Genomic DNA, 115343 nt, shown 5'->3' with positions numbered 1-115343 from the left:
GCCAGCGAGTAATGTCGGGAACTCCAGGGAGACTGCCGGTGATAAACCGGAGGAAGGTGGGGACGACGTCAAGTCATCATGGCCCTTACGAGTAGGGCTACACACGTGCTACAATGGCGCATACAGAGGGCAGCAAGCCAGCGATGGTAAGCGAATCCCAAAAAGTGCGTCGTAGTCCGGATTGGAGTCTGCAACTCGACTCCATGAAGTCGGAATCGCTAGTAATCGTAGATCAGAATGCTACGGTGAATACGTTCCCGGGCCTTGTACACACCGCCCGTCACACCATGGGAGTGGGCTGCAAAAGAAGTGGGTAGTTTAACCTTTCGGGGAGGACGCTCACCACTTTGTGGTTCATGACTGGGGTGAAGTCGTAACAAGGTAGCCCTAGGGGAACCTGGGGCTGGATCACCTCCTTATACGAAGATACTCACGATAAGTGTCCACACAGATTGATTAGGTTTAGAAAAGTTAAGAGACGATATTGGGTCTGTAGCTCAGCTGGTTAGAGCGCTCGCCTGATAAGCGGGAGGTCGGTGGTTCAAGTCCACTCAGACCCACCAATATCGACCTAGATGGGGCTATAGCTCAGCTGGGAGAGCGCCTGCCTTGCACGCAGGAGGTCTGCGGTTCGATCCCGCATAGCTCCACCATCTTTAAGTATTCTCTTAAGAGAGTCTTTAAAAATGGTTTCGAAAGAAATCAAGCTCTTTAACAATTTGGAAAGCTGACTGATTGATTACTTACGAGTAATTCAATCAAATTTAAAAGTTCTCAATGTTTATCTTTTGATAAACACAACAAACACATTCAAGTGTCTTGTATTCGATTCAAATTCGTTTGAATCACATTGAGTCCGGCAAACAGTCATTGAGAATTAACCCTTCTTAATGACAACCAAAAACCTTGGTTAGTTGCCATACACTAAGACCCTTTCGGGTTGTATGGTTAAGTGACTAAGCGTACACGGTGGATGCCTTGGCAGTCAGAGGCGATGAAAGGCGTAATAACTTGCGATAAGCCCAGATTAGGTAGTAATAACCTTTGAGTCTGGGATTCCTGAATGGGGAAACCCACTTACATAAGTAAGTATCCTGTTGTGAATACATAGCAACAGGAGGCAAACCGGGGGAACTGAAACATCTAAGTACCCCGAGGAAGAGAAATCAACCGAGATTCCGAAAGTAGCGGCGAGCGAAATTGGATTAGCCCTTAAGCTTTTAATGAGACAGATGAAGGCTCTGGAAAGTGCCGCAATAGAGGGTGATAGCCCCGTAATCGACATCTCATCATCAGTGAAAACGAGTAGGGCGGGACACGTGATATCCTGTCTGAATATGGGGGGACCATCCTCCAAGGCTAAATACTACTGACTGACCGATAGTGAACCAGTACCGTGAGGGAAAGGCGAAAAGAACCCCTGTGAGGGGAGTGAAATAGAACCTGAAACCGTGTACGTACAAGCAGTAGGAGCACCTTCGTGGTGTGACTGCGTACCTTTTGTATAATGGGTCAGCGACTTAATTTTAGTAGCAAGGTTAACCGTTTAGGGGAGCCGTAGGGAAACCGAGTCTTAACTGGGCGTACAGTTGCTAGGATTAGACCCGAAACCAGGTGATCTAGCCATGGGCAGGTTGAAGGTTGAGTAACATCAACTGGAGGACCGAACCGACTAATGTTGAAAAATTAGCGGATGACTTGTGGCTAGGGGTGAAAGGCCAATCAAACCTGGAGATAGCTGGTTCTCCCCGAAAGCTATTTAGGTAGCGCCTCGGACGAATACTACTGGGGGTAGAGCACTGTTAAGGCTAGGGGGTCATCCCGACTTACCAACCCTTTGCAAACTCCGAATACCAGTAAGTACTATCCGGGAGACACACGGCGGGTGCTAACGTCCGTCGTGGAGAGGGAAACAACCCAGACCGCCAGCTAAGGTCCCAAAGTATAGCTAAGTGGGAAACGATGTGGGAAGGCTCAGACAGCCAGGATGTTGGCTTAGAAGCAGCCATCATTTAAAGAAAGCGTAATAGCTCACTGGTCGAGTCGGCCTGCGCGGAAGATGTAACGGGGCTAAGCTATACACCGAAGCTGCGGCTACGTACCTTAGGGTATGTGGGGTAGGGGAGCGTTCTGTAAGCCGTTGAAGGTGGTCTGTAAGGGCTGCTGGAGGTATCAGAAGTGCGAATGCTGACATGAGTAACGATAAAGGGAGTGAAAAACTCCCTCGCCGGAAGACCAAGGGTTCCTGTCCAACGTTAATCGGGGCAGGGTAAGTCGACTCCTAAGGCGAGGCCGAAAGGCGTAGTCGATGGGAAACGGGTTAATATTCCCGTACTTCTTACAATTGCGATGGGGGGACGGAGAAGGCTAGGTGGGCCTGGCGACGGTTGTCCAGGTTCAAGTACGTAGGCGGAAAGTTTAGGTAAATCCGGACTTTCTTAACGCTGAGATACGATGTCGAGCTACTACGGTAGTGAAGTCATTGATGCCATGCTTCCAGGAAAAGCCTCTAAGCTTCAGATTGTAAGGAATCGTACCCCAAACCGACACAGGTGGTCGGGTAGAGAATACCAAGGCGCTTGAGAGAACTCGGGTGAAGGAACTAGGCAAAATGGTACCGTAACTTCGGGAGAAGGTACGCTCTTATCAGTGAAGTCCCTTGCGGATGGAGCAGACGAGAGTCGCAGATACCAGGTGGCTGCAACTGTTTATTAAAAACACAGCACTGTGCAAAATCGTAAGATGACGTATACGGTGTGACGCCTGCCCGGTGCCGGAAGGTTAATTGATGGGGTTAGACTTCGGTCGAAGCTCTTGATCGAAGCCCCGGTAAACGGCGGCCGTAACTATAACGGTCCTAAGGTAGCGAAATTCCTTGTCGGGTAAGTTCCGACCTGCACGAATGGCGTAATGATGGCCACGCTGTCTCCACCCGAGACTCAGTGAAATTGAAATCGCTGTGAAGATGCAGTGTACCCGCGGCTAGACGGAAAGACCCCGTGAACCTTTACTACAGCTTGGCACTGAACATTGAACCTACATGTGTAGGATAGGTGGGAGACTTTGAAACCGCGTCGCTAGATGTGGTGGAGTCGTCCTTGAAATACCACCCTTGTAGTTTTGATGTTCTAACGTTGGTCCCTGAATCGGGATTACGGACAGTGCCTGGTGGGTAGTTTGACTGGGGCGGTCTCCTCCCAAAGAGTAACGGAGGAGCACGAAGGTGGGCTAAACACGGTTGGACATCGTGTGGTTAGTGCAATGGCATAAGCCCGCTTGACTGCGAGAATGACAATTCGAGCAGGTGCGAAAGCAGGTCATAGTGATCCGGTGGTTCTGAATGGAAGGGCCATCGCTCAACGGATAAAAGGTACTCCGGGGATAACAGGCTGATACCGCCCAAGAGTTCATATCGACGGCGGTGTTTGGCACCTCGATGTCGGCTCATCACATCCTGGGGCTGAAGTCGGTCCCAAGGGTATGGCTGTTCGCCATTTAAAGTGGTACGCGAGCTGGGTTTAGAACGTCGTGAGACAGTTCGGTCCCTATCTGCCGTGGGCGTTGGAAAATTGAAGGGGGCTGCTCCTAGTACGAGAGGACCGGAGTGGACGAACCTCTGGTGTTCGGGTTGTCATGCCAATGGCATTGCCCGGTAGCTAAGTTCGGAATCGATAACCGCTGAAAGCATCTAAGCGGGAAGCGAGCCCTGAGATGAGTTTTCCCTGACGCTATAAGCGTCCTTAAGGGTTGTTCAAGACTAGAACGTTGATAGGCAGGGTGTGTAAGTGCTGCGAGGCATTGAGCTAACCTGTACTAATTGCCCGTGAGGCTTAACCATACAACACCCAAGGGGTTTTGTGGACTCAAAGACAGACCTTGAATGAGTTTGAAGAGTTACTTTTAAATACAGTTTTCCGAATTTTAAAATTTGCTTGGCGACCATAGCATTGTGGACCCACCTGATTCCATGCCGAACTCAGAAGTGAAACACAATAGCGCCGATGGTAGTGTGGGGCTTCCCCATGTGAGAGTAGGACATCGCCAGGCTTTAATTTCGACTTTGTCTACAAAGTAGACAAGTCACCATAGAGTTCTAAGTTTTCTTAGTATTTTATGTTGACTTTCAAAGTAGAAAGCGTATTATACGCGTCCTGCTTAAGTGCTAAGGCACTGAAAGCAAAGCTCTTTAACAATTTAAACCTATCAATCTGTGTGGGCACTCGTTGATGAATATCAAAACGTTTTATCGTTAGATAAAACAGATTCTTCGGAATCAAAATGATTTCAATGAACTGAGTGACCAATACAAATAACTTCGGTTATTTGGCACAGTCAATTCATTATCATTCTGTTGGAATGGTAATAGCTTTAGAATTACATGTTTACTTCGGTAAATATTAGTTTTGAAGTCAGTATTCGTTGAGTCACAAAATCTTAAATTGAAGAGTTTGATCATGGCTCAGATTGAACGCTGGCGGCAGGCCTAACACATGCAAGTCGAGCGGAAACGACACTAACAATCCTTCGGGTGCGTTAATGGGCGTCGAGCGGCGGACGGGTGAGTAATGCCTAGGAAATTGCCTTGATGTGGGGGATAACCATTGGAAACGATGGCTAATACCGCATAATGCCTACGGGCCAAAGAGGGGGACCTTCGGGCCTCTCGCGTCAAGATATGCCTAGGTGGGATTAGCTAGTTGGTGAGGTAATGGCTCACCAAGGCGACGATCCCTAGCTGGTCTGAGAGGATGATCAGCCACACTGGAACTGAGACACGGTCCAGACTCCTACGGGAGGCAGCAGTGGGGAATATTGCACAATGGGCGAAAGCCTGATGCAGCCATGCCGCGTGTATGAAGAAGGCCTTCGGGTTGTAAAGTACTTTCAGTTGTGAGGAAGGGGGTAGCGTTAATAGCGCTATCTCTTGACGTTAGCAACAGAAGAAGCACCGGCTAACTCCGTGCCAGCAGCCGCGGTAATACGGAGGGTGCGAGCGTTAATCGGAATTACTGGGCGTAAAGCGCATGCAGGTGGTTCATTAAGTCAGATGTGAAAGCCCGGGGCTCAACCTCGGAACTGCATTTGAAACTGGTGAACTAGAGTACTGTAGAGGGGGGTAGAATTTCAGGTGTAGCGGTGAAATGCGTAGAGATCTGAAGGAATACCAGTGGCGAAGGCGGCCCCCTGGACAGATACTGACACTCAGATGCGAAAGCGTGGGGAGCAAACAGGATTAGATACCCTGGTAGTCCACGCCGTAAACGATGTCTACTTGGAGGTTGTGGCCTTGAGCCGTGGCTTTCGGAGCTAACGCGTTAAGTAGACCGCCTGGGGAGTACGGTCGCAAGATTAAAACTCAAATGAATTGACGGGGGCCCGCACAAGCGGTGGAGCATGTGGTTTAATTCGATGCAACGCGAAGAACCTTACCTACTCTTGACATCCAGAGAAGCCAGCGGAGACGCAGGTGTGCCTTCGGGAGCTCTGAGACAGGTGCTGCATGGCTGTCGTCAGCTCGTGTTGTGAAATGTTGGGTTAAGTCCCGCAACGAGCGCAACCCTTATCCTTGTTTGCCAGCGAGTAATGTCGGGAACTCCAGGGAGACTGCCGGTGATAAACCGGAGGAAGGTGGGGACGACGTCAAGTCATCATGGCCCTTACGAGTAGGGCTACACACGTGCTACAATGGCGCATACAGAGGGCAGCAAGCCAGCGATGGTAAGCGAATCCCAAAAAGTGCGTCGTAGTCCGGATTGGAGTCTGCAACTCGACTCCATGAAGTCGGAATCGCTAGTAATCGTAGATCAGAATGCTACGGTGAATACGTTCCCGGGCCTTGTACACACCGCCCGTCACACCATGGGAGTGGGCTGCAAAAGAAGTGGGTAGTTTAACCTTTCGGGGAGGACGCTCACCACTTTGTGGTTCATGACTGGGGTGAAGTCGTAACAAGGTAGCCCTAGGGGAACCTGGGGCTGGATCACCTCCTTATACGAAGATACTCACGATAAGTGTCCACACAGATTGATTAGGTTTAGAAAGTAAAAGAGACGAAGAACTCCCAAGTTCTTCAATCCAGTGTCCCGTTCGTCTAGAGGCCTAGGACACCGCCCTTTCACGGCGGTAACAGGGGTTCGACTCCCCTACGGGATACCATTGGGTCGTTAGCTCAGTTGGTAGAGCAGTTGACTTTTAATCAATTGGTCGCAGGTTCGAATCCTGCACGACCCACCATTCTTTCTCCGCGAAGGAATTAAAACTATCGTGGGCGATTAGCTCAGTTGGGAGAGCACCTGCCTTACAAGCAGGGGGTCACTGGTTCGAGCCCGGTATCGCCCACCATTCTCTAAATATTCTTGGAAGTTAAAACTCCAAACCACTTCTTATGTCGCTGGTTGGATTTTTCGACTGTGAGAGTCTTTAGAAAATGTGAATTTTAGAACACTGTTCTTAAAGTCTCATGCTCTTTAACAATTTGGAAAGCTGACTGATTGATTACTTACGAGTAATTCAATCAAATTTAAAAGTTCTCAATGTTTATCTTTTGATAAACACAACAAACACATTCAAGTGTCTTGTATTCGATTCAAATTCGTTTGAATCACATTGAGTCCGGCAAACAGTCATTGAGAATTAACCCTTCTTAATGACAACCAAAAACCTTGGTTAGTTGCCATACACTAAGACCCTTTCGGGTTGTATGGTTAAGTGACTAAGCGTACACGGTGGATGCCTTGGCAGTCAGAGGCGATGAAAGGCGTAATAACTTGCGATAAGCCCAGATTAGGTAGTAATAACCTTTGAGTCTGGGATTCCTGAATGGGGAAACCCACTTACATAAGTAAGTATCCTGTTGTGAATACATAGCAACAGGAGGCAAACCGGGGGAACTGAAACATCTAAGTACCCCGAGGAAGAGAAATCAACCGAGATTCCGAAAGTAGCGGCGAGCGAAATTGGATTAGCCCTTAAGCTTTTAATGAGACAGATGAAGGCTCTGGAAAGTGCCGCAATAGAGGGTGATAGCCCCGTAATCGACATCTCATCATCAGTGAAAACGAGTAGGGCGGGACACGTGATATCCTGTCTGAATATGGGGGGACCATCCTCCAAGGCTAAATACTACTGACTGACCGATAGTGAACCAGTACCGTGAGGGAAAGGCGAAAAGAACCCCTGTGAGGGGAGTGAAATAGAACCTGAAACCGTGTACGTACAAGCAGTAGGAGCACCTTCGTGGTGTGACTGCGTACCTTTTGTATAATGGGTCAGCGACTTAATTTTAGTAGCAAGGTTAACCGTTTAGGGGAGCCGTAGGGAAACCGAGTCTTAACTGGGCGTACAGTTGCTAGGATTAGACCCGAAACCAGGTGATCTAGCCATGGGCAGGTTGAAGGTTGAGTAACATCAACTGGAGGACCGAACCGACTAATGTTGAAAAATTAGCGGATGACTTGTGGCTAGGGGTGAAAGGCCAATCAAACCTGGAGATAGCTGGTTCTCCCCGAAAGCTATTTAGGTAGCGCCTCGGACGAATACTACTGGGGGTAGAGCACTGTTAAGGCTAGGGGGTCATCCCGACTTACCAACCCTTTGCAAACTCCGAATACCAGTAAGTACTATCCGGGAGACACACGGCGGGTGCTAACGTCCGTCGTGGAGAGGGAAACAACCCAGACCGCCAGCTAAGGTCCCAAAGTATAGCTAAGTGGGAAACGATGTGGGAAGGCTCAGACAGCCAGGATGTTGGCTTAGAAGCAGCCATCATTTAAAGAAAGCGTAATAGCTCACTGGTCGAGTCGGCCTGCGCGGAAGATGTAACGGGGCTAAGCTATACACCGAAGCTGCGGCTACGTACCTTAGGGTATGTGGGGTAGGGGAGCGTTCTGTAAGCCGTTGAAGGTGGTCTGTAAGGGCTGCTGGAGGTATCAGAAGTGCGAATGCTGACATGAGTAACGATAAAGGGAGTGAAAAACTCCCTCGCCGGAAGACCAAGGGTTCCTGTCCAACGTTAATCGGGGCAGGGTAAGTCGACTCCTAAGGCGAGGCCGAAAGGCGTAGTCGATGGGAAACGGGTTAATATTCCCGTACTTCTTACAATTGCGATGGGGGGACGGAGAAGGCTAGGTGGGCCTGGCGACGGTTGTCCAGGTTCAAGTACGTAGGCGGAAAGTTTAGGTAAATCCGGACTTTCTTAACGCTGAGATACGATGTCGAGCTACTACGGTAGTGAAGTCATTGATGCCATGCTTCCAGGAAAAGCCTCTAAGCTTCAGATTGTAAGGAATCGTACCCCAAACCGACACAGGTGGTCGGGTAGAGAATACCAAGGCGCTTGAGAGAACTCGGGTGAAGGAACTAGGCAAAATGGTACCGTAACTTCGGGAGAAGGTACGCTCTTATCAGTGAAGTCCCTTGCGGATGGAGCAGACGAGAGTCGCAGATACCAGGTGGCTGCAACTGTTTATTAAAAACACAGCACTGTGCAAAATCGTAAGATGACGTATACGGTGTGACGCCTGCCCGGTGCCGGAAGGTTAATTGATGGGGTTAGACTTCGGTCGAAGCTCTTGATCGAAGCCCCGGTAAACGGCGGCCGTAACTATAACGGTCCTAAGGTAGCGAAATTCCTTGTCGGGTAAGTTCCGACCTGCACGAATGGCGTAATGATGGCCACGCTGTCTCCACCCGAGACTCAGTGAAATTGAAATCGCTGTGAAGATGCAGTGTACCCGCGGCTAGACGGAAAGACCCCGTGAACCTTTACTACAGCTTGGCACTGAACATTGAACCTACATGTGTAGGATAGGTGGGAGACTTTGAAACCGCGTCGCTAGATGTGGTGGAGTCGTCCTTGAAATACCACCCTTGTAGTTTTGATGTTCTAACGTTGGTCCCTGAATCGGGATTACGGACAGTGCCTGGTGGGTAGTTTGACTGGGGCGGTCTCCTCCCAAAGAGTAACGGAGGAGCACGAAGGTGGGCTAAACACGGTTGGACATCGTGTGGTTAGTGCAATGGCATAAGCCCGCTTGACTGCGAGAATGACAATTCGAGCAGGTGCGAAAGCAGGTCATAGTGATCCGGTGGTTCTGAATGGAAGGGCCATCGCTCAACGGATAAAAGGTACTCCGGGGATAACAGGCTGATACCGCCCAAGAGTTCATATCGACGGCGGTGTTTGGCACCTCGATGTCGGCTCATCACATCCTGGGGCTGAAGTCGGTCCCAAGGGTATGGCTGTTCGCCATTTAAAGTGGTACGCGAGCTGGGTTTAGAACGTCGTGAGACAGTTCGGTCCCTATCTGCCGTGGGCGTTGGAAAATTGAAGGGGGCTGCTCCTAGTACGAGAGGACCGGAGTGGACGAACCTCTGGTGTTCGGGTTGTCATGCCAATGGCATTGCCCGGTAGCTAAGTTCGGAATCGATAACCGCTGAAAGCATCTAAGCGGGAAGCGAGCCCTGAGATGAGTTTTCCCTGACGCTATAAGCGTCCTTAAGGGTTGTTCAAGACTAGAACGTTGATAGGCAGGGTGTGTAAGTGCTGCGAGGCATTGAGCTAACCTGTACTAATTGCCCGTGAGGCTTAACCATACAACACCCAAGGGGTTTTGTGGACTCAAAGACAGACCTTGAATGAGTTTGAAGAGTTACTTTTAAATACAGTTTTCCGAATTTTAAAATTTGCTTGGCGACCATAGCATTGTGGACCCACCTGATTCCATGCCGAACTCAGAAGTGAAACACAATAGCGCCGATGGTAGTGTGGGGCTTCCCCATGTGAGAGTAGGACATCGCCAGGCTTTAAATTATGAACGACTTGTCAGCGACGACAAGTAGTCCACTGCGGAGTGGTAGTTCAGTTGGTTAGAATACCGGCCTGTCACGCCGGGGGTCGCGGGTTCGAGTCCCGTCCACTCCGCCACTTATTAGAAAAGCCCTGCTAGAAATAGCAGGGCTTTTTTACATTTGAATCATTGTACATTTCCTTCGGGCGAAAGAGTTCTACTCGTGCGCGAGTCCGATGGAATACCAGCATAGCCAATTATCAGAAAGCCTAGTCTCACGACTAGGCTTTCGTCGTTTCTGGCTATAGATAATTTGGTCTTCGACCAATGAGTTCAGGCTGCCAGAGACCTCAGCAACAACGCCACTTATTAAGAAGCCTTACTAGAAAATAGCGCGGTTTTTTGCGTTTAAATAATGGTATTTTCCTTGGGTAGAAAGACTCCCGTATAGGACTTACCTCGTAGCCCTAGGCTTTTGCCACTTATCAGAAAGCCTAGTCTTACGACTAGGCTTTCATCGTTTCTAAACTAGGATGAAACGGTCACTGAGTGCCGTTCTGGATGGGTCCAGTTCACATCAAATCACTACTTATGAGGAACACTTCCTCGAACTTCCGAAGCTTGTTTGCACTTTAAGAATATACGATTATCTTTGGTCTGATCATTATTGAAGATGCGGAAATCCGACTATTCGGTTACCTATTAGAAAAGCTACTCCTATCAGAATGCTCGCAAGTTTTATATGCCTCCTATCTGCACATGTCGTCGTAAGAGTTTCGTGATACTTAGACTAACTATTAAGATAATTCTGATATCGATTGAGACTACTTAGCGTAAATGGTCGATTGAAGTTGTTTGATTGGAGTTTTGCTCGTTAGGTGTGTTAGATGAAGTTATGTTCATCTCCAGTCGCTTAGTTGTGGGGTGAAAGCAGTTATTGCGTATATAGCTTTTAGGTAATTAAATTGAGTATTCGATCAATTGAACTTGTCTCCGATCTAGTCATTCCCGAGACCGATAAAAGAAGGGATGTGGAGTCTCTGTCGTTTAGCTGATATTTACGTTTGATAGTTTGTACCGGTTTAGAAAATATATCTCGTATTATTGATACAAAAACGCCTAGCGTTTGCTAGGCGTTGATTAATCTTAGGGAAACCATTCGCTATAGAATCTGTTTGAGGACCCTGTCGGCTTTGACGCGAGTGATCTTACGAATCAGCTTCTGAACTTCCGTAGGGTAGCTATCTACTTTATCTAACTGCTTATAAGTACAGATAAGCTGAGTGTGTTGAAGAATGTTGTCTACTTCAGCTTGGAACTTATCAGTTAGGTGATGGTAGTGATCTTGGATAAAGATACCGTTCTCTAGATCGAGTTTCCATGCACGAGGGTTTAGGTTATTGCCAGTTAGGAGCATATAACGCTTATCGACCCAGATACCCTTCAGGTGGAAGCTATTAGAATCGTGTTGCCAAAGTCGAATCGATAGATTGCGGCTAGCAATGTGGGCTTCATTGGCTTTAGCAAAGCGACGTAAGTTCAATTCGTAAAGGTATGGCAAGCCACCAATTGTTTTAAACTCTTCTTCTGGTGAGATAAAGAAATCGTTCGCTGTTTTATCACCGACAACAATACTGACCTTTACACCACGCTTTAGCGCTTTCTTCACTTCTTTAGCTAGGCTAGGTGGGAAGTTGAAGTAAGGTGTGCAGATAAAGATCTCATCTTTAGCTTGAGCGACAAGTTGATTGATGCCTTGATTCAGACGGTTACGTCGTTTGCCAATACCAACTAATGGCGTTACGGCTACTTGCTCTGGTGAAACCCCCTGACTATCGAATTGGTATTGAGATCGAGCTAGTGAAGCTCGGAACTGGCGAATCGCTGGTTTCAGTTCTTTGGTTACTGGCTTGTTTTGATCTGCCAAGTCGTAAACAGCGCTGTCTGAGATCATTTGCTCGTGCACGTAGGTAAACATCGAGTCAGCCAGTGCTGCGTTGCTTAAAACATGGTAGCGATCAAAGCGATAGCGGTCATGGTAGTTCAGGTAGATATTGTTAAGGCTTGCACCGCTGTATATCACGCTGTCATCGACGATAAAGCCTTTTAGGTGCAATACGCCAAAGACTTCTTTACCGCGAACAGGGATGCCATAGACAGGAACAGAGTGCTGATACTTTTCAGCAAACTCTTTATACATTGCCGCGTTGCCTTCAGAGGACTCTGCGCCAATCAATCCACGTTGCGCTCTGTGCCAATCGACACATACACTCACGTCTAGTTCTGGATTCTTTTGCTTTGCTTCATATAAGGCAGTTAGGATCTCACGGCCAGCCTCATCATCTTCAAGGTACAAAGCGACTAAACTAATACGAGTCGTTGCGCGAGATATCTCATCAAGTAAGCGAGTTCGAAACTCTTGCGCTGATAGTAGTACTTCAAACTTGTCAGGATTCTGCGCTATGGTTGGCAACTGTATGAATGGATTCCTACTGGCAATCATATTGACTGTTTTACCTTAAAAATATGCAAAATTGCGAACCTTTAATTTTACCAAAGGGATAGCCCCAAATACTAGATAATCGAGGCATTCTCTAACAATTTTGCTGATAATGCATAGGAATGAGATCTTTTCCGCTATTCGAATAGCGCTCGTATAAAACTCTCAACCCATTGGGTAGCTGTTCTGGCTCGATCTGTACGAAGTTATGTCGCGCGTAAAAGCTGGTGAGATGCGCGTAGGCGAAGCAGTAGTCGTTTTCTGTCAGCGTATGCTGAGCACAATAATCCATAAGCTGAGAGCCTAATTGCTTACCACGATGTTCTTTTGAGATAGCCATTCCGGTAAGCAAGCGAGCACTTTCTATCGTCCGAAAACGCACGACACCACAAAGCTCGTTATCCATGAGTAATGAATAGATAATCTCCCTCTTGTTGGCTTTCCCTGTTGGATAATGTTCCTTGTAGAAACGTTTTACTAGGGGAACTTTAACGGGGTCTAATTGGGTAATGATGACATTGTTCATTCAGTCACTGCGCCACTGGTTTATCTGCTGTAGAATGGCTGCAGTGTAAGTTAATTGAATATCGTCATGCAATTCCATCTCAATGCTAGTTTAAAAAACGTTCATACTTTTTCCATCGACCAGACATGTGATGCGTTGGTTGAAGTCACGACTATCGAAGAACTGATTACGGTTTATCAAGACCCTAAATGGTCAACTTTGCCTAAGTTAATACTGGGTAAGGGCAGTAATATGCTTTTTACTGAGCATTTTGCAGGCTTAATTATTGTGAACCAGTTAGCCGGGATTACTCTAACCGAGACAGAGAGTCATCACCATCTACATGTTAATGGTGGTGAGGATTGGCCTAGTTTGGTTAAGTGGAGTGTTGATAAAGGGCTTGGCGGTTTAGAAAACCTTGCAATGATACCGGGGTGCTCAGGTTCTGCACCTATTCAGAATATTGGTGCGTACGGCGTTGAGCTGCAAGACGTCTGCGAATACGTCGATATTCTTTGTCTGGATACTTATACAGTTAAGCGATTAACCAAAGAAGAATGCCTCTTTGGTTACCGAGATTCCATTTTTAAACACGCTCTTTATGGCAAAGCGATTGTTGTCGCGATCGGTTTAACACTGCCGAAAGAGTGGAAGCCATGTAACCATTACGGTCCGCTTAAAAGCCTGCCAGAAGAAACACTTTCCCCTAGCATGATATTCGATGAAGTATGTGCTATTCGTTCGAGCAAACTGCCAGACCCTTCGAAACAGGGCAATGCTGGAAGCTTTTTCAAAAACCCCGTGATCACCAAAGATCATTTTGATCGCTTGTCAGAGCTGTACCCAAACATCGTTGGTTACGAGAGTAACGATATGATCAAAGTCGCTGCAGGGTGGCTCATTGATCAATGCCAATTTAAAGGTGTTACTGAAGGCGGCGCTCAAGTTCACCCAAACCAAGCGCTGGTTATCATTAATTATGATCAAGCTTCTGCTATCGACATCCTTAAGCTTGCTGACCGAGTTCGCAAATCTGTCCTGAACAAGTTCGATATTCAGTTGGAACACGAAGTCCGCTTTATGGGTAGAGAAAGCGAGACAAACTTAGATAGAGCTTTGGAGGTATTAGTATGAGGGAGCACAGTACCAAGCTAGCACTACTAAAATGCCTTTCCGATGGCGAGTTTCATTCCGGAGAAGACCTCGGCGAGATGATAGGCGTATCAAGAGCGGCTATCAGTAAGCACATTAAAGGGATTCAAGAGTGGGGATTGGATATCTATCGAGTGCAAGGCAAGGGCTACAAGTTAGCTAACCAGTTGGACATGCTTGACCAAGAGAAATTGTCAGTTCCAAGTCCTGACGCTTCACTTGAGCTGATCCCAATCATTGGTTCTACAAACCAGCACTTGTTAGAGCGTACGAACACTCTTGAGTCTGGTTCGGTTTGTATTGCTGAGTATCAAGCTGCTGGCCGCGGGCGTCGTGGAAGAGAGTGGGTATCGCCATTTGGTGCAAACCTGTACCTTTCAATGTACTGGAGGCTAGATGCCGGTATGGCTGCTGCGATGGGCTTAAGCCTTGTGGTTGGCGTAGCCGTTGTAGAGGCTTTGGAAGAGATGGGCGTTGAAGGCATCAAGCTTAAGTGGCCGAATGACCTATACCACAATGACAAGAAGCTCGCGGGTATCTTGGTCGAGCTCTCTGGGCAGTCGGGTGGCGCAGCTCATATTGTTATTGGTTTAGGGCTGAACCTATCGATGGACCCAACAACATCAGGTATTGGTCAACCGTGGACTTCTCTTAAAGAAGTGTGTGACGGGAAGGTGCCAGATCGTAACCAATTAGCACAGGCTCTGATTAATGCTTGGGACAAGTCTCTTGTGGATTATGAATTGAAAGGGATGTCTAACTTCGTAGAACGTTGGAATCGCTTAGATAATTTCTTAGGTCGCAATGTAAGGTTGATTATTGGACCTAGAGAAATTGAAGGTGTTGTTCAAGGCATCGATGAACAAGGTGCCGTGTTACTCAAAACCGAGGATGGCATCGAGAGTTATATTGGTGGCGAAATATCGCTAAGAAAAGGGGATTAAGGCGTTACTATTTTCTAAGTAACACTTCTTCAACCATATGATCTGCGCCTTTTCGCAAAATCAGATGCGCTCTTTCTCTTGTTGGAAGGATATTTTGTTCAAGGTTCAAGCCATTGATTGAACTCCAGATACCTTCCGCTTTGTCCAGTGCAGCTTGATTCGATAGCTTAGTGTAATGACTAAAGTACGAACCGGGCTTGGTAAACGCCCCGTCGCGAAACTTCATAAAACGATTGATGTACCACTCTTTGATCTGCTGGCTGTCAGCATCCACATAGAGTGAGAAATCAAGGAAGTCTGAAATAAACACACGATGCGGTTCGTGTGGGTAGTTCATGCCACTCTGTAAGACATTAAGCCCTTCAATAATAAGCACATCGGGTAGGTCGACACACTTAACATCATCAGTAATGTTGTAAGTTAGGTGCGAGTATACCGGTGCGGTGACATTTCTTTTGCACGCTTTAACATCCGAGACAAAGTTCACTAGACGCTTGATGTCGTATGACTCAGGGAAGCCTTTCTTACTCATCAACCCTTTCTCTTCCAACACTTCATTTGGGTATAAGAAACCGTCTGTTGTGACTAACTCAACTTTTGGGTGGTTCTCCCAACGAGAGAGTAGGGCTTTAAGCAGTCGCGCAGTTGTACTTTTACCAACGGCAACACTACCTGCAATACCGATGATAAAAGGTGGCGCTTTCTCTTTCTTATCTAGGAACTCATGAAGTACCGAGTTTCTGTTTTGTCTGGCTGCCACATAGAGATTCAACAGGCGAGAAAGCGGTAGATAGATCTCCACAGCCTCTTCCATTGTGAGTTTTTCATTGATGCCTTGAAGCTCTTTTAAGTCGCTTTCAGAAAGTGTCATCGGAACTAAATTCCTTAGCTCAGACCAGCGTTCGCGGTCAAATGACATAAATGGGCTCATACAAAACTCTATAGTGGATAACAAAACAAGTGCATGGAAAATACATCAAGCGATAGATAAATAAAATATCTTCCTGTGCTAGATGCGGGTTAAAGATGGAAACCTTGAGCTAAATTGCCGTATGTAGGAGTTTGGTAAGAGAATTTTGCACTTTTTTTCAATTTACTATTGCAAGGTGGAAAATCATTCAATAAAATGCGCCCCACTTGTGCCGACTTAGCTCAGTAGGTAGAGCAACTGACTTGTAATCAGTAGGTCACCAGTTCGATTCCGGTAGTCGGCACCACTTTCTCCCTTCCTTCTAAGGCAAGCGAGAGAAAGCTCAAAATTTGGAGAGGTTCCCGAGTGGCCAAAGGGAGCAGACTGTAAATCTGTTGGCACTGCCTTCGATGGTTCGAATCCGTCCCTCTCCACCATATTCTAAAGGTTAAATAGCTCAAACAGAGTTACGTGTTGCGTGCATCGTATAATGGCTATTACCTCAGCCTTCCAAGCTGATGATGCGGGTTCGATTCCCGCTGCACGCTCCAACTCATTTTGTGTGCTGATATAGCTCAGTCGGTAGAGCGCACCCTTGGTAAGGGTGAGGTCCCCAGTTCGACTCTGGGTATTAGCACCAGTCTAAAGCTTATTCTCCTTTAATAAAGAAAACCATTTTTTTGGTTGCGTGGTCTTATTTTAAGCCACCTAATCCGTACCTAGAGGGACACCCCATGTCTAAAGAAAAATTTGAACGTACGAAACCGCACGTAAACGTTGGTACTATCGGCCACGTTGACCACGGTAAAACAACTCTAACTGCTGCTATCTGTACTACACTTGCAAAAGTGTACGGCGGTGTTGCTAAAGATTTCGCATCTATCGATAACGCTCCAGAAGAGCGCGAGCGCGGTATCACAATCGCAACTTCTCACGTTGAGTACGATACTCCAGCACGTCACTACGCACACGTAGACTGTCCAGGACACGCGGATTATGTTAAAAACATGATCACTGGTGCTGCACAAATGGACGGCGGTATCCTAGTTGTTGCTGCGACTGACGGCCCTATGCCTCAAACTCGTGAGCACATCCTACTTGGTCGTCAAGTTGGTATCCCTTACATCATCGTATTCATGAACAAATGTGACATGGTTGATGACGAAGAACTACTTGAGCTAGTAGAAATGGAAGTTCGTGAACTTCTTTCTGAGTACGACTTCCCAGGTGATGACCTTCCAGTTATCCAAGGTTCTGCACTTGGCGCACTAAACGGCGAGAAGCAGTGGGAAGACAAGATCGTTGAGCTTGCAGAAGCACTAGATTCTTACATCCCTGAGCCAGAGCGTGCAGTAGACCAACCGTTCCTACTACCAATTGAAGACGTATTCTCAATTCAAGGTCGTGGTACTGTTGTAACTGGTCGTATCGAGCGTGGTATCCTACGTGTAGGTGACGAAGTAGAAATCGTTGGTATTAAAGAGACTACTCTTACTACTTGTACTGGTGTTGAAATGTTCCGTAAACTGCTTGACGAAGGTCGTGCAGGTGAGAACGTTGGTGCACTTCTACGTGGTACTAAGCGTGATGACGTTGAACGTGGTCAAGTACTTTCTGCGAAAGGTTCTATCAACCCACACACTAAGTTTGAGTCTGAAGTATACGTACTTTCTAAAGACGAAGGCGGCCGTCACACTCCTTTCTTCAAAGGTTACCGTCCACAGTTCTACTTCCGTACAACTGACGTAACAGGCGACATCACTCTACCAGAAGGCGTAGAAATGGTAATGCCAGGTGACAACGTTCAAATGACTGTTGAGCTAATCGCTCCAATCGCAATGGACGAAGGTCTACGTTTCGCAATCCGCGAAGGTGGCCGTACAGTTGGTGCTGGTGTTGTAGCTAAAATCTTTGCATAAGATTTGACGAACCACTAGTAAAAAGGGCATCATTTGATGCCCTTTTTCTGCGCTGAAAAAAGAGTTGAGCGATTTGACATCAATTTCGGCTCTTAGCAAAGAATTAAACGGTCTTTTTGACTAAAATGACTGTTAGATGTGTTGTTTTGCAACGCAAAGGAATGTGCCCTGCAACAGCGGGGTTATTGTCGTCTATATTTAAGACTTATCACAGGTTGGTTTTATGAAAGCAAACGCTGAAACTCCTGATAGCTCAAGTGCAGCAGATACAATGAAGTGGATTGTCGCTTTTGTTCTGTTGGCTGCTGCTGTTGTGGGTAATTACCTGTATGGTGAATTGTCTGTTGTAATTCGCGCTGCAGGTGTAGTTGTGCTGATTGCTGCCGCACTAGGCGTTGCAGCAACAACAACTAAAGGTAAAGCTGCGATCGATTTTGCAAAAGAATCTCGTATGGAGATTCGTAAAGTTGTTTGGCCTACTCGCCAAGAAACTATGCAAACTACATTGATCGTTTTAGCTGTATGTATTGTTATGTCTCTAGTGCTTTGGGGAATTGACGGCATTATGGTCCGTCTAGTTTCTCTAGCAACTGGGGTGTAGAGGGTTCTGATTCATGAGTGAAGCTCCAAAAAAACGTTGGTATGTAGTTCAAGCCTTTTCTGGCTTTGAAGGTCGTGTTGCACAGTCGCTACGCGAGCATATTAAAATGCACAACATGGAAGAACTATTTGGCGATGTGCTAGTACCTACTGAAGAAGTAGTGGAAATGCGTGCAGGCCAACGTCGTAAAAGTGAACGTAAATTCTTCCCTGGCTACGTATTAGTTCAAATGATCATGAATGATGAATCATGGCACTTAGTACGCAGCATTCCGCGTGTTATGGGCTTCATTGGTGGTACCTCTGATCGTCCTGCACCAATCACTGATAAAGAAGCTGATGCTATCTTGAACCGTCTAGAGAAAGCGAGCGAGTCTCCACGTCCTAAGACAATGTTCGAAGCGGGTGAAGTGGTTCGTGTGAACGATGGTCCATTTGCTGACTTCAACGGTACTGTTGAAGAAGTAGATTACGAGAAAAGCCGCATTAAGGTATCTGTATCGATCTTTGGTCGTGCAACACCGGTTGAGCTTGAATTTGGTCAGGTTGAAAAACTGGACTAATACTCTTACCTTTTGAGCAAGTTGTGGATAAATAGTTCATAAGCTGTTCAAAATTAAAGAGTATAAAAAATCACCTTTTTAGGGTTGTTAAAGGCGCGAATTATGATTATAATTTCGCGCCTTTTTGCTTCTATGGAAGTAAAAAAGAGTTAATTGAAATTATGGGGAGCTCGCCTTACGGCTGGCGCATGTACCCAAATATTAGGAAATATCATGGCTAAGAAAGTTGAAGCTTATATCAAACTGCAAGTTGCAGCTGGTATGGCAAACCCAAGTCCACCGGTTGGTCCTGCTCTAGGTCAACACGGCGTGAACATCATGGAATTCTGTAAAGCGTTCAACGCAAAAACAGAATCTGTTGAGAAAGGTCTACCTACTCCAGTAGTTATTACTGTTTACAACGACCGTTCTTTCACGTTCGTAACTAAGACTCCACCTGCTGCTGTTCTTCTTAAGAAAGCTGCTGGCGTTAAGTCTGGTTCTGGTCGTCCAAACACTGAGAAAGTTGGTACTGTTACTGACGCTCAAGTTCAGGAAATCGCAGAAACTAAAGCTGCTGATATGACTGGTGCTGACATCGAAGCAATGAAGCGTTCTATTGCTGGTACTGCTCGTTCAATGGGCCTAGTGGTAGAGGGATAAGATCATGGCAAAACTTACTAAGCGTATGCGCGTAATCCGCGACAAAGTTGACTCAACTAAAGAATACGAAATCAACGAAGCTGTTGCTCTTCTTAAAGAACTAGCGACTGCTAAATTCGTTGAGTCTGTAGACGTTGCTGTTAACCTAGGCATCGATGCTCGTAAATCTGACCAAAACGTTCGTGGCGCAACTGTGCTACCTCACGGTACTGGCCGTGACATCCGCGTTGCTGTTTTCACTCAAGGTGCAAACGCAGAAGCTGCTAAAGCTGCTGGCGCAGATATCGTTGGTATGGAAGATCTTGCTGAGCAAGTGAAAAAAGGCGAAATGAACTTCGACGTAGTTGTTGCTTCTCCAGATGCAATGCGTGTTGTTGGTCAACTAGGTACAATCCTAGGTCCACGCGGCCTTATGCCAAACCCTAAAGTTGGTACTGTAACTCCTAACGTTGCTGAAGCGGTTAAGAACGCTAAAGCTGGTCAGGTTCGTTACCGTAACGACAAGAACGGCATCATCCACACTACTATCGGTAAAGCATCTTTCGAAGCTAACCAGCTTCAAGAGAACCTAGAAGCACTTCTAGTTGCTCTTAAGAAAGCTAAGCCTTCTTCAGCTAAGGGTACTTACCTGAAGAAAGTAAGCATCTCTACTACGATGGGTGCTGGTGTTGCTGTTGATCAAGCTAGTCTTGATACTCAAGCAAACTAATTTGCTTAGGCGCAGATTTAGTGTATACTTCTGCGCCTAATATTTGTGGTTGGGTGGTTTTAAAGCAATTTGAAATCATCTATCCCAAGACCGTAGGCGCTGTCGATTTTCATTAGATTATTGATAGCTTAATAAAACCTACGTAGGCGATGTTGTGGTTTGAAGTGGATTTATTCATTTTTAAATAACATCGTAAACGCTCAATACATTTTGTATTGGGTGCTGTAATCACAACCAGAGGTTAATCCAAATGGCTTTAAATCTTCAAGACAAAAAAGCAATTGTTGCTGAAGTCAACGAAGCTGCCAGTGGTGCACTTTCTGCAGTTGTAGCTGATTCTCGTGGCGTTGAAGTTGGCGCAATGACTTCTCTACGTAAACAAGCTCGCGAAGCGGGTGTTTACATGAAAGTTGTTCGTAACACACTAGCACGCCGTGCGGTTCAGGGTACAGACTACGAGTGTCTAGTAGACACTTTCACTGGTCCAACTCTGATCGCGTTCTCTAACGAGCACCCAGGTGCTGCAGCGCGTCTTTTCAAAGACTTCGCTAAAGAGAACAAAGATTTCGAGATCAAAGCTGCTGCATTTGAAGGCGCAGTTACTGATGCTGAAGTACTAGCGACACTACCAACTTACGACGAAGCTATCGCACGCCTAATGATGTGCATGAAAGAAGCTTCTGCTGGCAAGCTGGTTCGTACTATCGCTGCACTACGTGACCAAAAAGAAGAAGCAGCGGCTTAAGCCTTGCTTTTCACTGGTTGCAAATTAAACTTATTGTTGACTTAAAAGAGAATTGTTATGTCTATTACTAACGAGCAAATCCTAGACGCAGTTGCAGAAATGTCTGTAATGCAAGTTGTTGAGCTTATCGAAGCTATGGAAGAGAAATTCGGCGTTTCAGCTGCAGCTGCAGTTGTAGCTGGCGGCGCAGCTGGCGGCGACGCTGCTGCTGAGCAAACTGAATTCGACGTAATCCTAACTGCTGCTGGCGCTAACAAAGTACAAGTTATCAAAGCTGTACGTGGCGCAACTGGCCTAGGTCTTAAAGAAGCTAAAGGTCTTGTAGACTCAGCTCCTGCAGCGCTTAAAGAAGGCGTTGACAAAGCTGAAGCTGAAGCTCTTAAAGCACAGCTAGAAGAAGCTGGCGCTTCTGTTGAAATCAAGTAATTATTACTTAATTTCATAGCCGCAAGGCTAATGGCTGGTGGTTTATTAACCACCGGCCTTTTTGCGCTGTAGGGCTATGACGAAATTTCCGCTGTTTAACCGTCATAATCCGAGCAAAAAAACAGTCATTTTTTCGAAATGATTGTTCACTACCACTAAACAGCTGTTTGTCACCACCCCCTCTGAAGAGTGTTTTGGGTGGTTTGGGTCACTTATCAGCGAGCTGAGGAACCCCATGGTTTACTCTTATACCGAGAAAAAGCGCATCCGTAAGGATTTTGGTACTCGTCCACAAGTTTTGGACATTCCATACCTGTTATCGATCCAGCTTGATTCTTTCGACAAATTCATCGAACAGGATCCAGAAGGTCAATACGGTCTTGAAGCTGCTTTCCGTTCTGTATTTCCAATTCAGAGCTACAACGGCAATTCTGAGCTGCAATACGTTAGCTACCGTCTTGGTGAGCCAGTTTTTGACGTTAAAGAATGTCAAATCCGCGGTGTTACTTACTCAAAGCCACTACGCGTAAAACTACGTCTAGTTATCTTTGATCGAGATGCACCAGCAGGTACTGTAAAAGACATTAAAGAACAAGAAGTCTACATGGGCGAAATTCCGCTTATGACAGACAATGGTACTTTCGTAATTAATGGTACCGAGAGGGTTATCGTATCCCAGCTGCACCGAAGCCCAGGCGTGTTCTTCGACAGTGATAAGGGTAAGACCCACTCATCAGGTAAAGTTCTTTATAACGCACGTGTAATTCCTTACCGTGGCTCATGGTTAGACTTTGAGTTCGATCCTAAGGATAATTTATTCGTACGTATCGACCGTCGTCGTAAGCTACCAGCATCGATTATTCTTCGTGCACTTGGTAAGTCGACTGAAGAGATCCTTGATCTGTTCTTCGACAAAGTGAACTTCGAAGTTAAAGACCAAACTCTTCTTATGGAGTTGGTTCCTGATCGTCTACGTGGTGAAACTGCGTCATTCGACATCGAAGCAAACGGCAAAACTTACGTTGAGACTGGTCGTCGTGTTACTGCTCGCCATATCCGTCAACTTGAAAAAGATGGCGTTGAGCACATCGAAGTACCAGTAGAGTACATCGTTGGTAAAGTTGCATCTAAAGATTACATCAACGAAGCAACTGGCGAGATCATCGTTGGCGCGAACCAAGAGATTAGCCTAGAAGCACTTGCTAACCTGTCTCAAGCAGGCCACAAGGCTCTACAAACTCTGTTCACGAATGACCTAGATCACGGTCCATTCATGTCAGACACTCTACGTGCAGATAGCACAGTAGATCGCATCTCTGCATTGGTAGAAATCTACCGCATGATGCGTCCTGGCGAGCCACCAACGAAAGAAGCTGCAGAATCTCTATTCGAAAGCCTATTCTTCTCTGAAGAACGTTACGACCTATCAACTGTAGGCCGTATGAAGTTCAACAGCTCTATCGAGCGTGAAGAAGAAGAAGAGCGCGGTACTCTGGATGAATCAGATATCATCGAAGTGATGAAGAAACTGATTGGTATCCGTAACGGTATTGGTGAAGTGGACGATATCGACCACCTTGGCAACCGTCGTATCCGTTCTGTAGGTGAAATGGCAGAAAACCAATTCCGTGTTGGTCTAGTTCGTGTAGAACGTGCCGTTAAAGAGCGCCTAAGCCTTGGTGACCTTGATGCAATCATGCCTCAAGATCTTATCAACGCTAAGCCGATCTCTGCTGCAGTTAAAGAATTCTTTGGCTCTTCACAGCTTTCACAGTTCATGGACCAAAACAACCCATTGTCAGAAGTTACGCACAAGCGTCGTATCTCTGCTTTAGGTCCTGGTGGTCTTACTCGTGAGCGCGCAGGCTTCGAAGTACGTGACGTTCACGTAACTCACTACGGTCGTCTATGTCCGATCGAAACGCCTGAAGGTCCAAACATCGGCCTAATTAACTCGCTATCTGCGTTTGCACGTTGTAACGATTACGGTTTCCTAGAAACTCCGTACCGTCGCGTAGTAGATGGTGTAGTAACAGAAGAAGTTGATTACCTGTCTGCAATCCAGGAAGGTCAATTCGTAATCGCGCAGGCAAACACTGTTCTTACAGAAGAAGGTACGTTTGCAGATGAGCTAATCACAGCTCGTCAAAAAGGTGAATCTGGTCTTCACCCTCGTGATCACGTTGACTACATGGACGTTGCGACAAACCAAGTAGTATCTATCGCTGCTTCGCTTATCCCGTTCCTAGAACACGATGATGCGAACCGTGCATTGATGGGTGCGAACATGCAACGTCAAGCTGTACCAACACTTAAGGCTGATAAGCCTCTAGTAGGTACTGGTATTGAACGTAACATCGCAGTTGACTCTGGTGTTACAGCGGTTGCTAAACGTGGTGGTCAAGTTCAGTCTGTAGACGCTTCTCGTATCGTAGTTAAGGTTAACGAAGATGAGTTGGTACCTGGCGAAGCTGGTATCGATATCTACAACCTAACTAAGTACACGCGTTCGAACCAAAACACATGTATCAACCAACGTCCAACTGTACTTCCTGGCGAACCAGTTGCACGCGGCGACGTTCTTGCTGACGGTCCTTCAACAGACCTTGGTGAACTAGCTCTTGGTCAAAACATGCGTATCGCGTTCATGCCTTGGAACGGTTACAACTTCGAAGACTCGATCTTAGTATCTGAGCGCGTAGTTCAAGAAGACCGTTTCACGACTATCCACATTCAAGAACTATCTTGTGTGGCTCGTGATACTAAGCTGGGCTCTGAAGAGATCACAGCTGATATTCCAAACGTAGGTGAGTCTGCTCTGTCTAAACTAGACGAGTCAGGTATCGTTTACATTGGTGCTGAAGTTAAGGGTGGCGACATCCTAGTTGGTAAAGTAACACCTAAAGGTGAAACTCAACTGACTCCTGAAGAGAAGCTACTACGTGCTATCTTCGGTGAGAAAGCATCTGATGTTAAAGATACTTCTCTACGTGTACCAAACTCTGTTTCGGGTACTATCATCGATGTACAAGTCTTCACTCGCGATGGCGTAGAGAAAGACAAGCGTGCACTTGAAATCGAACAGATGCAGCTTAAAGAAGCTAAGAAAGACCTAACTGAAGAGTTCCAAATTCTTGAGGGTGGCCTTCTTAACCGTGTTAAAGCTGTACTTCTGTCTGGTGGTTACTCTGAAGCTAAGCTTGATACTATCGGTCGTAAGCAATGGCTAGAGCAAGTTCTAGAAGACGATGCGCTACAAACACAGCTTGAGCAACTTGCTGAGCAGTGGGATGAGCTAAAAGCAGACTTCGATAAGAAGTTTGAAACTAAGCGTCGTAAAATCACTCAAGGTGATGATCTAGCGCCTGGCGTTCTTAAGATTGTTAAAGTTTACCTAGCGGTTAAACGTCGTATCCAGCCTGGTGATAAGATGGCCGGTCGTCACGGTAACAAAGGTGTAATCTCTAAGATTAACCCTGTTGAAGACATGCCATACGATGAGAAAGGTCAACCTGTAGACATCGTACTTAACCCGCTGGGTGTACCATCGCGTATGAACATCGGTCAGATCCTAGAAGTTCACTTAGGTTTGGCTGCTAAAGGTATCGGTGACAAGATCAACCAAATGGTTAAGGAACAACAAGAACTGCATAAGTTCCGTGAGTTCCTACAGAAGGTTTATGATCTTGGTGATACTCGTCAGAAAGTTGATATTGCTGAACTGTCTGATGATCAAGTTCGTACACTGATCAAGAACCTACGTGGCGGTCTACCGATTGCTACTCCTGTGTTCGACGGTGCTTCTGAGACATTAATCAAAGAACTACTTAAACTGGGTGATCTGCCAGAATCTGGTCAGCTTAAACTGTTTGATGGTCGTACTGGTGATTCGTTTGAGCGTCCTGTAACTGTAGGTTACATGTACATGCTGAAACTGAACCACTTGGTTGATGACAAGATGCACGCTCGTTCTACTGGTTCTTACAGCCTAGTAACTCAGCAACCACTTGGTGGTAAAGCTCAGTTCGGTGGTCAGCGTTTCGGTGAGATGGAAGTATGGGCACTAGAAGCATACGGTGCTGCATATACTCTACAAGAAATGCTAACAGTTAAGTCGGATGACGTTAACGGCCGTACTAAGATGTATAAGAACATCGTAGACGGTAACCATAGCATGGAACCTGGTATGCCTGAGTCGTTCAACGTACTGTTGAAAGAGATTCGCTCGCTAGGTATCAACATCGAGCTAGAAGACGAAGAGTAATCCCTCCTCTTTTTAAAAGAAGATAGGATTATTTGGTAAAAGGGAGCCCGCTGCAGTAGCGAGCTCCTTTAACTCCTTACAGGAGCTGAATGTGAAAGACTTATTAAACTTTCTAAAAGCACAGCATAAGACCGAAGAATTTGATGCAATCAAAATCGGTCTATCTTCACCAGACATGATCCGTTCATGGTCTTTTGGTGAAGTTAAGAAACCGGAAACAATTAACTATCGTACGTTCAAACCTGAACGTGATGGTCTGTTCTGTGCGCGTATTTTTGGTCCAGTTAAAGACTACGAATGTCTTTGTGGTAAATACAAGCGCCTGAAGCACCGTGGTGTTATCTGTGAGAAGTGTGGCGTTGAAGTTACACAGACTAAAGTTCGTCGTGACCGTATGGGCCACATCGAGCTAGCTTCTCCAGTTGCTCACATCTGGTTCCTAAAATCACTGCCGTCTCGTATCGGTCTACTAATGGATATCCCTCTACGTGATATCGAACGTGTTCTTTACTTCGAAATGTACGTAGTAACTGAACCAGGTATGACTGATCTAGAAAAATCTCAGATGCTTACTGAAGAAGAGTATCTGGATCGTCTAGAAGAGTGGGGTGACGAATTCACTGCTAAGATGGGTGCTGAAGCGATCAAAGATCTGCTTGCAACAATGGACCTTCATCAAGAAGTGGAAGAAATGCGCGAAGAGTTGGAAACAACTAACTCTGAAACTAAGCGTAAAAAAGTTACTAAGCGTTTGAAGCTAGTTGAAGCGTTCATCCAATCGGGCAACGACCCACAATGGATGATCCTGACTGTACTTCCAGTGCTACCGCCAGATCTACGTCCTCTAGTTCCACTAGATGGCGGTCGTTTTGCGACTTCTGATCTGAACGACCTTTACCGTCGTGTTATTAACCGTAACAACCGTTTGAAGCGTCTTCTAGAGCTAGCTGCTCCGGACATCATCGTACGTAACGAAAAGCGTATGCTGCAAGAGTCTGTTGATGCACTTCTAGATAACGGTCGTCGCGGTCGTGCGATTACAGGTTCGAACAAGCGTCCTCTGAAATCTCTTGCTGATATGATCAAGGGTAAACAAGGTCGTTTCCGTCAAAACCTTCTAGGTAAACGTGTAGACTACTCTGGCCGTTCTGTAATCACAGTAGGTCCATACCTTCGTCTACATCAGTGTGGTCTTCCTAAGAAGATGGCACTTGAGCTATTTAAGCCGTTCATCTACAGCAAGCTAGAAACTCGTGGCATGGCTACGACAATCAAAGCTGCTAAGAAGATGGTAGAGCGCGAAGAAGCTATCGTTTGGGATATCCTAGACGAAGTTATCCGTGAACACCCAGTACTGCTTAACCGTGCACCTACACTTCACCGTCTAGGTATCCAAGCGTTTGAACCAGTACTAATCGAAGGTAAAGCGATTCAGCTTCACCCACTAGTGTGTGCGGCATACAACGCCGACTTCGATGGTGACCAAATGGCGGTACACGTGCCTCTAACTCTAGAAGCACAGCTTGAAGCACGTACACTGATGATGTCGACGAACAACATTCTGTCGCCAGCGTCAGGTGATCCGATCATCGTACCTTCTCAGGACGTTGTATTGGGTCTTTACTACATGACTCGTGAAAAGATCAACGTGAAAGGCGAAGGTATGTACCTTGCTGGCCCTGAAGAGGCTGAGAAGGCATACCGTACTAAGACTGCTGAGCTACACGCTCGCGTTAAAGTTCGTATCACTGAGACCGTAGTAGACGAAGATGGTAACAGCACTACTGAAACGAAGATGGTTGATACAACTGTCGGCCGTGCAATGCTATGGCAAATCGTTCCAGCTGGCCTACCGTACAGCATCGTTAACCAGAAGTTAGGTAAGAAGCAAATTTCTACCCTTCTTAACGAAGCGTACCGTAAGCTTGGTCTTAAGGACACAGTAGTATTCGCTGACCAAATCATGTACGCAGGTTTTGCATACGCGGCACTTTCTGGTGTTTCTGTAGGTATCGACGATATGGTTGTACCTCAAGCGAAATACGATGAAATTGAATCTGCTGAAGAAGAAGTTCGTGAAATCCAAGAGCAATTCCAATCTGGTCTTGTTACTGCGGGTGAGCGTTACAACAAAGTTATCGATATCTGGGCATCTACGAATGACCGCGTTGCGAAAGCAATGATGGATAACCTATCTTCTGAAACAGTTATCAACCGTGACGGTGAAGAAGAACAGCAAGAATCGTTCAACAGCATCTACATGATGGCCGACTCGGGCGCACGTGGTTCTGCAGCTCAGATTCGTCAGCTAGCGGGTATGCGTGGTCTGATGGCGCGTCCAGATGGTTCAATCATCGAAACGCCGATCACAGCGAACTTTAAAGAAGGTCTAAACGTCCTTCAGTACTTTATCTCAACGCACGGTGCTCGTAAGGGTCTTGCGGATACAGCACTGAAAACAGCAAACTCGGGTTACCTAACTCGTCGTCTAGTAGACGTTGCTCAAGACGTTGTAGTTCACGAACATGACTGTGGCACGCACGAAGGTATCGACATGATGCCTCACATCGAAGGTGGTGACGTTAAAGTTGCACTTTCTGAGCTTGCTCTAGGTCGTGTAGTAGCTGAAGACGTTCTTAAGCCTGGTACTGAAGATGTACTGATTCCACGTAATACTCTGATTGATGAGAAGTGGTGTCAAATCATGGAAGACAACTCAGTAGATAGCATGAAAGTGCGCTCTGTTGTTACCTGTGATGCAGACTTCGGTTGTTGTGCACAGTGTTACGGTCGTGACCTAGCACGTGGTCACCTAGTGAACCAAGGTGAAGCAGTTGGTGTTATCGCTGCACAATCTATCGGTGAACCGGGTACACAGCTAACGATGCGTACGTTCCACATCGGTGGTGCGGCATCTACTGCAGCAGCAGAGAACAGCATCCAAGCTAAGACAACTGGTACTGTGAAACTTCACAACGCTAAGTTCGTAATCAACAAAGACAAGAAGCTAGTTATCACTTCTCGTGCATCTGAGATGACGATTATTGATGAGTTCGGTCGTACTAAAGAGAAGCACAAACTTCCTTACGGTTCTGTACTGAGCAAAGCGGACAACGACGCAGTGGAAGCTGGTGAAGTTGTAGCTAACTGGGAAGCGCACACTATGCCAATCATCACTGAAGTGGCAGGTCGCATCCAGTTCGTTGATATGATCGATGGCGTAACTGTTTCTCGTCAAACGGATGATCTAACTGGTCTTTCTTCTTCTGAAGTTACAGATGCAGCAGCTCGTCCAGCAGCAGGTAAAGATATGCGTCCAGCTATCAAACTTGTTGACGAGCAAGGTAACGATGTAATGATCCCTGGTACTGAAATGCCAGCTCATTACTTCCTACCTGGTAAAGCGATTGTAAACATTGAAGATGGCGCTGAAGTTGGCATTGGTGACACACTATCTCGTATCCCTCAAAAATCGAGCGGAAACAAAGATATCACCGGTGGTCTACCACGCGTAGCTGACCTATTCGAAGCTCGTAAGCCTAAAGAGCCTGCGATCCTTGCTGAGCACACAGGTACTGTGTCTTTCGGTAAAGAAACGAAAGGTAAGCGTCGTCTAGTAATCACTCGTGAAGGCGGTGACGCTTACGAAGAGATGATTCCTAAGCATCGTCAATTGAACGTGTTCGAAGGTGAGAAGATTGAACGTGGTGATGTAATCGCCGACGGTCCTGAAACTCCACACGATATCCTGCGTCTACGTGGTATCCACGCAGTAACTCAGTACATCGCGAACGAAGTTCAAGAAGTTTACCGCTTACAAGGCGTTAAGATTAACGATAAGCACATTGAGACTATCGTTCGTCAAATGCTACGTAAGTGTACAATCACTCATTCTGGTGACTCTCAGTTCCTACCTGGCGAACAAGTTGAGTACCACAATGTTAAGATTGCTAACCGTAAGCTAGAAGCTGAAGGTAAAGAACTAGTACGTTTCGAACGTGATCTACTAGGTATTACTAAAGCATCTCTTGCAACTGAGTCATTCATCTCAGCTGCATCGTTCCAAGAAACGACTCGCGTACTAACAGAAGCTGCGGTTTCTGGTAAGCGTGATGACCTTCGCGGTCTGAAAGAGAACGTAATTGTTGGTCGTCTGATTCCAGCTGGTACTGGTTTCGCATACCACCAAGAGCGTCAAGCTAAGCGTGAAGAAGAGCAAGAAGGTCCTTCAGCTGAACAAGCTACTGACAATCTAGCAGCACTTCTAAATGCTGGTTTCTCTTCAGAAGAGTAAGCTCTACGAGTAGTCTCTAAGAGATAACAAAAAGGCACCTACGGGTGCCTTTTTTGTATCTGGCGTTTGGGTTATTAGTATGTGAGTTTAGGCGTGTTTTTACTGACGCTAGCCGGTGAATCACGAGCATTGATGGAAAGAGGATAATAGTGGATGAGTCGAGGGGACGGATTAGCAGTTTGCTGGTGGTGCTTAGGCTTTAATAGAGTTGAGAGGTTGAGTTATAGGCAAAACAAAAAGCTTGCACAGAGGCAAGCTTATTAAGGATTCAGCTAACTAAGCGCCTGGTGGAATCGCTAAACTGTCTGCAATAAGCTGGATAAGATTATCTTCTACTTCAAAACGTACTTCGAGTAGTTCACCTACTTTTGACATATCTCCTTCGAAGTTAGGCAACTCATCGTCTGCATTTACTTTAACGTACTTATCATTGAACTCTAGAAGCGGCTCGGTTGTAAGTACGATCTTCGCGTAAGTTGTATCAATCTCGTCATTGGTTTTAAAGCCTGTTGCTTGCCATTTTTTCATGACCATATCGTAGATCTTAAAATGACCCTCTGAGATATAATCGACAACATGATCGCAGAATGAGCTTATTTCTTTAGGAGAAGGGAGTTCAACAACGTTTGATTGCCCGTTGCTAGCTGGCTGCAAGGCACCTAGCTTACAATACTCAACGATTAGAGACTGTCGAGTTTCGAGCCAATGATCGATGACCTCATTAGAGCCACCCCATTGTTCTTGTATTTGTTTGAATTTATTTAGCATGACCATGTCCTCATGATCTGATCACAACCTTGTGATCAAGTAATTGCCTAAGCAGGGTCCGTTTATTGATAACTACTAAAAGTAATAGCTTGAATTATTCTCTGCTACAACTCTAGTATGAAATTAGATTGCCAGTAAAATGAACGAACTGCAAGCAATGAGGCATAGGGATGTTAAAAAAAAGTGATAAGAAAATGACAGAGCAAGCTTATTGGTGCGTCGTTTCAGGTAGTGATATTTGGGTTAATAATGATCAGTTTCCTTACGGCTCAGCTGACGAGCTAGGGCTGAGTGTTGAACATGCGATTTGTATTGGCCAACATCAAGGTCGTAAGGTGTATTGGCTTAACGATTGTGATGTCGAGAGTGAACTAAGCATGGTTAATCTACGCGAGTTACTGCACTGGCCTGAATCGAACTTTCTCATGGCAAGTAAAGCTATCCAGTATGGGCACATGACCCAAAGTATGCGTTTTTGCCCGCAATGCGGCGGTCGTAATCATCTGAATCACAATCAAGTGGCGATGCAGTGTGGTGACTGTCGAACTCTTCATTATCCACGCATCTTTCCGTGCATCATTGTCGCTGTGCGAAACGACAACAAGATATTGCTGGCACAACACCCAAGACATAAAACGGGCATGTATACCGTGATAGCGGGCTTCCTAGAGGTTGGAGAGACCTTAGAGCAGTGCGTGGCGCGTGAAGTCAAAGAGGAAACGGGTATCGATGTGGGTAATATTCGTTACTTTGGTAGTCAGCCATGGGCTTTCCCATCGAGTATGATGATGGCCTTTCTGGCTGATTATGCTGGTGGTACTCTCAAGCCTGATTACAGTGAGCTATCCGATGCCCAGTGGTTTGACGTGACGGCTCTACCTGACGTGGCTCCGGTTGGTACTATTGCGAGACAATTGATTGAGAAAACAGTCGATGACGTGATGAAAGGCGAAGTGACAGAGTAGGTGCTCGAGCACTAAATGGCCTGCAATAGTATTTGGCCTGTGGGTAGTCAAAAGCTAAAAAAAACCCTCCACAAGTGGAGGGGGTAAGTAAGATGTCGTTATGAGATGCTGAGTAGTGACTACTCAGGTGTTATAATTGTAATTTTCGCTAGCGAACAAATTTTTAACACGCTCTCTTAATTGGGTGCAAATTAAGCATTGATTTAAAAGTTAATAACTTGATCTAGGTTGCAAAGCACACAGCTTTTACCCCTCAATCAGTGTTAGAATACTTGCCATCAAAACTAGACAAGATTGAATTGGAATTTAACGGAATGACCGAATTAAAAAACGATCGCTATTTACGCGCACTTTTAAAACAGCCTGTTGATTACACACCGGTATGGATGATGCGCCAAGCTGGCCGCTATCTTCCAGAGTACAAAGCAACGCGTGCAGAAGCAGGCGACTTCATGTCTTTGTGCAAAAACGCGGAACTTGCATCAGAAGTAACCCTTCAACCTTTACGTCGTTTCCCGCTTGATGCGGCAATCTTGTTCTCAGACATCCTAACGATCCCTGACGCTATGGGCTTAGGTTTGTACTTTGAAACAGGTGAAGGTCCTAAGTTTGAGCGTCCTATCACATGTAAAGCTGACGTAGAGAAAATTGGCCTACCTGATCCAGAAGGTGAGCTTCAATACGTAATGAACGCTGTTCGTCAGATCCGTAAAGACCTGAAAGGCGAAGTACCACTGATTGGTTTCTCTGGTAGCCCATGGACACTAGCGACATACATGGTTGAAGGTGGAAGCTCTAAAGCGTTCACTAAGATCAAGAAGATGATGTACGCAGAACCACAAACACTGCACCTGCTTCTAGATAAGCTGGCTGACAGTGTAATTGAATACCTAAACGCGCAAATTAAAGCGGGTGCTCAATCAGTAATGGTATTTGATACATGGGGTGGTGTACTTACTCCTCGTGATTACAACCTATTCTCACTGCAGTACATGCACAAAATCGTTGATGGCCTAATCCGTGAAAACGAAGGTCGTCGCGTTCCAGTTACTCTGTTCACTAAGAACGGCGGCATGTGGCTTGAGTCTATCGCAGCAACTGGCTGTGATGCTGTAGGTCTAGACTGGACAATCAATATCGCAGACGCGAAAGCTCGCATTGGCGACAAAGTGGCACTGCAAGGTAACATGGATCCTTCTATGCTTTACGCTCAACCAGAACGTATTCGTGAAGAAGTAGGTAGCATTCTTGAAGGCTTCGGTGACGGTGGTACAGGTCATGTATTTAACCTAGGCCACGGTATTCACTTAGATGTGCCGCCAGAAAACGCTGGTGTGTTCGTTGACGCTGTTCACGAACTGTCTAAGCCTTACCACAAGTAATTCTGTGTAAGATGTTGAAAGCGCTGCTGGGCAACCCGCAGCGCTTTTTTATTGCCTTCATATCAGCATTCAATATTCGTTGAATTTCGACAGTGTGCAGTTAATTAGGCATTTAGATCATGGTAGGCCAAATGCTCTGAGATGTGCTGTCTGATATAAGGAATGACGTCACTCTCAAACCAAGGGTTCTTCTTGAGCCAGATATTATTACGTGGTGAAGGGTGAGGAAGTGGTAAAAACTCCGGTGCCCAAGCCTGCCAGTTCTTGACTGTCTCAGTCAGTGTTTTGGTTGTCCTTTCCTTTAAATAATAGTTTTGCGCATACTGACCAATCAATAGTGTCATTTGGATATTGGGTAGTGATTGCAGTACTTTCTGATGCCACAACTCTGCACATTCTGGTCTTGGAGGGAGGTCGCCACTTTTTCCTTTCCCCGGGTAACAAAACCCCATCGGTACAATCGCGACTTTTTGCTCGTCATAAAAGGTATCGCTGTCTACCTCTAGCCATTCTCTTAATCTTTCACCACTGGCATCGTTCCAAGGGATGGAGGATTCATGCACCTTGATACCTGGCGCTTGACCTATGATCAGCAAGCGCGCGTTTGGATGTGCTTGAATGACAGGATTGGCACCATGCGAGAGGTGAGGCTCACATGCTGTGCATTGTCGTATCTCTTTAAGTAGCGAAGAGGACATCAGTAGCCTTTATCAAAATCAATGACATGGTTCAGTGTAAAACCATCTCGCCATTGTTGGTAATTCTCTACAAAGATCTCGACCACTTGTCTTGGCTCACTGAGTGCAGCAATGTGTGGCGTAATCGTCACTTGCGGGAGTTTCCAGAAAGGGTGGTCTTGCGAAAGAGGCTCGCTTTCAAATACATCTAAAAATGCGTGTTCTACCCATCGGTTTTTAATCGCTAACAACAAGGCTTTGTTGTCTAGGCTTTCCCCTCTTCCGACATTAAACAGCAGCACATTAGAACAATAACTGAGAGTGGTTTGATTAAGTAGTTGATGGGTTTCAGGCGTCGATGGCAGGGTATTGACCACAATATCTGCTTGCTTGAGGGCGGCTTCTAACTCATTGATGTGGAATGTGTCTTTGAAGGTCTCTTGCTTTGATGGGATACCAGTGCGGTTGACACCAATGGTATGAATGCCAAACGCTTCAGCGGTTTTTGCTAAATGACTACCAATAGACCCTGTTCCTAAAATCACCATGGTTTTGTCAGTTAGGCTAGAATTAAGCTGAGGCTGCCAGTTTCGTTGCTGTTGTTGCTGGTGGTAATGAGGAAAGTGTCTAAAGTGGCTGATGGCGTAACCTAAAACGTACTCCGCGATAGCAGGGCCGAAGATACCTTTGACGTTGGTCAGCGTGTAATCCTGACGAAGCTCTGGTTGAGTGAGCTTATTGATGCCAGCGTAGGTGCTTTGTACCCAATCAAGCGTTTTAAACTCGTTAAGACGCTCGGCTATCAGGGGAGGTGAGGCTAATACAATCTCAGCCAACTCGGGGTTTTGAGTGATTTCTAAGTCGGGTAAATCCTGGTTTAGAATCAGTTGCGTATAGGTATCGTCATGCTCAGTAAGAATATAGAGCTTATTCGTAAAATTGTTCATCGGCTTACCTTTTCCCCCCAGGGTTTATCAAGTACACTTTCGCTGTCTTTTTCTGCAATTATTGAGTGACTATGCTTCAGAATCCACTGCAGGTTCGTCTTGAAAAGTTAGAACCTTGGCAACAAATTACCTTTATGGCGTGTCTATGTGAGCGTATGTACCCTAACTATGCCATGTTTTGTGAGAATACAGAATTTGCGGAAGCTCGAATCTATCGTGATGTTTTGGATAGCATTTGGGAAATCCTAACGGTTAAAACGGCAAAGGTGAACTTTGAACGTCAACTAGAGAAAGTAGAAGAACTATTCCCTAGCGCAGATGATTTTGACTTCTATGGTGTTTACCCTGCAATGGACGCGTGCCAAGGTTTAGCAACGCTGATCCATGGTCTGCTTGACCGTGAGCACATGTTTGAAGCTGTGATTAAAGTGAGTCAACAATCGGTGAAGACGGTTGCTGAGCTTGAGTTTGCTCAAGGCGCTGATGAAGTGACAAACGAAAACCAGAAAGAAAACGAAGCGGTGTGTGAAGAGTGGGATGTTCAGTGGGCCATTTTCCGACCTCTACGTGAAACGACGGAGCGCGACCTAGAGCTTATCAAAGACCTACGTCACGAACTGCGAGAAGACCCAGTCAGTAACATTGGTGTCGCGTTATAATTCGTTATCGCATCAAAGTACGAATAAAAATAAAGGCTCCCTTGGGAGCCTTTATTGTATCTGACGATATCAAATCGAGATTAAGCGTCTTTTTTCTCTTCTTTTGGCGCTTGCTCTTCATCCGCAGTTTTTGAATCAGAGGCTTCGTTGTCTGCTTGAGTTTCTTCCTCTAGATCATCTTCTTCATCGCGGTTTTCGATAACACCGTGTGTTTCTTTCCACTTCTCCCAGCGTTGAAACGCCAGTTCTTGCATGTCAGTGGTCTTATCCGCTTCGTCGACGATCTCTTCGCCTACAAGGTGCTCAAAGATGTCTTCTAGGGTGATGATGCCCTGAATTGTGCCGTACTCATCAACAACCAAAGACAGTTGCAGGCGGTTTGCCATCATTTGGTCAAAAGCTTTCGCTAAGCCCATGTTGTTCAGTAATACGTGAATAGGACGCATCACTTCACCTAGCGCTTTTTCACCACAACCGGCTTGCTGCAATCTAAACAGCTCCAAGCGGTGGACGAAGCCGATGATGTTATCGCTCTGCTCGCTGTAGACCAGTGGGCGAGAGAATGGCGTATCTTTGTGTTGCTCAAGGAAAGTATTCACACTCATTTCCGCATCAACACGGAATACAACTGGGCGTGGTGTCATTACTTGAGTCACAGGCACGTCTTGAATACCAAGTAGATTGCTCAGGATTTTTGATTCGCCTTCTGCAAACTCACCGCTCTCTTTTGCCAAAATTGCCATTGCAGACAACTCATCACGCATTTTTGGTGCTTGGTGGCCACGAGCCAGACGCTTTGTAATTTGCTCCGAGAACCAAACAAACGGAGTTAGGAAGAACACCATCCAACGAAGTACGGTTGATGATGCTGGAGCAAGTTGACGCCAGTAGGTTGCACCAATTGTTTTTGGAACAATCTCAGACAAGACCAAAATACCCAGAGTTAGCACAGCTGAGAATACACCCAACCATTGGCTACCAAATACAACCGCTGCTTGCGCACCCGCTGTCGCTGCACCGATCGTGTGCGCGATAGTGTTGAGCGTTAAAATTGATGCCAGTGGGCGGTCAATATCTGTTTTCAGTTTGTCTAATGACTCTGCTGCAGGGTGCCCATTTTGTTTTAGTTGAGCAATGTAGCTCGGACTAATACTCAAAAGTACAGCTTCCAAAACAGAACAAATGAAAGAAACTCCAATAGCAATGGAGACGTAAATAGTTAGCAGCAGCATGTTTGCCCTTAAATTAAATTGTACGCTTTATCAGCGATTCAGCGTGGATTATAGAGAAAAAGTAGTGGCTAGGTCATCATTAATTTTACGCTGAGCCCCTTTTAAACAAGGGCTTGCTCAATAAAATCAGTAACAAATTGTGAGTTATTACTCATATTATGGCTAAAACTACGGCATTAGAGCTAAAGATCGACGACAAACCTTTGCCAGATGGGGCATTTATGTTTTAGAGTGAATTGAATTCAAAAATACAAAGAAGGGAAACCTAAAATGAACAAGACTCAATTAATCGACTTTATTGCTGAAAAAGCGGACCTTTCTAAAGCACAAGCTAAAGCTGCTCTAGAAGCGACTCTTGGCGGTGTTACAGATGCTCTTAAAGATGGCGATCAAGTTCAGCTAATTGGTTTTGGTACTTTTAAAGTAAACCACCGTGCAGCTCGCACTGGTCGTAACCCAAAAACTGGTGACGAGATCCAAATCGCTGCTGCAAATGTTCCAGCATTTGTTGCAGGTAAAGCGCTGAAAGATTCAGTGAAATAATCTAAACTGTACCGAGGTAGTCGTATTCCACCTCGGTACAGGTTTTTATGAAAAAAGCATTTCTTCTCGTTTCACTGTTATCTACATTTCTCATTGGCTGTTCTTCAACAAGCCCTCGCAAAAACCTAGAGCAATTTGAAACTCATACCGGCGGCCAAGTCATGGGCGACGCGACAAGTTTCTACTGGGTCACCAATAAGCTAACACAACCTCATACTTCAGCTGACTACGTCACTGTGGGCGATTACGGCTGGTACCAAACTGACTATGCTTGGTCGGAAGGTGTACTGCGTGAATTCATTCGTGAAGGCGAACAGCGTAATTCATCGAATGAGCTAGTTCCTTATCGCGTCCATGTGCGTTTCAATAAGTCAGGCGAAGCTGTGTATCAACAGTATCGTCTTAACAACAAGATCTTACCTATCCAAGCTAAACAGCTTGAGAACTACCAGAAAGAAGCTAAGTCGGTTCTAGAGACCACAATGAAGCAGTATGACGAAGGTTTTCGACTGATTCAGGGGTACTGGAATGGCAGCTTTTTCGAAACATGCTCTGGCGGCGAATTTGATAGCTTTGAGTTTAACCAGACCTTACCAAGCTTCGTGATTGACCGATTGGCGTCTGTGGAAAGCTATGCGGCGTTTTTAGGCAGCGATTCACTCGGTAAAATGTCGGTTGAAGAGCTACTGATGTTAGCTGATGACAGCCATGACTGTGTGACAAGGCCTTCATTGCTGAAAGAGTAGTGGGTAATCAGAGATTTAAGAGTATTTGGCCTATGATAGGCCAAATGCTAATTTGTCTGTACAGCTGCAGATTAAGCAATAAAAAAGGCGCCTTAGAGGCGCCTTTTTTCATTTTGTTGCGAACAGTCTTTTGTGGTCACTCACTTACCGTATTCGTATTAAGCGAGTGACGACATTGATTACTGCTCTTGCTCGCGCGCAATTGCACGGTAACCAATGTCATTGCGGTGGAACATACCATTCCAGCTAACTTGCTTCGTTAACGCGTAAGCGCGCTCCTGAGCCTCAGAAACCGTGTTGCCCAGTGCAGTTGCACAAAGTACACGGCCGCCGTTTGTCACAACGTCGCCAGCTTCGTTATTTGTCGTACCTGCGTGGAAAACCTTTTGGCCTTCAACTTCGCTTGTTGGTAGTGAAATAACGTCGCCTTTTGCGTAGTCAGCAGGGTAACCGCCAGCTGCAAGAACAACACCGATTGAAGCGCGTGGATCCCACTTAGACTCTGCTTCGTCCAGCTTCTCGTCGATAGCCATTAGGCAAAGTTCAACAAGGTCTGACTCCATACGCATCATGATAGGTTGCGTTTCAGGGTCGCCGAAGCGGCAGTTGTATTCGATAACCTTAGGCGTGCCATCAGCATCGATCATTAAGCCAGCGTAAAGGAAACCAGTGTAAGGTGCGCCTTCAGCATCCATACCACGTACCGTTGGGTAGATAACTTCCTCAAGGATACGGTTGTGGATTTCAGGAGTCACAACTGGAGCTGGAGAGTAAGCACCCATGCCGCCAGTATTAGGGCCAGTGTCTTTGTCGCCAACACGTTTGTGGTCTTGGCTGGTGGCCATAGGTAGAACGCTAGAACCGTCAACCATTACGATGAAGCTTGCTTCTTCGCCTTCAAGGAACTCTTCAATCACCACGCGACTGCCTGCTTCGCCAAATGCGTTGCCAGCAAGCATGTCTTTGATTGCGTCTTCAGCTTCTTCAAGTGTCATCGCAACGATAACGCCTTTACCAGCGGCAAGACCATCTGCTTTCACTACAATTGGTGCACCTTGCTCACGCACGTAAGCGATAGCTGGGTCAATCTCAGTGAAGTTTGCGTAGTAACCTGTTGGGATGTCATGACGAGCTAGGAAGTCTTTCGTGAACGCTTTTGAACCTTCAAGCTGCGCTGCTGCTTGAGTAGGGCCAAAGATAGGCAGACCGACTTCGCGGAATGCGTCAACCACACCAATAACCAATGGCGCTTCAGGGCCAACGATAGTCAGTTCGATTTTTTTCTCTTGAGCAAACGCGACTAAACCAGCGATGTCTTCAACGCCGATGTTTACATTCTCAAGTTTCGGCTCAAGTGCAGTACCTGCGTTACCTGGAGCAATGAATACTGTTTCAACGTTTGGGTTCTGTGCTGCTTTCCAACCAAGTGCGTGCTCACGACCGCCGGCACCAATAATCAATACATTCATGTTTTAAAATCCTTATAGCTGCTTCAGAGTCTTTATTTCTGTGTCAAACATGCTCACTTATAGTCATAAGCTCCGCGTGTTTTCCTTGAACTAAAGTCACTGACTTGCTCTACGTATTTCAAATATCGGAATATTTAAAAAACAAAATTATAAGTTTTGCTCAAAGTAGTTGGTGATGTGGCTAGGCAGCAATTGAGCCCATCCCCGGGAGCATAGCCTGCTATGTGACCGGGGTGGGCGAAAGTAGCTAACGACGCCACAGTGCCAAATACGAAGAGGAAATTAGTGGCGGAAGTGACGCATGCCTGTAAAGATCATCGCCATGCCGTGTTCGTCTGCTGCTGCGATAACTTCGTCATCACGCATAGAGCCGCCTGGTTGGATAACACACTTAATGCCAGCTTCTGCTGCCGCGTCGATACCGTCACGGAATGGGAAGAATGCATCCGATGCCATCACACAACCTTCAACCTGTAGACCTTCGTCTGCCGCTTTGATGCCTGCGATTTTCGCAGAGTAAACGCGGCTCATTTGGCCTGCGCCCACACCAATAGTCATGTCGCCTTTCGAGTAAACGATAGCGTTAGATTTAACGTACTTCGCTACTTTCCAGCAGAATAGCGCGTCTTTTAGCTCTTCAGCTGTAGGTTGGCGCTTAGAAACCACTTTAAGGTCATCTTCAGATACCATGCCTTGGTCGCGGTCTTGAACTAGCAAGCCACCGTTAACGCGTTTAACGTCAAAACCAGTTGTCTTAGTTGTCCATTCACCACACTTAAGTAGGCGAAGGTTTTTCTTAGCCGCTACGATTTCTACTGCTTCAGCAGAAACAGAAGGTGCAATGATAACTTCAACGAATTGACGCTCAGTGATAGCTGTTGCTGTTGCAGCGTCTAGTTCACGGTTGAAAGCGATGATGCCGCCAAATGCAGACGTTGGGTCTGTTTTGAATGCACGGTCGTAAGCTTCTAGGATGTTTTCACCTAGTGCTACACCACATGGGTTAGCGTGCTTAACGATTACACATGCTGGCTGGTCGAACTCTTTCACACACTCAAGTGCTGCATCAGTGTCAGCGATGTTGTTGTAAGAAAGTGCTTTACCTTGAATCTGGCGAGCAGTAGACACTGACGCTTCTTCTGGGTTTGCTTCAACGTAGAATGCTGCTGCTTGGTGGCTGTTCTCACCGTAGCGCATGTCTTGTTTCTTCTCGAACTGTTGGTTGAACGTGCGAGGGAATTTGCTTTCTTCGTCACCTTCTTTGTTCTCGCCGTAGCTAGGAACCATAGTGCCGAAGTAGTTTGCGATCATGCCGTCGTAAGAAGCTGTGTGCTCGAATGCTGCGATAGCTAGGTCGAAGCGAGTCTCTAGCGTTAGAGATTTCTCGTTCGCGTCCATTTCAGCAACAACGCGCTCGTAGTCGTGAGCGTTCACAACGATAGTCACGTCTTTGTGGTTTTTCGCTGCAGAGCGAACCATTGTAGGACCGCCGATGTCGATGTTCTCAACAGCATCAGCAAGGGTACAACCTTCTTTAGCAACGGTTTCTGCGAATGGGTATAGGTTTACAACAACCATATCGATAGGGTTGATACCGTGAGTTTCCATCACGTCATCGTCTTGACCACGACGGCCTAGAACACCACCATGAACTTTTGGGTGCAGAGTCTTAACACGGCCATCCATCATTTCTGGGAAACCAGTGTAGTCAGATACTTCTGTAACAGAGATGCCTTTTTCAGCAAGCAGGCGAGCAGTGCCACCGGTAGATAGGATATCTACACCACGGTTAGCAAGAGCTTGTGCAAATTCAACGATACCAGTTTTGTCTGATACGCTGATTAGAGCGCGGCGAATTGGACGAGCGTTATTCATGCTTCCATCTTCCTCAAATTCATGGGGTTAAAATAAAGATATTTGCCAAAAAAGAACTTGTTTCTATCTTCTTAGCGTGGATTATCTTAGATACCAGTAAGAGATAAAATATTGGCCAGTTTTGGTAAAGACCTTTTGGGTTTGTCTTATGATCTAGCTATAAGATAACCAACTCCAAATTTGATGGCGCAGATTCTAACTAATTTATTACAAAAAAGCTCGCGCAATCGTTTGGCATCTCAAAATTAATTATGAAAAGTGCCATTTCAGCCTGAAAAGTAACGATAAGGTTAATTGTGGAATGGACGAAAGAGTAGGAAAAAACATGTTCCAGATCGGTGAATTAGCGAAACGATGCGGTGTGACGGCCGATACCTTGCGATTTTATGAGAAGAATAACCTGATTGCGCCAGCCAGTCGCAGTGAGTCGGGTTATCGTCTCTATGATGAAAATAACCAGAAACAGGTGACCTTTATTCTCAAATCCAAAGAGTTGGGGCTGAGTTTGGATGAGATTAAAGAATTGCTTGAGATTCGCTTGGAAGCGACACAGCACAGTTGTGCCGAAGTGAAGTCGATTACCACAGCCAAGCTGGAGATGATTGATGAGAAGATTACCGAGCTCACCAAGATTCGTACTGCACTCAAGAAAATTAATGATGCGTGTTGTGGTCACATAGACGACGATGCGAGCCATTGTTCTATTCTGGCAGCTTTGGACTCAGCAAACCTTGATAAGGGGCGTTGCTGTAGCTAACAGCGGCTTTCATAGCCAGTTCAGGTACTAGATTCTGTCTGGTACTCAATCGACAAGCCAAAAAAAAGCCAAACTCAATCAATGAGCTTGGCTTTCAATTCAATTAATTACGAAAGAACGATTAGTTCATGCCGTATTTTTTAAGTTTCTTGCGAAGAGTACCGCGGTTGATACCCATCATAGTTGCTGCGCGAGTTTGGTTACCGCGAGTGTACTGCATGATGGTGTCTAGTAGTGGCTGTTCAACTTCAGCTAATACTAGTTCGTATAACTCGCTGACTTCTTGACCGTTTAATTGAGCAAGGTAGTTTTTCAATGATGCTTTCACTGAATCACGTAGTGGTTTCTGCGTGATTTGGTCTTGTGATGTTACTGTAGTCACTGTCAATGCTTCTGAAGTCAGATTTTGTTCGAACATATTCGGTCTAGCTCTTCTCGTAATTATGGTGCAACGTTATCAAAATAACCTTCTAGCGCCTCAAGCTGCAGATCACCTGCTTCGAGTGCGTTGAAGGTACGGCGAAACTCACTCGCTTGTTCATGCTCTTTTAGATACCAACCCACATGCTTACGAGCGATGCGAGGGCCTAAAAACTCTCCATAGAATTCATGCAGAGCGTTAACATGACCAAGCATGATGTCCTTCACTTCCAAGATTGGTAGTGGGTCCATCGTGGTGCCGTTTTCCAAATAGTGTAGGATTTCGTTAAAAATCCACGGACGACCTTGGGCAGGACGACCAATCATCAAAGCGTCAGCGCCGGTGTACTCCAGCACAAACTTAGCTTTTTCCGGGCTATCGATATCACCGTTAGCAATAACCGGAATAGATACAGCTTGTTTCGCCGCTTTAATGTGTTTGTATTCTGCCTCACCTTTGTACATACAAGCGCGAGTTCTCCCGTGAAGGGCAAGTGCCTGTATGCCGCAGTCTTCGGCTATTTTAGCGATTTGGACACAGTTTCTGTTATCTGTATCCCAGCCTGTACGAGTCTTTAACGTTACTGGAACGTCGACTGCGTTTACGACAGCCTTCAAGATCTCTTCAATGAGTTCTGGATGCTGAAGTAGGGCAGAGCCCGCAAGCTTCTTATTCACTTTTTTGGCTGGACAACCCATATTGATATCGATGATTTGCGCACCGTTATCGACATTGAATTGAGCAGCCTCGGCCATAAGCTGTGGATCTGCACCAGCGATTTGTACTGAACGAATGCCCGATTCGCCTTCATGTACCATACGCTGCTGAGACTTCGACGTTTTCCAAACCTTAGGATTGGAGGACATCATTTCACTGACTGCCATCCCCGCACCATAGCGAAGACACAACTCACGGAATGGTCTATCCGTTACGCCAGCCATTGGAGCGACGATTAGATTGTTCTTAAGTTGATAATTTCCGATTTTCAAAACGTCATCACAGTTCTGTACCAGCAAGGGCGCGCATTTTACGCATTTTTTCGCTGCGTGAAAAGACTAATATTTGAGCATTTACAAATTGTTTTTGTAATTTGCATAAAATTCAATCAATTAGCGCCCAAAGTCTTGTCTAGCCTTGCTTGCGACCAGAGATACGACACCACTCTTGTTGCTCGATGATCGGATCAATGTGAAGCTCATCACGATAATAAGTCGCAACATCTTCCGCTTGTGTATCTAAAACACCCGACATCGCCAGCACACCATTTGGCTTAACTAGGCCTTTAATGATGCTTGAAAGGTCACGTAATGGACCTGCAAGAATGTTGGCAACAACCACGTCAGCCAGCAAACCTTCAGGTTGATCTTGTGGCAAGAACACTTCTAGTTGCTCAGCAACGCCATTGCGTTGTGCATTGTCTTTTGATGCAAGCAGAGCTTGAGGATCAATGTCGATCCCGATAACTTTTGCTGCGCCAAGTTTGATCGCTGCGATCGCTAGGATGCCTGAACCACAACCGAAATCGATCACGGTTTTGCCTGTAAGGTCTAGACCTTCAAGCCACTCAAGACACAATGCCGTTGTTGGGTGAGTACCTGTACCGAATGCAAGACCTGGATCCAGCATTACGTTTACAGCGTCAGGTTCAGGGATATCGCGCCAGCTAGGGCAGATCCATAAACGCTCACCAAACTTCATTGGGTGGAAGTTGTCCATCCATTCACGTTCCCAATCCTTGTCTTCAATTTGCTCTACTTTATGAGCAAAGTCTGCAGGGAACATGTTGCTTGCTTTAATCTGCGCTAGAACGACACCAGTATCAGTCTCAGCGTCGTAAAGCGCGAGAATGTCAGTATCACCCCAAAGGCGAGTTTCACCCGGCAGAGGCTCAAATACAGGGGTATCTTGTGCATCCAGGAAAGTTACAGAAAGAGCACCAGTCTCTTCCATTAACATGTCGCCGATTTGTTCGGCATTTTCATTGGTAGCATTAAGCTTGATTTGAATCCAAGGCATGGCTGCATCTTCTATATGAGAAAAATTGGATGGCGAGTCTAGCAGAAAATATGAGCAAATTCACCAAAACCCCACGGAATAAAATGGGGATTAAAGATTGAGTTTATCGGGGCTCTAAAAACAAAAATGCTCACCGAAGTGAGCATTTTAAATGTTCTTAAAAGAACCGATTACTTAGGGCTAGTTTTATTGCAGACCAAGCTTCTTCTCAAGGTAGTGGATGTTCGCACCACCGTGTTGGAAGTTTTCGTCGTTCATAATAGACAGTTGCAGTTCAGTATTAACGTTAATACCTTCAACAATCATTTCACCCAGTGCGTTCTTCATACGAGCGATAGCAACATCACGGTTCTCACCGTAAGTGATCAGCTTACCAATCATTGAATCGTAGTGTGGTGGCACTGTGTAACCTGTGTAGATATGAGATTCCCAACGTACGCCCATGCCGCCTGGTGCGTGGAAACGTTCAATCTTACCTGGAGAAGGTAGGAAACGAACTGGATCTTCAGCATTGATACGACATTCGATTGAGTGGCCACGCAGCTTAATATCATCTTGAGTGAATGATAGAGGCTGACCAGCAGCAATACGCAGTTGCTCTTTCACTAGGTCGATACCCGTTACCATTTCAGTAATCGTGTGCTCAACCTGGATACGTGTGTTCATTTCGATGAAGTAGAATTCACCATTCTCGTATAGGAATTCAAATGTACCTGCGCCGCGGTAACCAATCTCAAGACAAGCACGAGTACAACGTTCGCCGATGTACTTACGCATTTCTTCAGTGATACCTGGAGCTGGTGCTTCTTCCACAACTTTCTGGTGACGACGTTGCATTGAACAGTCACGCTCACCTAGGTGGATAGCATTACCTTGGCCATCTGCAAGCACTTGTACTTCAATGTGACGTGGGTTTTCTAGGAATTTCTCCATGTAAACCATGTCGTTGTTGAAACATGCTTTTGCTTCAGCACGAGTCATCGCGATAGCTTCTGTTAGTTCTGCTTCAGAACGAACAACACGCATACCACGACCGCCGCCGCCGCCAGATGCCTTGATGATTACTGGGAAACCAATGCGCTTAGCGTGCGCTTTGTTTTTCGCGTCGTCGTCGTCAAGAGGACCGTCAGAACCTGGTACACAAGGTACGCCAGCTTTCTTCATCGACGTGATAGCTGACACTTTGTCACCCATCATGCGAATAGTTTCAGCTTTAGGGCCAACAAAGATAAAGCCACTACGCTCTACCTGTTCTGCAAAGTCTGCATTTTCAGATAGGAAGCCGTAGCCAGGGTGAACGGCTACTGCACCTGTAACTTCAGCTGCGCTGATGATACGAGGGATGTTTAGGTAGCTATCGATACCACGAGCTGGACCGATACAAATGGTTTCGTCTGCAAGCAGTACGTGCTTAAGATCGCGGTCAGCTGTTGAGTGAACAGCTACCGTTTTAATGCCAAGCTCTTTACATGCACGCAGAATACGTAGTGCAATCTCACCACGGTTCGCGATTACTAATTTATCTAACATAATGAGTGCTCTCTATTATTCGATAATTACTAGAGCTTGGTCGAATTCTACTGGTTGACCATCTTCAACTAGGATAGCGGTAACAACACCAGACTTATCAGCTTCGATTTGGTTCATCATTTTCATTGCTTCAACGATACATAGAGTTTCGCCAGCTGTTACTGATTGACCAACTTTAACGAATGGTTTTGCGTCTGGGCTTGGAGCGCCGTAGAAAGTACCAACCATTGGAGAAAGAACTTGGTGGCCCGCTGGAACTGCTGGAGCCGCTGCTTCTGCTGCTACAGGTGCCGCCGCCGCAGGAGCTGCTGCCGCTGCTACAGGAGCTGGAGCTGCTGCATATTGAACAGGTGCTACAGGTGCAGTGCTGTTACGACTGATTCGTACTGACTCTTCACCTTCAGAGATTTCTAGCTCAGAAATACCAGATTCTTCAACCAATTCGATTAGCTTTTTGATTTTGCGAATATCCATTGTTTCTTTCTCTTTATCTGTTAATTGAACTTACTCTATGACTGAGTAGGTTAGTAATAGTTCGTTGTTTATGTTTACTTTGAGTTGAGCTTGCTGAGCGCAGCGGTCAAAGCAAATTGATAACCTTGGGCACCTAAGCCACAAATCACACCTTCTGCTTTATCAGATAGGTAAGAGTGGTGACGGAATGGTTCACGTGCGTGAACATTCGATAGATGGACCTCAATAAATGGGATTGCAACGCCAAGTAGTGCATCACGCAGTGCCACACTGGTATGTGTGAAGGCTGCTGGGTTGATAATGATAAAATCAACATTTTGATAAGCACTATGGATCGCTTCAATTAGTTCATACTCGCGATTTGACTGTAAGTGAGATAGCTCAACATCGTGTGCTTTCGCTTGCTCGGTCAATGAGCTAATAATCTGGTCAAGTGTTTGAGAACCGTAGTGTGCCGGCTCTCTTAGGCCTAACAGGTTAAGGTTTGGGCCATTTAAAACTAGAATGCGAAACTTTGTAGACATCGTGGGGCTATCTTCCTTCATCGTGTTTACGAACGTGAATGTTGCCATTTTATTGAAAATTTGCGGTTAATTTCTAGTGAGAAAAACCCAAATTTAAAAATTAGAACCAGATTATAGCTAATTCAGCGCAAATCGCAGCAATTTACTGGTCTAATCTCCTATTGATACAGCGTGGAATTGTTACCAACTTAACAAAAAAGCGCCTTAGCCTTAATTTGGGGCGGGATATTTGAGATCAAGATCAGCCATAAAAAAACCGCCACATAGGTGACGGTTTAGGTAAGGTCTGTTTTAAACAGTTATTCAGGGTGTGACTGGTTGCTTATGCCAGTTCTGCTTTCTCGGCAATCAGCTTATCAACCACACTTGGGTCTGCCAAAGTAGATGTATCACCTAGGTTACCTGTATCACCGGTAGCAATCTTGCGCAGGATACGACGCATGATTTTACCTGAACGAGTTTTCGGTAATGAGTCGGTCCAGTGCAGCACATCTGGCGTTGCGATTGGGCCGATCTCTTTACGTACCCAGTCTTTCACTTCTTTATGAAGTTCAGCAGTTGGGAACTCGCCATCATTGAGCGTGATGTAAGCGTAAATCGCTTGGCCTTTAATATCATGAGGGATACCCACAATCGCTGCTTCTGCGATCTTATCAAACGCTACTAGAGCCGATTCAATTTCTGCAGTACCCATACGGTGACCAGACACGTTAAGTACGTCATCAACACGACCAGTAATCCAGTAGTAGCCGTCTTCATCACGACGAGCGCCATCACTGGTGAAGTACATGCCTTTAAACGTAGAGAAGTAAGTCTGTTCGAAGCGGTCATGATCGCCATGAACGGTACGCATTTGGCCCGGCCAAGAATCTAGAATGACGAGGTTGCCGTCAGTTGCGCCCTCAATGATGTTACCCATGTTATCAACTAGTGCCGGTTGTACACCGAAGAATGGACGCGTCGCTGAGCCTGGTTTTAGGTCGGTTGCGCCCGGTAGTGGGGCGATTAAGATGCCGCCCGTTTCAGTTTGCCACCATGTATCAACAATTGGAGACTGCTCATTACCGATTGTTTTGTAGTACCACTCCCATGCTTCTGGGTTGATAGGTTCACCCACTGATCCCATGATTCTTAAGCTGTCACGAGAAGTGCCTTCAACGGCTTCGTTGCCTTTCGCCATTAGTGCACGAATAGCCGTTGGTGCAGTATAAAGAATATTCACTTGGTGCTTATCGACTACTTCACTCATGCGGCTTGTGTTCGGGTAGTTCGGCACGCCTTCAAACAGAATAGTTTTAGCGCCATTGGCAAGCGGCCCGTAAACAAGGTATGTGTGACCTGTAATCCAACCCACATCCGCAGTACACCAGAAGGTTTCGCCCTCTTGGTAGTCGAATACATATTTGAATGTCATTGCTGCATAAACAAGGTAACCACCTGTGGTGTGCATAACACCTTTAGGCTTGCCTGTTGAGCCTGAGGTATAAAGGATGAATAGTGGGTCTTCTGCATTCATCTCTTCTGGTGGGCAATCTGCCGATACATTAGCAATAGCATCGTGCCACCACACATCACGGTGTTCATGCCAAGCAACATCACCGCCAGTACGCTTGAATACTACAACCTTCTCGATGTTCTTCACTTCAGGGTTAGTCAGCGCTTCATCAACGTTTTTCTTAAGTGGAACAGCACGGCCGCCACGCACGCCTTCATCGGCAGTGATCACGACTTTAGAATTTGAATCGATAATACGACCAGACAGAGCTTCTGGTGAGAAACCACCGAATACCACTGTGTGAACCGCACCAATACGGGTACACGCCAGCATAGCAACAGCTGCTTCAGGTACCATTGGCATGTATAAACACACCACATCACCTTTACGTACGCCTTGCTCTTTCAGAGCATTTGAAAACAGGCACACTTCTTTGTGTAGTTCATTAAAAGTTAGAGTTTTATCATCGGCAGGGTCATCACCTTCCCAGATGATTGCGACTTCATCACCGCGTTCTGCAAGGTGACGGTCGATACAGTTAGCCGATACGTTAAGCGTGCCATCTTCAAACCAACGGATGTCGATATGACCAGGGTCGAAAGAGGTATTTTTTACCTGTGTGAAAGGCTTAATCCAATCAACGATTTTTCCGTGTTCACCCCAAAAGCCTTCAGGGTCAGAAACAGATTGCTGGTACATGGCTAGGTAAGTGTCATTATCCGCGTGTGTGGTTGATTTAATATTTTCTTTTACCGGATAAACGTGGGCTTCACTCATTGCATCTCTCCTTGTGCCTACATTCCTAATGAACTGGCAACTTCCTTTGTGTTCAGTTTCTAGGTCTATTACAGAACCGTCTTTGTGTTATCACTCTCGGCTAGGACGGCGATTTCCACAATTAGACTTTAGGATGAGACGCCGCTTTTCACTTAAAAAATAGCGAGTTAAGTTCATTTTTGAGATGTTGCTCTCTATGTAGAAAGCCCGTGGTTGAATTAAGAATAAGAAGAGTTGAAGCGAGGCAGGTCACCGTGTTTCAGGCGAACAAAGATCAGCGCGGCGGAGATAGCGTCTTGTAATGCATCATGTTTATTGACTGGAATAGGCAAGTCGAGCTGGCGACAGATGGCATCCATGCTGAGGTCGAAGTAGGCATTGGGCAGCTGTCTTTCGAGTTTGTCTTGATAGAGTTGGCTCACTTCGACTAATCGGTTAGGCAGTGGGAATCCGAGCTGTTTTAAACAGGCGCGGTCGAGAATTTTTTTGTCATAGCGGATGTGATAGCCGACTAAAGGACGATTACCAATAAAATTAAGTAACTCAATTAAGGCCTGCTTCTCTTCTATGCCGTGTTTGAGATCTTGATGGCGAATACGGTGGATTTTTATCGAATTGCAATCGAGTGATTGAGGCGCTCGCAACCGCACTTCAAAAGGTTGGCTGGTAATGATTCGGTTACCGATGATCTTGGTCGCGGCAATGGTCACCAGTTCGGCTTGATTGGGGTCGAGGCTGGTGGTTTCACAATCGAGTGAGACATATTCTTGATGAACAGGCGCAGTAAACAGAGGCTGATACGAAGAGCCTTTGAGCTTGTGGTGCCAGTAATAGCGAACCAGTCTATTCATCGTTCAATCGCCTAGTCCCTTATCTGATAGTGGTAGCCGAGCCATTGCTTGAATTTTTTAACCACATGCAGACTATGACGAAGCAGATCTCGGTCTGCTCGCTCCATCAGTTTGACGTCGATTTTATTGCTGCTGTGCTGTTGTGAAAGGCGTTGTGATAAGCGCCACTTAAAGAACTGCTTGAGCGCTTCATTGAGGTTATCCGCGGTGCTTTGCTCTAGTACCTTTTTGTTCACGAGATGCTCAATGCGTTCAAAGGTGTTATTGACCGTCACACCATGTTCAAGGCTCAGTGCTCTCACACCGTGCACGAGAGGGAAAATACCGCCTTGTTTGATGTCGAGTCCCGATTTGGATTGTTTCACATTACCAAACAGGGTCAGGGGAACCGAGAAGTTCAGAGCTGGGCGGCAGAATTCGGTCAGAATCAACTCTTGTCCGAGCATCAAATCACTGAGGTGCTGTTTGACCGGTTTTAGTAGTTCTCTGTTTCCCGCCACGGCGTGTGCGTCCGCCATGATGGCGATATCCATCACGGTCTCTGGCGTTGCTTTTCTTACCCAACTGGTGAGGGTTTGTTTCCACTCTTGTTCTGAATGCACCCATTTCGGGTTGTTGACCATCACGTTGCCCGGGCATAACGGATACCCCAATTGCTGCAGTGTGTGGGTGAGGTCGTTCATGGCACTTTGACATTGATGCCACTCCAAACCATCTTGAATTATTAACGCGTTGTCTTGATCGGTTTTGAGGATTTGTTCTCCACGCCCCTCAGAACCCAACACGATCAAGCAGCAATGGTTGTGTAGCGCTGGCGGGATAACTAACTCAAACGCCTTCTCTATAATCTGTTCATTTACGGCTGAAATTAGCTCCATGATAAAGCGTGTACGAATGCCATTACTGAGTAGGCTTTCGACCAATTGACGCTGCTTGTTGGAAGCCATGGCCAACTCTTCAATGCTGGTGGCTCGCGCAATTCGCAAAGTAAGTACATGCGAGTGAGTGGAGAACGCGCTGAGTATTTGCGTCATATCGACCATGCCCACTGCGTTTTGACCATCACAAACCATCAGTCTTTTTACGCGATTTCGGGTCATGGTGATCATGGCATTAAACAAGAAATCGCCTTGATTAACATGCAGAACAGGGAAGGTTGCTATCTCGCCAACCGCAGTATCTAGCGGGCGGTTATCGAGCATCACCGCGTGCAATAAATTGGTTCGTGTGACGATTCCATATGGAAAGGTACATGATGATCCAAAAGCTTTTGGATCATCATGTGCCAAATGAACTAGAGCCGAGTCCAACCCTTGCTCTTTAAGGGTTTGAGTCACTTGGTTAATCGGTTGGTTGGGTTCGAGTATCAGTGGTGGGTGATAAATAGAGTCGTCGACTTTGGTCAGTATGAACTCGGCAAGATTCTGTTGCTGCTGAGCGGCTTCAATCAGTGCTTTTCGGGTCGATAGGTTACTATCAAAGTAAGCCGCGAACTGGCCATTGGCGTGGTAAAGCTCAAGGAATATATCGGTTGGTAATAGATAACTTAAGGTATCTTCTAGCGCGATATATTGGTGCTTGGTGTGAGGCTCAAATTGACTACGCACATCGAAAATATCGTCATTGGCATAGTGCGCGTAGATCTCTCCATTGCTACTGGCACGCTCTTCGACGGCCCCTTTAATCAGAATATGCAGATGGCGACTTGGGCGGTCGGCCTCCAATATCACCTCGTGCGCTCGGTAATAAACCACATCTAATGAGGAACGCAGCGTTAACTGTTCCGCGTCGGACAGGCTATCGAAGGGCGGGTGCTGCATATTAAATTTATCAGGCATAAGCATCGAAAGAGTTAGGAGTCTCTTTTCAGTCTGACAAATTACCAGCGAAGCTCCAGACGACTTTAGTCTAAATGCGATCGTGAGGGCTAGTGAATGCTGGATACTTGAACTAAATGGGATGTCGATATTCATTGAATACAGGAATGCTATCTCTTCAATAATTCCCTTTTTCATCCTATGCGACGTAGGCATAATTGGTGCTGCTTCTTTCTGCACATTTTATAGGTCGCCTATGTTTAGTCCTTCTCCCTATGGCTGGATCTCCCAGTATTTTCTTGGTTTCTTTTTTGCCTATGGTGTTTATTTGCCATTTTGGGCGCTGTGGTTTGAAGACCAAGGCGTCTCTGCAGGTGACATTGGTGTATTGATTGGTATCGGCTTTGCGACGCGTTGTGTGGCAAATCTAGTGATTACGCCTCGTATCCATAAAGTTGAACACTTAATGCCAGCTCTGCGTTGTTTGAGTTTTGCGGCACTGCTATTTGTAGGCTTCCACTTTTTCACCGGCGGCAGCTTTATATTGATGCTGTTGGCAACGGTGCTGTTTAACCTCTGCTATGGACCGATCATCCCGCTCTCGGATGCGATGGCTAACCACTACAGTCGCCTTAATATGCTCGACTATGGACGCACTCGCTTATGGGGTTCGATCGCCTTTATCGCAGGTTCGACAGTGGTGGGTTACTTGGTCGCGCAATTCGGCACGGACATGATCTTGTACACGGCGTTTGCTGGTGTGCTGGTGTCATTAGTGCTGGCGATGAGAAATCCGAACGTGATGCCGGTGACGCATTCTCAACAACAGGCGGTACGTCCTAAACTGGGTGAACTGTTGCGAGAGTCTTCTGTTGTGAAGTTCTTGGCTTTGATGGCACTGCTGCAAGGTAGCCACGCCGCGTATTACAGCTTTAGTGCGATTTACTGGAAAGAAGCGGGCCACTCTGAAGCCATTATTGGTTACCTATGGAGCTTAGGTGTGGTTGCCGAAGTCGCAGTATTTGCTCTAAGCAAGCGACTGTTCTCTGGATTAACGTTGCGTACTTTGTTTGTTGTGGCGGCATTAGGTGTGATGGCTCGTTGGGGTATCACAGCATCAACCACGGCCATTGCTGCTCTGATTTTGGTGCAACTACTGCATGGCGTGACCTTCGCGATGGCGCACATCGCTGCGATTCAATACATTCAGTCTGAAGAACAGAACAAGATGGTGGCGTTGCAAGCTCTGTACAACGCAATCCCGCTGGGTGCATTCATTGCTTTAATGACAACACTGAGTGGCTGGGGCTATGAGCTATGGGGTGCCAATATCTTTTGGGCAATGGCTGCGATGGGTGGACTGGCACTGTTCATCAAACTGGATGAAAGAAGCTCTGTGGTTGAAGTTAATCAACCAGAGTCAGAAGTTCATAGCTGATAACCAATCGTGATTATTAGAGTCTAAAGCACAGAATTTAAGCGATGCGATTGAGTTAATCCCACATCCTTAGTTAAATGAAACCTCTCCCTTATGGAGAGGTTTTTTTATGGATGAAGAAAGGGTTTTCAATGCAAGGATGGGTAGTAATTCCAGTCTCTTTAGCCTACTTGGGCGTGTTATTTCTGATCGCTTGGTATGGAGACAGGCAGGTTCGTTGGCTATCGCGCTGGCGTCCGTGGATCTATAGCCTTTCCATTGCGGTGTATTGCACCTCTTGGACCTTCTATGGAACGGTGGGTCAGGCGAGCAATAACCCGTGGTCTTTCTTACCCATCTATCTCGCACCAATTCTGGTATTCACTCTCGGCTGGCGGATCTTAGCGCGGCTGATTTTGATCGCGAAACGGGAACACATCACCTCAATTGCCGATTTCATCGCGGCTCGCTACGGAAAATCTCAAGGCTTAGCGGTGGCCGTCACCGTGATTGCTGTGGTCGGTATTCTTCCTTATATCGCGCTGCAATTGCGTGGTATCACCATGGGGCTCGATATTGTTGCTCCGAGTCTGGCGCAAGATTTTGGCTATCAGGATTATCACGTCTCTTGGTTTGTGGTTGGTGCACTGGCCATCTTCACCATGTTGTTTGGTACCAGGCACATCGATAACACGGAACATCACCGTGGCATGATGATGGCGGTGGCGTTTGAGTCCATCGTTAAGTTGGCGGCATTCCTGATTGTTGGTCTGTTTATCATGTATTTGGCGATGAGCAGCGATAAAATCGACCTGCTTGATGTGGCGGCTTCCACCTACGAATCACCGAATATTCCGACCTTAATTATTCATACCGTCTTAACCATGTTGGCGATTGTCTGTTTGCCACGCCAATTCCATACTATGGTAGTTGAAAACGAGCGCCCTCAAGATCTGCACACCGCTCGTTGGTTATTTCCGCTTTATCTGATTTTGATGGGCTTGTTCGTACTGCCGATCGCATGGGCAGGTCAGGGATTATTGACCGACATGCCAGCCGATACTTACGTTATCAGTGTGCCAATGGCAGAGGGTGCTAATCATATTGCCTTGCTCGCTTTCTTAGGTGGTACTTCTGCTGCGAGTGGCATGGTGATTGTCTCGACCATCGCGTTAGCAATCATGGTGTCGAACGATTTAGTGATGCCTTTGCTTCTGCGTCGCATGCGCTTAACTCAAAGAACCCATCGTCATTTTTCTGGACTGTTACTCGTTATTCGTCGCGGGTTGATCCTGTTGCTGCTTCTTGGTGCTTGGTTGTTCTATCAGGCGCTCGACACCATTCATTCCTTGTCTGCGATCGGCTTCCTTTCGTTTGCAGCGATTGCTCAATTTGCTCCGGCGTTGATTGGCGGTTTGTACTGGCGTCCGGGTAACCGAAAGGGTGTCTATGTCGGCTTAATGGTCGGTTCGGTGATTTGGCTGATTACTCTGATGAGTCAAACCAGCATGTTGGCAGGCGATAGCGAAAGTAACCTTTTGCTGTGGATTATCACGCCGCCAGAGTTGCTCAGTAGCTGGAATATCAGCAGTTCTAACTGGGGCATTGTGCTGAGTATTGTGCTTAATACCTTATGCTATGCAGTGGTTTCGATGTCGACAAGACCAAGCCTAAGTGAGCGCTTACAATCGGCAGCATTTGTTGGTACACCGCTGCCTGAGAATGAAAATATCAGCCTGTATCAGAACCGTGTGACGGTCGCTGAACTAGAGATGTTGGCATCGCGCTTTGTCGGTCGAAAGCGCGCGAAAAGCGCCTTACACAGCTATTGGCAACAACACGGACAGCCGTTGCTTCCTAATCAACAAGCGCCCGCGAGTTTGATTCGACATGCAGAGCGCGTACTCGCGGGTGTATTCGGCGCATCTTCCGCTAAGTTAGTACTTACTTCTGCTCTGCAGGGCAGAAATATGCAGCTTGAAGAAGTTGCGACCATCGTTGATGAAGCCTCTGAACTGTACGATTTTAGCCGTGGCTTACTGCAAGGTGCGATTGAACACATAGGCCAAGGCATTGCGGTAATAGACAAACAAATGAGGCTGGTGGCGTGGAATCAACGTTACTTAGAACTGTTTGAATTCCCCGCGGGTTTGATTCAGGTTGGGCGACCCATTTCAGATGTGATTCGCCACAATGCCGAGCAAGGTTTGTGTGGTCCGGGTGACCCAGAAGATCACGTTCGCCGCCGTGTTTATCACCTTGAGCAAGGTACGCGACACACCTCTTCTCGTATTCGTCCTGATGGCCGAGTGATTGAGGTGCAAGGTAATCCGATGCCAAGTGGTGGCTTCGTAATGAGCTTCACTGACATCACGGTATTCAGACAAGCAGAGCAAGCATTAAAAGATGCCAATGAAACCTTGGAATCGAGAGTTCACGAACGAACTCAAGAGCTCGAAAAGCTGAACCATCGCTTGGTCAAGGCGACACAAATCTCTGACCAAGAATCGCAATCTAAGAGTCGTTTCTTGGCGGCAGTAAGCCACGACTTGATGCAGCCACTCAATGCAGCGCGCTTGTTTGCTTCCTCACTTTCAGAGGTGGCAAAAGAGCAAGAGGTGAAGCAACTTTCGTCTCATATCGAGAGTGCGCTTGGTGCTGCTGAAGATTTGATTGGCGACTTATTGGATATCTCTCGATTGGAATCCGGCAAGCTAGAAACCAACATCCATGCGATAGCTGTGCACGATGTACTAACCAACTTAAATGCGGAATTTAGTGCCTTAGCGAGACAACAAAAAATTGAGTTTAAGATGATTCCATCGTCACTGTTCATTCACTCTGACCCTAAGTTATTAAGGCGTGTGATTCAGAACTTTTTGACCAACGCTTTTCGCTATAACCCAGAAGGGAAAGTGGTACTCGGTGCGAGACGAGTCAATGGTCAGGTGCGAATTGATGTCTGGGATAACGGAACCGGTATTGACGAAGACAAGCAACAAGAGATCTTTGAAGAGTTTACTCGTGGCAGTCAAGTGCGTGCAGACCAAGGCTTGGGATTAGGCCTTGCGATTTCTAAAGGTATTGCTCATGTACTTGGTCATCAAATATCGATGCGTTCATGGCCGGGGCAAGGCAGTGTTTTCTCTATCACCTTAGCGAGAGCCGAACAGATCGCTCCGGTTGTGCAAGCTTCAGCGCCAATGGCAACAAGTGATATCGAACACCTGAAAATCTTGTGTGTCGATAATGAGCGCGAGATTTTGGTCGGAATGGAGAACCTGATTGGTCGATGGGGCTGTGAGGTTAAGACCGCGGTTGATCTGGTTGAAAGCTTGAAGTGTCTCGACGATGGTTGGCAGCCGGATGTGATCTTCTCTGATTATCGCCTCGATAATGGTCGAACGGGTCTGGAAGTGTTGCAACAGTGTCGCTTGCGCCTTGGCGACTCCTTTGAAGGGGTCATCATTAGTGCCGATAGAACCGATGACATGTTGGCAGCGATAAAGGCCAATAGTTTTAGCTTTATCGCCAAGCCAGTGAAGCCGTTAAAACTCAGAGCGGTATTGAATCGTGTGAGTTAATTTGAATTAACAGGTTCGGATTAGCACGTTTGGATTTGCTAGCGGATATCGAAAAGGCCTCGTATGAGGCCTTTTTTGTCTCTGCTATTTCAGTGAGTTTTAGCAAATGTTTGTCAGCTTGCTAACTAACCTGCAATACCACCTTGAGTGAGGGCGGTTGGATCAAGCAGCTTGCTGAGTTCTTCTCGGCTGAGATCGGTTTCTCTTTCTGCAACATCAAGGATTGGCAAACCCTCTTTGTAGGCTTTCTTAGCAATATCCGCTGCCTTGAGGTAACCAATCACAGGGTTGAGTGCTGTCACTAGAATTGGATTCTTTGAAAGTGCTAAATCAAGATTGTCTTGGCGCACCGTGAAGGTCGCAACCGCTTTATCTGCTAGCGCGACAGAGCTGTTAGCCAATAGCTCTATACTTTCTAGTACGTTATGAGCAATGACTGGCAGCATCACATTCAGCTGGAAGTTACCAGATTGGCCAGCGACAGTAATAGTGGTGTCGTTACCAATCACTTGTGCAGCTGCCATCGCTGCGGCTTCTGGAATCACAGGGTTTACTTTGCCCGGCATGATCGATGAGCCTGGCTGTAGTGCCTGCAATTCAATTTCACCTAAGCCTGCCAATGGGCCAGAGTTCATCCAGCGAAGATCGTTTGAGATCTTCATGATCGCAACTGCTGCAGTTTTGAGCTGACCCGAAAACGCAACGATCGCATCTTGGCTGCTGAGATTAAAAAAGAAGTTCTCACTTGAGTTAAAACTGATCTTTGTCGACTGAGACAGGTTACTTGCAAACTTATCGGCAAAGCGTGGGTCGGCATTGATCCCCGTTCCTACCGCCGTTCCACCTTGAGCAAGTGCTTTGATAGCGGGCAGGGTGCTTTCAATGGCTTGCTTAGCGTGTTCAATCTGGAATTTCCAACCACCGAGCTCTTGAGTAAAGGTAATTGGCATCGCATCCATTAGGTGAGTACGGCCTGTTTTTACTACCTCGGCTAGTTCTTGCTGTTTAACGGTAAGTGCTTCTGAAAGGTGAGTTAATGCAGGTAGCAGTTTGTTTTCTGCCATAAGAGCGACACTGACTTGAATTGCGGTTGGCACCACATCGTTGCTGCTTTGGCCCATATTGACGTGATCATTCGGATTCACGTTCCCTTGCAAACTTCTTGAAGCGAGTGTTGCAATCACTTCGTTGGCATTCATGTTGGAGCTTGTGCCAGAGCCAGTTTGGTAAACATCGATCGGGAATTGATCGAGGTATTTACCATCAATGATCTCTTGGCTCGCTTCGGCGATCGCGTTGGCAATATCACCTTCCAATAAGCCCAACTGAGCGTTGGTGTCTGCGGCGGCCTGTTTAATGAATGCCAATGCTTGAATGAAGCTGGCTGGCATCTTGTGTGAACTAAAAGCAAAGTTATCTGCAGCACGTTGAGTTTGTGCTTGGTATAGCGCATCGGCAGGGACTTTTACTTCCCCCATGCTGTCTTTCTCAATTCGATATTGTAGGGTCATCTTCTATCCTTGTTAGCCAAGTGGGGCTTGGACTTGTTGTAGTGTTTGGCTGAGATTCAAAAAACGCGCTTGGCCTTGAGGTTGCTGGCAGTAGTGGCGTTTCAAATAAAATAGTGGTGAGTGAATAGAGTCTAGGCAGATATGACGAAAGGCGAAACTGCGCTCAGGAGACTCAATCGCTTCAATCAAATGGAAGAAAACTTGGCGCAGGTACAGCTCGCACAACAAGATGTTTTCTTGGGCTGCGTGCTTTTCATAGTAGGCGGAAAGCGTTAGTGCGCACTCGATGTAATCTCGAATCACAAACGGCTCATGGCCTTGTACTTGCTCTAATGAAGCAAAGCGATCTTGTGCTTTGTAAAACCTCGAATAGAGACCTTGCTGTTCTTTCATCATCATTTGCATCTCTTTATTGGATGTTAATGATAATTATTATCAAATGACATTTTAAAAACAACCCTTTGTTTGTCTTTTTATAAAATGAAAAGGGAAAAGAAAAAGCCGATACATGAAGTATCGGCTTTCTGAGATTCAGTACCTAATCCCTACAATGTAAGTACTGATTCATTTTTTGCTAAACATCTTTGTTTCGTGGTCGTGCTTAGTGGTCGTGAGCTTCACCAGCACCTTTCGGGTAACGGATGTTCTCAACCATGTCTTGTACATCTTGTGGCACTTCAGCAGTTACTTTGTTTACAGCAATTGATACTACGAAGTTTAGACACATACCTAGCGTACCGATGCCTTCTGGGCTGATACCAAACCACCAGTTTTCAGGTGTGCTTGCTGCTGGGTTAATGAACTTGAAGTAGATGATGTAGCTTGCTGTGAAGGCAATACCTGACAACATACCTGCAATTGCACCTTCCTTGTTCATCTTCTTGTAGAAGATACCTAGGATAATTGCTGGGAAGAAGGATGCTGCGGCTAAGCCGAAGGCAAACGCTACTACCTGTGCTACGAAACCTGGTGGGTTAATACCCAAGTAACCTGCACCGACAATCGCGACCATGGCGGCCAAACGAGCGGCTAACAGCTCCTGCTTGTCGGTCATGTTTGGTCTGAAGCCTTTCTTCAACAAGTCATGTGAAATCGACGTTGAGATTACCAATAGTAGACCCGCGGCAGTTGATAGTGCGGCTGCTAGGCCACCGGCTGCCAGTAGTGCTACAACCCAGTTTGGTAGTTTCGCTAGCTCTGGAGAAGCCAGTACGATGATGTCACGGTTAATCTTCATCTCGTTACGCTCATCGCCCGAGTAGAACATTTTGCCATCGCCGTTTTTATCTTCCCAACCTACTAGGCCAGTGCTTTCCCAGTTTTTGTACCAGCTTGGTGCGTCTGCTGCTGCGACACCTTGCATGTCAGGGCCGTTGATTGTTTCGATCATGTTTACACGAGCGAATGCTGCAACGCCTGGTGCTGTTGTGTATAGCAATGAGATGAACAGTAGAGCCCAACCCGCTGAGATACGAGCATCACGTACTTTTGGTACCGTGAAGAAACGAATGATTACGTGTGGAAGACCTGCAGTACCTACCATTAGAGCCGCACAGATGAAGAATACATCCACCATGCTCTTGTTACCTTCAGTATAGGCGGTAAATCCGAGTTCCTCGGTGAGTCCATCCAGTTTATCAAGTAAGTAAACATCCGTACCTGATAGCGTAGAGCCCATACCAACTTGTGGAAGTGGGTTACCTGTCATCATGATTGATGTAAAGATTGCTGGAACAAGGAAGGCGAAAATGAGGACACAGAATTGAGCTACCTGCGTATAAGTGATGCCTTTCATGCCACCAAGTACTGCGTAGAAGAACACAATACCCATACCAATGATGATACCTAGGTTAATGTCGACTTCTAGGAAACGAGAGAATACAACGCCTACACCACGCATCTGGCCTGCAACGTACGTGAATGATACGAAGATTGCACAGAATACCGCTACCATACGAGCTGTTTTCGAGTAGTAACGCTCACCGATGAAATCAGGAACCGTAAACTGACCGAACTTACGTAGGTAAGGTGCTAAACATAGCGCAAGTAGTACGTAACCACCTGTCCAACCCATTAGGTAAACCGCACCGTCGTAACCAACGAATGAGATGATACCTGCCATTGAGATGAATGATGCTGCCGACATCCAGTCAGCGGCAGTCGCCATGCCATTTGCTACTGGGTGTACACCACCGCCAGCAACGTAAAACTCACTCGTCGACCCTGCACGAGCCCAGATTGCGATGCCGATATATACCGCGAAAGTAATACCGACGAGAATAAACGTCCAAGTTTGAATATCCATGTTCTAGCCTCTAGTCTTCCTGTACGTTGTATTTTTTGTCGAGCGCATTCATGCGAACAACGTAAATAAATATCAGCGCCACGAAGGTGTATATCGAACCTTGCTGAGCGAACCAAAATCCTAGCTTGAACCCGCCAAACTGAACGGTATTGAGGGCATCCACAAATAAGATGCCAGCGCCGTAAGACACTGCAAACCAGACCGCGAGCAGTGTTCCCATAATTCCCAAGTTTTCCTTCCAGTAGGCTTGAGCATGTTCCGTAGATTCGAACGCCATTGCCTTCTCCTTTATTCCGTTTTCGTAGAAACCGTTTTTGTAAAATAGCGTGTTAACGTAATGTTACGATTTAGAATGTAGCAAGGATGAGTCAAGGGATCTGTGCAACTTTAGTCGGGATGCTATCGGCGCTAATGTACTGAAATATGGGAGTTAGGAGGCAGAACCATAGAAAAATGTGATGTTACAAGGTTGTTAAATTAGCCAAAGGTCTAACAAAAGTGGATGAATTAGAGTGCGAGTCATAAAATTTAACAACTAAATGACTGAGAAACGGTATTTAGTCCTGCGTATGACACGAAGGGAAACATAAGTTTGTTATAGTGACTAAAGCACTTTCATCGACCGTGCCATGCTTAGCGGCAGAAGATCAACATGCCTATATCTTGAGTTTTATTCTTTGGGGGAACGAATTGGACGCAATAACTATCAACCACTTATTTTTAACTGGTGCGGTGCTCATCGCCATCAGTGTGCTTTTCTCACAAGTGTCCTCACGATTGGGCGTTCCGATTCTTTTGATCTTTTTATTCGTTGGTATGTTGGCGGGTGAAGATGGTCCGGGTGGTATTAATTTTGATGATTACTCACTGACTTATTTGGTGAGTAACCTCGCGCTTGCCGTGATCTTGCTTGATGGCGGTATGCGAACCAAGGTCGCAAGCTTCAAGGTCGCTTTCTGGCCGTCGCTCTCATTAGCGACAATAGGTGTAGCCTGTACCGCAACCCTAACCGGTTTAATGGCGGCTTGGCTGTTTGACCTGTCACTGATGCAGGGCATTTTGGTCGGCGCAATTGTCGGTTCAACCGATGCGGCAGCAGTATTCTCTTTGTTGAAAGGGCAGAGTCTCAACGAACGTGTTGGCTCAACCCTAGAGATCGAATCGGGTACCAACGACCCAATGGCGGTCTTCTTGACGGTTACCTTAATTGCGCTACTTGGCACCCCAGATGCCGAGATGGGAATGAACTTCCTACTGAAAAGCTTCGCGATGCAGTTTGGTGTCGGCACGCTTATCGGCCTTGGTGGTGGTTGGGTTCTATGGAGTCTAATCAACCGAGTACAGCTGGCTGATGGCCTGTATTCGATTCTGGTGCTCAGTGGCGGTGTGGCTCTGTTTGCCTTCTCTAACATGCTTGGCGGGAGTGGCATCCTATCGATTTACCTAGTGGGCTTGTTCATTGGTAATCGTCCGACGCGCTCTCGACACTCGATTCTTAATGTCCTTGATGGCATGACATGGCTAAGCCAAATCGTGATGTTCTTGGTGTTGGGTCTATTGGTGACGCCATCGACCTTGATGGACATTGCTCTTCCAGCATTAGCACTGGCTTTCGGTATGATTCTGTTTGCTCGTCCACTGTCTGTTTGGTTGGGCTTGCTGCCGTTCAGAAGCTTTACCACCAAGGAACGCTGGTTTGTTTCTTGGGTCGGTTTACGTGGTGCGGTGCCGATCATTCTGGCCGTGTTCCCGATGATGGCGGGCCTGCCTAATGCTCAGCTTTACTTCAATATCGCGTTCTTCGTGGTTATGGTGTCGCTGATTGTTCAAGGCGGCAGCTTGATGAAAGTCGCGAGATTGGCTCAAGTGACATTACCTCCAACGCCGACACCGATTTCTCGTACAGGCATTGAAATCTACCCTGCTAGTGAGTGGGAGATGTTTGTCTACAAGCTGAAAGAAGAGAAGTGGTGTGTCGGTGAGCCGCTTAAGCGTTTGTCTATGCCGGAAGGAACACGCATTACAGCACTGTTTAGAAAGGATGCCTTGCTTCATCCTTCGGGCAGTACCGTGCTAGAGGCGAATGATATCCTCTGTGTGCTTGGCCAAGATAAAGACCTAGATAGTTTAAGTGAGCTATTCAGTGAGGCACCGTTGGCCGAAGACGCAGCTCGATTCTTTGGTGATTTCTTCCTTGAGGTTGGGCTATCGATTGCCGCGGTGAGTGACTGCTATGGCATTGAACTTGGCTCGGAAGAAGAGCGCGACATGACCCTAAAACAATTGGCTGAACGCGAACTTGGCGCGCACCCAGTATTGGGCGATAGCTTCGAGTGGCATGACATCAATTGGGTGGTTGCAGAGATAGATGATCATAAAGTCGTCAAGCTGGGTTTATGTTTGCCTAAGACGACTTTAGAAGAGGATATAAGCGGCGCTTAATTATGGACTTCTTGCAGTAAGATAACCGCTTGAGTTCGGTTTTTTACGTCCAGTTTTCGGAAGATGGCTGTCATGTGCGCCTTGATGGTCGCTTCCGAAACATTCAATTCATAAGCAATTTGCTTGTTCAGCAGGCCGTCAGAAAGCATCCCTAATACCTTGTATTGCTGAGGCGTTAGGGTGGAAATCTTTTCCGCAAGGTCGCTACAGGCAGCATTGTTGGTAATCAGCCCTTCAGGGAAGAACGGGTCGCCATTCAGCACTTGATTGAGTGCACTCACCAATTCACGCATATCACTCGACTTGGGAATGAAGCCAAACGCACCGTGGCTCTTCACTTGAGTCACTACGCTGGCATCTTCACTGGCAGAAATCACCACAATCGGCAGATCTGGGTATTCAGCACGAAGTTGAATGAGACCAGACATACCATTTGCTCCCGGCATTTTCAGGTCGAGAAGTAGCAGGTCGGGTTCATCCTCTTTCTTAAGCAGAGTCAGCAAGGCGTCGAGAGAATCAGCCTCAAGCAGGTTCGCACCGCTGATCGCCATATGAACTGACTGAAACAGGGCGTTGCGGAAGAGAGGGTGGTCATCAGCAATGATGATGGTATAGGTCGAGTCCATGACGTTCATACTTTTAACAATTTAGTTAATATTTATTATCATCCTGATTGAGTATGTGGACAATATCTATGCATTAAAAGTCTGAACCATATCGACTTTTATCCCTGTTCTTGGAAAGTGTTTCCTATAATCACAAAAAAGCCGCACTACCATCTCGTTATGAGGAGCGGTGCGGCTTTCGTCAGAGCTTGTATTTAGACGAATGTCGTCGTTATAGCTGGTGGTCTTGCATGTGTTTTAAGAATACATCGGCAGGCATAAAACCAGTGACGCGAGCATTTGGAACATGGTTACCCTCGCCATCCCAGAACTCAATCGTTGGTAAGCCAAGTACCTGTAATTGTTTAAGCAGTTCAATGTCTTGAGGCATGTTTCTTGTTACGTCAGCCTGTAGCAGTACGAAGTCAGAAAGCTTGTTCTCAACATCAGCTTGATGGAAGGTGTACTTCTCGAACTCTTTACACGCTACACACCAATCGGCGTAGAAATCGAGCATCACAGGTTTACCCTGTTTCTTCGCTTCGATGAGTTGGATTTCGAGCTCTTCAACGGTATTGATGCGTGCAAATTGGATATGCTGTTGTTCTACCGTTACGCTCTTCTCGGCAAACCAATAGTTCAATGCAGGCTGTGCGGAAGCGAACAAGCCAAGCATCGCTATGATACCGACCGCACTCTGCTTCCAACCGCCGAATGGCAGTGCATTCTTGCTGTGGTACAGCCAACCAAAGGCGATGAAGCCAAGACCTGACCAAAGTACCGTTGCCCATAGTTCAGGGATAATACGCTCTAGCAGGAAGATTGGCGCTGCCAGCAAGATAAAGCCGAATACGATCTTCACTTTATCCATCCAGCTGCCAGCTTTCGGTAGTAGCTTGTTACCAAACACGGCAACTAAAATCAGTGGAATGCCCATACCCATAGCTAACGCATACAGAGCAATTGCGCCGGTAAACAGGTCACCACTTTGAGCGACATACAACAGCGCACCGGATAGCGGGGCTGTAGTACAAGGCGAACACACCAAGCCAGAGATCGCACCCATCGCGAACACGCCCAAGGTATTGCCACCTTGCTGCTTGTTACTCTGGTTGTTGAGCCACGTTTGGATGCTGCTCGGCAGTTGCAGGTTATAAACGCCAAACATCGACATAGCTAACGCCACGAACAGAACGCTCAATGCAATTAACACGTAAGGATGTTGCATCGCCGCTTGGAACTGCATACCCGCAGAGGCAACCACTAAACCTAATAGGGTGTAGGTCAGTGCCATACCTTGCACGTAGATGAACGACAACATCAGCGCACGACCTTGGCTGAGCTTGCCGCCACCTAATACGATACCCGTTAGAATCGGGTACATCGGCAAAACGCACGGTGTAAAGGCTAAGCCAACTCCGAGCGCTAGGAATAATAACGGTGTCCACCAACTGTCACCGAGCTTATCGGCTAGGCTTGCTTCTTTTGAAACGGGTGCACTTGATTGTGGAGTGGTGTTACTTGCAACGTCTGCTTTTGGAGAAGCCTGTTGCGTTGATACATCGGTCTCATTGTTTGCAGCCGATGAGTCTTGCGACACGGTGTTTGCTTGAGAGTCGCTTGAATCTGTAGCTGTAAAAGGCTCAATGTCGATGATTCGAGTCTCTGGTGGATAGCAGAAACCCGCATCCGCACAGCCTTGATATTTAACGATCAGCTGTGAACCATCTTGGTAACCTTGTAGAGGGACTTGCACGAATAACGGCTGGGTATAAATGCTCACCTCACCAAAGAATTCATCTTGGTGTGGTTTACCATCTTCTAATTCAACGTTACCGATCGCGAGATTTTGCCCAGTGAAAGAGAGGCTATGTTGGTAGAGGTAGTAGCCTTCTTTTACCTGCCAGTCGAGAAGCACTTTGCCATCTTGCTGGTAGTAATTGAAAGGGAAAGCTTGGTCTACAGGGACAAAACCGTTGTTATTGCCTCCGAAGCTTGGCTCGGCGTTGTCATTTCCAAAAAGCGCCCACGCAGGCTGGGTGAATAGGGAAATACAAACAAAAAGTAATGTGGCAAGTCGTCGCATACTATTTAGTCATCAAAATGGAGTTGAAGGTATCTTAACTCAATCAGACCGTAATAGTTTGTGATTAGTTTCATCGACCAGAAAATATCCGCTAGGGCGGGTGAGCAACCTTCATAGGCAGTCGAGAGAGAGTCAGCAGCGCAACTGCAGTGAACAGACCTTGCCAATAAGACATTTAGGCAACGCCCAAGCGTGCTTTGACCACTTGTTCGCAAGCATCAATGTTGGTTGTGTCTTTCGGGATAATTAACACGGTGTCGTTGCCGCCAACAGTGCCGATAATTTCGGTATGTGGGTCGATATCAACCAATCGTGCGACTAACTGTGCACAACCAGGGTGGGTTTTTACTATTACCATCGCTTGGTTATGAGTAATTAACTCAATTTGTGATGAGATGGATGCATCGACACGAACCGGTGCGCTTTCAACGGTGATGCAGTACACCTTTTTGCCACAGGCGTTCTGGATTTTTACCACGCCAAGTTGTGACAAAATACGAGATACGGTCGATTGGCTAATACCGGTATAACCGATCTCAACCAGTTTCTCGCGCAGTTGATTTTGGGTCGAGAAGCTTTGTTGTTGTAGTAAGCGTTTGCACGCTGCAGTCAATGTTTTATCTTCAGCTGAATACAAGCAACCGTGCTCAGTGATTTCGTTCATGAACAACTCCTTAAGGTCAACGTGTGGATATCGCTTGTCCATAGCGCCGAACGCACTCCCAAAGCCGTAGAGTACGATTATTAATAGGGCTTACCGATGAATCCCGAAGTAAAGAAGGGAGGGTATGCGAGATGTATGATCATCTATGCATTGAGTCTACCACTAAAGGATAGTTATCTTTTTGAAGGCGATCACCAAATAATATTCTGGTTTATTGCTTTTATTTTGGGTTTTTATTCTTTGGTGAGTGGATATTTATTCCGACTTGGGAATAAATATCCATGTTAGTTAAGTGGCTTTTGTTGCGAAGGTAATACCGCTAAGGGTTAGCGAATTTCATTCATGATCTCGCGAGAGAATACTTTTTCACAATAGTGACATTTTAGCTGCACTTTTTCCTGTTTTAGCTGCACTTTAAAGTGACTTTCGACAGGTTCACCGTGTGAAATACAGTTGCTATTTGGGCAAGAGAACACACTGTGGATTTGTTCTGGCAGTACAAGCGTTAGCTTGTTCACGACCTTGTACTCTTCAATCTGATTCACCGTTGCCTGCGGAGCATAAAGAGCCAATTGGTTGGCTTGTTCCTTGGTCAGGAAGATGTTCTCAATCTTGATTAGGTCTTTATGGCCAAGTGCCGATGATGGCAGATTTAACCCCATAGTGATGCGCTGTTCTGTCTTGTGCAGCTTAAACAGTTTAAGGATTTTGATACCAAGGTGAGCAGGGATGTGGTCAATCACGCTGCCGTTACGGATCGCTTCTACTTGTAGCTGAGTTTGTTTAACCATGACTGTTTCTCCTGCTTATAAAGTGTCGTTAAGAACTAGAGCTAATAGGGCTTCGCGAGCGTATACACCGTTTTCAGCTTGTTCGAAGTAGTAAGCGTGTGGCGTTTTATCAACGTCGGTGGTGATTTCGTCGACGCGTGGCAGCGGGTGAAGTACCTTCATATTTTGACGAGCGTCTTTCAATGTATCTGCGGTGAGGATGTAAGCCGATTTCATGTGTGCGTATTCCGACGCATCAAAGCGCTCTTTCTGTACGCGAGTCATGTACAGAACATCCAGTTCCGGCACCACTTCTTCAATGCTGCTGTGAGTGCTGTATTGGATACCCATCTCTTCTAACTCTTCACAGATGTAATCTGGCATCTCTAACACTTCTGGTGCGATAAAGAAGAAACGCACGTTATTGAACTTTGATAGTGCTTGCGTCAATGAGTGGACAGTACGGCCATATTTTAGGTCGCCGACGAATGCCACATTGAGGTTATCAAGCGTGCCTTGCGTTTCGTAAATCGAGAACAGATCCAGCAAGGTTTGAGTCGGGTGTTGGTTGGCACCGTCGCCGCCGTTTACCACCGGAACACCGTTAGAAAATTCAGAGGCTAAACGTGCTGCCCCTTCTTGTGGGTGACGCATCACAAAGGCATCGACGTAAGATGAGATAACCTGCACTGAATCGGCAAGTGTTTCGCCTTTCTTCGCCAGTGAGGTATTGCCGCCGTTATCAAAGCCGATGACCGTGCCACCAAGGCGCTGAACTGCGGTTTCAAATGAAAGGCGAGTTCGAGTTGAAGGCTCAAAGAAGCAGCTCGCAACGACTTTATTTTTCAGCAACTCTGGGTTTGGCTCAGCCTTGAGTCTTGCTGCTGTGTCGACGATAAGCTCCAGTTCATTACGAGTGAGCTCAGGTATGGAGATGATGTGCTTGTTAAATAACGAATGCGCCATAACGGGTCTTCCTTCTATGCATACAGTCAAATTGCGGACAAAAAAAAGCCCCCTAAAAATAGGAGGCTTCGAAACGATCAATAGAGCAAAATAAAAATGACACCACCGCCACTCTTTGGCGTGTAGTTTGACAATCATGTGCGACAGAATTGCAGTTCATTTTTTGCTCTCTTAAGACAAATTGCGGAGGATTATACTCAGATAAAAACGCCATGCAATACTTTCTGTAAAGTATTCATTTAATGGATTTTTATGCGAAATAGCCTCTACATTTTGCTTTGATTTAAGCCCTTGTTGAAACAGAAAATCTCAGGTTTTTTGGGGCGATAATGCCTTCAAGCTCATGAAAAAAAATGCGGGCTTTATCCAAGGGCTAAATCCCAAGTACGCCACCCGCATTTCCCTGTCATTGCACTTCACTTGTCCATCTCTTGCGAACAAGTGAGTGCTTAACTTCTTAGTTGCTTCGATTCTTAGCTGTTTAGGTAATTAACTGCCTAGTGTTGCAACCATTACTGCTTTGATGGTGTGCATGCGGTTTTCAGCTTCATCGAACACGATAGAGTATTCAGACTCAACTACTTCATCTGTTACTTCCACGCCGTCTTTTAGTTGTGGATATTCAGCAGCAAGCTGTTTGCCAACAGTGGTGTCTTCGCCGTGGAAAGCCGGTAGGCAGTGCATGAATTTCACATGTGGGTTACCCGTTGCTTTCAGCATTTCCATGTTCACTTGGTAAGGCATCATTAGGTTGATACGCTCAGCCCATGCTTCTTTCGCTTCGCCCATCGATACCCAAACATCGGTGTACAGGAAGTCACAACCTTGCACGCCTTCTTGAACATCTTCAGTCAGTGTAATTTTGCCGCCTGTGTGCTCTGCGATTTCACGACATTGAGCCAATAGCTCTTCTTGTGGCCAGAACTGTTTTGGAGCAACAAGGCGAATGTCCATGCCCATTTTCGCTGCGCCAACCATCAGAGAGTTACCCATGTTGTTGCGAGCATCACCTAGGTAAGCAAAGCTGATTTCATGCAGTTGTTTGCCACGGCCGTATTCGGTCATGGTTAGGAAGTCTGCAAGGATTTGAGTTGGGTGGAACTCGTCAGTCAGACCATTCCATACTGGCACGCCAGCGTATGCGCCTAGCTCTTCAACGATCTCTTGACCGAAGCCGCGGTATTCGATGCCATCGTACATACGACCAAGAACGCGAGCCGTGTCTTTCATTGATTCTTTGTGGCCAATTTGAGAGCCAGATGGGCCTAAGTAAGAGACGCGAGCACCTTGGTCGAATGCCGCGACTTCGAATGCACAACGAGTACGAGTCGAGGTTTTCTCAAAGATAAGCGCAATGTTTTTGCCAGTCAGTTTTGGCTGTTCGTAACCGTTGTACTTCGCTTTTTTAAGCTCCATAGAAAGATCTAACAAGTGTTGAATTTCGCGTGGAGTGAAATCTAGTAGTTTTAGGAAGTTACGATTGCGTAGGTTAAAAGCCATGATGTATTCCTTTTTAGATTTAGGCGCTTCCTTGTTACAGGGAAAGAAAATCCAAGAAAGCGCGATTCAATATTTAGTTAAATTTGTTCGGTTCTGTTTGTTACGTTTAATTCTGTGTTTACAAGCTCATAGAGGCTCGTTAGTGCGTTAACCTTTAGTGATATTGGTACCCGCTTGGCCTTGCAGGATTTGCAAGCCATCTTCGAGTGCACCGATACCCACAACCTTGCCGCCTTGCTCAATGAATTCGCACGATGCTTCAATTTTTGGCCCCATAGAGCCCGCATCGAATTCGAACATCGCTAATTCACTTGGCGTGGTACTGCGCAATGCGTGTTGAGTCGGTTTGCCCCAATCAAGGTATACAGCGTCCGCATCGGTCAGAATCAGTAGCGCATCAGCATCCAATTGTTTAGCTAGGAAAGCCGCTGACATGTCTTTGTCGATAACCGCTTCTACACCAACTAATTTACCATTCTCTTTTTTCACTGGGATGCCACCGCCGCCAGTACAAATTACTAGGTGACCTGCATCGATAAGCTGTGTGATCGCTTCGTGCTCAACAATGCCAGTAGGGCGTGGGCTTGGTACTACGCGGCGGAAATGTTGGCCGTCAGGTTTGACGATCCAGTGGAATTTCTCTGCTAGTTCACGCGCTTCCGCTTCTTCGTAAATTGGGCCAATCGGCTTAGTTGGATCCGCAAACGCAGGATCATTTGGATCAACCGTCATTTGGGTCAACATGCACGAGATGTTGCGGTTAGGCAGGTAGTTCTTGAACTCTTGCATCAACATGTAGCCGATCATGCCTTGAGTCTCACTGCCCAACACATCCAGCGGGTATGGGTTTACTTTTTTGTATTCCAAACCTTGCAGAGCAAGCAATCCAACTTGCGGACCATTACCGTGTACTAACACCACGTTGTACACTTTTGCGATTTCAGAGATGGTTTTCACCGCCGTTTCAATATTGCGGCGTTGAACATCGGCTTCTAACGGCTCACCGCGACGAAGTAGGGCGTTACCACCGAGTGCGACAACAACAGTTTGCTTAGTCATAATTGTGTTCTCTCATTTTGGCCAAGCTGAGATGATTTCAGATTGTTCAACTTGGCCGTTTCGTCTTAGTGATTAGATACCATCACGCTCAATTGGGCAGCTCATGCAGCGTGCGCCACCGCGACCGCGGCCAAGCTCATCTCCAGGAATCGGAAGAACTGTGATGCCTGCTTTGTCGTATTTTTCGTTGGTGTAGGTGTTGCCTTCGTAGCCAATCACGACACCAGGTTTAACGGTTAGAACGTTGTTTGCATCGTTCCACTGTTCACGTTCTGCATGGAAGTTGTCACCACCGGTTGTGATGAGGTTTAGTTTGTCTACCCCCAGTGCTTTTTCGATAGCCGTTACGAAGTAGCCTTCTTCTTTCACTTTTACTGCGCCAGACTCATCGCCAGTTAGGTTCCAGCACTGTACGTCTTTACTCACCACTTCTGGGTAAACAGAGAAGGTATCTTCGTTCATGTGCGTCATAACGGTGTCTAAGTGCATGCAAGAACGGTGTTTTGGTAGCTGCATTGCGATAACTTGTTTCGCCTGACCGTGTTTGAATAGGCTTGATGCTAAGTGCTCAACACCTTGTGCTGTTGTACGCTCAGACATGCCGATAAGCACTGTGCCGCGACCGATTACAAGAACGTCGCCGCCTTCAATGGTTGAGTTGTCGTAGCTGATGTTCTCTTCATCGCCAAAGTACTTAATGAAGTCTTGGCCTGCGAATGTTGGGTGCCAGCGGTAAATAGCGCGAACGTGGTTGGTTTCACGTTGACGAGCTGGTTTCGCCATTGGGTTGATAGATACACCACCGTAGACCCAGCAAGAGGTGTCGCGAGTAAATAGGTGGTTTGGTAGAGGCTCGATAATGAAGTCAGTTGGCGCGTGCATGCCTTGCATCATTGAAGATGATTTCATTGGCATTTCAGCGTAAGACAGACCACCCGTTAGGATTTTCGCTAGCTCTAGGTTTGGTAAGTCACCCAAGTAGCAGCGCACATCGTTAGCAAAAGTTTTGCCTAAGCGATAATCAGAAACTTGATGACTCAAAAGCCAATCTTTCGCTTCTGGCACGGCTAGCGTGTCTGCTAGTAGGTCAGTAAGAAGAAGAACCTCAACACCTTGATCACGTAGCGTTTGAGTAAATGCGTCATGCTCTTTACCTGCACGCTCAACAGCCAGTACGTCATCAAACAGCAAATCGTGACAGTTAGAGGGTGTTAAGTGAGTCAGTGCACGTCTTGGGCGGTGAACTAGAACGCGGCGTAATTGACCTATTTCAGAACCTACATAGAACTTACTCATGATCGTCTCTCTCTTATATATTTGAATTACTTTTATCGCTAAGAGTAATTATTTATTTTCAGTTGAGAAGAATGAATTATTTATTCATATCTCTTGTCTGGAATTAATATTACGCCTGCTAGTCAGGTATTCTTAGAGATCTATCACAAATCGTTTTTTATCCCGCAGCCCTTTAAAATTAAGGGTTTTAACAAACTTTATGCACTTTTGACTATTGGTTACCCCTTCTAAATAGTTAACTCTTTGGGAACATTATTCATGCTTTTTTCACTCGTATTACTAGAATGGAAATTCTAGGGGTTTATATGCAAATTAAATTTATTGATAAGAATGAGCTTAAGGTGGAAGTATGCAATGTTAGTATTTATATATTTAATTTTGAATGTGAAATTAATTATTTCTTAACAATTTAAATGCGAATTAAGCTATTGCGGTCACACTTTATAATCGAGTGTTTTAATCCGATTTTCTATGAAAATAGCCAATACTCATACTTTGGTTATTACAGCGTAAATTACTTTAAATATAATTAACGCTAATAAGTGACTAAGTATTTCTCTAAATATAGTAACGATGAATATTTGCTTTTTAATTAACCTTAGCGTCGATATTTAAAGGTTAGATTTGCTTTCTAGCCAGTGTCTCTGCTCGTTTAGGTTTTGCTGCTTTGATAGGTAGGTGGGGTGATAGAGAGGCTTTTAATGATGCGTGTGCAGCTTGTGAGGGTGTTTCGATGGAAGGGGCTTGTTGGTGAACGATAGTGACAAAAAAAGCCGCTAGAAAGCGGCTTTGAGTGAGAAAGTGAGGTGTATTGGTTTTAGATAAGTGCACCAATACTCAGAACAATGATGCAGAACACCATCAAGATACCGATTAATGGCATTACCCATTTAACCCAGCGCACGTAAGGGACACGAGCAATTGCCAAGCCACCCATTACGACCGCAGAGGTTGGTGTGATTAAGTTCACCAAGCCAGAAGCTGATTGGTAAGCGGTGATAACAAGGTCACGACCTACGCCAGCAAAGTCGGCCAATGGTGCCATGATTGGCATGGTGAGTACCGCTAAACCAGAGGTTGATGGCACTAAGAATGACAAGAGAATCTCTAAAAAGAACATCACGTTAATAAAGATAACCGAAGACAACCCGGTGACCATTTGCTCTGCAGAGAAGAGAATAGTGTCGGTGATCATACCGCGGTCCATCACCACCACAATACCACGTGCGATACCTATGATAAGCGCTACGCCCAGTAGGTCACGAGCACCATCAATGAAGCTTGAAGTAAACTCTTCTTCGCTCATACGAGACACAATACCAACGATGATGGTCGCTGCTAAGAACATTGCAGAGATCTCTGCCATCCACCACCCAGCAACGGATACACCGTAAATCATTACCGCGAATGAGCCGCCAAAAATGGTCAGAATCAGTTTACGAGTTGTGGTGAATTCCAGTTTTTCGCCACTTGCGTTGCCAAGGAAGTGCGCTTTGTTCTCTTCGTATTTGTCGTACACAATCGATTTGCTTGGATCGGCTTGAACCATTCTTGCGTAACGCATCACGTAAGCAACACAGATACCCCAACCAACAATCAACATACCAACACGCAGCACAATACCGTCGGTAAATGGAATGCCAGAGGCGTTAGCAGCGATAACCGTTGCGAATGGGTTAATGGTTGAGCCTAACACCCCAATACCCGCGCCAAGCAGTACCGTTGCAGCCGCTACTAGAGGGTCGAAGCGAGCTGCCATCATCACTGGTACTAGTAAGGTATAGAATGGCAGTGATTCTTCCGCCATGCCGTAGACAGTACCGCCCGCGGCAAACAGTGCCATCAGTATTGGTATCATCAACTCTTCTCGCCCTTCTAAGCGGGCGGTAACGCGTTCGATACCGGCATCAATCGCGCCAGTTTTGGTTACTAGTCCTAAGAAGCCACCAATGATTAAGATGAATAGCGAAACGTCGATTGCCGCAGCTTCATAGCTATTGTGGTCGTAGAAGCCATCAATAGGCGCTAGCAGTACGTCAATCACGCCTTGAGGGTTACCCTCTACCGCTTGATAAGTGCCTGTTACGGGTACTTCTCGGCCGAGTTCTTCATTCATTGCTCGGTCGTATTGTCCCGCAGGAACAATCCAGGTAAGCAAAGCAACGAACGCAATTAGAATAAATAAAATGGTATAAGCAGAAGGGAATTTAAAATTGGCAAAGAAGCCGCCCTTTTTTGTCTCGCTTGGTATCGTTTGAGTTGTCATGGCTATCTCCTTACATCATCTTAAATAGAAGTGATGTGAATTAGCGACTAATGATTTATAGATTGTAAATACATTGACTCTTATAAAAGTACCCAACGATAAAAGTTGCTGACTTTAAATTAAGGTTATTTTTATATTTACCAATCCAAATGAATTTAGATTTATTTTAGCTGCGGTTATTTTATTCCTTACTTAGCTATTTAAGTTTGGTGCTGTTCACAAAAATAATCGCCAATGAATGGGCTGGAAAATGGCAAAAAAACGGCAAGGTTTTTTGGTTAGTTAGCTTGGATTAATATTCGATGTAGATTAACGGGATGCGAGGGGAGATTGATTTGGTAGGTGTTGTTTCTAGTTGGTTTGAATAACCTTGGAATTTTATTCAAACTTTATTTTTGGGCGGGTTTTAAAGTTTATAATGGTTATTTGACGTGTATCAAATATCACATTGAGTAGAAAACAAAAAAGGAAGCCGAAGCTTCCTTTTAAATGTTCAATCATCAGCGAATGTTAGATAAACAGACCGCCGAATGCGAAGCCTAGTGCTACCGCAGTACTGATTGTTACCACACCTGGAATGAAGAATGGGTGGTTGAATACGTAGTTACCGATACGCGTTGAGCCTGTGTCATCCATCTCAACTGCCGCTAGTAGTGTTGGGTAAGTTGGAAGTACGAACAGCGCACTTACCGCAGCGAAAGAAGCAACCGCTGTGAGTGGTGCTACGCCAATCGCTAGAGCTGCAGGCATAAGTGCAACGGTTGTTGCGCCTTGAGAGTAAAGCAGCATAGAAGCGAAGAACAGAACAAGCGCCAGCATCCATGGGTAGTCAGCCAGTAGAGCGCCTGCTACGTCTTTGATCTCAGCAACGTGTGCGTTTACAAACGTTGAACCTAACCAAGCCACACCAAGTACACATACACACGCCGTCATACCAGAGCGGAATGTTGGTGCTGAAGAAATCTTAGCTGCATCAATCTTAGTGAACATAACGATTGCTGCCGCTGCTGCTAGCATTACAGACATGATCGCTTCGTTACGACCTAGCGCAGGGTTTTCAATCAGGCCAACAGAGCTAGAGATAGCCGCTGCGTAACAAACCACGAAACCAATCGCAGCTAGGAAGATGTAAGTCGCTTTCTTCGCTGTTGGAAGGATCTCGCGCTTCTCTTCTGTTGCCAGTTTGATTAGACCTTTCTCTAGACGCTCTTGGTAAACAGGATCGTCTTTCAGCTCACTACCCATGTAGTTAGCGACAACCGCGCCAACCATACAAGCGATGAAGGTGGTTGGGATACAAACCATCAGTAGCGTTAGGTAATCAACCCCGAACGGTGCAAGCATTGCTGCGAAAGCCACAACCGCTGCCGAGATTGGCGAAGCTGTGATTGCAATCTGAGATGCTACAACTGCGATAGACAGTGGACGAGAAGGACGCACGCCTTGGCCTTTCGCTACTTCTGCGATAACAGGAAGTGTTGAGAATGCTGTGTGACCAGTACCCGCCATTAGTGTCATTACAAAGGTCACGATTGGCGCATAAAAGGTGATGCGTTCAGGGTGCTTACGCAAAAAGTTTTCTGCAATTTGCACCAACCAGTCCATACCGCCAGCAACCTGCATTGCAGCAATTGCGGTGATAACAGACATGATGATCAAGATTACGTCGATCGGGATGAAAGATTGGCTTGTTGGAACGCCAAGAATAAGTGAAAGGGCAATAACACCAGCACCACCGGCAAAACCGATACCGATACCGCCAATTCTGGCCCCCAAAAAGATAAAGAGCAGGACGATAAATAGTTCTACTGCAATCATAAGTAACACCTCATTTAGATTTTATTATGTGAACATTCGCCGCCGGAATGTTCACATAATAGTTCTATGGTTTAGGTTCAATTAAGCAAAAGTGCAACATACAGAAATCCACAAAATAAACAGGGTTAACCGTATTGGAGCCTAAAAAAGGGCTCCCTTTGGAGCCCTTTCTCGCTAACTTTATTCGTAGCGCTTCGCTTTATACTGAGGATGCATCAAATTTTCAACAGAGAAAATGTCATCAAGTTCTTCTTCGGTCAATAAACCGCGCTCTAGAACCACATCACGCACGCTCTTACCTGTTTCTGCACAGATCTTACCAACAATGTCACCTTCGTGGTGGCCAATGTATGGGTTTAGGTAAGTAACGATACCGATAGAGTTAAATACGTGAGATTCGCACACTTCTTTGTTTACAGTAATGCCGTCTACACACTTGTCGCGTAGGTTCACACAAGCGTTTGTTAGGATGTCTAGAGACTCAAACATGCTTTGTGCAATAACGGGTTCCATTACGTTCAGCTGAAGTTGACCACCTTCTGCAGCGAAAGAAACCGTGTTGTCGTTACCTAGAACTTTGAAGCAAACTTGGTTTACTACTTCAGGAACAACTGGATTTACTTTAGCAGGCATGATTGAAGAACCCGCTTGCAGTTCAGGTAGGTTTAGCTCGTTCAAGCCAGTACGTGGACCTGAAGAAAGCAGACGCAAATCGTTACAAATTTTAGACAGTTTAACGGCTAGACGCTTAAGTGCGCCGTGCGTCATTACATATGCACCACAGTCAGACGTTGCTTCGATTAGGTCTTCAGCAGGAACACACTCTAGACCAGTTACTTCAGCTAGGTGTTTAACTGCAAGGCCTTGGTAACCCGGTGCTGCGTTCAGACCAGTACCGATTGCCGTTGCGCCTAGGTTAACTTCAAGCAGTAGCTTTGATGTGTATTCTAGGTTTTTGATTTCTTCGTTGATGGTTACTGCCCAAGCGTGGAACTCTTGGCCAACCGTCATTGGAACTGCATCTTGAAGTTGAGTACGACCCATCTTCAAAATTGTGTTGAATTCTTGGCTCTTAAGCTCGAATGCACCTTTTAGGTATTCAATTGCGTCGATCAGTTTTAGTACGCTGTTGTATACAGAGATACGGAAGCCAGTTGGGTAAGCACAGTTTGTAGATTGGCTGCGGTTTACATGGTCGTTCGGGTTGATGAACTCATATTGGCCTTTTTCTTTGCCCATAAGCTCAAGTGCCACGTTCGCAACTACTTCGTTCGCGTTCATGTTTACAGAAGTACCAGCACCACCTTGGAAAACGTCTGATGGGAACTGATCCATGCACTTACCCGTGTCTAGAATTAGGTCACAAGCTTGGATGATGTATTTAGCCACTTCGCTAGGAATTACACCTAACTCTTTGTTTGCTAAAGCCGCAGCTTTCTTTGTCATCACCATACCGCGAACGAATTCAGGTACATCTGAGATCGTTACATTTGAGATGTTGAAGTTTTCAACTGCGCGTAGAGTGTGGATGCCGTAGTAAGCATCAGCCGGAACATGACGTTGACCTAAAAGATCTTCTTCGAGACGAGTAGCTTGAGGAGCATCAACTTGTGCTTCTGATAGAGTAGCCATAACAGGATCCTTAGAGAATTATTCTGATTATATAGTTAGTTATTAGCCTATTCTGTGTGCAAATACTCCGTTCGCTAGAATATTGGGCTGATAAATCCGTCCTGACTTATGTGGCACATGATACTGTACCTAGCGCATAAAAATAGTAAGTTGATCACCTTTTTCGCTTTTGTTTCGTCAATATTTTGCAAAGTTATTCTTGGTCAATAAACACGCTTATTTACAGGATAAATTTGAGATTGATAGAGCTTTCAGCGTAAACTGGAAGTAACAAAGGAGGGCGTGTGTTTCCTATCTTATTATTACTATTTATCTTCGTACCCATCATTGAGATTGGGCTATTTATTCAAGTTGGTGGCTTTTTAGGATTGTGGCCAACTATTGCGTTAGTGTTGATTACTGCATTTGTTGGTGCCTCACTGGTTCGTAGCCAAGGCATCCAGACACTGATGTCTGTACAAGGTCGTTTGCAACAAGGCGAAATGCCAGCACAGCAGATTCTTGAAGGCGTGATGCTTGCGGTTGCAGGTGTATTGCTACTGACTCCGGGCTTTATGACGGATGCACTTGGTATGTTGGTATTGCTGCCAGCACCAAGAGCGATGATTGCTAAGAAAATGATGGAAAAAATGGTGGTTAAGAATATGTCTGGCGGCTTCCATGCTGGTGGGCAAGCGGGCTTTGGTCAGGGGCCATTTGGACAAGATCCGTTTAATCGTGACCCATTTGATCAGTCAAAAGATGGCAACACCTTTGAAGGTGAGTTTGAGAAGAAAGACGACGACAACGATCGTAACCGCTTAAACTAATCCCGTCGTTTTAACTTTCTTTTATATAGAAAGACAAACGACCAGAAACAGAAAAGGCTCTTACCTTTATCCTTCGCAAGAAAGAGATAACGGTAAGAGCCTTTTTTATTGCGTGTCGCCTTTTACTTACTATTGCGAGCAGCAACAGGTAAAAGGCCGTGTGAGCGGTTATTGACTGAGTTTCGGTATTATACCGCGCCTTCGAAGCCCATTTGTCGCCACGCTTCAAATGCGATGATAGCAACCGCGTTAGACAGGTTTAGGCTGCGTGCGTCTGGCATCATTGGAATACGAATACGTTGCTCCATTGGCATGCTTTCAATGAACTCAGCAGGCAGGCCGCGTGTCTCTGGGCCAAACATCAACACATCACCTTGTTGGAATTTCGCATCCACGTGGTGACCTGTCGTTTTAGTGGTGCAAGCAAAGATACGGAAGTCACCCTCGCGTTCATTTTCTAGATACTCAAGAAAGGCTTCTAGGTTCTTGTGACGCTTAACACGCGCTAGGTCGTGGTAATCCAAGCCAGCACGACGAACTTTCTTCTCTTCAAAATCAAAGCCAAGCGGCTCAATCAGGTGCAGGTTCGCGCCGCAGTTAGCACATAGGCGGATGATGTTACCCGTATTGGGTGCAATTTCAGGTTCGTATAGAGCGATATCAAACATGTTGGTTCACAAGAATAATCAAAGATAGCCAGAGTATACGGTGGCAAGCTGAGTGAGTACAGTTCACCACCATTCGCTTACGCTTTATTCGCGAGTGCTTGTGCGTAGTTTTCAGCAACCGCATTCCAATTCACCACATTCCACCATGCATTGATGTAATCAGGGCGACGGTTTTGGTAGCTGATGTAGTAAGCGTGTTCCCAAACATCCAGCGCAAGAATTGGCTCACCGTTACTGGCGATGGTATCCATCCATGGGTTGTCTTGGTTTGAGGTTGAGATGATCTTCAGTTGTCCTTCTTCTACCACCAACCACGCAAAGCCTGAACCGAAGGTATTGATTGCTGCTTGAGCGAACTGATCTTGGAACGTCTCGAAATCTCCGAATGTGCTCTTGATAGCATCACCAAGCTCGCCAGTCGGTTCACCACCGCCGTCTTGAGACATGCAGTTCCAATACAAGATATGGTTGTAGTAGCCGCCACCATTATTGCGAACGGCAGGGCTGTGCTGTGAGATGTTAGCGAAGATCTCAGTCAGAGATTGCTGTTCTAGTTCACTGCCAGACACCGCCGCAACAAACTTATCGTAGTAGGTTCTGTGGTGCTTGCTGTAATGCACTTCCATCGTTTTAGCATCAATGTAAGGTTCTAGGGCATCGTAAGAGTAGGGTAGTTCAGGGAAAGTGTGCGACATGGTAAATCCTCCATAATTAGAGGATTTACCATAATGATAATAACAATCATTATCAACTGTGATCTTTGTAAGGGTATTACACCGGTAAGATAGGCAGGGTGATTTCGAGTTGTAATCCACCTAACTGGCTGCGGGTTGCTGTGATGGTTCCGCTGTGTTGGCGAATCGCACTTTCAGTAATGGTTAACCCAAGTCCAGTGCCACCGGTATTGCGATCACGGGCAGTAGAAACGCGATAGAAAGGTCTGAAGATAGAATCTAATTCATCATCAGGCACACCATCGCCATTATCGTTCACGCAAATCGTCAGCTGGTCTTGCACCACGTGGAACTGCACATCGACTTGGTCTTTGCCGTAGTAGATGGCGTTACGCGTAATGTTGTCTAGCGCACTCATCAACAGCTTAGGATTACCCGAAATAGAACGCTCAGGGATCTCAGAGAACGTCAGTTGTTTGCCCATCTGTTCGGCTTCAAACTGTGCGTCTTTCAAGATCTCTTCCCATAGGCTTGAGATAGGCTGAACCTCACGAGTAATGTGGCTGTCGACTTGCATGCGCGATAGCGTCAGTAGCTCGCTGATCATCTGTTCCAGACGTTGTGCTTCAGTATCGATACGCTCAAGTTCTTGGCTCTCACCCTGCTTACGAATTGCCAGCGCATTCGCCATACGCAGGCGAGTCAGTGGTGAGCGCAGCTCGTGTGAAATATCAGAGAGTAGGCGTTGCTGACCGGAGATCATCTGGTTTACCGCTTCGACCATCTGGTTAAAGCTCTCACCCGCTTGTCTGAATTCAGATGTGCCTTTTTCAAGTGTTGGATCAACCTCAAACTGACCTTTCGCGACACGTTGCGCAGCGCGCTCAAGCCTACGAGCAGGTTGGCTCAGTGCCCAAGCTAACCAAAGCAATAGCGGGGTACTCGCCAACATCACAGCAAGTAATAGCTGCAGAGGCCTATCAAACAGGCGCAGTAAGAATGGCGGTGGTTGATTCCACTTCACTCCGGCATACATCAGTAGTTCTTCGCCAGCGAGAGTAATCGGTACTGGCCCTGCAACCATGTAGTGCCCATAGAGTTTTTGCTTCGGCATCTCAGGGTTATCAATCGAGGTAACAAAGTTACGAATCGCTTTAAGCTTGTAGTCTGAATGCCTTTTCGAGGTGAGAACCGCACCCTCAAGATCGGTTAAATAGATGCGGGCACGAGAATCCTTGCGGCTGCGTGGCGCCTCAAGTTGGAAGACAATTTTGCCGAGATTCGGTTCTCTGGCGTAGCGTTTTTCAGCGGCTTTGGCGATACGCTCTAATTTACCGAGGTGATCAGCAGGCACGTCGCGCGCGACTCGCGGATCTAAATGAGGAAGTGACAGTACCGACAAAAGCACCAGTAACATGGTGAACCAAAAGATAGCAAAGATACGTCCATATAAGCTGGTGATTTTAGGGATACGCATTAATCCTCCTCTACCAATAAGTAGCCACGACCACGTAAGGTCTTGATACGAGATTTGCCGTCGCTGCGCTCTGGGATCTTTTTACGCAGATTGGAGATGTGCATATCGATCGCACGGTCAAACGCCGCTAGCCTTTTGCCTAATACATCGAGACTCAATGCTTCTTTGGTGATCACTTGCCCCGGGTTTTGGATAAGGTGGCTCAACAAAGCGAACTCTGTGGTGGTGAGATCGATAATCTCGCCATTACAGTAAGCTTCTTGCTTGCCAGGGAAGACTTCAATGTCTTGGTATTGAATTCTATCACTGGCTGCTTTCGGTGCCGCGGTGGTTTGCGTTCGACGCAAGATGGCACGAATACGTGCAAGTAGCTCTCGGTCACTGAAAGGTTTAGGTAAATAGTCATCTGCGCCAAGCTCTAGGCCAATCACACGATCAATCTCTTCACCTTTTGCGGTCAGCATCAGTACGGGTGTTTCCCAATTTTCTCTTAGCTTCTTGAGAGTTTCCATGCCATTCAGGCGCGGCATCATCACATCCAAAAGAATCAAATCAATCTCATCATTGACCGCCTCGAGCCCCGCGTAGCCGTCATTGGCTTCGGAAACAGTGAAGCCCTCAAAGCTCAGAATGTCTTTAAGTAAGCTGGTTAACTCGGTGTCGTCATCAATAAGAAGAATGTTCGCCATAGGGAAGCCTTAATCATTTAGTTAGGTTAATAATACTGCTAATTATTGGTCAGCTTTCACTCTTTACGATTATTTACGCTTTCTAAACGTCACTTTACGAGGGAAAGACTAATCTATATTCAAGCGCTGAGAAACAGACGCAACACATGACTTATTATACCGAATTGAGGCAACAATTATGAAAATGACTAAGAAACTTGTACTAGCAGCTGCGGCACTTCCACTAATGTTAGGTACAGCAAGCGCGTACGCATTTGGCGGCGGCGATAAAGGCGACCACAAAGGCATGCACGGTAAATGTGGTGGCTTCGATAAGAAAGTGATGCGTCAACTAGACCTAACTGACGCACAAAAAACAGAATTGAAAGAGATGCGCGAAGCGAATCGTGCAGAGATGAAAGAAAAACACGCTGGCAATAAAACCGATAAAATGGCGAAAATGAAAGCGCACCAAGAGAAAGTTCAAGCATTGGTACTGGCTGACAACTTCGATGAAGCAGCTGCGAACGACCTAGCAAGCGAAATGGTTGAGAAGCAAACTGAGCGTCGCGTGGCAATGCTGAAGAAGCAACACGAAATGATGAGCGTACTAACGGCTGAGCAAAAGACTCAACTGAAAGAAATCCAACAAGAGCGCATGACTAAGTGTGCTGACAAAATGGAAAAACGCATGAACAAAGACAAGTAATTCGAGCTTAATAAAGCAGCTTTGAATGAAAGTGTTTAGAAAGAAGCGGCCGTGTGCCGCTTTTTTTGATCCCTAAAAATGAATGTCTTACACCCTAGCTGTCATATTCAATTGGTTGTTTGCAGGTTATACTTTGTGCTATCAGTCACTTTATAGCCAAGTTATGAAACAAGAATACGCACGTTTAGTTACGCTCGCTGCTTGGGCAGCCACCACCATCGCCACTATTTTATTGATAGTGAAAGTCGCAGCATGGTGGGTGACAGGTTCTGTGAGTCTGTTGGCTTCCGTGGTCGATTCAATGTTGGATATCGCAGCGTCTGTCGTTAACCTCATCGTGGTTCGCTACTCTCTGCAGCCTGCCGACAAAGAGCACACCTTTGGTCATGGTAAGGCCGAATCTCTTGCCGCATTGGCGCAGGCGATGTTTATCTCAGGCTCGGCTTGTTTCCTCATTCTTAACGGTATTGAACGCTTCTTCAGACCTCATGAACTCAACTCTCCAGAGATTGGTATCTACGTCAGCTTATTCGCGATAGTCATGACCTTCGGCTTGGTTCGATTCCAAAAACATGTGGTGAAGAAAACCGGTAGCCAAGCGATTGCCGCTGACTCACTGCACTATCAATCTGACCTTTATATGAATGCCGCGATCATGCTAGCCCTAGCATTGAGCTGGTTTGGCATTGGCCAAGCGGACTCTGTATTTGCGGTGGGTATCGGTATCTACATTCTTTACAGCGCTTATCAAATGGCGATGGAAGCGATTCAATCTCTGCTTGATCATAAGCTACCGGATGAAGAGCTAAAACAGATAAAAGAGACATCGTTGAGCGTCGAAGGCGTGTTGGGTGTACATCAATTACGAACGCGTCGTTCGGGGCCAATTCGCTTCATTCAATTGCACTTAGAACTTGAAGATGAGATGCCACTTATTGAAGCGCATCGCATTTCTGACGAAGTTGAGGCCAAGCTTATCTCCGTATTCCCTGATGCTGATGTATTAATTCACCAGGATCCGTATTCGGTCGTATTTGGACCAGAGAAGCAGCAGAAATTCCACTCGTGGTGATACGGGCTAAAATTGAGTGGCAAATGGTAAGTGGGCGGCTTTTGAACTAGAGTGAGTAAAAATTACTAGTTCTTTGGTGATTCAAAAACCACCTTAGTAACAATTAATGTTGATTCTGATGTGAATCAACAAAGTTATTGAGTAAAACTGTAATACTCTTACAGAAGTAGAAATGTTACATAATTTTACGCGATTTAAGTGCTATTCCTGTTGAGGAAATGTAACATAACGCACAAATATAGATTTAAAATCTTGTTGATATACAATCAGCAAGAACAAGAATTGAATAATAGATTCCCAAAAATCGAGGGTGAGCATGATTAAGAAGATCGGTGTTTTGACCAGTGGTGGTGACGCTCCAGGTATGAACGCAGCAGTTCGCGGCGTTGTTCGTACTGCGTTATCAGTTGGCATTGAAGTTTACGGTATTTACGATGGCTACCAAGGCCTTGTTGAAGACCGTATCGAAAAGCTTGACCGTTCAAGCGTATCTGACGTAATCAACCGTGGTGGTACCTTCTTAGGTTCTGCACGTTTCCCTGAATTCAAAGACGTTGCTGTTCGTGAGAAAGGCATCGAGAACCTTAAGAAACACGGCATCGAAGCACTTGTTGTTATCGGTGGTGACGGTTCTTACATGGGTGCTAAGAAGCTAACTGAGATGGGTTACCCATGTATCGGTCTTCCAGGCACAATCGATAACGATATCGCGGGTACTGACTACACAATCGGTTACCTAACTGCGCTTAACACAGTTATCGATTCAATCGACCGTTTACGTGACACGTCTTCTTCTCACCAACGTATTTCTATTGTTGAAATCATGGGCCGTCACTGTGGTGACCTTACGCTTATGTCAGCAATCGCGGGTGGTTGTGAGTACATCATTACTCCAGAGACTGGCCTAGATAAAGACCAGCTTATCGGCAACATCCAAGATGGAATTGCTAAAGGTAAGAAGCACGCAATCATCGCTCTAACTGAGCTTATGATGGACGCAAACGAGCTTGCTAAAGAGATCGAAACAGCAACAGGTCGTGAGACTCGTGCAACGGTTCTTGGTCACATTCAACGTGGTGGTCGTCCTACTGCATTTGACCGTGTACTGGCTTCTCGCATGGGTAACTACGCTGTTCACCTGCTTCAAGAAGGTCACGGTGGTCGTTGTGTTGGTATCGAGAAAGAAGAACTTGTTCACCACGACATCATCGACTGTATCGAGAACATGCAGAACCCAGACCGTTCTGAGCTGTTCCGCGTTGCAGAAGAGTTGTTCTAGCCGCGCTTAGCGTTCGCTTAAAGAATTTAAAAACCGCTGATTTATCAGCGGTTTTTTTGTATCTGTCATTCTTTTGATTCATTGTAAAATCCCCTCTTAGCCTCCCCTTAGGTCAGGTTCACAGATCCCTTTAGCTTCATTTGGAAAGGGGAGGAACAGTTCCTTAGTTGTTGGAACATATACCGCCTACAACAAATCCTATCTATCAGGGTAAGCTTTCCAATTCGCGATTCATGGAACATTTTATGGTTTCAGTTAGCCAAGAAATCTCAGTGAACAAAGAAAGTTCTCCCCCTTTATCCTAGATCGGTAGGGTAATCGAGAATGTTAAGATAAGGGGGAGTTAGAGGGGGATGTGTATATAGAATCTTATTTGGGGATTGAATTCATGATCTTCACCAAAACTTCCTCAAGGTTCTGATTAACCTCATTATTGGTAAAGCGAAGCACCTTGATTCCAAGCTTGTTTAAGTCTCGTGTGCGCTGATGATCGTAAGCCTGTGCTTGTTCTGAAAAGTGACTATTACCATCTAACTCAATGGCCAGTTTTAGTTCGCAGCAGAAGAAATCCACGATGTATTTTCCAATGCTATGTTGTCTTCTAAATTTTACGCCAAGCTGCTTTCTTCTTATATAAAACCATAGTTTACGTTCTGGTTGAGGCATGTTGTTTCGGAGTGTTTTTCGAAATGTATTGAGCTGAGGTCGTGTATAAATCGTCATAACGCAGTCCAATGAATAGAAGTGTTATTAAGTTACGAAGAGCTGGTGACAAAAGAGAGGCAGGAGAGGGTGGTGTTCGAGCGAGATCAAAAAAGGCCAACCTAAGTTGACCTTTCATTCAATTTAAACGGTGAAGTTTAAATTAAGCTTTTGCTTCAGCTGCTGCTTTAGCGATAGCTGCGAAGCTTTTCGCGTCAAGAGCTGCGCCGCCAACTAGAGCACCGTCGATGTCTGGTTGTGCAAAGTAAGCTGCTGCGTTGTCTGGCTTAACAGAACCGCCGTATTGGATAACAACTTTCTTAGCAACTTCTTCAGATTTCTCTGCGATGTGTGCACGGATTTGAGCGTGGATGCGTTGTGCATCTTCAGCTGTAGCTGCTTTACCAGTACCGATAGCCCAGATTGGTTCGTAAGCGATGATAGCGCCTTCAAGAGCTTCAACACCTTGAGTGTTGATAACAGCGTCAAGTTGACGAGCACATACTGCAACAGTTTCGCCTGCTTCGTTTTGTGCTTCAGATTCACCGATACAAAGAACTGGAGTTAGGCCGTTCTCTTTTAGGAATGCGAATTTCTTAGCTACGAACTCGTCTGATTCGTTGTGGTATTCACGACGCTCAGAGTGACCGATGATGATGTGAGATGCGCCGAACTCTTTAAGCATTGCTGGAGACATGTCGCCAGTGAATGCACCGCTGTTGTTTAGGTCAGAGTTTTGAGCACCTAGGATGATCGCGCTGCCCGCTTCAGTAAGCGTACGCTCTGCTAGATCAACGAAAAGTGCTGGTGGAGCAACTGCTACGTCTACGCCTGTTACGCCTTCAAGTTCAGCGTTAAGACCGTTTAGTAGATCAACAACCATTTCTTTGCTGCCGTTTAGTTTCCAGTTACCCATAACTACAGGATGACGCATAGGAATATCTCCAAAGTATTTAAATAAATCGAATGTAAAAAAGTAAACTTTATTACGAAATAATATAACAGATTAATATCAACAGATCATGACTGTGGTCATGACTTTCTTGGATCTTACTCAATGGTCAGAGTAGATTTTGAGCATATATCAGTGATCCGGCAGACAGAATAATAGCTAACTTCTCGGATTTTTCATCGTTAGTTGGTATTAAGGGACAAACGATTGCGTTAACAATAGGAAGTAATAATGCCGAATCTAGTTCTAGAGTACTCAAATTCAGTGGACGAGCGAGTGAATATCCAAGGTTTACTAGAAGATCTTCATAAAGTTGCATTAAACTGTGGCTTGTTTGATGTGCCTTCTGTGAAGTCGCGTTCGCTGCGTTGTCATAACTGGCTAGTCGGTGATGAAGAAGACAGTGTGGATTTTATTCACATCAGCTTCGAGTTACTTTCAGGACGTACCGAAGAACAGAAAAGAGAACTGTCGCGTTCGTTAATGCAAACCTTACAAGAACAGGCGAGCCATATCCGCAGCCTAACGGTGAACATAAGAGATATGGACAAAAGCTGCTTCCAGAAAGTGATTAACTGATTTTTTAATAAAAGTGATTAACGAGCAATTTGCTGCTAACTTTTTTGGTAGCGTATTAATTTTTTGAGTATTTTTAGATGTCGATGAAAGATTTACTGCTCTCTTTCAAAGGGAGAATTGGTCGTAAGACTTACTGGATGTGGAACATTTTCTACTACATCGCGATTACTGGTTTTGCTTCTGGTATCTCGGTTTTGTTCCCTGCGTACTCTTACATTCTACTACCAATCTTCCTCCTGATGCTGGTTATCCCAGATCTTGCGGTAACCGCCAAGCGTTGGCACGACCGTAACAAATCGAACTACTGGTTACTGCTGAATGTACCGCTGGTGTTAGGTCGTTTGGCTTCACCAATGGCTGCGACGACAACAGAGTCGGTATCACCAGTTCATATGGTGGCAACCGTTGCTGCATTAGTGTGTGGTTTATGGATTCTGATTGAATGTGGCTTGATGAAAGGTACTGAAGGTCGCAATGATTACGGCGAAGATCCGGTGTAATCGCAGAATGATGAATGAACAAAAGGGAGCATTGCGCTCCCTTTTTTGTTTTATAACAGTCTGATTGTCATATGTGTCTGCTGTTAACTTATATTCGCTTTAATACATTTTTGGCTCTGTATTGGGTCTAAAAGGCACCACATTTTCTGGCAGAGTTTCTTCAAAACCGCAGCGGCCTTCGAGAGCGTCTTGGAACTTACAGACCTGACAGCGCAACTCCTGCATAAGTACGACATTGGCATGGTGCGGATTCTTACAACGGCTAACCACTAAGTCGATGTGACTTTGCTGAGCGCGGAGTCTGTCTTGCATGTTTTCAGAAGCCGAACAAATCATCTGTTCGCACATCTCGTGTTTGAATTGATTGAATGCTTTAGGATCGCTTTTCGCGAGTTGGACAAGTTCATCAAAGGGTGGCAGTTTTTGATCAGGTTGTGGATGTGCCATCATTCCTTCCTTAGCATTAAGCATGTTTCATATGCTTTAAGCTTAAGAAAGAATTCTGTACAAATTTTGTTCTATTGACGTTTTCTCAATATTGAGACGAGATCAGTGGCTTAGCGCGAAGCTTTAGCGTTTGGTATTACGATGAAGGCGTGGGTGTTAACGTGTAAGTGCAACGTCGCTCGCCAGCAATAATGTGTTCAGTGCGGCTTACGTGGCATTCGTCTTTGAGCAGTTCTGTGAAAACATTGAGCTCTGACTGGCATAGGCTAGGGCAACGAGTCGCTGCTTTGCAGATAGGGCAGTGGTTTTCGATCAAGATGTAATGATCATCATGCTCTTGAAGCTCTGCCATGTACCCCTCTTCTTCACGAAGTTGAGTGAGCTTTTCCAGCTTACTGGTCAGGTCATTACAGCCAGATAGGGCAGATTGATATTGCTTGAGAGTGTGCTGTTCACGTTCTGCTGCGACCTTAGCAAGTCCTTCTTTACCAAACAGGTTCTCGACCGCATCAATGACTTGAATCGTCAGTTCACCGTGTCGGTCTGAAAACTGACCGTGGCCATGTTGAGTAAGGGACCAGTGACGAGTCGGGCGCCCCACTTTTACTTTCACATCATGAAACGCAAGAATACCGTCATCTTCCAGGCTTTGCAGATGCTGCCTTGCACCCATTGTCGTCATGCCAAATTCTTCTGACAGTTGTTTCGCAGTTACTGCGCCTTGACGCTTAATGGTCTGTAAGATTTTGTCGCTTGTTTTCATACTATCCCTACCTCATGAACCTTACTATTATGAGGCAAGGTGTTTATAAAGCAAACCATTTACTATATTGACTGTAATTTGCGCTCTGGGCAGAAAGCAGGGGGTGATTGTCATAGGCCAATAAAACAAAAGGCCGATATCTAGTATCAGCCTTTGTCTGTTCTGTTTAACCTAATTTAGGTTTACAGGATGTGACCCACTACTTCAGGATCTTTACGCTCTAGGTAGTGGATTGATTTGATGCGGCGAATCGTGCGGCAGCGGCCACGGATAAGCAGCGTTTCTGTTGTCGCGATATTGCCTTGACGAGAAATGCCTTCTAGCAAGTCACCCTTAGTGATGCCTGTTGCTGAGAATACAACGTTGTCGCTGCGAGCCATGTCTTCCATCTTCAACACTATACCAGCTGTTACGCCCATTTCGGCACAACGCTCTAGTTCAAGTTCACCGTGTTTGCGGTTCTCTTCTGTGTCGCCTTTGACTTCGTGACGAGGAAGCAGACGACCGTGCATATCACCGTCAAGTGCGCGAATAACAGCAGCAGAAACCACACCTTCAGGTGCGCCGCCGATGCAGTACATTACGTCTACTTCGCTGTCTGGCATACAGGTTAGGATAGAAGCCGCAACATCACCATCTGGCACTGCGAATACACGAACGCCCATAGCTTGCATGTCGGCGATAACTTGATCGTGACGTGGCTTAGCCAGTGTCGTTACAACCAGTGTATCCAGTGTTTTGCCCAGAGCCTTAGCAATGTTTTCTAGGTTTTCTTTCAGTGGCAGTTCTAGGTCGATAACGCCTTTAGCGCCCGGGCCTACAACTAGCTTTTCCATGTACATATCAGGTGCTTTAAGGAAGCTGCCTTTTTCGCCTGCAGCCAATACTGCCAATGCATTTGATTGGCCCATTGCTGTCATGCGTGTCCCTTCAATTGGGTCAACGGCGATATCGACAGCATCGCCGCCCACACCTACGTTTTCGCCGATGTATAGCATAGGTGCATCATCGATTTCACCTTCGCCAATAACAATCTCACCGCTGATTTCGGTTTTGTTAAGTAGGCTACGCATTACTTCTACAGCAGCGCCATCTGCAGCGTTTTTGTCGCCACGGCCAAGCCACTTGTAACCAGCTAGTGCTGCACCTTCTGTGACACGAGAGAATGACATTGCTAAATCGCGTTTCATGCGGACTCCAAAATTTTCAAAGGGGGAATAGAAATTTCGCGGCGGATTTTACCATATCCAAAAGGAAACGTTTGCCTTTTTGTTTTTTCGGGATTGCTCTCGATCAATTTGCAGTGGAAAACCGCTAATATTCATCAAAATAATTGGTTTGCTGTTGTGGCAGTAATCATTCACGTCAATATTCGGTAAAAAGCGCTGTTTTTTTCATCGAATGGCGCAAAATATCGAATATATTGAGTGTTTATCCTTGCTCTGCTGAGTAGAATGGGGAAATAAGTGGAGTGAACCTTCACCATCAAATGGATAACTTAAAGGTAGGCCAGAATGTCTTTTGAAGTACTAGAGCAGCTAGAAGCAAAAATTCAAACAGCAGTAGATACAATTGCACTTCTTCAAATGGAAGTGGAAGAGCTTAAAGAAGAGAAACAAGCACTAGCAACTGAAGCTGGTGAGCTTAAAGCAAGCCGTCACGAGCTAGAGCAAAAAACTCAGCAGATGCAAGAAGAGCATTCAGCATGGCAAGATCGCATCCGTAACCTTCTTGGTAAAATGGATGAAGTAGAGTAATCGACTCTTCAGATTTAAAAAACGCCCGCTACTCAGTAGCGGGCGTTTTTGTTTGTTCTTAATTTTGGAAAGATTAGCTTGGCGTTAACAGGGTTTACTCAACCTCTTCTTCAACATCCAAATCAAGCTCAACATCCAAAGGCTCAGCCGAAAGAATAATGCCGGTGTTATCGGCGTAGAGATAATCTTCCGGTAAGAAGGTCACGCTGCCAAAGTTCACTGGTACGTCTATCTCACCGACACCTTCTTGGCTTGCACCAACCGGAATAGAAGCTAGGGCTTGGATGCCTAGGTTCATGTCTTCAAGTTCATCGACTTCGCGAACGCAGCCGTACACCACAATCCCTTCCCACTCATTGTCTTCGGCAAGTAAGGCCATCTCAGCGTCGATCAGCGCTTTACGCAGTGAGCCGCCGCCATCGATTAACAACACACGTCCTAGACCATCTTGCTCTAATACCGAGCGAATCAAGGCGTTGTCTTCAAAGCACTTTAATGTCGTGATCTGTCCTGCGAAGGATGCACGTCCACCGAAGTTGCTGAACATTGGCTCCACGACATCAACTTGATCCAAATATATGTCGCACAGTGCTGAAGTGTTGTATTCCATTAGTATACCTTTTGAACAATGAGCTTACTTTGAGTATATCGGTGCTTGATCCCTTTGCAATGATTAGTCTCAATTAACTCAATAGAGTTTGAGCTACGACAACCCCTGCAAACAATAGGTTAGTGACCAATGAGCATTTCACAATTACAGGCATCATTGGCGCGATCTGTGCTGGTTTCTCTGTTTCCCAAACTGCCTTGCCATGCTTGTAAACAATCACAATACTCAGTAAAAACGGCAGGCTGATCCAGACTGGCTTTTCTTGAATCAGTAGGTAAATAGCAAAAGAGACAAGGGCTAAACCAAGCAGCGCAAAGTGGTAGTGTTTGGCTTTACGCTGGCCAAGGCGAACTGCCATGGTGCGTTTGCCACATTCACTGTCGTTTTCGATGTCACGCATGTTGTTGATATTAAGTACCGCAACCGCCATCAAACCACAGCCCAATGCAGGAAGGAATAGGCTTGGTTCAACATGACCTGTGTGTAGGAAGTAAGTCCCCGATACGCCTAACAAACCAAAGAAGATAAATACCGACAAGTCGCCAAGGCCAATGTAACCATAAGGCTTATTACCCACGGTGTAAGCAATGGCTGCCACAATCGCTAATACGCCTAATGCGATGAAAGATAAGATACTTTCAATTGAGGTCAGCGCATGAAAAATCAGAATCAGTCCAGCAATCATGGTAAACACGATGTTGAGGATGATGGCTTGCTTCATGGTTTTAGCGGTGACCGCGCCAGACTGCATCGCACGTGTTGGACCCAGACGGTTTTCGTTGTCTGTGCCTTTTATTGCATCACCGTAGTCATTGGCTAGGTTCGACAGAATTTGTAATAGGGTGGCGGTTAAAAAAGCCAGTAGTGCTATCGATAAAGAAAACTGATCGCTGGCGAACGCTAAACTACTTCCTGTAAGAATAGAGACGAGTGCGAGAGGCAGAGTTTTCGGTCGTGCGGCATCAAGCCAAATCAGTAGAGATTGTTTCATCGTAGGTCTATTTCGTTGTAAGTCTTCGTTTCATACTGTGATTTGAGTATACGCCCATTTTTCGGGTAATAAAAAGCCCACTCGAAAGTGGGACTTGAATTCGCTTATTAGCTGCTATTTCTTTGAGTTAGAGCAATAAGTTGGAGTTTCGTGTGCTACAGGATGAAGCGGCTTAGGTCTTCGTCTTCAACGAACTCACCAAGCTTCGCTGTTACGTAAGCTTCATCAATCACTAGCTTGCTGCCAGCCTTGTCTGTTGCGTCGAATGAAATCTCATCCATCAGGCGTTCCATCACAGTGTGTAGACGACGTGCACCGATGTTTTCAGTGGTTTCGTTCACACGCCATGCAGCGTCAGCAATCTGGTTGATGCCATCTTCAGTGAACTCAATGCTCACATCTTCTGTTTTCATCAGGGCAATGTATTGCTCTGTTAGAGATGCTTTTGGTTCAGTCAGGATACGTTTGAAGTCATTCGCTGAAAGCGCTTCAAGTTCTACACGAATTGGCAGACGACCTTGTAGCTCAGGGATCAGGTCAGATGGCTTAGCCACTTGGAATGCGCCTGATGTGATAAACAAGATGTGGTCCGTTTTCACCATGCCGTGCTTAGTTGATACTGTGCTACCTTCGATAAGAGGCAGTAGGTCACGTTGAACACCTTCGCGAGATACGTCTGGGCCTGAGCTGTCGCCACGCTTACAGATTTTGTCGATCTCATCGATGAATACGATGCCGTTGTTTTCAGCGTTGAAGATCGCGTTCTCTTTTAGCTCTTCTTGGTTCACAAGCTTCGAAGCTTCTTCTTCCGTTAGTGCTTTGAATGCGTCTTTAATTTTCATCTTACGCTTTTTCTTGGTGTCGCCCGCTAGGTTTTGGAACATGCCTTGTAGCTGGTTGGTCATCTCTTCCATGCCAGGAGGTGACATGATTTCAACGCCCATTTGCGGTGCTGCTACATCAACTTCGATCTCTTTATCGTCTAGCTTACCTTCACGCAGTTTTTTGCGGAAAATCTGACGAGTGTTTGAAGAGGTAGCATCTTCGTTTGATTGCTCGTTCTGGCCCCAAGCATCGCGCGCTGGTGGCAGTAGGGCATCAAGAATGCGTTCTTCAGCTTGTTCTTCAGCGCGGTATTGTACTTTTTCCATCGCTTGTTGGTGCGTCATCTTGATCGCAACGTCCGTTAGGTCACGGATGATGGTTTCAACTTCTTTACCCACGTAGCCCACTTCGGTGAACTTAGTCGCTTCTACCTTGATGAAAGGCGCGTTTGCTAGTTTCGCTAGGCGACGAGCAATTTCTGTTTTACCAACACCGGTTGGACCGATCATCAGGATGTTCTTTGGTGATACTTCAACACGCAGGCTTTCTTCAAGCTGCATACGACGCCAGCGGTTACGCAGTGCGATAGCCACTGAACGCTTAGCGTTGTCTTGGCCGATAATGTGGCGATTGAGTTCGTGAACGATTTCGCGAGGAGTCATCTCAGACATGGTTTTTCCTTAATTCTTTAATCACTGTTGAATACAACGTTATGGGTAGAAGCGTTTGTTACTCTGGCTTTGGCAGCTCAACAGTGCTTTCTAGCTCTTCAACAGTGTGGTGATGGTTGGTGAACACACAGATATCGCCAGCAATATTCAGCGACTTCTCTGCGATTTCACGCGCATCTAAATCAGTATTTTCTAGTAACGCGATAGCAGCGGCTTGTGCATAGTTACCACCCGAACCGATAGCAATCAGGTCGTTCTCTGGTTGAACTACGTCACCGTTACCAGTAATGATCAGTGAAGCGGTTTCATCCGCTACTGCAAGCAGTGCTTCTAACTTACGTAGAGCACGGTCGCTACGCCAATCCTTCGCCAGCTCAACGGCAGCTTTGGTTAGGTGGCCTTGGTGCATTTGTAGCTTGCTTTCAAATTTTTCGAATAGCGTGAAAGCATCAGCGGTACCGCCAGCAAAACCTGCCAGTACTTTGTTGTTGTATAGGCGACGTACTTTGCGGGCATTGCCCTTCATTACAGTATTGCCTAGAGATACTTGTCCATCACCCGCGATGACGACTTTATTATTACGACGTACAGATACTATGGTAGTCACGAGTAGGGCCTCTTAATATTCTTATCTTTGGGTATAAAAAGTATATGAGGATGGCACTCGGATAATTCAAGGAAGGGCGAGTGATGTCGCGCAACTTATCGGTGGAAGTTGTAAGGAAATTTGGCGAAAGGGACTAAATAAAAGAAAACCTCCACAATGGGAGGCTTTCGGTGTTTGCTGCGACTCGAGCGGCTACACAACTGCGTTATCACTTATCACTTATCACTTATCACTTATCACTACTCGGTATCTTTCCAAATAGCACAAGGTTCGATTTTTGCGCGCTGTAGCTTGTGGCGATCTCGCTCGGCATCACGTTTCAATTTGTATGGTCCTAGAACCACACGGTACCAGCTACTGCCGTCTTTCTTACGGATTTCACTTGAGATACCTTGGAAGGCAATATCCAGTTTACGTGCTTCTGCCTGTGCTGAGGTTTTGTAAGCGCCACACTGCATGATGTAAGGGATCTTAGAGATCTCTTGCTCTTTGGCTTTGACTTCAATCTCGCGGCTTGGCAGAGTTTCAACGTAGTCCCACTTCTCTTCTGGAGGTGGCGGAATCACTTTCGCTGGTTTTGGCTTAGGCTTCGGTTTGCTCACTACAGGAGCCGGCGCTGGTGGCTCAGGATCATTACTCAACAAGTAAAGTCCGTAACCAAATCCGCCAACAAGGAGGATCGCCAAAAGACCACTGCGCCATGGTTTACGGCGAGGGGCTTGCTTCTTGGTCGGTCTCTTCGTGCCACGACCGCGCTTTACATAATCTCTATTAGCCACAAGACAATTCAGTAGTTGGTAATTCTGCTCTCATGGTAATCCAGATTGCGCGAGGATAATAGTGCAGAAATGGAAGCGGCACATCAAAATGTGCCGCAGATTTATATCGGTATTTCTAAGGCTTACATTCGAGGTGGCGCAGTACTGCCTCGAACCACTAATTTGGCTTCAAGCAGACGCGAACCTGCTTGCACATCATTGCCTTTCAGTAGATCAAGCATCATCAACATCGCTTGGCGTCCAATCTCATAACGAGGTTGAGAAATAGTGGTTAGCGGAGGATCGCAGTACTGAGCGAATTGAATGTCATCGAAGCCAACAATTGATAGGTCTTGCGGAACTCGTAAACCTAACTTTTTCGCTTCTTGAATCGCACCAATGGCCATCGCATCGTTGTGACAGAAGATAGCAGTAGGCTGTTCAGGCAGTGCCAGTAATTGACGAACGGCTTGAGCACCCGCTTCAAAAGTGAAGTCGCCGACTGTGCTGTAGGCTGGGTTCATTGCCACACCTGCACGACGCAGTGCTTGTTGGTAACCTTGTTGGCGGAACTTACACAGGGTTGCTGAGACTGGGCCTGAGATTTGAGCGATACGTTTATGACCTAACTGAGCTAGGTAATTCACGGCTTCAAATGCAGAGGTCAGGTTATCGATGTGTACTGTTGGGAGTTCAAGCTCAGGAGCGAACTCACACGCCATTACCATCGGTGGTAAGTTCTTTTGTTCAGGCTTGCTGACATCAAACGGGTGGTCGGTGCCAAGCAGTAGCATGCCGTCAGCTTGCTTAGTGAAGACAAGGTTAACAAAGGAAGACTCACGCTTCTTTTGCTGACCGCTGTCACCCAATAGAACAAGGTAGTCATTTTCTACTGCGGCATCTTCGATACCACGAATGATCTCGGCGAAATATGGGTCACAGATATCAGGAACGATAGTGATGATGGTTTTTGATTCGTTGCGACGTAAGTTTCTAGCTAATGTGTTGGGTGAGTATCCAGCTTCAAGTACTGCTGTTTCCACTCGCTTACGAGTTGAAACTGAGACTTTCTCAGGGTTCATCAATGCACGTGATACAGTGGCTGTTGAGACGCCTGCTAGCTGGGCAACATCCTTCATTGTCGCCATAAATTAAACCCTCTTTTAAGTTCCTTTGTTGCCTAAGTATCTAAGGCGTGAATAATAAATGTAATCGAATAGATATTGTGAAAGTGTTGCTAACACTTTTTTTATTGCAATATTTTATTCGTTTAATCCGTGTAAAGTTACGGCTAGATTAACAAAAATCACATGACTAGTGTGAAGTTGCTCACGAGAAGTATGAAATATTTGTGAACAAACTTATCATTAGTTTTAACCCGCGTGGGTTTAGCTTAAATCTTGCGGCTCGATATCGAGTGACCAGCGGACTTTTTTCGCCGCGGGTAACATATTGATTGCCGGTTTCGCGCTCATTAATAGCTTCTGCATCAATGAACGAGTTTGGGTTTGCAAGATCAGCTGCCAGCGAGATTTACCAGCTCGTTTGGCTAACGGTGCAGGAGTTGGCCCCAACACCATGCAGTATTGGTCGAACAGTGGATGTGATTCCAATGTATGACGAACCTGACGTAAGAACTCTTCCACCAAGCGCGTGTCATTTGCTTCTGCTCTGAAGAGTGTCATGAACGTATAAGGAGGCAACATCGCTTGTTTACGTTCTGCTAAAGCCGTCTGAGCAAAGTGGTTGTAGTCTTTGTGTAGCAGAGCTTGTAGCAACCCATGTTCAGGGTGGTGTGTTTGTAAAATCACCTCACCGGGTTTGCTTGCACGACCTGCACGACCTGCGACCTGAATAAACAACTGAGCAAGACGTTCAGACGCTCGGAAATCACTGCTATACAAAGAGCCATCGACATCCAGTAACGCCACAAGTGTCACGTCAGGGAAGTGGTGACCCTTAGCCAGCATCTGTGTACCAATCAGGATTTGGTATTCACCTTTACGAATCGATTCTAATGCGCTTTCTAAGCTGCCTTTACGGCGGGTGCTGTCGCGGTCAATACGTATGGTTTTGTATTCAGGAAATAGTTGACCAAGCTGCGCTTCAAGCTGTTCAGTACCCACACCTACCGTCACCAAATTAGCAGAACCACAGCCTTGGCAGTTGTGCACAATATGCTGCTGTGAGCCACAGTGGTGGCAACGCATTTCATTACTGTATTGGTGATAGGTGTAGTAGGCATCACAGCGTTTACATTCAGCAGTCCAACCACAGTCGTGACACATCAATGCCGGAGAGAACCCACGACGGTTGAGGAACAACATCACTTGGTTGCCTGCTTTGAGATGTCGTTGCATCTCGGCAATTAATGATGCCGATAAACCACTTTCCAGATATTCGCCTTTCACATCCAACACTTTATTGGTGGTCGGCAGTGCGACACCCGCACGTGAAGTAAGGGTGAGATAACTGTATTTGCCTATCTGAGCATTATGCAGCGTTTCAAAAGCGGGTGTTGCTGAGCCTAACACAACCGGAATCTGTGCTTTGTGCGCACGCATGATCGCGACATCACGAGCGTGGTAGCGCAGGCTGTCTTGCTGTTTATAAGAGGCATCGTGCTCTTCATCAACAATGATGATGCCCAAGTCTGCAAACGGTGTGAACAGAGCGGAACGGGTACCAATCACAATGCCCGCTATCTTATCGCGTGCTGATAACCACGCATTCAGGCGCTCAGAATCGTTTAAACCAGAGTGAATAACCTCAACAGGCACATTAAAGCGTCGCTTAAAGCGATTAATGGTTTGTGGAGTGAGGCCGATTTCAGGTACCAAGACCAATGCCTGTTTACCCTTATCGAGTATCGGCTTGATCATATTCAGGTAGACCTCTGTCTTACCTGAGCCTGTCACACCTTCTAGTAAGAAGCAGCCGAAATCAGTCTGGCTATTGACGGTCGCGATTGCGATGGCTTGTTCTGCATTAAGCTTGGGTTTGTCTTGGTCGTTCTCAAGATCTTCAGGCCAAGGTTGGCGTTTCGGCTTTTTCTCTACCGATTCAATCCAGCCTTTTTCTTCCAACGTCTTAAGTACTGCACTGCCCACTTCTTCATCAATGAACTCTTGATGAGGAACAGGACCGTGCTCAAGCATGTGCATCACTTTGGCTTGTTTGACAGCGCGACCAAAGCCTTGCATCAGCTGATCTCTGCCTGACGGCGTCAATTGCCACTCGACCAGTGTCGCGAAGTCTGCCGCTTTGCCTTTGCGTAACGCACTCGGTAGGGCATTGGCAAAGGTTTCACCAAGCGGGTATTGATAGAACTGACTGCACCACGTTAACAGTGAGTAGACAGATTCCGGCCAAACCGGTTGGTTATCCAATAGCGCTTTAATTGGCTTGAGCTTGTCTAGCTCGAATTCGGATTCGTTAACCAGAGCCGTAACTATTCCAGTTAAGGTTTGTCGTCCAAAAGGCACAGAGACTCGTCCACCAATAATCGGAAATAGGTGGTTTGGAATCTTGTAATCGAACTGCTTGTCGAGTGGAACAGGCAGTGCCACACGGGCAATCATTGGACGCATAAAGGGACGGCTTTATCTGAGTTGACGAGAGCGAACAGTCTAAAGGATAAGGCGGTTAAATTCGAGGAGCAGTTTGAATGAGAGAGGGCAAGCTAACGCACGAAGGCAGCTATCATCCCCAAATTTCAATTAACACTTCTGCTGAAAAAGGAAATAAAGACACAATTGGTGAAAAATGTATCAAATCAGTTGATCCTGCCTTATAGATTCATTACTATACTGCGCCTTAAAGGTATGGCTTCGTCACTCTTTTGTGCGAATGCGGTGTCTTTATTTCTTTTTTAAACTACGTGTGGTGTGCGGCTTAGAATCGTATAGCGACACGGCCTACTTGAGGTTATCCCATGAAAGCTGGAATCCACCCAGAATACAAAGCAGTTACTGCTACTTGTTCTTGCGGCAACACATTTGAGTTCAACTCAACGCTAGCAAAAGAATCAATCCACCTAGACGTATGTGACAAATGTCACCCGTTCTACACTGGTAAGCAACGTATCGTAGATACTGGCGGCCGTGTTGATCGCTTCAACAAGCGTTTCGGTGCTCTTTCTAGCAAGAAGTAATTCTCGCTATTTAGACATAAAAAGGACACTTCGGTGTCCTTTTTTGTTGCCTGCAATTTGTAAAATCACTGACTTCCATCCAAGTATCCATCTCACTTAACGATAAGTTGCCTCTTTATTCTATTGCAGGGCAATTCCTTGCTTATCATTCACCACTAAAATTCCGCACGAAAGTTCAACAAGCGATAGTAATTTCAACTGCTCACTGGTCTTATTAGTAGTGAAATCTCGTTTTTTAATGAGACAGAGGCTTCAACCACCTAGGAACTTTGAAGTACATCCATTAACATGAACAAGATCCCCCAAATAATAATATCCTAGGAACCTACACCTATGTCTGAAGACAGCAGCCAAGCTCAATCCTCTCAAGAATTATCGCCTCAAGAACAATTCCGTCAGCAAGCTCTTGATTATCATGAGTTCCCGATTCCAGGCAAAATTGCCGTAGAACTGACGAAGCCTGCAAACTCTGCAGAAGACCTAGCACTTGCATACAGCCCAGGCGTGGCTGAGCCTGTTCGCGAGATCGCACAGAACGTTGATAACGTCTATAAGTACACAGGTAAAGGCAACATGGTTGCTGTTATCTCTAACGGTACAGCGATTCTTGGCCTAGGTAACCTTGGTCCTATTGCTTCTAAACCAGTAATGGAAGGCAAAGCGCTACTGTTTAAGCGTTTTGCTGGTTTAGATTCTATCGATATTGAAGTAAAACACCGCACAATCGATGAGTTCGTTGATACAGTTGCGAACATTGCAGATACATTCGGCGGTATTAACCTAGAAGACATCAAAGCACCAGACTGTTTTGAGATTGAACGTCGTCTGATTGAGCGTTGTGATGTACCAGTATTCCACGATGACCAACACGGTACAGCGATTGTAACAGCAGCAGGTATGCTGAACGCGATCGAGCTTCAAGGTAAGAAGCTAGAAGAGTGTAAGATCGTTTGTCTAGGTGCTGGCGCAGCAGCGGTTGCATGTATGGAACTACTGATTAAGTGTGGCGCTCAGCGTGAGAAGATCTACATGCTGGACCGTAAAGGTGTGATCCACACTCGTCGTGACGACCTAAACGAATACAAAGAGCTGTTCGCAAACAACACTGATAAGCGCACGCTTGAAGATGTTATCGAAGGCGCTGATCTATTCTTGGGTGTATCGGGTCCTAACCTGCTTCCAGCTGAAGCACTAACGCTGATGGCTGATAAGCCAGTTGTGTTTGCATGTTCAAACCCAGATCCAGAGATCAAGCCAGAGCTTGCTCACGAAGTTCGTTCTGACCTTATCATGGGTACAGGCCGTAGTGATTACCCTAACCAAGTAAACAACGTACTTTGTTTCCCATTCATTTTCCGTGGTGCACTAGATGTGCGTGCAAGCGAAATTAATGACGAAATGAAGTTGGCGGCGGTTAAAGCGATTCGTGAACTGGCGAAAGAAGAAGTTCCGGCTGAAGTACTGGCAGCGGCGGGTGAAACTGCACTGGAATTTGGTAAAGGCTACATCATTCCTAAGCCAATGGATCCACGTCTACTTCCTCGCGTAGCGAAAGCAGTAGCAGAAGCGGCTGTTGAGTCTGGCGTAGCTCGTATCGAGATGCCTGCTAACTATATGGCTTAATAGCTTTTTATAGCTGCTGCTCTATTGAGCGCAAAAGAATAATAAAACCGACTCATCTGAAGTCGGTTTTTTTATGTCTATCATTCACAGCGCAGTCATAAAAACAATGCACGATGTGATCAATAGGGTTCAGCTAGAGCGAATCAATAATGAAGGCAGTGACTGAGTTGTTTTTATTCTTCGTCAAACGCTTCGAACTCGATACCCATCTCTGTCATCAGTTTTTTCACTTCAGCAGGAATATCGTCTGGGCGGTCTTTACGAAGGTCTTCATCCGTTGGTAGTGGTTGGCCTGTGTACGCATGTAGAAAGGCTTCGCACAGTAGCTCACTGTTTGTTGCATGGCGTAGGTTGTTAATCTGGCGGCGAGTGCGCTCGTCAGTTAGAACCTTTAACACTTTTAGAGGGATAGAAACTGTAATTTTCTTTACTTGTTCGCTTTTCTTTCCATGCTCAGCATATGGGCTTATGTATTCACCATTCCAGTCGGCCATTGCGTACCTTCATCACTTTAGTTGTTAGAATAAATTAATAGTGGTGATTTTAGCGGGATTTACCGCCATAAGCAAAGACATATAGACGTCTAGAAGTGTTGACGTCTCACGTTTATGAAAGTAAAGTGAATAACATATATCTAACACAGCCGCAAAATGCCGACAAGCTGCTGTGATTCTCAGACGCAAAACTTGTAAGGAAGCACCTATGAGCAGCCGGAAGCCAGCAACAATCGCAGTACGTACTGGTATCGAGTCAGACACGCAACACCATGCCGTTGTCCCACCAATTTATCTTTCGACTAACTATGGGTTTCCCGCTTTTGGTGAAGTGCCAAAGTACGATTACACCCGTTCTGGTAACCCCAACCGCGGTTTATTAGAAACGGCACTGTTTGAGCTTGAATCGGGCAAAGGCGCGGTGGTCACTAACTGTGGCACCTCGGCGCTAAACTTATGGGTTTCTGCTTTCTTAGGCGGCGATGATCTTATTATCGCACCACACGACTGCTACGGCGGTACTTACCGTCTGTTTAACACTCGCTCACTCAAAGGTGACTTCAAAGTTCTGTTCGTTGATCAATCGGATCAAACGGCACTGGATGCGGCGATCGCGCTTAAGCCAAAGTTGATCTTAATTGAAACACCATCGAATCCTTTGGTTCGTGTGGTTGATATTGCAGAAACTTGTCGTAAAGCGAAAGAGGTTGGTGCTCTGGTTGCTGTCGACAACACGTTTTTGACACCGGTGTTCCAAAAGCCTTTAGAACTGGGTGCGGATTTTGTTATCCACTCAACCACAAAGTACATCAACGGACACTCGGACGTTATTGGTGGCGTTGTTGTCACCAAAACGGAAGAGCACGCTGAAGAGCTAGCGTGGTGGGGTAACTGTATTGGTGCGACCGGCACACCATTTGATAGCTACATGACTCTACGTGGTATTCGTACGCTAGGTGCGCGTATGCGAGTTCACGAAGAGAGTTCACGTGAAATTCTGGCGTCTCTGCAGCAACAAGATCTCGTCGGCACGATTTACCACCCAAGCCTTCCTGAACATCCGGGTCATGATATCGCGAAGAAGCAGCAGTCTGGCTTTGGCTCAATGCTGAGCTTCGAGTTTGCAGGCTCATTCGAGGCGCTTAAGTACTTTGTTGATAAGTTAGAGCTGTTCTCTTTAGCGGAATCTCTGGGTGGTGTGGAAAGCTTAATCTGCCACCCTGCGTCAATGACTCACCGTGCGATGGGCGAAGAAGCACTGGCAGAGGCGGGCGTTTCTCAACAGTTACTGCGTCTTTCTGTTGGTCTTGAAGATGCAGAAGACTTGATTGATGACCTCAAGCAAGCGTTTGAAAAGACACAAGGCTTTATCGCTGAAGGGGAGGGTTAATAATGGCAACCTTTCGCCAGCTACACAAATTTGGTGGCAGCAGCTTAGCGAATCCTGAGTGTTACCAGCGCGTGGTCAACATTCTTAGAGAATACTCATCAGCCACTGACTTGGTCGTGGTATCGGCAGCGGGTAAAACAACCAACCGCTTGATTGAGTTTGTTGAAGCGCTCGACAAAGATGGTCGTATTGCCCATGAATGTTTGCAAGCACTTCGTCAGTTCCAACTTGAGCTGATTGAAGCACTGCTTGAAGGTGAGTCTGCGGCTCAGCTAACGGCCACCATTCAACAAGAATTTACCGCTTTGGGTGAGCTAACGGCTCCTCTAAGCGAAGCGCAAAAAGCACAAGTGCTAGGACACGGTGAAGTTTGGTCTTCACGTCTATTAGCTGCTTTGTTGTGTCAACATGATTTACAAGCGGTTGCTCAAGATGCACGTGCCTTTTTGCGTGCAGAAGTGGGCGCTCAACCTGAAGTTGACCGCGCACGCTCTTACCCTCTGATTAAAGAAGCTTTGGCGCAGCATGCACATTGCCGCGTGGTGATTACTGGCTTTATGGCTCAAAACACTGAGGGTGAAACGGTTCTACTCGGCCGTAACGGCTCGGATTACTCTGCAACTGTGATTGGAGCATTGGCTGAGGTTGAACGCGTAACGATTTGGAGTGACGTAGCTGGTGTATACAGCGCAGACCCTCGTTTGGTCTCGGATGCGTGTTTATTGCCTCTGCTTCGTCTTGATGAAGCGAGTGAATTAGCTCGTTTAGCGGCTCCAGTGCTTCACAGTCGAACGCTACAGCCTGTGGCTCAAAGTGCTATGGACTTAAGTTTACGCTGCAGCTATCAGCCTGAGGCGGGCTCTACACAGATAGAGCGTGTATTGGCATCGGGTCGTGGCGCAAAAATTATCACATCTTTGGATGAAGTGCTTATCGTGCAGCTGACCTTTGGTCATGGGCATGACTTTGACCGTCTAGAGAGTGAAGTGCTTGAAGGGCTTAAGCGTGCTCAACTCGAGCCGCTTGCTTATGAGCTTGAACCGGATCAGCACTGTTTGCGCCTTGCTTACACAGAAGAGATCGCTGGTGGCGCTTTAGAATATCTACAAGATCACGCGATTGAAGCTGAGATTAAGCTTAAAGAGGGTTTCTCTTTGATTGCTGCCGTGGGTGCTGGCGTGACTAAGAACCCGAACCACTGTTACGGTTTCTACCAACAACTTAAGAGCTCGCCGGTTGAATTCATCTCAGAAGCTAACTCTGGCTTGAGCTTAGTGGCAGTGATTCGCAAGAGTGAAACATCAAGCCTAGTGAAAGGTATTCACTCTCAACTATTCCAAGCGCAGAAGCGTGTTGCGATTGCTTTATGTGGCAAGGGCAATATTGGTTCAAGCTGGTTAAGCCTGTTTGCTGAGCAAAAAGCGGAACTTGAAAAGCGTCGTGGAATGAACTTTGAATTAGTAGCCGTGGTTGATAGCCAAACCTATTGGTTCGATGACCAAGGCATAGATGCGACTTCGGTAGGTAAGCGCTTTGACGACGAAGCGATTGCCAACAATGGTAACGACTGGTTAGAGCGTTTAGGCTCTATTCAAGGTTATGACGAAGCAGTGGTTCTCGATGTGACTGCGAGCCCTGTACTTGCGGCAAAATATCTGCAAATCGCGCAACAAGGCATTCACCTGATTTCGGCGAACAAGGTGGCAGGCTCTGCATCAAGCGAGTACTACCATCAGGTACAAGATGCCTTCGCGAAGATCAGCCGTCATTGGTTGTACAACGCGACTGTCGGTGCCGGCTTACCGATTAACCACACGGTACGTGACTTACGTGAAAGTGGCGATGACATTATTGCGTTGTCTGGCATTTTCTCGGGCACGCTGTCTTGGTTGTTCCAACAGTTTGATGGCACCGTGCCGTTCAGCGAGTTGGTTGACTTAGCATGGCAACAAGGCCTGACTGAACCTGACCCTCGTGCTGACCTAGATGGTTCAGACGTGATGCGTAAGCTGGTGATTCTGGCGCGTGAATCGGGTTTAGACATCGAGCCTGAAAACGTAAAAGTGGAATCATTGGTACCTGAAGAGTTGCAAGATCTGTCGGTAGATGACTTCTTTGATAAGGCTTCTGTGTTAAGCGAAGAGTTGGCTGAGCGTTTAGAGAAAGCGCACTCTCAACAGAAGGTACTGCGTTACGTAGCGCGTTTAGAGAAGAATGGTAAGGCAACCGTAGGCGTTGAAGCCCTATCTAAAGAACACGCCCTAGCAAACTTGCTGCCTTGCGATAACATCTTTGCGATTGAGAGCAAATGGTACAAAGATAATCCATTGGTTATTCGTGGCCCGGGTGCCGGTCGAGAAGTAACGGCAGGTGCAATTCAATCAGACCTAAACAGAATGTCTAGTCTGTTCTGATACTCAGATCAATTGTTTTAGTACGTAAATAGCATACTATTCACTAAGATAAATAAGGCTGAAAGCACGATGTGTTTTTCAGCCTTTTTTCTACATTATTTCTGCTTTGCGAGCCATCTAACTACTTGAGTTTTACTCACGATCTACTTGAGAAAAATTCATAATGGATCTGTTGACATTAAATCGTATTCAATACATTCTACAGACATATAGACGTCTAAACGTCGTTTAAGGATTTGAGATTTTAGTGGTCGCTTTTGCCACAGGGAGAGTAAGATGGGATACACACACGCTAGTCATATCGACGCTTTAAATCAGAATATCGCTGAGCTTTCTGACAACATCAATGTGTCATTTGAGTTTTTTCCACCAAGCAGTGAGAAGATGGAAGAGACCCTGTGGAATTCTGTTCACCGTCTTAAAACACTTCAGCCAAAATTTGTATCAGTAACCTACGGTGCAAACTCGGGTGAACGTGATCGTACCCACTCAATCATTAAAGAAATCAAAAACCAAACAGGTCTAGTCGCAGCGCCACACCTAACGTGTATTGATGCTAGCCGCGAAGAGCTGATTCAAATCGCCGACGATTACTGGGCTAATGGTATCGAGAGCATTGTTGCTCTACGTGGTGATATTCCAGCAGGCGGCGGCGCGCCAGAGATGTACGCATCTGACCTAGTTGAGCTGCTTAAATCTCGTCACGACTTTGATATCTCAGTGGCGGCATTTCCAGAAGTTCACCCTGAAGCAAAAAGCGCTCAATCGGATCTTATTAACCTAAAACGTAAAGTAGATGCCGGTGCTAACCGTGCCATCACTCAGTTCTTCTTTGATGTAGAGAGCTACCTACGCTTTCGTGACCGTTGTGTGGCGGCTGGCGTTGATGTTGAGATTGTACCGGGTATCCTGCCAGTTTCTAACTTCAAGCAAGCATCTCGCTTTGCTGCGATGAACAACGTAAAAGTGCCGGGTTGGATGGCAAAGCAGTTTGAAGGTTTGGATGATGATCCAACGACTCGTCAGCTTGTTGGTGCTAGCCAAGCGATTGACATGGTTCGTACACTGAGCCGCGAAGGTGTGAAAGACTTCCACTTCTACACGCTAAACCGTGCAGAAATGACTTACGCACTTTGCCACACATTAGGTGTTCGTCCGCAAGTCGCTGCGCTTTAAGCAAAGTCTAGAAGTAAAGCCTAAGCGCTTGTGAAAAGCCTCTGGCTGTAAAATTTCAAATCCTATAGATACAAAAAAGGCTTGGACTCTAAGAGTTCAAGCCTTTTGCTTTTCTAGCTTCTAGCTTCTAGCTTCTAGCTTCTAGCTTAACTTAAGCAAGAGCGCCAAGTTCAAGCAGTACTTCTTCAGCCCATACAATCCATGCTTCACGGATAAGTAGGTTACGACGAAGAGTAAGACGCTCAAGGCGTGCTTGCTTGTCTAGTGTTGATGGCGTTGCGTAGTAAGCCGCTTCGATTTCACGGTAGTGAGAAACCAGTTTGCGAGACTCTTCTACTAGCTCAGCAAGTTGTACACGGTAAGCGTCAGAAGGTTGTACAGCACAAGCCATTAGCTTAGCTGAGAACTCGTCACGAACGGTTGGGTGTGCAGTTGGTTGTTCAAACCATTCACCTAGCGCGCCACGGCCAGCATCAGTGATAGAGTAAACTTTACGATCAGGTTTGCCTTCTTGAGGCTCAAGCACGCAAGTTACCTGGTCGTTCTGAGCCATTTTATTTAGCTCGCGGTAAACTTGTTGGTGGCTAGCTTTCCAGAAGTAACCAATGCTTGCGGAGAATTCTTTTGTGATATCGTAACCAGTAGCATCGCGTGTACTTAAAACGGTTAGAATTACGTGTGGTAATGACATGTCTGAAATCCAAATGGTAAACAGTAAACAAATACTTAAACAACAAGTGTGCTTCTAATGGCACGTTATATTGGTTATGTCTAAGTAGCACCAACTCATCGGTTGGTTATGTCACCTTACAAAGCCGTTTATCACCTAGGTTGACCAGTTTATTGGTCAAGATGCTGCAGATTATTTTTTTGGAGTGTTTCCGCAGCGGAGCAGTAGTATATCTAAATAATAAGCATAAAGTAGAATACATGGACAAAATAACCCAAAAAACTGACAAAAAACTCAGTATTGCTTATTTTGTGAAATAAAAAGGTCGCACTAGGCGACCTTTTGTCTATTGTATAGTAGGAATCACTAATTAACCAGTGTTTCGCATGCCTGCTGCAATGCCTGCAATCGTCACCATTAGCGCTTCTTCAAGCTCTGCTGGTGGTGTTTCACACTTACGAGTACGGTAAAGCAGCTCAGCTTGAAGCATGTTTAGTGGCTCAACGTAGATGTTACGTAGGCGGATTGACTCAAGTCCCCAAGGGTCGCTCTGCATTAGGTTCTCGTTGTTCTCAACATTTAGCACGGCTTTGATGTCTTTTTGCAGTTGTTCGCGCAGCAATTCACCTAACGGCAATAGCTCTTCATCAACAAGACGTTGGTCGTAGTACTTAGCGATTTCCATGTTGCACTTCGAGTACACCATTTCCAACATACCCAGACGGGTAGAGAAGAACGGCCACTCACGACACATCTCTTCAAGAAGGGCTTGATGGCCTTGGTCTACTGAGTATTGAATCGCTTCACCAGCGCCTAGCCATGCCGGAAGTACCAAACGGTTTTGGCTCCAAGAGAAGATCCATGGAATCGCACGTAGGCTTTCTACGCCGCCGTTCGGGTTACGTTTAGCAGGGCGAGAACCAAGAGGCAGTTTGCCTAGCTCCAGTTCAGGTGTCGCTTGACGGAAGTAAGGTACGAATTTTTCTTCGCCACGAACCACGTTACGGTAAGCCTCACAAGAGACTTGAGACAGCACTTCCATTAGGTCGCGCCACTCTTGTTTTGGCTCCGGTGGCGGCAGAAGGTTTGCTTCTAGAATCGCACTTGCGTAAAGGTTGAAGCTGTTTACAGCAACGTCTGGTAAGCCAAGCTTAAAGCGGATCATTTCGCCTTGCTCAGTTACACGTAAACCGCCTTTCAAGCTCTTAGGTGGCTGAGAAAGAAGAGCAGCGTGCGCTGGCGCACCACCACGACCAACCGTACCGCCACGACCGTGGAATAGAGTCAGTTCAATGCCTTCTTCATCACAAACCTTAACCAGCTTATCCATTGCATCGTATTGAGCCCAACCTGCAGACATTACGCCGGCATCTTTCGCTGAGTCAGAGTATCCGATCATCACCATCTGGTGGTTCTGGATAAAGCCACGGTACAAGTCGATGCTCATCAGCTGTTTCATTACCGCTTCTGAGTTGTTCAAGTCGTCTAGCGTTTCGAACAGTGGACATACGTCCATGCGGTATGGGCAGCCACATTCTTGCAGTAGCAAGTGAACAGCCAGTACATCTGATGCTGTACGAGCCATAGAAATTACGTAAGCACCGAAGGCTTCACGAGGTTGGGCTGCAATGACCTTACAGGTGTCTAAAACCTCTTTAACCTGTTCAGATGGCTCCCAATCGCGAGGAAGTAATGGACGCTTAGAGCTTAATTCATTGGTTAAGAAAGCAATCTTGTCTTGCTCGCTCCATTGGTCGTAATCGCCAATGCCTAGGTAGCGAGTCAGTTCAGACAGTACATCTGAGTGACGAGTACTTTCTTGACGAACATCGAGACGCACTAGGTGCACACCGAACGCTTTTAGGCGGCGTAGGGTATCAAGCAGAGAACCGTCTGCGATTACGCCCATGCCACATTCGTGCAGCGATTGGTAACACGCGTAAAGCGGAGTCCAAAGTTGGTCGATGTTCTGTAGTGTTTCTTTCTTCGGAACCTCAGTGTCATGCAGTTTTGCATCCAGCACTTCTAGCGTGTTGTTCAGCAGAGTGCGTAGGTTCTTCAGGATTGCACGGTAAGCTTCGTGCTCATCGCCTGCTAGATCACGAACCGCATCATTACACTTAGTCATCGACAGTTCGGTAATTAGTTCGTTTACGTCGCCTAGGTAAAGATCAGCAGCTTTCCAGCGAGATAGGCGCAACACTTCTTTAGTGATGGTGTGCGTTACGAATGGGTTACCATCGCGGTCACCGCCCATCCAAGATGAGAAGTGTACTGGGCGAGCATCGATCGGCAGGCCTTCACCAAGATAACCTTTAAGTCGGCCATCCATTTCACGTAGGAAGTCAGGCACGGCTTCCCATAGAGAGTTTTCTACAACCGCAAAGCCCCACTTAGCTTCATCAAGTGGTGTTGGGCGTTGCTGACGAATCACATCAGAGTGCCAACCTTGAGCGATAAGTTGCTCTAGGCGACGTTCGGTTTTCACGCGCTCTTTGTGTGATAGGTCGCTTAATTCTAATTTAGACAGACACTCGTTGATCTTAACTAGCTTGTTGATCATGGTGCGACGAGTGATTTCTGTTGGGTGTGCAGTCAGAACGAGTTCAATGTTCAGGTCGCGAACGGCTTGAGCCGCGTCTAGCTTGCTGATGTCATTCTGGTTTAATTTGGAAAATAGAGATTGCAGCACGTCTGGTTCGCAAACATGCTCCTCACAGTGGCGAGATATGGTGTGGTACTGCTCTGCCATGTTGGTGAGGTTGAGAAATTGGTTAAATGCACGAGCAACAGGAGTGAGTTGTTCGTTCGGCAGGTTTTTGATTTCTTCAACTAGGCTGTCACGGTCAGCCTTGTTGCCTGCGCGGGCGGATTTGGAAAGTTTACGGATAGTTTCCACTTTCTCTAAGATAACGTCACCATGTGCATCTTGGATTGTGTTACCTAGCAAGCGTCCCAGCATGCTTACGTTACTCTTGAGAGCGGCGTATTTCTCGTTCATTGTCATCCTGCCTCGTAAAAAAATTACATCCATTGTTCCTTGTTAAGTACACAATCTAGCGAAAACTGCTGTATCTAGTCAAATAAAGCATTCTAAGTTTGCAATTATTAGTTTTCGAAATGCGGGAGAAGTAAATTTTCCAAGACTTCGGAATAAAGTGAAATTTAATTACAAGATCAGGCTTTGGCAGAGATAACAGAATAAAAGCCACCTTTATGGGCGGCTTTTATAAAAAAATATCGAAAGGGTAGCAATAACTAGAAACAATATTTACGGATGGATTTACTCAGAACATCAATCGTTGGATCGATAAAATCGAAGCTTAAGAACTCATCCGGTTGGTGAGCTTGGTCGATTGAGCCAGGCCCCAAAACTAAGGTTGGGCAAAGCTCTTGAAGGAAAGGTGCTTCAGTACAGTAGTTCACGGTTTGCGATTCAGTTTCGCAAACGGATTCCATGCCACCGATAAATGGATGGTCGTGTTGGCACTCGTAACCCGGGATAGGTTCGTGCAGTGGCGTAATTTCAATTCTGCCCGGCCATTTTGCTTCAACTTCTTTGAGTGCGCTGCGCAGCATGTTATCCAAGCCATCTAAGCTGATACCCGGTAAAGGACGCACATCGTAGTGCAGTTCACAGCAACCACAAATACGGTTAGCGCTGTCGCCACCGTGAATATGACCAAGGTTTAGAGTAGGGCTTGGAATTGCAAACCCCGGGTGATGGTACTCTTTGACTAACTTGTCACGCAGTTGCATTAACGCAAACAACACTTCATGCATGATTTCGATGGCGTTGACGCCTAACGCTGGATCAGAAGAGTGACCTGATTTACCGGTTACTCGCACCGCATTTGCCACGTGACCTTTGTGTCCGCGAATTGGCACTAGGCTTGTCGGCTCACCAATGATGCAGTAGTCCGGTTTAAATGGTGCATTCTCCGTAAAATGACGTGCGCCTAGCATGGTGGTCTCTTCATCGCAGGTTGCCAATACGTAAAGTGGCTTCGCCTGTTTGCTCCAATCCATCTTCTTTACCGCTTCATAAACAAAAGCGAAGAAGCCTTTCATGTCGGCTGTGCCCAACCCGTAGAAGCGATTATTGTGTTCTGTCAGTGCGTGAGGGTCGAAGTTCCAACGCCCTTCATCAAATGGCACGGTGTCGCTGTGTCCTGCTAATAGCAAGCCACCTTCACCAGACCCCATCTTTGCGACCATATTATGTTTGCCGGGCTCGACTTCCACGACCTCTACGCTAAAGCCCAAGTCTTTAAACCATTGAGCCATTTTTTCGATCACTTTTTCGTTGCCATGATCCCAACTTGGATCAGTAGAACTAATAGAGTCGGTGGAAATTAGGCCTTTGTAGACCTCAAGAAAACTCGGTAATTGCATAATATCTTCACTTCTACTATTGACAGGAAAACTATAAGTCGGTAAAACACATATTAAATCATATTTAATGCATAAGAAATCAAATAAAGCTAAAAATTAAGTATGAATAGTCAAATTTTGAAATGTAACTTACCTCAGAAATGGATGTGTTGAGATGTTGAAAACCACGATCATTGGCGCAAGCGGCTACACAGGAGCAGAACTGGCTCTAATGATAAACAGACACCCTGAGCTCACGCTATCAGGTTTATATGTCTCAGCCAATAGTGTAGACGCAGGTAAACCTATTGCGGCATTGCACGGTAAGTTAGCTGGCTTGATTGATATGCCAGTACAACCATTAACGAATCCAGAAGAAGTGGCTAAACAGTCTGATGTGATTTTTTTAGCCACTGCACACGAAGTAAGCCACGACCTAGCGCCAATCTTTCTAGAGAACGATTGCCAAGTATTCGACCTATCGGGTGCCTTCAGAGTGAAAGGCGAGAACTTCTACCAAGAGTTCTATGGTTTTGAACACCAACATGAACAATGGCTAGATAAAGCCGCTTACGGTTTAGCGGAATGGAATGAGCAAGCGATTAAAGAAGCTCAACTTGTCGCAGTCGCGGGTTGTTACCCAACCGCATCACAATTGGCGATTAAGCCTTTGGTTGGAGCGAAGTTACTGGATGAGAACCAATGGCCTGTGATTAACGCGACCAGCGGTGTTACTGGAGCAGGTCGTAAGGCGACTATGGTTAACAGCTTCTGCGAAGTGAGTCTGCAAGCTTATGGCGTATTCAATCACCGTCATCAACCTGAAATGGCTGCACACCTAGGATGTGATGTGATTTTCACTCCGCACCTCGGCAACTTTAAGCGCGGTATTTTAGCGACCATCACCATGAAATTGGCTGAAGGCGTGACAGAACAACAGATACAAGATGCCTTTGAGCAAGCTTACCAAGGTAAACCTGCGGTGAGATTACTCGAAGAGACATTGCCAAGAATTCAAGACGTAGAACATACACCTTTCTGTGATTTAGGTTGGAAGGTTCAAGGTCAACACATCATCGTTGTTTCAGCGATTGATAACTTATTAAAGGGTGCATCTAGCCAAGCGATGCAGTGTTTAAATTTACGTTATGGTTTTGCGCCATTAACTGCGTTAGTGTAAGGAAATCTAGATATGAGCCTTAATAATCAACCATTAATCATAAAGTTAGGTGGCGCTGCGCTATCTTGTGGTGAAACACTTAGCAAGTTATTTGGTGCTATCTCTGCTTACCAACAACAAGCACAACGACCAATCGTGATTGTTCACGGTGGTGGTTACCTTGTTGATGATTTGATGAATAAGTTGAACCTCGAAACTGTCAAGAAAGAAGGGCTACGTGTTACTCCTTATGATCAGATTCCAGTTATTGCCGGTGCACTAGCGGGTACGGCGAATAAGTTACTTCAAGGTCAGGCGATTAAAGACGGTATCAATGCCGTTGGTTTGAGCTTAGCTGATGGTGGTTTATGCAAAGTGAGCGAACTGAACCCTGAGCTAGGTGCGGTAGGAAAAGCGGAGCCGGGCGACTCAACCGTCCTGCAAGCGATTCTTAATGCTGGCGCACTGCCAATCATCAGTTCAATTGGTCTGACTGAACAAGGTCAACTGATGAACGTCAATGCCGACCAAGCTGCTGTTGCCGTTGCTGGCGCACTTGATGCTGAGCTGGTACTGCTTTCTGATGTAAGTGGTGTGCTGGATGGCAAAGGCCACCTCATCCCAAGCCTTAACCAACAACAAGCCGATGACCTTATTGCAGGCAAAGTGATTACCGACGGCATGATCGTTAAGGTTCAAGCCGCACTAGAAGCCGCTAACGACCTCGGAAGACCAATCGAAGTCGCTACTTGGCGATACCCAGAAAAGCTAACACAACTGTTTTCAGGTAAAAGCATAGGAACACAGTTTTTACCTCAGTAGTTCTCACCACGAGTCACTACTTAAAGAATTTAGACAAACTAAATAAACATATAATTATGAAGTCATTTCCAACGCTGACCGCCATGTGCAGTATGGAAACTAGGAGAAAGAAAATGAGCAAAGTTAACGTAAAGAAAGTTGTAGTAGCCTACTCTGGCGGTCTAGACACATCAGTAATCATCCCATGGTTGAAAGAGAACTATGACTGTGAAGTGGTTGCGTTTGTCGCGGATGTTGGTCAAGGCGACGAAGAGTTGATTGGTATCGAAGAGAAAGCAAAAGCTTCTGGTGCTTCTGAGTGTTACATCGCTGATCTTAAAGAAGAGATGGTGGCAGATTACATTTACCCAACACTAAAAACAGGCGCTTACTACGAAGGCAAATACCTACTAGGTACTTCTATGGCTCGTCCAATCATCGCGAAAGCGCAGGTTGAAGTTGCACGTAAAGTCGGTGCAGACGCACTGTGTCACGGTTGTACAGGTAAAGGTAATGACCAAGTTCGTTTTGAAGGTGCATTCGCTGCACTAGCACCAGACCTACACGTAATTGCACCTTGGCGTGAGTGGGATCTAGTAAGCCGTGAAGAGTGTCTAGATTACCTAGCAGAGCGTAACATTCCTTGTACCGCTTCTCTTACTAAGATTTACTCGCGTGATGCAAACGCATGGCACATCTCTACAGAAGGTGGCGTTCTAGAAGATACATGGAATGCGCCAAACGAAGATTGCTGGGCTTGGACTGTAGACCCAGAGCAAGCGCCAAACGAATCTGAAACAGTGACGCTTAAAGTTGAAAAAGGTGAAGTGGTTGCGGTTGATGGTGAAACAATGACGCCATACAACGCACTGGTTTACCTAAATGAGAAGGGCGCTAAGCACGGTGTTGGTCGTATCGATATCGTAGAAAACCGTCTTGTTGGCATGAAGTCTCGTGGTTGTTACGAAACTCCGGGTGGCACCATCATGATGGAAGCACTGCGTGCAGTAGAGCAGTTGGTTCTTGATAAAGCAGCATTCGAATTCCGTGAAGAGCTAGGTGTTAAAGCTTCTCACCTTGTATACGATGGTCGTTGGTTCACTCCGCTATGTAAATCAATCCTTGCAGCGACAGAAGAGCTAGCACAAGACGTGAATGGTGAAGTGGTTATCAAGCTTTACAAAGGCCATGCAACGGTAACTCAGAAGCGTTCTGACAACAGCCTATACTCAGAAGAGTTTGCAACCTTTGGTGAAGATGAAGTTTACGACCAAAGCCACGCTGAAGGCTTCATTCGTCTTTATTCGCTATCAAGCCGTATCCGTGCTCTGAATAGCCAAAAGTAATCCTAACAATGAGTTAGTGAGCTAGCCTTTGATGAAAAATTAAAGGTCAGTAAACAGACATTATTATGCAAAGCCCATTCACTATTGATTAGTGAGTGGGCTTTTTAGTTTCTATTCGCCTAATAAATCAGCTTCGGTTTTTACTATCGAATGGCATATAATTCGCGCTCCACGCTAAAAATAATCAATGGATTCAACTCCTGGTGAATAAATATGTGAAAATAATGAATTAATACTTTATTTTCATTTTGAATTGCCGTAAGTTTAAACCATCAGAAAAATACTGAATCTTAATCAGAATTATCATTTGCAAATACAGTGAGCACTGTGCAATTAGGAGATACACAATGGCATTATGGGGCGGTAGATTTACCCAAGCAGCAGACACCCGGTTCAAAGATTTTAACGATTCTCTTCG

The 115343-nt window shown here is 46.1% G+C and carries 89 protein-coding genes, 10 tRNA genes and 6 rRNA genes (2 of these 105 cut by a window edge); 52 read left to right on the top strand and 53 right to left on the bottom strand.

Annotated elements, in window-relative coordinates:
* The 12 genes from OCV12_RS15370 to OCV12_RS15315 form a co-directional block, all read left to right on the top strand.
* Positions 1 to 419, top strand: a 16S ribosomal RNA gene (locus tag OCV12_RS15370); it begins 1136 nt to the left of the window's first position.
* 67 nt (positions 420 to 486) lie between these two features.
* Positions 487 to 563: transfer RNA gene (locus OCV12_RS15365), tRNA-Ile, on the top strand.
* A 14-nt stretch (positions 564 to 577) separates the two neighbouring features.
* Positions 578 to 653, top strand: a tRNA-Ala gene (locus OCV12_RS15360).
* Between the two features lie 293 nt (positions 654 to 946).
* Positions 947 to 3838: ribosomal RNA gene (locus OCV12_RS15355) — 23S ribosomal RNA — on the top strand.
* A 93-nt stretch (positions 3839 to 3931) separates the two neighbouring features.
* Positions 3932 to 4047: ribosomal RNA gene (gene rrf, locus OCV12_RS15350) — 5S ribosomal RNA — on the top strand.
* A gap of 389 nt (positions 4048 to 4436) precedes the next feature.
* A 16S ribosomal RNA gene (locus OCV12_RS15345) occupies positions 4437 to 5991 on the top strand.
* Between the two features lie 89 nt (positions 5992 to 6080).
* Positions 6081 to 6156 (top strand) — tRNA-Glu (locus tag OCV12_RS15340).
* A 2-nt stretch (positions 6157 to 6158) separates the two neighbouring features.
* Positions 6159 to 6234 (top strand) — tRNA-Lys (locus OCV12_RS15335).
* Positions 6235 to 6266: 32 nt separating this feature from the next.
* A tRNA-Val gene (locus OCV12_RS15330) sits at positions 6267 to 6342 on the top strand.
* A gap of 360 nt (positions 6343 to 6702) precedes the next feature.
* Positions 6703 to 9594: ribosomal RNA gene (locus tag OCV12_RS15325) — 23S ribosomal RNA — on the top strand.
* A gap of 93 nt (positions 9595 to 9687) precedes the next feature.
* A 5S ribosomal RNA gene (gene rrf, locus OCV12_RS15320) occupies positions 9688 to 9803 on the top strand.
* The 16S, 23S and 5S rRNA genes sit together here with 6 tRNA genes alongside, the layout of an rRNA operon.
* 45 nt (positions 9804 to 9848) lie before the next feature.
* Positions 9849 to 9925: transfer RNA gene (locus tag OCV12_RS15315), tRNA-Asp, on the top strand.
* A gap of 1025 nt (positions 9926 to 10950) precedes the next feature.
* Here the strand turns inward: OCV12_RS15315 and pssA are convergent.
* Together pssA and OCV12_RS15305 are read right to left on the bottom strand one after the other, a co-directional pair.
* The gene (gene pssA, locus OCV12_RS15310) at positions 10951 to 12291 is read right to left on the bottom strand and encodes a CDP-diacylglycerol--serine O-phosphatidyltransferase (protein WP_261884988.1); all 1341 of its coding nucleotides are present in this window, start codon (positions 12289 to 12291) and stop codon (positions 10951 to 10953) included.
* Positions 12292 to 12382: 91 nt separating this feature from the next.
* Positions 12383 to 12814: a GNAT family N-acetyltransferase gene (locus OCV12_RS15305; RefSeq protein ID WP_261884987.1), complete on the bottom strand. Its 432-nt coding sequence runs from the start codon at positions 12812 to 12814 to the stop codon at positions 12383 to 12385.
* Positions 12815 to 12880: 66 nt separating this feature from the next.
* Here OCV12_RS15305 and murB point away from each other — a divergent pair, with 66 nt between their 5' ends.
* A complete protein-coding gene (gene murB / locus OCV12_RS15300; RefSeq protein WP_261884986.1) occupies positions 12881 to 13927 on the top strand; it encodes a UDP-N-acetylmuramate dehydrogenase in 1047 nt (348 codons plus the stop codon).
* Positions 13924 to 14889, top strand: coding sequence for a bifunctional biotin--[acetyl-CoA-carboxylase] ligase/biotin operon repressor BirA (gene birA / locus OCV12_RS15295; RefSeq protein ID WP_261884985.1), 966 nt, complete (start codon positions 13924 to 13926; stop codon positions 14887 to 14889). Before murB ends, birA begins: the two co-directional genes overlap by 4 nt.
* Before the next feature lie 7 nt (positions 14890 to 14896).
* Here the strand turns inward: birA and coaA are convergent, their stop codons facing one another.
* Positions 14897 to 15820: a type I pantothenate kinase gene (gene coaA / locus OCV12_RS15290; protein ID WP_048657856.1), complete on the bottom strand. Its 924-nt coding sequence runs from the start codon at positions 15818 to 15820 to the stop codon at positions 14897 to 14899.
* Positions 15821 to 16030: 210 nt separating this feature from the next.
* Here coaA and OCV12_RS15285 point away from each other — a divergent pair.
* The 13 genes from OCV12_RS15285 to rpoC all read left to right on the top strand — a co-directional run bounded on the left by OCV12_RS15285 (position 16031) and on the right by rpoC (position 29961).
* Positions 16031 to 16106 (top strand) — tRNA-Thr (locus OCV12_RS15285).
* Positions 16107 to 16151: 45 nt separating this feature from the next.
* Positions 16152 to 16236, top strand: a tRNA-Tyr gene (locus OCV12_RS15280).
* A 39-nt stretch (positions 16237 to 16275) separates the two neighbouring features.
* A tRNA-Gly gene (locus tag OCV12_RS15275) sits at positions 16276 to 16350 on the top strand.
* 13 nt (positions 16351 to 16363) lie between these two features.
* Positions 16364 to 16439, top strand: a tRNA-Thr gene (locus OCV12_RS15270).
* A gap of 94 nt (positions 16440 to 16533) precedes the next feature.
* On the top strand, positions 16534 to 17718 hold the full coding sequence (tuf, locus tag OCV12_RS15265) for an elongation factor Tu (RefSeq protein WP_010435158.1): 1185 nt from the start codon (positions 16534 to 16536) through the stop codon (positions 17716 to 17718).
* A 223-nt stretch (positions 17719 to 17941) separates the two neighbouring features.
* Positions 17942 to 18319 (top strand): preprotein translocase subunit SecE, encoded by a 378-nt coding sequence (gene secE / locus OCV12_RS15260; RefSeq protein ID WP_017631512.1) that lies wholly within the window; start codon positions 17942 to 17944, stop codon positions 18317 to 18319.
* A 13-nt stretch (positions 18320 to 18332) separates the two neighbouring features.
* Positions 18333 to 18881 carry a transcription termination/antitermination protein NusG gene (nusG, locus tag OCV12_RS15255; RefSeq protein ID WP_010435556.1) on the top strand — a complete coding sequence of 183 codons (549 nt, stop codon included), beginning with the start codon at positions 18333 to 18335 and terminating at the stop codon, positions 18879 to 18881.
* Between the two features lie 213 nt (positions 18882 to 19094).
* Positions 19095 to 19523 (top strand): 50S ribosomal protein L11, encoded by a 429-nt coding sequence (gene rplK, locus OCV12_RS15250; RefSeq protein WP_010435555.1) that lies wholly within the window; start codon positions 19095 to 19097, stop codon positions 19521 to 19523.
* A gap of 4 nt (positions 19524 to 19527) precedes the next feature.
* Complete coding sequence (gene rplA, locus OCV12_RS15245) at positions 19528 to 20232, top strand: 50S ribosomal protein L1 (RefSeq protein ID WP_017631514.1); 705 nt, start codon at positions 19528 to 19530, stop codon at positions 20230 to 20232.
* A 250-nt stretch (positions 20233 to 20482) separates the two neighbouring features.
* A complete protein-coding gene (rplJ, locus tag OCV12_RS15240; protein ID WP_017060524.1) occupies positions 20483 to 20977 on the top strand; it encodes a 50S ribosomal protein L10 in 495 nt (164 codons plus the stop codon).
* A 57-nt stretch (positions 20978 to 21034) separates the two neighbouring features.
* Positions 21035 to 21403 carry a 50S ribosomal protein L7/L12 gene (gene rplL, locus OCV12_RS15235; RefSeq protein ID WP_017060525.1) on the top strand — a complete coding sequence of 123 codons (369 nt, stop codon included), beginning with the start codon at positions 21035 to 21037 and terminating at the stop codon, positions 21401 to 21403.
* A 235-nt stretch (positions 21404 to 21638) separates the two neighbouring features.
* The gene (gene rpoB, locus OCV12_RS15230) at positions 21639 to 25667 is read left to right on the top strand and encodes a DNA-directed RNA polymerase subunit beta (protein WP_017631517.1); all 4029 of its coding nucleotides are present in this window, start codon (positions 21639 to 21641) and stop codon (positions 25665 to 25667) included.
* 91 nt (positions 25668 to 25758) lie between these two features.
* Complete coding sequence (gene rpoC / locus OCV12_RS15225; protein WP_017631518.1) at positions 25759 to 29961, top strand: DNA-directed RNA polymerase subunit beta'; 4203 nt, start codon at positions 25759 to 25761, stop codon at positions 29959 to 29961.
* Positions 29962 to 30237: 276 nt separating this feature from the next.
* Here the strand turns inward: rpoC and OCV12_RS15220 are convergent, their stop codons facing one another.
* The gene (locus OCV12_RS15220) at positions 30238 to 30735 is read right to left on the bottom strand and encodes an Rsd/AlgQ family anti-sigma factor (RefSeq protein ID WP_017096512.1); all 498 of its coding nucleotides are present in this window, start codon (positions 30733 to 30735) and stop codon (positions 30238 to 30240) included.
* 164 nt (positions 30736 to 30899) lie between these two features.
* Here OCV12_RS15220 and nudC point away from each other — a divergent pair, with 164 nt between their 5' ends.
* Positions 30900 to 31694, top strand: coding sequence for an NAD(+) diphosphatase (nudC, locus tag OCV12_RS15215; RefSeq protein WP_261884984.1), 795 nt, complete (start codon positions 30900 to 30902; stop codon positions 31692 to 31694).
* Positions 31695 to 32008: 314 nt separating this feature from the next.
* A complete protein-coding gene (gene hemE, locus OCV12_RS15210) occupies positions 32009 to 33076 on the top strand; it encodes a uroporphyrinogen decarboxylase (protein ID WP_017060530.1) in 1068 nt (355 codons plus the stop codon).
* A 104-nt stretch (positions 33077 to 33180) separates the two neighbouring features.
* Here hemE and OCV12_RS15205 read toward each other — a convergent pair whose 3' ends face one another.
* Together OCV12_RS15205 and OCV12_RS15200 are read right to left on the bottom strand one after the other, a co-directional pair.
* Positions 33181 to 33774 carry a uracil-DNA glycosylase family protein gene (locus tag OCV12_RS15205; RefSeq protein WP_261884983.1) on the bottom strand — a complete coding sequence of 198 codons (594 nt, stop codon included), beginning with the start codon at positions 33772 to 33774 and terminating at the stop codon, positions 33181 to 33183.
* Entirely contained in the window at positions 33774 to 34700 is a 927-nt protein-coding gene (locus OCV12_RS15200) for a D-2-hydroxyacid dehydrogenase (protein ID WP_261884982.1), read from the bottom strand. The genes OCV12_RS15205 and OCV12_RS15200 overlap by 1 nt, the downstream gene beginning before the upstream one ends.
* A 71-nt stretch (positions 34701 to 34771) precedes the next feature.
* Between OCV12_RS15200 and OCV12_RS15195 the strand changes: the two genes are divergently transcribed.
* Positions 34772 to 35359 (top strand): YjaG family protein, encoded by a 588-nt coding sequence (locus tag OCV12_RS15195; RefSeq protein WP_017633397.1) that lies wholly within the window; start codon positions 34772 to 34774, stop codon positions 35357 to 35359.
* An 80-nt stretch (positions 35360 to 35439) separates the two neighbouring features.
* On the opposite strand, the gene OCV12_RS15190 is transcribed toward OCV12_RS15195, so the two are convergent.
* A complete protein-coding gene (locus OCV12_RS15190) occupies positions 35440 to 36591 on the bottom strand; it encodes a CNNM domain-containing protein (RefSeq protein WP_261884981.1) in 1152 nt (383 codons plus the stop codon).
* Between the two features lie 270 nt (positions 36592 to 36861).
* Here OCV12_RS15190 and hupA point away from each other — a divergent pair, with 270 nt between their 5' ends.
* Entirely contained in the window at positions 36862 to 37134 is a 273-nt protein-coding gene (hupA, locus tag OCV12_RS15185; protein ID WP_004729753.1) for a nucleoid-associated protein HU-alpha, read from the top strand.
* 47 nt (positions 37135 to 37181) lie between these two features.
* The gene (locus OCV12_RS15180) at positions 37182 to 37880 is read left to right on the top strand and encodes a DUF1481 domain-containing protein (RefSeq protein ID WP_261884980.1); all 699 of its coding nucleotides are present in this window, start codon (positions 37182 to 37184) and stop codon (positions 37878 to 37880) included.
* A 179-nt stretch (positions 37881 to 38059) separates the two neighbouring features.
* Here the strand turns inward: OCV12_RS15180 and purD are convergent, their stop codons facing one another.
* On the bottom strand, positions 38060 to 39349 hold the full coding sequence (purD, locus tag OCV12_RS15175; protein ID WP_123326539.1) for a phosphoribosylamine--glycine ligase: 1290 nt from the start codon (positions 39347 to 39349) through the stop codon (positions 38060 to 38062).
* A 282-nt stretch (positions 39350 to 39631) separates the two neighbouring features.
* Positions 39632 to 41224, bottom strand: coding sequence for a bifunctional phosphoribosylaminoimidazolecarboxamide formyltransferase/IMP cyclohydrolase (purH, locus tag OCV12_RS15170; RefSeq protein WP_261884979.1), 1593 nt, complete (start codon positions 41222 to 41224; stop codon positions 39632 to 39634).
* A gap of 325 nt (positions 41225 to 41549) precedes the next feature.
* Between purH and zntR the strand changes: the two genes are divergently transcribed.
* Positions 41550 to 41981, top strand: coding sequence for a Zn(2+)-responsive transcriptional regulator (zntR, locus tag OCV12_RS15165; RefSeq protein ID WP_017633392.1), 432 nt, complete (start codon positions 41550 to 41552; stop codon positions 41979 to 41981).
* A gap of 121 nt (positions 41982 to 42102) precedes the next feature.
* Here zntR and fis read toward each other — a convergent pair whose 3' ends face one another.
* The 9 genes from fis to OCV12_RS15120 form a co-directional block, all read right to left on the bottom strand.
* Entirely contained in the window at positions 42103 to 42399 is a 297-nt protein-coding gene (gene fis / locus OCV12_RS15160) for a DNA-binding transcriptional regulator Fis (protein ID WP_004729744.1), read from the bottom strand.
* A 23-nt stretch (positions 42400 to 42422) separates the two neighbouring features.
* The gene (gene dusB / locus OCV12_RS15155; protein WP_164913329.1) at positions 42423 to 43391 is read right to left on the bottom strand and encodes a tRNA dihydrouridine synthase DusB; all 969 of its coding nucleotides are present in this window, start codon (positions 43389 to 43391) and stop codon (positions 42423 to 42425) included.
* 139 nt (positions 43392 to 43530) lie between these two features.
* Positions 43531 to 44418, bottom strand: a complete 888-nt coding sequence (gene prmA, locus OCV12_RS15150) for a 50S ribosomal protein L11 methyltransferase (RefSeq protein ID WP_261884978.1) — start codon at positions 44416 to 44418, stop codon at positions 43531 to 43533.
* A gap of 186 nt (positions 44419 to 44604) precedes the next feature.
* On the bottom strand, positions 44605 to 45948 hold the full coding sequence (accC, locus tag OCV12_RS15145) for an acetyl-CoA carboxylase biotin carboxylase subunit (RefSeq protein WP_017633389.1): 1344 nt from the start codon (positions 45946 to 45948) through the stop codon (positions 44605 to 44607).
* Between the two features lie 15 nt (positions 45949 to 45963).
* Positions 45964 to 46422: an acetyl-CoA carboxylase biotin carboxyl carrier protein gene (gene accB, locus OCV12_RS15140; protein WP_261884977.1), complete on the bottom strand. Its 459-nt coding sequence runs from the start codon at positions 46420 to 46422 to the stop codon at positions 45964 to 45966.
* Between the two features lie 74 nt (positions 46423 to 46496).
* A complete protein-coding gene (aroQ, locus tag OCV12_RS15135; protein ID WP_010435475.1) occupies positions 46497 to 46946 on the bottom strand; it encodes a type II 3-dehydroquinate dehydratase in 450 nt (149 codons plus the stop codon).
* A gap of 322 nt (positions 46947 to 47268) precedes the next feature.
* Positions 47269 to 49218, bottom strand: coding sequence for an acetate--CoA ligase (gene acs, locus OCV12_RS15130; RefSeq protein ID WP_009844693.1), 1950 nt, complete (start codon positions 49216 to 49218; stop codon positions 47269 to 47271).
* A gap of 218 nt (positions 49219 to 49436) precedes the next feature.
* Positions 49437 to 50069: a 3'-5' exonuclease gene (locus tag OCV12_RS15125; protein ID WP_261884976.1), complete on the bottom strand. Its 633-nt coding sequence runs from the start codon at positions 50067 to 50069 to the stop codon at positions 49437 to 49439.
* An 11-nt stretch (positions 50070 to 50080) separates the two neighbouring features.
* Entirely contained in the window at positions 50081 to 51913 is a 1833-nt protein-coding gene (locus tag OCV12_RS15120; protein WP_261885965.1) for a DUF294 nucleotidyltransferase-like domain-containing protein, read from the bottom strand.
* A 229-nt stretch (positions 51914 to 52142) separates the two neighbouring features.
* Between OCV12_RS15120 and OCV12_RS15115 the strand changes: the two genes are divergently transcribed.
* Both OCV12_RS15115 and OCV12_RS15110 read left to right on the top strand, forming a co-directional pair.
* Positions 52143 to 53324, top strand: coding sequence for a 3-phenylpropionate MFS transporter (locus OCV12_RS15115; protein ID WP_261884975.1), 1182 nt, complete (start codon positions 52143 to 52145; stop codon positions 53322 to 53324).
* A 131-nt stretch (positions 53325 to 53455) separates the two neighbouring features.
* Positions 53456 to 56887, top strand: a complete 3432-nt coding sequence (locus OCV12_RS15110) for a hybrid sensor histidine kinase/response regulator (protein ID WP_261884974.1) — start codon at positions 53456 to 53458, stop codon at positions 56885 to 56887.
* Between the two features lie 125 nt (positions 56888 to 57012).
* On the opposite strand, the gene OCV12_RS15105 is transcribed toward OCV12_RS15110, so the two are convergent.
* From OCV12_RS15105 to OCV12_RS15090, 4 genes are all read right to left on the bottom strand, one after another.
* On the bottom strand, positions 57013 to 58398 hold the full coding sequence (locus tag OCV12_RS15105; protein WP_261884973.1) for a class II fumarate hydratase: 1386 nt from the start codon (positions 58396 to 58398) through the stop codon (positions 57013 to 57015).
* A gap of 12 nt (positions 58399 to 58410) precedes the next feature.
* Positions 58411 to 58797 carry a hypothetical protein gene (locus OCV12_RS15100; protein WP_017630893.1) on the bottom strand — a complete coding sequence of 129 codons (387 nt, stop codon included), beginning with the start codon at positions 58795 to 58797 and terminating at the stop codon, positions 58411 to 58413.
* A 202-nt stretch (positions 58798 to 58999) separates the two neighbouring features.
* Positions 59000 to 60703: a sodium:solute symporter family protein gene (locus OCV12_RS15095; protein ID WP_017062715.1), complete on the bottom strand. Its 1704-nt coding sequence runs from the start codon at positions 60701 to 60703 to the stop codon at positions 59000 to 59002.
* A gap of 10 nt (positions 60704 to 60713) precedes the next feature.
* Positions 60714 to 60980, bottom strand: coding sequence for a DUF4212 domain-containing protein (locus OCV12_RS15090; RefSeq protein WP_010435433.1), 267 nt, complete (start codon positions 60978 to 60980; stop codon positions 60714 to 60716).
* Positions 60981 to 61393: 413 nt separating this feature from the next.
* On the opposite strand from OCV12_RS15090, the gene OCV12_RS15085 reads away from it, so the two are divergent.
* Positions 61394 to 63145 (top strand): potassium/proton antiporter, encoded by a 1752-nt coding sequence (locus tag OCV12_RS15085; protein ID WP_176680556.1) that lies wholly within the window; start codon positions 61394 to 61396, stop codon positions 63143 to 63145.
* On the opposite strand, the gene OCV12_RS15080 is transcribed toward OCV12_RS15085, so the two are convergent.
* From OCV12_RS15080 to aspA, 11 genes are all read right to left on the bottom strand, one after another.
* Complete coding sequence (locus OCV12_RS15080) at positions 63142 to 63771, bottom strand: response regulator (RefSeq protein WP_019821543.1); 630 nt, start codon at positions 63769 to 63771, stop codon at positions 63142 to 63144. The two genes, OCV12_RS15085 and OCV12_RS15080, sit on opposite strands and share 4 nt — an antisense overlap.
* A 211-nt stretch (positions 63772 to 63982) precedes the next feature.
* Positions 63983 to 65836: a protein-disulfide reductase DsbD gene (locus tag OCV12_RS15075; protein WP_261884972.1), complete on the bottom strand. Its 1854-nt coding sequence runs from the start codon at positions 65834 to 65836 to the stop codon at positions 63983 to 63985.
* Positions 65837 to 66011: 175 nt separating this feature from the next.
* Positions 66012 to 66500: an arginine repressor gene (locus tag OCV12_RS15070; RefSeq protein ID WP_017630898.1), complete on the bottom strand. Its 489-nt coding sequence runs from the start codon at positions 66498 to 66500 to the stop codon at positions 66012 to 66014.
* 326 nt (positions 66501 to 66826) lie between these two features.
* Positions 66827 to 67291 (bottom strand): aspartate carbamoyltransferase regulatory subunit, encoded by a 465-nt coding sequence (gene pyrI / locus OCV12_RS15065; protein WP_017630899.1) that lies wholly within the window; start codon positions 67289 to 67291, stop codon positions 66827 to 66829.
* A gap of 15 nt (positions 67292 to 67306) precedes the next feature.
* Positions 67307 to 68236 (bottom strand): aspartate carbamoyltransferase, encoded by a 930-nt coding sequence (pyrB, locus tag OCV12_RS15060; RefSeq protein WP_017062721.1) that lies wholly within the window; start codon positions 68234 to 68236, stop codon positions 67307 to 67309.
* 489 nt (positions 68237 to 68725) lie between these two features.
* Positions 68726 to 69736, bottom strand: a complete 1011-nt coding sequence (locus OCV12_RS15055) for an ornithine carbamoyltransferase (protein WP_016793903.1) — start codon at positions 69734 to 69736, stop codon at positions 68726 to 68728.
* A gap of 147 nt (positions 69737 to 69883) precedes the next feature.
* Entirely contained in the window at positions 69884 to 70795 is a 912-nt protein-coding gene (arcC, locus tag OCV12_RS15050; RefSeq protein WP_016790859.1) for a carbamate kinase, read from the bottom strand.
* 72 nt (positions 70796 to 70867) lie between these two features.
* Positions 70868 to 72091: an arginine deiminase gene (arcA, locus tag OCV12_RS15045; RefSeq protein WP_076655799.1), complete on the bottom strand. Its 1224-nt coding sequence runs from the start codon at positions 72089 to 72091 to the stop codon at positions 70868 to 70870.
* Between the two features lie 817 nt (positions 72092 to 72908).
* Positions 72909 to 74357 carry a YfcC family protein gene (locus tag OCV12_RS15040; protein WP_176680552.1) on the bottom strand — a complete coding sequence of 483 codons (1449 nt, stop codon included), beginning with the start codon at positions 74355 to 74357 and terminating at the stop codon, positions 72909 to 72911.
* Positions 74358 to 74867: 510 nt separating this feature from the next.
* A complete protein-coding gene (locus OCV12_RS15035) occupies positions 74868 to 76175 on the bottom strand; it encodes an anaerobic C4-dicarboxylate transporter (RefSeq protein ID WP_017630904.1) in 1308 nt (435 codons plus the stop codon).
* 180 nt (positions 76176 to 76355) lie between these two features.
* Positions 76356 to 77807, bottom strand: coding sequence for an aspartate ammonia-lyase (aspA, locus tag OCV12_RS15030; protein ID WP_017630905.1), 1452 nt, complete (start codon positions 77805 to 77807; stop codon positions 76356 to 76358).
* 284 nt (positions 77808 to 78091) lie between these two features.
* On the opposite strand from aspA, the gene OCV12_RS15025 reads away from it, so the two are divergent.
* Entirely contained in the window at positions 78092 to 78616 is a 525-nt protein-coding gene (locus OCV12_RS15025) for an FxsA family protein (RefSeq protein ID WP_061033600.1), read from the top strand.
* A gap of 188 nt (positions 78617 to 78804) precedes the next feature.
* On the opposite strand, the gene trmL is transcribed toward OCV12_RS15025, so the two are convergent.
* The 4 genes from trmL to OCV12_RS15005 all read right to left on the bottom strand — a co-directional run bounded on the left by trmL (position 78805) and on the right by OCV12_RS15005 (position 82124).
* Positions 78805 to 79284, bottom strand: coding sequence for a tRNA (uridine(34)/cytosine(34)/5-carboxymethylaminomethyluridine(34)-2'-O)-methyltransferase TrmL (gene trmL / locus OCV12_RS15020; RefSeq protein WP_009844716.1), 480 nt, complete (start codon positions 79282 to 79284; stop codon positions 78805 to 78807).
* A 77-nt stretch (positions 79285 to 79361) separates the two neighbouring features.
* Positions 79362 to 79979, bottom strand: a complete 618-nt coding sequence (locus tag OCV12_RS15015) for a superoxide dismutase (RefSeq protein WP_261884971.1) — start codon at positions 79977 to 79979, stop codon at positions 79362 to 79364.
* Between the two features lie 76 nt (positions 79980 to 80055).
* Positions 80056 to 81435: an envelope stress sensor histidine kinase CpxA gene (cpxA, locus tag OCV12_RS15010; RefSeq protein WP_017630908.1), complete on the bottom strand. Its 1380-nt coding sequence runs from the start codon at positions 81433 to 81435 to the stop codon at positions 80056 to 80058.
* Positions 81435 to 82124 (bottom strand): response regulator, encoded by a 690-nt coding sequence (locus OCV12_RS15005; RefSeq protein WP_261884970.1) that lies wholly within the window; start codon positions 82122 to 82124, stop codon positions 81435 to 81437. The genes cpxA and OCV12_RS15005 overlap by 1 nt, the downstream gene beginning before the upstream one ends.
* A gap of 178 nt (positions 82125 to 82302) precedes the next feature.
* On the opposite strand from OCV12_RS15005, the gene OCV12_RS15000 reads away from it, so the two are divergent.
* From OCV12_RS15000 to pfkA, 3 genes are all read left to right on the top strand, one after another.
* Positions 82303 to 82812: a CpxP family protein gene (locus tag OCV12_RS15000; RefSeq protein WP_239830627.1), complete on the top strand. Its 510-nt coding sequence runs from the start codon at positions 82303 to 82305 to the stop codon at positions 82810 to 82812.
* A gap of 163 nt (positions 82813 to 82975) precedes the next feature.
* Positions 82976 to 83884 (top strand): CDF family cation-efflux transporter FieF, encoded by a 909-nt coding sequence (gene fieF / locus OCV12_RS14995; protein ID WP_261884969.1) that lies wholly within the window; start codon positions 82976 to 82978, stop codon positions 83882 to 83884.
* Between the two features lie 316 nt (positions 83885 to 84200).
* A complete protein-coding gene (pfkA, locus tag OCV12_RS14990) occupies positions 84201 to 85163 on the top strand; it encodes a 6-phosphofructokinase (RefSeq protein WP_176680547.1) in 963 nt (320 codons plus the stop codon).
* 369 nt (positions 85164 to 85532) lie between these two features.
* Here pfkA and OCV12_RS14985 read toward each other — a convergent pair whose 3' ends face one another.
* Positions 85533 to 85886, bottom strand: coding sequence for an endonuclease domain-containing protein (locus OCV12_RS14985; protein WP_261884968.1), 354 nt, complete (start codon positions 85884 to 85886; stop codon positions 85533 to 85535).
* A gap of 142 nt (positions 85887 to 86028) precedes the next feature.
* Positions 86029 to 86799, bottom strand: coding sequence for a triose-phosphate isomerase (gene tpiA / locus OCV12_RS14980; RefSeq protein WP_086715832.1), 771 nt, complete (start codon positions 86797 to 86799; stop codon positions 86029 to 86031).
* Between the two features lie 249 nt (positions 86800 to 87048).
* Between tpiA and OCV12_RS14975 the strand changes: the two genes are divergently transcribed.
* Both OCV12_RS14975 and OCV12_RS14970 read left to right on the top strand, forming a co-directional pair.
* Entirely contained in the window at positions 87049 to 87396 is a 348-nt protein-coding gene (locus tag OCV12_RS14975; RefSeq protein WP_176680545.1) for a 5-carboxymethyl-2-hydroxymuconate Delta-isomerase, read from the top strand.
* A 77-nt stretch (positions 87397 to 87473) separates the two neighbouring features.
* On the top strand, positions 87474 to 87896 hold the full coding sequence (locus tag OCV12_RS14970) for a DUF805 domain-containing protein (protein ID WP_017630914.1): 423 nt from the start codon (positions 87474 to 87476) through the stop codon (positions 87894 to 87896).
* Between the two features lie 99 nt (positions 87897 to 87995).
* On the opposite strand, the gene OCV12_RS14965 is transcribed toward OCV12_RS14970, so the two are convergent.
* From OCV12_RS14965 to glpX, 3 genes are all read right to left on the bottom strand, one after another.
* Entirely contained in the window at positions 87996 to 88343 is a 348-nt protein-coding gene (locus OCV12_RS14965; protein WP_261884967.1) for a DUF3135 domain-containing protein, read from the bottom strand.
* Positions 88344 to 88479: 136 nt separating this feature from the next.
* Complete coding sequence (locus OCV12_RS14960; protein ID WP_261884966.1) at positions 88480 to 89106, bottom strand: helix-turn-helix transcriptional regulator; 627 nt, start codon at positions 89104 to 89106, stop codon at positions 88480 to 88482.
* A 182-nt stretch (positions 89107 to 89288) separates the two neighbouring features.
* Positions 89289 to 90296: a class II fructose-bisphosphatase gene (gene glpX / locus OCV12_RS14955; RefSeq protein ID WP_017630917.1), complete on the bottom strand. Its 1008-nt coding sequence runs from the start codon at positions 90294 to 90296 to the stop codon at positions 89289 to 89291.
* Between the two features lie 324 nt (positions 90297 to 90620).
* On the opposite strand from glpX, the gene zapB reads away from it, so the two are divergent.
* Complete coding sequence (gene zapB, locus OCV12_RS14950; RefSeq protein WP_008219652.1) at positions 90621 to 90863, top strand: cell division protein ZapB; 243 nt, start codon at positions 90621 to 90623, stop codon at positions 90861 to 90863.
* A 94-nt stretch (positions 90864 to 90957) separates the two neighbouring features.
* On the opposite strand, the gene rraA is transcribed toward zapB, so the two are convergent.
* The 7 genes from rraA to priA all read right to left on the bottom strand — a co-directional run bounded on the left by rraA (position 90958) and on the right by priA (position 98915).
* A complete protein-coding gene (rraA, locus tag OCV12_RS14945) occupies positions 90958 to 91473 on the bottom strand; it encodes a ribonuclease E activity regulator RraA (protein ID WP_176680544.1) in 516 nt (171 codons plus the stop codon).
* Between the two features lie 73 nt (positions 91474 to 91546).
* The gene (locus OCV12_RS14940; protein ID WP_261884965.1) at positions 91547 to 92464 is read right to left on the bottom strand and encodes a 1,4-dihydroxy-2-naphthoate polyprenyltransferase; all 918 of its coding nucleotides are present in this window, start codon (positions 92462 to 92464) and stop codon (positions 91547 to 91549) included.
* 155 nt (positions 92465 to 92619) lie between these two features.
* Positions 92620 to 93960: an HslU--HslV peptidase ATPase subunit gene (gene hslU, locus OCV12_RS14935; protein WP_176680542.1), complete on the bottom strand. Its 1341-nt coding sequence runs from the start codon at positions 93958 to 93960 to the stop codon at positions 92620 to 92622.
* A 58-nt stretch (positions 93961 to 94018) separates the two neighbouring features.
* Positions 94019 to 94567 carry an ATP-dependent protease subunit HslV gene (hslV, locus tag OCV12_RS14930; RefSeq protein ID WP_017630920.1) on the bottom strand — a complete coding sequence of 183 codons (549 nt, stop codon included), beginning with the start codon at positions 94565 to 94567 and terminating at the stop codon, positions 94019 to 94021.
* A 239-nt stretch (positions 94568 to 94806) separates the two neighbouring features.
* Positions 94807 to 95346: a cell division protein FtsN gene (gene ftsN, locus OCV12_RS14925; RefSeq protein WP_017630921.1), complete on the bottom strand. Its 540-nt coding sequence runs from the start codon at positions 95344 to 95346 to the stop codon at positions 94807 to 94809.
* 122 nt (positions 95347 to 95468) lie between these two features.
* Positions 95469 to 96473 carry a DNA-binding transcriptional regulator CytR gene (gene cytR, locus OCV12_RS14920; protein WP_017630922.1) on the bottom strand — a complete coding sequence of 335 codons (1005 nt, stop codon included), beginning with the start codon at positions 96471 to 96473 and terminating at the stop codon, positions 95469 to 95471.
* A 240-nt stretch (positions 96474 to 96713) separates the two neighbouring features.
* The gene (gene priA, locus OCV12_RS14915; protein ID WP_176680541.1) at positions 96714 to 98915 is read right to left on the bottom strand and encodes a primosomal protein N'; all 2202 of its coding nucleotides are present in this window, start codon (positions 98913 to 98915) and stop codon (positions 96714 to 96716) included.
* Positions 98916 to 99259: 344 nt separating this feature from the next.
* Between priA and rpmE the strand changes: the two genes are divergently transcribed.
* Both rpmE and OCV12_RS14905 read left to right on the top strand, forming a co-directional pair.
* On the top strand, positions 99260 to 99478 hold the full coding sequence (gene rpmE / locus OCV12_RS14910; RefSeq protein WP_004737142.1) for a 50S ribosomal protein L31: 219 nt from the start codon (positions 99260 to 99262) through the stop codon (positions 99476 to 99478).
* A gap of 333 nt (positions 99479 to 99811) precedes the next feature.
* Complete coding sequence (locus tag OCV12_RS14905) at positions 99812 to 101101, top strand: malic enzyme-like NAD(P)-binding protein (protein ID WP_048663011.1); 1290 nt, start codon at positions 99812 to 99814, stop codon at positions 101099 to 101101.
* Between the two features lie 173 nt (positions 101102 to 101274).
* Here the strand turns inward: OCV12_RS14905 and metJ are convergent, their stop codons facing one another.
* On the bottom strand, positions 101275 to 101595 hold the full coding sequence (metJ, locus tag OCV12_RS14900; RefSeq protein ID WP_004415993.1) for a met regulon transcriptional regulator MetJ: 321 nt from the start codon (positions 101593 to 101595) through the stop codon (positions 101275 to 101277).
* Between the two features lie 208 nt (positions 101596 to 101803).
* On the opposite strand from metJ, the gene OCV12_RS14895 reads away from it, so the two are divergent.
* The 3 genes from OCV12_RS14895 to metF all read left to right on the top strand — a co-directional run bounded on the left by OCV12_RS14895 (position 101804) and on the right by metF (position 106575).
* Positions 101804 to 102985 (top strand): O-succinylhomoserine (thiol)-lyase, encoded by a 1182-nt coding sequence (locus OCV12_RS14895; RefSeq protein WP_261884964.1) that lies wholly within the window; start codon positions 101804 to 101806, stop codon positions 102983 to 102985.
* Positions 102986 to 102987: 2 nt separating this feature from the next.
* Positions 102988 to 105399 (top strand): bifunctional aspartate kinase/homoserine dehydrogenase II, encoded by a 2412-nt coding sequence (locus OCV12_RS14890; RefSeq protein WP_017632081.1) that lies wholly within the window; start codon positions 102988 to 102990, stop codon positions 105397 to 105399.
* Between the two features lie 276 nt (positions 105400 to 105675).
* On the top strand, positions 105676 to 106575 hold the full coding sequence (metF, locus tag OCV12_RS14885; protein WP_004729683.1) for a methylenetetrahydrofolate reductase: 900 nt from the start codon (positions 105676 to 105678) through the stop codon (positions 106573 to 106575).
* Positions 106576 to 106726: 151 nt separating this feature from the next.
* On the opposite strand, the gene OCV12_RS14880 is transcribed toward metF, so the two are convergent.
* The 3 genes from OCV12_RS14880 to argE all read right to left on the bottom strand — a co-directional run bounded on the left by OCV12_RS14880 (position 106727) and on the right by argE (position 111640).
* Positions 106727 to 107266, bottom strand: a complete 540-nt coding sequence (locus OCV12_RS14880; RefSeq protein WP_017061141.1) for a PadR family transcriptional regulator — start codon at positions 107264 to 107266, stop codon at positions 106727 to 106729.
* Positions 107267 to 107615: 349 nt separating this feature from the next.
* The gene (gene ppc / locus OCV12_RS14875; protein WP_176680538.1) at positions 107616 to 110252 is read right to left on the bottom strand and encodes a phosphoenolpyruvate carboxylase; all 2637 of its coding nucleotides are present in this window, start codon (positions 110250 to 110252) and stop codon (positions 107616 to 107618) included.
* Positions 110253 to 110503: 251 nt separating this feature from the next.
* Positions 110504 to 111640, bottom strand: a complete 1137-nt coding sequence (argE, locus tag OCV12_RS14870) for an acetylornithine deacetylase (protein WP_261884963.1) — start codon at positions 111638 to 111640, stop codon at positions 110504 to 110506.
* 154 nt (positions 111641 to 111794) lie between these two features.
* Here argE and argC point away from each other — a divergent pair, with 154 nt between their 5' ends.
* From argC to argH, 4 genes are all read left to right on the top strand, one after another.
* Positions 111795 to 112799 (top strand): N-acetyl-gamma-glutamyl-phosphate reductase, encoded by a 1005-nt coding sequence (argC, locus tag OCV12_RS14865; protein WP_261884962.1) that lies wholly within the window; start codon positions 111795 to 111797, stop codon positions 112797 to 112799.
* A 12-nt stretch (positions 112800 to 112811) separates the two neighbouring features.
* Positions 112812 to 113600 carry an acetylglutamate kinase gene (gene argB, locus OCV12_RS14860; RefSeq protein ID WP_017063686.1) on the top strand — a complete coding sequence of 263 codons (789 nt, stop codon included), beginning with the start codon at positions 112812 to 112814 and terminating at the stop codon, positions 113598 to 113600.
* A gap of 113 nt (positions 113601 to 113713) precedes the next feature.
* Positions 113714 to 114925 (top strand): argininosuccinate synthase, encoded by a 1212-nt coding sequence (locus OCV12_RS14855; protein WP_017632086.1) that lies wholly within the window; start codon positions 113714 to 113716, stop codon positions 114923 to 114925.
* A gap of 347 nt (positions 114926 to 115272) precedes the next feature.
* On the top strand, positions 115273 to 115343 hold the beginning of the coding sequence (gene argH / locus OCV12_RS14850) for an argininosuccinate lyase (RefSeq protein ID WP_048659175.1). It continues 1804 nt past the right edge of the window; only the first 71 of its 1875 coding nucleotides appear in the window; its start codon is at positions 115273 to 115275; its stop codon lies off the right edge, out of view.

Origin of the sequence: Vibrio pomeroyi (assembly GCF_024347595.1) — a bacterium.
Lineage (GTDB): Bacteria > Pseudomonadota > Gammaproteobacteria > Enterobacterales > Vibrionaceae > Vibrio > Vibrio pomeroyi.
This window is presented reverse-complemented; position numbering and strand designations above follow the sequence as displayed.

What these genes read in the sequence shown, in the direction of transcription:
- pssA (WP_261884988.1), bottom strand. Translation starts at nt 12,291, where the DNA reads ATGATTGCCAGTAGGAATCCATTCATACAGTTGCCAACCATAGCGCAG.
- OCV12_RS15305 (WP_261884987.1), bottom strand. Translation starts at nt 12,814, where the DNA reads ATGAACAATGTCATCATTACCCAATTAGACCCCGTTAAAGTTCCCCTA.
- murB (WP_261884986.1), top strand. Translation starts at nt 12,881, where the DNA reads ATGCAATTCCATCTCAATGCTAGTTTAAAAAACGTTCATACTTTTTCC.
- birA (WP_261884985.1), top strand. Translation starts at nt 13,924, where the DNA reads ATGAGGGAGCACAGTACCAAGCTAGCACTACTAAAATGCCTTTCCGAT.
- coaA (WP_048657856.1), bottom strand. Translation starts at nt 15,820, where the DNA reads ATGAGCCCATTTATGTCATTTGACCGCGAACGCTGGTCTGAGCTAAGG.
- tuf (WP_010435158.1), top strand. Translation starts at nt 16,534, where the DNA reads ATGTCTAAAGAAAAATTTGAACGTACGAAACCGCACGTAAACGTTGGT.
- secE (WP_017631512.1), top strand. Translation starts at nt 17,942, where the DNA reads ATGAAAGCAAACGCTGAAACTCCTGATAGCTCAAGTGCAGCAGATACA.
- nusG (WP_010435556.1), top strand. Translation starts at nt 18,333, where the DNA reads ATGAGTGAAGCTCCAAAAAAACGTTGGTATGTAGTTCAAGCCTTTTCT.
- rplK (WP_010435555.1), top strand. Translation starts at nt 19,095, where the DNA reads ATGGCTAAGAAAGTTGAAGCTTATATCAAACTGCAAGTTGCAGCTGGT.
- rplA (WP_017631514.1), top strand. Translation starts at nt 19,528, where the DNA reads ATGGCAAAACTTACTAAGCGTATGCGCGTAATCCGCGACAAAGTTGAC.
- rplJ (WP_017060524.1), top strand. Translation starts at nt 20,483, where the DNA reads ATGGCTTTAAATCTTCAAGACAAAAAAGCAATTGTTGCTGAAGTCAAC.
- rplL (WP_017060525.1), top strand. Translation starts at nt 21,035, where the DNA reads ATGTCTATTACTAACGAGCAAATCCTAGACGCAGTTGCAGAAATGTCT.
- rpoB (WP_017631517.1), top strand. Translation starts at nt 21,639, where the DNA reads ATGGTTTACTCTTATACCGAGAAAAAGCGCATCCGTAAGGATTTTGGT.
- OCV12_RS15220 (WP_017096512.1), bottom strand. Translation starts at nt 30,735, where the DNA reads ATGGTCATGCTAAATAAATTCAAACAAATACAAGAACAATGGGGTGGC.
- nudC (WP_261884984.1), top strand. Translation starts at nt 30,900, where the DNA reads ATGTTAAAAAAAAGTGATAAGAAAATGACAGAGCAAGCTTATTGGTGC.
- hemE (WP_017060530.1), top strand. Translation starts at nt 32,009, where the DNA reads ATGACCGAATTAAAAAACGATCGCTATTTACGCGCACTTTTAAAACAG.
- OCV12_RS15205 (WP_261884983.1), bottom strand. Translation starts at nt 33,774, where the DNA reads ATGTCCTCTTCGCTACTTAAAGAGATACGACAATGCACAGCATGTGAG.
- OCV12_RS15200 (WP_261884982.1), bottom strand. Translation starts at nt 34,700, where the DNA reads ATGAACAATTTTACGAATAAGCTCTATATTCTTACTGAGCATGACGAT.
- OCV12_RS15195 (WP_017633397.1), top strand. Translation starts at nt 34,772, where the DNA reads ATGCTTCAGAATCCACTGCAGGTTCGTCTTGAAAAGTTAGAACCTTGG.
- OCV12_RS15190 (WP_261884981.1), bottom strand. Translation starts at nt 36,591, where the DNA reads ATGCTGCTGCTAACTATTTACGTCTCCATTGCTATTGGAGTTTCTTTC.
- hupA (WP_004729753.1), top strand. Translation starts at nt 36,862, where the DNA reads ATGAACAAGACTCAATTAATCGACTTTATTGCTGAAAAAGCGGACCTT.
- OCV12_RS15180 (WP_261884980.1), top strand. Translation starts at nt 37,182, where the DNA reads ATGAAAAAAGCATTTCTTCTCGTTTCACTGTTATCTACATTTCTCATT.
- purD (WP_123326539.1), bottom strand. Translation starts at nt 39,349, where the DNA reads ATGAATGTATTGATTATTGGTGCCGGCGGTCGTGAGCACGCACTTGGT.
- purH (WP_261884979.1), bottom strand. Translation starts at nt 41,224, where the DNA reads ATGAATAACGCTCGTCCAATTCGCCGCGCTCTAATCAGCGTATCAGAC.
- zntR (WP_017633392.1), top strand. Translation starts at nt 41,550, where the DNA reads ATGTTCCAGATCGGTGAATTAGCGAAACGATGCGGTGTGACGGCCGAT.
- fis (WP_004729744.1), bottom strand. Translation starts at nt 42,399, where the DNA reads ATGTTCGAACAAAATCTGACTTCAGAAGCATTGACAGTGACTACAGTA.
- prmA (WP_261884978.1), bottom strand. Translation starts at nt 44,418, where the DNA reads ATGCCTTGGATTCAAATCAAGCTTAATGCTACCAATGAAAATGCCGAA.
- accC (WP_017633389.1), bottom strand. Translation starts at nt 45,948, where the DNA reads ATGTTAGATAAATTAGTAATCGCGAACCGTGGTGAGATTGCACTACGT.
- accB (WP_261884977.1), bottom strand. Translation starts at nt 46,422, where the DNA reads ATGGATATTCGCAAAATCAAAAAGCTAATCGAATTGGTTGAAGAATCT.
- aroQ (WP_010435475.1), bottom strand. Translation starts at nt 46,946, where the DNA reads ATGTCTACAAAGTTTCGCATTCTAGTTTTAAATGGCCCAAACCTTAAC.
- acs (WP_009844693.1), bottom strand. Translation starts at nt 49,218, where the DNA reads ATGAGTGAAGCCCACGTTTATCCGGTAAAAGAAAATATTAAATCAACC.
- OCV12_RS15125 (WP_261884976.1), bottom strand. Translation starts at nt 50,069, where the DNA reads ATGAATAGACTGGTTCGCTATTACTGGCACCACAAGCTCAAAGGCTCT.
- OCV12_RS15120 (WP_261885965.1), bottom strand. Translation starts at nt 51,913, where the DNA reads ATGCTTATGCCTGATAAATTTAATATGCAGCACCCGCCCTTCGATAGC.
- OCV12_RS15115 (WP_261884975.1), top strand. Translation starts at nt 52,143, where the DNA reads ATGTTTAGTCCTTCTCCCTATGGCTGGATCTCCCAGTATTTTCTTGGT.
- OCV12_RS15110 (WP_261884974.1), top strand. Translation starts at nt 53,456, where the DNA reads ATGCAAGGATGGGTAGTAATTCCAGTCTCTTTAGCCTACTTGGGCGTG.
- OCV12_RS15105 (WP_261884973.1), bottom strand. Translation starts at nt 58,398, where the DNA reads ATGACCCTACAATATCGAATTGAGAAAGACAGCATGGGGGAAGTAAAA.
- OCV12_RS15100 (WP_017630893.1), bottom strand. Translation starts at nt 58,797, where the DNA reads ATGATGATGAAAGAACAGCAAGGTCTCTATTCGAGGTTTTACAAAGCA.
- OCV12_RS15095 (WP_017062715.1), bottom strand. Translation starts at nt 60,703, where the DNA reads ATGGATATTCAAACTTGGACGTTTATTCTCGTCGGTATTACTTTCGCG.
- OCV12_RS15090 (WP_010435433.1), bottom strand. Translation starts at nt 60,980, where the DNA reads ATGGCGTTCGAATCTACGGAACATGCTCAAGCCTACTGGAAGGAAAAC.
- OCV12_RS15080 (WP_019821543.1), bottom strand. Translation starts at nt 63,771, where the DNA reads ATGGACTCGACCTATACCATCATCATTGCTGATGACCACCCTCTCTTC.
- OCV12_RS15075 (WP_261884972.1), bottom strand. Translation starts at nt 65,836, where the DNA reads ATGCGACGACTTGCCACATTACTTTTTGTTTGTATTTCCCTATTCACC.
- OCV12_RS15070 (WP_017630898.1), bottom strand. Translation starts at nt 66,500, where the DNA reads ATGAACGAAATCACTGAGCACGGTTGCTTGTATTCAGCTGAAGATAAA.
- pyrI (WP_017630899.1), bottom strand. Translation starts at nt 67,291, where the DNA reads ATGGTTAAACAAACTCAGCTACAAGTAGAAGCGATCCGTAACGGCAGC.
- pyrB (WP_017062721.1), bottom strand. Translation starts at nt 68,236, where the DNA reads ATGGCGCATTCGTTATTTAACAAGCACATCATCTCCATACCTGAGCTC.
- OCV12_RS15055 (WP_016793903.1), bottom strand. Translation starts at nt 69,736, where the DNA reads ATGGCTTTTAACCTACGCAATCGTAACTTCCTAAAACTACTAGATTTC.
- arcC (WP_016790859.1), bottom strand. Translation starts at nt 70,795, where the DNA reads ATGACTAAGCAAACTGTTGTTGTCGCACTCGGTGGTAACGCCCTACTT.
- arcA (WP_076655799.1), bottom strand. Translation starts at nt 72,091, where the DNA reads ATGAGTAAGTTCTATGTAGGTTCTGAAATAGGTCAATTACGCCGCGTT.
- OCV12_RS15040 (WP_176680552.1), bottom strand. Translation starts at nt 74,357, where the DNA reads ATGACAACTCAAACGATACCAAGCGAGACAAAAAAGGGCGGCTTCTTT.
- OCV12_RS15035 (WP_017630904.1), bottom strand. Translation starts at nt 76,175, where the DNA reads ATGATTGCAGTAGAACTATTTATCGTCCTGCTCTTTATCTTTTTGGGG.
- aspA (WP_017630905.1), bottom strand. Translation starts at nt 77,807, where the DNA reads ATGGCTACTCTATCAGAAGCACAAGTTGATGCTCCTCAAGCTACTCGT.
- trmL (WP_009844716.1), bottom strand. Translation starts at nt 79,284, where the DNA reads ATGTTTGATATCGCTCTATACGAACCTGAAATTGCACCCAATACGGGT.
- OCV12_RS15015 (WP_261884971.1), bottom strand. Translation starts at nt 79,979, where the DNA reads ATGTCGCACACTTTCCCTGAACTACCCTACTCTTACGATGCCCTAGAA.
- cpxA (WP_017630908.1), bottom strand. Translation starts at nt 81,435, where the DNA reads ATGCGTATCCCTAAAATCACCAGCTTATATGGACGTATCTTTGCTATC.
- OCV12_RS15005 (WP_261884970.1), bottom strand. Translation starts at nt 82,124, where the DNA reads ATGGCGAACATTCTTCTTATTGATGACGACACCGAGTTAACCAGCTTA.
- OCV12_RS15000 (WP_239830627.1), top strand. Translation starts at nt 82,303, where the DNA reads ATGAAAATGACTAAGAAACTTGTACTAGCAGCTGCGGCACTTCCACTA.
- fieF (WP_261884969.1), top strand. Translation starts at nt 82,976, where the DNA reads ATGAAACAAGAATACGCACGTTTAGTTACGCTCGCTGCTTGGGCAGCC.
- pfkA (WP_176680547.1), top strand. Translation starts at nt 84,201, where the DNA reads ATGATTAAGAAGATCGGTGTTTTGACCAGTGGTGGTGACGCTCCAGGT.
- OCV12_RS14985 (WP_261884968.1), bottom strand. Translation starts at nt 85,886, where the DNA reads ATGACGATTTATACACGACCTCAGCTCAATACATTTCGAAAAACACTC.
- tpiA (WP_086715832.1), bottom strand. Translation starts at nt 86,799, where the DNA reads ATGCGTCATCCTGTAGTTATGGGTAACTGGAAACTAAACGGCAGCAAA.
- OCV12_RS14975 (WP_176680545.1), top strand. Translation starts at nt 87,049, where the DNA reads ATGCCGAATCTAGTTCTAGAGTACTCAAATTCAGTGGACGAGCGAGTG.
- OCV12_RS14970 (WP_017630914.1), top strand. Translation starts at nt 87,474, where the DNA reads ATGTCGATGAAAGATTTACTGCTCTCTTTCAAAGGGAGAATTGGTCGT.
- OCV12_RS14965 (WP_261884967.1), bottom strand. Translation starts at nt 88,343, where the DNA reads ATGGCACATCCACAACCTGATCAAAAACTGCCACCCTTTGATGAACTT.
- OCV12_RS14960 (WP_261884966.1), bottom strand. Translation starts at nt 89,106, where the DNA reads ATGAAAACAAGCGACAAAATCTTACAGACCATTAAGCGTCAAGGCGCA.
- glpX (WP_017630917.1), bottom strand. Translation starts at nt 90,296, where the DNA reads ATGAAACGCGATTTAGCAATGTCATTCTCTCGTGTCACAGAAGGTGCA.
- zapB (WP_008219652.1), top strand. Translation starts at nt 90,621, where the DNA reads ATGTCTTTTGAAGTACTAGAGCAGCTAGAAGCAAAAATTCAAACAGCA.
- rraA (WP_176680544.1), bottom strand. Translation starts at nt 91,473, where the DNA reads ATGGAATACAACACTTCAGCACTGTGCGACATATATTTGGATCAAGTT.
- OCV12_RS14940 (WP_261884965.1), bottom strand. Translation starts at nt 92,464, where the DNA reads ATGAAACAATCTCTACTGATTTGGCTTGATGCCGCACGACCGAAAACT.
- hslU (WP_176680542.1), bottom strand. Translation starts at nt 93,960, where the DNA reads ATGTCTGAGATGACTCCTCGCGAAATCGTTCACGAACTCAATCGCCAC.
- cytR (WP_017630922.1), bottom strand. Translation starts at nt 96,473, where the DNA reads ATGGCGACAATGAAGGATGTTGCCCAGCTAGCAGGCGTCTCAACAGCC.
- priA (WP_176680541.1), bottom strand. Translation starts at nt 98,915, where the DNA reads ATGCGTCCAATGATTGCCCGTGTGGCACTGCCTGTTCCACTCGACAAG.
- rpmE (WP_004737142.1), top strand. Translation starts at nt 99,260, where the DNA reads ATGAAAGCTGGAATCCACCCAGAATACAAAGCAGTTACTGCTACTTGT.
- OCV12_RS14905 (WP_048663011.1), top strand. Translation starts at nt 99,812, where the DNA reads ATGTCTGAAGACAGCAGCCAAGCTCAATCCTCTCAAGAATTATCGCCT.
- metJ (WP_004415993.1), bottom strand. Translation starts at nt 101,595, where the DNA reads ATGGCCGACTGGAATGGTGAATACATAAGCCCATATGCTGAGCATGGA.
- OCV12_RS14895 (WP_261884964.1), top strand. Translation starts at nt 101,804, where the DNA reads ATGAGCAGCCGGAAGCCAGCAACAATCGCAGTACGTACTGGTATCGAG.
- OCV12_RS14890 (WP_017632081.1), top strand. Translation starts at nt 102,988, where the DNA reads ATGGCAACCTTTCGCCAGCTACACAAATTTGGTGGCAGCAGCTTAGCG.
- metF (WP_004729683.1), top strand. Translation starts at nt 105,676, where the DNA reads ATGGGATACACACACGCTAGTCATATCGACGCTTTAAATCAGAATATC.
- OCV12_RS14880 (WP_017061141.1), bottom strand. Translation starts at nt 107,266, where the DNA reads ATGTCATTACCACACGTAATTCTAACCGTTTTAAGTACACGCGATGCT.
- ppc (WP_176680538.1), bottom strand. Translation starts at nt 110,252, where the DNA reads ATGACAATGAACGAGAAATACGCCGCTCTCAAGAGTAACGTAAGCATG.
- argE (WP_261884963.1), bottom strand. Translation starts at nt 111,640, where the DNA reads ATGCAATTACCGAGTTTTCTTGAGGTCTACAAAGGCCTAATTTCCACC.
- argC (WP_261884962.1), top strand. Translation starts at nt 111,795, where the DNA reads ATGTTGAAAACCACGATCATTGGCGCAAGCGGCTACACAGGAGCAGAA.
- argB (WP_017063686.1), top strand. Translation starts at nt 112,812, where the DNA reads ATGAGCCTTAATAATCAACCATTAATCATAAAGTTAGGTGGCGCTGCG.
- OCV12_RS14855 (WP_017632086.1), top strand. Translation starts at nt 113,714, where the DNA reads ATGAGCAAAGTTAACGTAAAGAAAGTTGTAGTAGCCTACTCTGGCGGT.